At 45.5% G+C, this 115,343-nt stretch carries 86 protein-coding genes, 2 tRNA genes, 2 pseudogenes and 1 other annotated feature (2 of these 91 running past the window's edge); of the genes and pseudogenes, 18 read left to right on the plus strand and 72 right to left on the minus strand.

Going from position 1 to position 115,343, the window contains the following annotated elements; genetic code table 11:
• From clpX to NSQ91_RS25845, 4 genes are all read right to left on the minus strand, one after another.
• Positions 1–20, minus strand: the start of a protein-coding gene (gene clpX / locus NSQ91_RS25830; RefSeq protein ID WP_036685052.1) for an ATP-dependent protease ATP-binding subunit ClpX. The gene continues 1,237 nt to the left of window position 1, outside the view; 20 of the gene's 1,257 nt are visible here — the first part of the coding sequence; the start codon lies at positions 18–20; the stop codon falls past the left edge of the window.
• A 12-nt stretch (positions 21–32) separates the two neighbouring features.
• Entirely contained in the window at positions 33–623 is a 591-nt protein-coding gene (clpP, locus tag NSQ91_RS25835; RefSeq protein WP_076129430.1) for an ATP-dependent Clp endopeptidase proteolytic subunit ClpP, read from the minus strand.
• A 386-nt stretch (positions 624–1,009) separates the two neighbouring features.
• Positions 1,010–2,344 (minus strand): trigger factor, encoded by a 1,335-nt coding sequence (gene tig / locus NSQ91_RS25840; protein ID WP_036685045.1) that lies wholly within the window; start codon positions 2,342–2,344, stop codon positions 1,010–1,012.
• A 98-nt stretch (positions 2,345–2,442) separates the two neighbouring features.
• The gene (locus NSQ91_RS25845; RefSeq protein ID WP_036685042.1) at positions 2,443–3,288 is read right to left on the minus strand and encodes a hypothetical protein; all 846 of its coding nucleotides are present in this window, start codon (positions 3,286–3,288) and stop codon (positions 2,443–2,445) included.
• Positions 3,289–3,567: 279 nt separating this feature from the next.
• Here NSQ91_RS25845 and NSQ91_RS25850 point away from each other — a divergent pair.
• Positions 3,568–3,641 (plus strand) — tRNA-Arg (locus tag NSQ91_RS25850).
• Positions 3,642–4,650: 1,009 nt separating this feature from the next.
• Here NSQ91_RS25850 and pstA read toward each other — a convergent pair.
• From pstA to NSQ91_RS25870, 4 genes are all read right to left on the minus strand, one after another.
• A complete protein-coding gene (gene pstA, locus NSQ91_RS25855) occupies positions 4,651–5,532 on the minus strand; it encodes a phosphate ABC transporter permease PstA (protein ID WP_076305563.1) in 882 nt (293 codons plus the stop codon).
• Positions 5,529–6,476: a phosphate ABC transporter permease subunit PstC gene (pstC, locus tag NSQ91_RS25860; RefSeq protein ID WP_036685038.1), complete on the minus strand. Its 948-nt coding sequence runs from the start codon at positions 6,474–6,476 to the stop codon at positions 5,529–5,531. Before pstC ends, pstA begins: the two co-directional genes overlap by 4 nt.
• A gap of 82 nt (positions 6,477–6,558) precedes the next feature.
• Positions 6,559–7,419 (minus strand): phosphate ABC transporter substrate-binding protein, encoded by an 861-nt coding sequence (locus tag NSQ91_RS25865; RefSeq protein ID WP_038573065.1) that lies wholly within the window; start codon positions 7,417–7,419, stop codon positions 6,559–6,561.
• Between the two features lie 54 nt (positions 7,420–7,473).
• Positions 7,474–8,910 carry a stalk domain-containing protein gene (locus NSQ91_RS25870; protein ID WP_076129434.1) on the minus strand — a complete coding sequence of 479 codons (1,437 nt, stop codon included), beginning with the start codon at positions 8,908–8,910 and terminating at the stop codon, positions 7,474–7,476.
• 341 nt (positions 8,911–9,251) lie between these two features.
• Between NSQ91_RS25870 and NSQ91_RS25875 the strand changes: the two genes are divergently transcribed.
• Positions 9,252–9,476 carry a hypothetical protein gene (locus NSQ91_RS25875; protein WP_076305562.1) on the plus strand — a complete coding sequence of 75 codons (225 nt, stop codon included), beginning with the start codon at positions 9,252–9,254 and terminating at the stop codon, positions 9,474–9,476.
• 78 nt (positions 9,477–9,554) lie between these two features.
• Positions 9,555–9,941, plus strand: coding sequence for a hypothetical protein (locus NSQ91_RS25880; RefSeq protein WP_340920456.1), 387 nt, complete (start codon positions 9,555–9,557; stop codon positions 9,939–9,941).
• Positions 9,942–10,257: 316 nt separating this feature from the next.
• Here the strand turns inward: NSQ91_RS25880 and NSQ91_RS25885 are convergent, their stop codons facing one another.
• Genes NSQ91_RS25885 through NSQ91_RS25895 form a run of 3 tightly spaced genes read right to left on the minus strand, consistent with a single transcriptional unit; the run spans position 10,258 to position 11,449 of the window.
• Positions 10,258–10,638: an IS3 family transposase gene (locus NSQ91_RS25885; RefSeq protein WP_340920459.1), complete on the minus strand. Its 381-nt coding sequence runs from the start codon at positions 10,636–10,638 to the stop codon at positions 10,258–10,260.
• Positions 10,623–11,078 (minus strand): IS3 family transposase, encoded by a 456-nt coding sequence (locus NSQ91_RS25890; RefSeq protein WP_340920462.1) that lies wholly within the window; start codon positions 11,076–11,078, stop codon positions 10,623–10,625. The genes NSQ91_RS25885 and NSQ91_RS25890 overlap by 16 nt, the downstream gene beginning before the upstream one ends.
• A 53-nt stretch (positions 11,079–11,131) precedes the next feature.
• Positions 11,132–11,449, minus strand: coding sequence for a transposase (locus NSQ91_RS25895; protein WP_076305695.1), 318 nt, complete (start codon positions 11,447–11,449; stop codon positions 11,132–11,134).
• A 431-nt stretch (positions 11,450–11,880) separates the two neighbouring features.
• Here NSQ91_RS25895 and NSQ91_RS25900 point away from each other — a divergent pair, with 431 nt between their 5' ends.
• The 4 genes from NSQ91_RS25900 to NSQ91_RS25915 all read left to right on the plus strand — a co-directional run bounded on the left by NSQ91_RS25900 (position 11,881) and on the right by NSQ91_RS25915 (position 17,831).
• Positions 11,881–12,612: an ABC transporter ATP-binding protein gene (locus NSQ91_RS25900; protein ID WP_076279987.1), complete on the plus strand. Its 732-nt coding sequence runs from the start codon at positions 11,881–11,883 to the stop codon at positions 12,610–12,612.
• The gene (locus NSQ91_RS25905) at positions 12,609–13,658 is read left to right on the plus strand and encodes an ABC transporter permease (protein ID WP_076305693.1); all 1,050 of its coding nucleotides are present in this window, start codon (positions 12,609–12,611) and stop codon (positions 13,656–13,658) included. Before NSQ91_RS25900 ends, NSQ91_RS25905 begins: the two co-directional genes overlap by 4 nt.
• 57 nt (positions 13,659–13,715) lie before the next feature.
• Positions 13,716–14,405, plus strand: coding sequence for a TetR/AcrR family transcriptional regulator (locus NSQ91_RS25910; protein WP_076279985.1), 690 nt, complete (start codon positions 13,716–13,718; stop codon positions 14,403–14,405).
• An 81-nt stretch (positions 14,406–14,486) separates the two neighbouring features.
• Positions 14,487–17,831: a DEAD/DEAH box helicase gene (locus NSQ91_RS25915; RefSeq protein WP_076305692.1), complete on the plus strand. Its 3,345-nt coding sequence runs from the start codon at positions 14,487–14,489 to the stop codon at positions 17,829–17,831.
• Positions 17,832–17,904: 73 nt separating this feature from the next.
• Here the strand turns inward: NSQ91_RS25915 and NSQ91_RS32115 are convergent.
• From NSQ91_RS32115 to NSQ91_RS25930, 3 genes and pseudogenes are all read right to left on the minus strand, one after another.
• Positions 17,905–19,504, minus strand: a pseudogene (locus NSQ91_RS32115) (exosporium glycoprotein BclB-related protein).
• A gap of 562 nt (positions 19,505–20,066) precedes the next feature.
• Positions 20,067–22,541, minus strand: a complete 2,475-nt coding sequence (locus NSQ91_RS25925) for a collagen-like protein (RefSeq protein WP_340920471.1) — start codon at positions 22,539–22,541, stop codon at positions 20,067–20,069.
• A gap of 45 nt (positions 22,542–22,586) precedes the next feature.
• Positions 22,587–22,946, minus strand: coding sequence for a hypothetical protein (locus NSQ91_RS25930; protein ID WP_076305676.1), 360 nt, complete (start codon positions 22,944–22,946; stop codon positions 22,587–22,589).
• Positions 22,947–23,195: 249 nt separating this feature from the next.
• Positions 23,196–23,414 (plus strand) — a binding site (T-box leader).
• A gap of 40 nt (positions 23,415–23,454) precedes the next feature.
• Here NSQ91_RS25930 and NSQ91_RS25935 point away from each other — a divergent pair.
• Positions 23,455–25,320 (plus strand): arginine--tRNA ligase, encoded by a 1,866-nt coding sequence (locus NSQ91_RS25935; RefSeq protein ID WP_076305677.1) that lies wholly within the window; start codon positions 23,455–23,457, stop codon positions 25,318–25,320.
• Positions 25,321–25,381: 61 nt separating this feature from the next.
• Here NSQ91_RS25935 and NSQ91_RS25940 read toward each other — a convergent pair whose 3' ends face one another.
• From NSQ91_RS25940 to NSQ91_RS25970, 7 genes are all read right to left on the minus strand, one after another.
• Positions 25,382–28,726 (minus strand): GH36-type glycosyl hydrolase domain-containing protein, encoded by a 3,345-nt coding sequence (locus tag NSQ91_RS25940; RefSeq protein WP_076129210.1) that lies wholly within the window; start codon positions 28,724–28,726, stop codon positions 25,382–25,384.
• A gap of 46 nt (positions 28,727–28,772) precedes the next feature.
• Positions 28,773–30,941: a beta-glucosidase BglX gene (bglX, locus tag NSQ91_RS25945; protein WP_076129209.1), complete on the minus strand. Its 2,169-nt coding sequence runs from the start codon at positions 30,939–30,941 to the stop codon at positions 28,773–28,775.
• 109 nt (positions 30,942–31,050) lie between these two features.
• Entirely contained in the window at positions 31,051–32,655 is a 1,605-nt protein-coding gene (locus NSQ91_RS25950) for an extracellular solute-binding protein (protein WP_076129208.1), read from the minus strand.
• A 57-nt stretch (positions 32,656–32,712) separates the two neighbouring features.
• On the minus strand, positions 32,713–33,612 hold the full coding sequence (locus NSQ91_RS25955) for a carbohydrate ABC transporter permease (protein ID WP_036686985.1): 900 nt from the start codon (positions 33,610–33,612) through the stop codon (positions 32,713–32,715).
• 17 nt (positions 33,613–33,629) lie between these two features.
• Positions 33,630–34,553, minus strand: coding sequence for an ABC transporter permease (locus tag NSQ91_RS25960; protein WP_036687012.1), 924 nt, complete (start codon positions 34,551–34,553; stop codon positions 33,630–33,632).
• Between the two features lie 62 nt (positions 34,554–34,615).
• The gene (locus NSQ91_RS25965; RefSeq protein WP_076281898.1) at positions 34,616–35,365 is read right to left on the minus strand and encodes an alpha/beta hydrolase; all 750 of its coding nucleotides are present in this window, start codon (positions 35,363–35,365) and stop codon (positions 34,616–34,618) included.
• A gap of 24 nt (positions 35,366–35,389) precedes the next feature.
• The gene (locus NSQ91_RS25970) at positions 35,390–36,403 is read right to left on the minus strand and encodes a LacI family DNA-binding transcriptional regulator (protein ID WP_076142395.1); all 1,014 of its coding nucleotides are present in this window, start codon (positions 36,401–36,403) and stop codon (positions 35,390–35,392) included.
• A 444-nt stretch (positions 36,404–36,847) separates the two neighbouring features.
• Here NSQ91_RS25970 and NSQ91_RS25975 point away from each other — a divergent pair, with 444 nt between their 5' ends.
• Positions 36,848–37,756 carry a serine hydrolase domain-containing protein gene (locus NSQ91_RS25975; protein WP_076305678.1) on the plus strand — a complete coding sequence of 303 codons (909 nt, stop codon included), beginning with the start codon at positions 36,848–36,850 and terminating at the stop codon, positions 37,754–37,756.
• Positions 37,757–39,425: 1,669 nt separating this feature from the next.
• Here the strand turns inward: NSQ91_RS25975 and NSQ91_RS25980 are convergent.
• Positions 39,426–39,499 (minus strand) — tRNA-Arg (locus NSQ91_RS25980).
• Positions 39,500–39,708: 209 nt separating this feature from the next.
• The gene (locus tag NSQ91_RS25985; protein ID WP_076305144.1) at positions 39,709–40,065 is read right to left on the minus strand and encodes a hypothetical protein; all 357 of its coding nucleotides are present in this window, start codon (positions 40,063–40,065) and stop codon (positions 39,709–39,711) included.
• A 144-nt stretch (positions 40,066–40,209) separates the two neighbouring features.
• Between NSQ91_RS25985 and asnB the strand changes: the two genes are divergently transcribed.
• Positions 40,210–42,054 carry an asparagine synthase (glutamine-hydrolyzing) gene (asnB, locus tag NSQ91_RS25990; protein WP_076305145.1) on the plus strand — a complete coding sequence of 615 codons (1,845 nt, stop codon included), beginning with the start codon at positions 40,210–40,212 and terminating at the stop codon, positions 42,052–42,054.
• A gap of 113 nt (positions 42,055–42,167) precedes the next feature.
• On the opposite strand, the gene NSQ91_RS25995 is transcribed toward asnB, so the two are convergent.
• The 4 genes from NSQ91_RS25995 to NSQ91_RS26010 all read right to left on the minus strand — a co-directional run bounded on the left by NSQ91_RS25995 (position 42,168) and on the right by NSQ91_RS26010 (position 45,087).
• A complete protein-coding gene (locus NSQ91_RS25995; RefSeq protein WP_076146344.1) occupies positions 42,168–43,004 on the minus strand; it encodes an aldo/keto reductase in 837 nt (278 codons plus the stop codon).
• A gap of 155 nt (positions 43,005–43,159) precedes the next feature.
• The gene (locus NSQ91_RS26000; RefSeq protein ID WP_036686965.1) at positions 43,160–43,615 is read right to left on the minus strand and encodes a cupin domain-containing protein; all 456 of its coding nucleotides are present in this window, start codon (positions 43,613–43,615) and stop codon (positions 43,160–43,162) included.
• 102 nt (positions 43,616–43,717) lie between these two features.
• Positions 43,718–44,653: an SPFH domain-containing protein gene (locus tag NSQ91_RS26005; RefSeq protein WP_076129203.1), complete on the minus strand. Its 936-nt coding sequence runs from the start codon at positions 44,651–44,653 to the stop codon at positions 43,718–43,720.
• Positions 44,653–45,087, minus strand: a complete 435-nt coding sequence (locus NSQ91_RS26010; RefSeq protein ID WP_076129202.1) for an NfeD family protein — start codon at positions 45,085–45,087, stop codon at positions 44,653–44,655. The genes NSQ91_RS26005 and NSQ91_RS26010 overlap by 1 nt, the downstream gene beginning before the upstream one ends.
• A gap of 602 nt (positions 45,088–45,689) precedes the next feature.
• Between NSQ91_RS26010 and NSQ91_RS26015 the strand changes: the two genes are divergently transcribed.
• Positions 45,690–47,663, plus strand: coding sequence for a glycosyl hydrolase family 18 protein (locus tag NSQ91_RS26015; RefSeq protein ID WP_076305146.1), 1,974 nt, complete (start codon positions 45,690–45,692; stop codon positions 47,661–47,663).
• Positions 47,664–47,723: 60 nt separating this feature from the next.
• A complete protein-coding gene (locus NSQ91_RS26020; RefSeq protein ID WP_076305147.1) occupies positions 47,724–50,138 on the plus strand; it encodes a glycosyl hydrolase family 18 protein in 2,415 nt (804 codons plus the stop codon).
• Positions 50,139–50,531: 393 nt separating this feature from the next.
• On the opposite strand, the gene NSQ91_RS26025 is transcribed toward NSQ91_RS26020, so the two are convergent.
• From NSQ91_RS26025 to NSQ91_RS26035, 3 genes are all read right to left on the minus strand, one after another.
• Positions 50,532–51,188 (minus strand): XTP/dITP diphosphatase, encoded by a 657-nt coding sequence (locus NSQ91_RS26025; protein ID WP_076220464.1) that lies wholly within the window; start codon positions 51,186–51,188, stop codon positions 50,532–50,534.
• Position 51,189: 1 nt separating this feature from the next.
• Entirely contained in the window at positions 51,190–51,948 is a 759-nt protein-coding gene (rph, locus tag NSQ91_RS26030) for a ribonuclease PH (RefSeq protein ID WP_036686952.1), read from the minus strand.
• Between the two features lie 163 nt (positions 51,949–52,111).
• The gene (locus NSQ91_RS26035) at positions 52,112–53,245 is read right to left on the minus strand and encodes a GerMN domain-containing protein (RefSeq protein ID WP_175623590.1); all 1,134 of its coding nucleotides are present in this window, start codon (positions 53,243–53,245) and stop codon (positions 52,112–52,114) included.
• Between the two features lie 269 nt (positions 53,246–53,514).
• Between NSQ91_RS26035 and NSQ91_RS26040 the strand changes: the two genes are divergently transcribed.
• The gene (locus NSQ91_RS26040; RefSeq protein ID WP_076129198.1) at positions 53,515–54,123 is read left to right on the plus strand and encodes a phosphatidylglycerophosphatase A family protein; all 609 of its coding nucleotides are present in this window, start codon (positions 53,515–53,517) and stop codon (positions 54,121–54,123) included.
• 1,320 nt (positions 54,124–55,443) lie between these two features.
• Here the strand turns inward: NSQ91_RS26040 and NSQ91_RS26045 are convergent.
• The 5 genes from NSQ91_RS26045 to NSQ91_RS26065 all read right to left on the minus strand — a co-directional run bounded on the left by NSQ91_RS26045 (position 55,444) and on the right by NSQ91_RS26065 (position 62,619).
• Positions 55,444–56,454, minus strand: a complete 1,011-nt coding sequence (locus tag NSQ91_RS26045; protein ID WP_076305166.1) for an MBL fold metallo-hydrolase — start codon at positions 56,452–56,454, stop codon at positions 55,444–55,446.
• Positions 56,455–56,492: 38 nt separating this feature from the next.
• Positions 56,493–57,227 (minus strand): class I SAM-dependent methyltransferase, encoded by a 735-nt coding sequence (locus NSQ91_RS26050; RefSeq protein ID WP_076279956.1) that lies wholly within the window; start codon positions 57,225–57,227, stop codon positions 56,493–56,495.
• Positions 57,228–57,379: 152 nt separating this feature from the next.
• Positions 57,380–59,071 (minus strand): glycoside hydrolase family 13 protein, encoded by a 1,692-nt coding sequence (locus tag NSQ91_RS26055; RefSeq protein WP_076305148.1) that lies wholly within the window; start codon positions 59,069–59,071, stop codon positions 57,380–57,382.
• A gap of 71 nt (positions 59,072–59,142) precedes the next feature.
• Positions 59,143–60,798 carry a response regulator gene (locus NSQ91_RS26060; protein ID WP_076129195.1) on the minus strand — a complete coding sequence of 552 codons (1,656 nt, stop codon included), beginning with the start codon at positions 60,796–60,798 and terminating at the stop codon, positions 59,143–59,145.
• Positions 60,799–62,619, minus strand: coding sequence for a sensor histidine kinase (locus NSQ91_RS26065; RefSeq protein WP_076186346.1), 1,821 nt, complete (start codon positions 62,617–62,619; stop codon positions 60,799–60,801).
• Positions 62,620–62,857: 238 nt separating this feature from the next.
• Here NSQ91_RS26065 and NSQ91_RS26070 point away from each other — a divergent pair, with 238 nt between their 5' ends.
• From NSQ91_RS26070 to NSQ91_RS26080, 3 genes are all read left to right on the plus strand, one after another.
• A complete protein-coding gene (locus NSQ91_RS26070) occupies positions 62,858–64,234 on the plus strand; it encodes an ABC transporter substrate-binding protein (RefSeq protein ID WP_076129193.1) in 1,377 nt (458 codons plus the stop codon).
• Positions 64,235–64,441: 207 nt separating this feature from the next.
• Positions 64,442–65,326 (plus strand): carbohydrate ABC transporter permease, encoded by an 885-nt coding sequence (locus NSQ91_RS26075; protein WP_036679565.1) that lies wholly within the window; start codon positions 64,442–64,444, stop codon positions 65,324–65,326.
• 27 nt (positions 65,327–65,353) lie between these two features.
• On the plus strand, positions 65,354–66,244 hold the full coding sequence (locus NSQ91_RS26080; RefSeq protein ID WP_036679567.1) for a carbohydrate ABC transporter permease: 891 nt from the start codon (positions 65,354–65,356) through the stop codon (positions 66,242–66,244).
• A gap of 92 nt (positions 66,245–66,336) precedes the next feature.
• Here the strand turns inward: NSQ91_RS26080 and NSQ91_RS26085 are convergent, their stop codons facing one another.
• The 10 genes from NSQ91_RS26085 to nifB all read right to left on the minus strand — a co-directional run bounded on the left by NSQ91_RS26085 (position 66,337) and on the right by nifB (position 77,354).
• Positions 66,337–67,467 (minus strand): homocitrate synthase/isopropylmalate synthase family protein, encoded by a 1,131-nt coding sequence (locus tag NSQ91_RS26085; protein WP_076305149.1) that lies wholly within the window; start codon positions 67,465–67,467, stop codon positions 66,337–66,339.
• The gene (locus NSQ91_RS26090) at positions 67,464–68,216 is read right to left on the minus strand and encodes a HesA/MoeB/ThiF family protein (protein ID WP_076305150.1); all 753 of its coding nucleotides are present in this window, start codon (positions 68,214–68,216) and stop codon (positions 67,464–67,466) included. The genes NSQ91_RS26085 and NSQ91_RS26090 overlap by 4 nt, the downstream gene beginning before the upstream one ends.
• Before the next feature lie 38 nt (positions 68,217–68,254).
• Positions 68,255–68,821 (minus strand): DUF269 domain-containing protein, encoded by a 567-nt coding sequence (locus NSQ91_RS26095; RefSeq protein WP_076129190.1) that lies wholly within the window; start codon positions 68,819–68,821, stop codon positions 68,255–68,257.
• Positions 68,805–69,209, minus strand: a complete 405-nt coding sequence (locus NSQ91_RS26100; RefSeq protein ID WP_076186358.1) for a NifB/NifX family molybdenum-iron cluster-binding protein — start codon at positions 69,207–69,209, stop codon at positions 68,805–68,807. Before NSQ91_RS26100 ends, NSQ91_RS26095 begins: the two co-directional genes overlap by 17 nt.
• The gene (gene nifN / locus NSQ91_RS26105; RefSeq protein ID WP_076305151.1) at positions 69,175–70,512 is read right to left on the minus strand and encodes a nitrogenase iron-molybdenum cofactor biosynthesis protein NifN; all 1,338 of its coding nucleotides are present in this window, start codon (positions 70,510–70,512) and stop codon (positions 69,175–69,177) included. Before nifN ends, NSQ91_RS26100 begins: the two co-directional genes overlap by 35 nt.
• Positions 70,502–71,866, minus strand: coding sequence for a nitrogenase iron-molybdenum cofactor biosynthesis protein NifE (gene nifE / locus NSQ91_RS26110; RefSeq protein WP_076305152.1), 1,365 nt, complete (start codon positions 71,864–71,866; stop codon positions 70,502–70,504). The genes nifN and nifE overlap by 11 nt, the downstream gene beginning before the upstream one ends.
• Before the next feature lie 161 nt (positions 71,867–72,027).
• The gene (gene nifK / locus NSQ91_RS26115) at positions 72,028–73,569 is read right to left on the minus strand and encodes a nitrogenase molybdenum-iron protein subunit beta (RefSeq protein WP_076281907.1); all 1,542 of its coding nucleotides are present in this window, start codon (positions 73,567–73,569) and stop codon (positions 72,028–72,030) included.
• The gene (nifD, locus tag NSQ91_RS26120) at positions 73,566–75,029 is read right to left on the minus strand and encodes a nitrogenase molybdenum-iron protein alpha chain (RefSeq protein ID WP_076305153.1); all 1,464 of its coding nucleotides are present in this window, start codon (positions 75,027–75,029) and stop codon (positions 73,566–73,568) included. Before nifD ends, nifK begins: the two co-directional genes overlap by 4 nt.
• Positions 75,030–75,104: 75 nt before the next feature.
• Complete coding sequence (gene nifH, locus NSQ91_RS26125; protein WP_235219430.1) at positions 75,105–75,974, minus strand: nitrogenase iron protein; 870 nt, start codon at positions 75,972–75,974, stop codon at positions 75,105–75,107.
• Between the two features lie 3 nt (positions 75,975–75,977).
• On the minus strand, positions 75,978–77,354 hold the full coding sequence (gene nifB / locus NSQ91_RS26130; RefSeq protein WP_076305154.1) for a nitrogenase cofactor biosynthesis protein NifB: 1,377 nt from the start codon (positions 77,352–77,354) through the stop codon (positions 75,978–75,980).
• Between the two features lie 662 nt (positions 77,355–78,016).
• Between nifB and NSQ91_RS26135 the strand changes: the two genes are divergently transcribed.
• Positions 78,017–78,844, plus strand: coding sequence for a TerC family protein (locus NSQ91_RS26135; protein WP_036679597.1), 828 nt, complete (start codon positions 78,017–78,019; stop codon positions 78,842–78,844).
• Between the two features lie 78 nt (positions 78,845–78,922).
• Here the strand turns inward: NSQ91_RS26135 and NSQ91_RS26140 are convergent, their stop codons facing one another.
• The 6 genes from NSQ91_RS26140 to NSQ91_RS26165 all read right to left on the minus strand — a co-directional run bounded on the left by NSQ91_RS26140 (position 78,923) and on the right by NSQ91_RS26165 (position 89,282).
• Entirely contained in the window at positions 78,923–80,584 is a 1,662-nt protein-coding gene (locus tag NSQ91_RS26140) for a response regulator transcription factor (RefSeq protein WP_076281909.1), read from the minus strand.
• Positions 80,562–82,325 carry a sensor histidine kinase gene (locus tag NSQ91_RS26145; RefSeq protein ID WP_076194607.1) on the minus strand — a complete coding sequence of 588 codons (1,764 nt, stop codon included), beginning with the start codon at positions 82,323–82,325 and terminating at the stop codon, positions 80,562–80,564. The genes NSQ91_RS26140 and NSQ91_RS26145 overlap by 23 nt, the downstream gene beginning before the upstream one ends.
• Positions 82,326–82,408: 83 nt before the next feature.
• Entirely contained in the window at positions 82,409–83,296 is an 888-nt protein-coding gene (locus tag NSQ91_RS26150; protein WP_038573097.1) for a carbohydrate ABC transporter permease, read from the minus strand.
• Between the two features lie 19 nt (positions 83,297–83,315).
• Entirely contained in the window at positions 83,316–84,221 is a 906-nt protein-coding gene (locus NSQ91_RS26155) for an ABC transporter permease (protein ID WP_036679607.1), read from the minus strand.
• Between the two features lie 183 nt (positions 84,222–84,404).
• Positions 84,405–86,069 carry an extracellular solute-binding protein gene (locus NSQ91_RS26160; RefSeq protein ID WP_340920507.1) on the minus strand — a complete coding sequence of 555 codons (1,665 nt, stop codon included), beginning with the start codon at positions 86,067–86,069 and terminating at the stop codon, positions 84,405–84,407.
• Positions 86,070–86,909: 840 nt separating this feature from the next.
• Positions 86,910–89,282, minus strand: coding sequence for a YcdB/YcdC domain-containing protein (locus NSQ91_RS26165; protein WP_340920510.1), 2,373 nt, complete (start codon positions 89,280–89,282; stop codon positions 86,910–86,912).
• Between the two features lie 113 nt (positions 89,283–89,395).
• Between NSQ91_RS26165 and NSQ91_RS26170 the strand changes: the two genes are divergently transcribed.
• Positions 89,396–90,391, plus strand: a complete 996-nt coding sequence (locus tag NSQ91_RS26170) for a serine hydrolase domain-containing protein (RefSeq protein ID WP_340920514.1) — start codon at positions 89,396–89,398, stop codon at positions 90,389–90,391.
• A gap of 148 nt (positions 90,392–90,539) precedes the next feature.
• Here NSQ91_RS26170 and NSQ91_RS26175 read toward each other — a convergent pair.
• The 21 genes and pseudogenes from NSQ91_RS26175 to NSQ91_RS26275 form a co-directional block, all read right to left on the minus strand.
• Positions 90,540–90,836 (minus strand): annotated as a pseudogene (locus tag NSQ91_RS26175) (HAD-IIB family hydrolase); the annotation flags it as partial.
• 197 nt (positions 90,837–91,033) lie between these two features.
• Positions 91,034–92,122: a low temperature requirement protein A gene (locus NSQ91_RS26180; RefSeq protein WP_340921558.1), complete on the minus strand. Its 1,089-nt coding sequence runs from the start codon at positions 92,120–92,122 to the stop codon at positions 91,034–91,036.
• Positions 92,123–92,321: 199 nt separating this feature from the next.
• Positions 92,322–93,314, minus strand: a complete 993-nt coding sequence (locus NSQ91_RS26185) for a carbohydrate ABC transporter permease (RefSeq protein ID WP_340920517.1) — start codon at positions 93,312–93,314, stop codon at positions 92,322–92,324.
• 3 nt (positions 93,315–93,317) lie between these two features.
• Positions 93,318–94,193: a carbohydrate ABC transporter permease gene (locus NSQ91_RS26190; RefSeq protein ID WP_081382489.1), complete on the minus strand. Its 876-nt coding sequence runs from the start codon at positions 94,191–94,193 to the stop codon at positions 93,318–93,320.
• Between the two features lie 4 nt (positions 94,194–94,197).
• A complete protein-coding gene (locus tag NSQ91_RS26195) occupies positions 94,198–96,570 on the minus strand; it encodes a DUF5696 domain-containing protein (RefSeq protein ID WP_340920520.1) in 2,373 nt (790 codons plus the stop codon).
• 18 nt (positions 96,571–96,588) lie between these two features.
• Positions 96,589–97,203, minus strand: coding sequence for a YIP1 family protein (locus NSQ91_RS26200; RefSeq protein WP_076303280.1), 615 nt, complete (start codon positions 97,201–97,203; stop codon positions 96,589–96,591).
• Complete coding sequence (locus NSQ91_RS26205; protein ID WP_339244739.1) at positions 97,200–98,693, minus strand: hypothetical protein; 1,494 nt, start codon at positions 98,691–98,693, stop codon at positions 97,200–97,202. The genes NSQ91_RS26200 and NSQ91_RS26205 overlap by 4 nt, the downstream gene beginning before the upstream one ends.
• Positions 98,694–98,701: 8 nt before the next feature.
• Positions 98,702–99,562: a carbohydrate ABC transporter permease gene (locus NSQ91_RS26210; protein ID WP_340920524.1), complete on the minus strand. Its 861-nt coding sequence runs from the start codon at positions 99,560–99,562 to the stop codon at positions 98,702–98,704.
• A 1-nt stretch (position 99,563) separates the two neighbouring features.
• Positions 99,564–100,529, minus strand: coding sequence for a carbohydrate ABC transporter permease (locus NSQ91_RS26215; protein ID WP_076129175.1), 966 nt, complete (start codon positions 100,527–100,529; stop codon positions 99,564–99,566).
• Positions 100,526–103,456, minus strand: a complete 2,931-nt coding sequence (locus tag NSQ91_RS26220; RefSeq protein WP_340920528.1) for an extracellular solute-binding protein — start codon at positions 103,454–103,456, stop codon at positions 100,526–100,528. The genes NSQ91_RS26215 and NSQ91_RS26220 overlap by 4 nt, the downstream gene beginning before the upstream one ends.
• A 167-nt stretch (positions 103,457–103,623) precedes the next feature.
• Positions 103,624–105,060 carry an ABC transporter substrate-binding protein gene (locus NSQ91_RS26225; RefSeq protein ID WP_076129173.1) on the minus strand — a complete coding sequence of 479 codons (1,437 nt, stop codon included), beginning with the start codon at positions 105,058–105,060 and terminating at the stop codon, positions 103,624–103,626.
• Between the two features lie 75 nt (positions 105,061–105,135).
• Positions 105,136–107,709: an alpha-L-arabinofuranosidase C-terminal domain-containing protein gene (locus tag NSQ91_RS26230; RefSeq protein ID WP_340920531.1), complete on the minus strand. Its 2,574-nt coding sequence runs from the start codon at positions 107,707–107,709 to the stop codon at positions 105,136–105,138.
• Positions 107,710–108,179: 470 nt separating this feature from the next.
• On the minus strand, positions 108,180–108,932 hold the full coding sequence (locus NSQ91_RS26235; protein WP_076186390.1) for an ABC transporter permease: 753 nt from the start codon (positions 108,930–108,932) through the stop codon (positions 108,180–108,182).
• A complete protein-coding gene (locus NSQ91_RS26240; protein WP_076129171.1) occupies positions 108,926–109,702 on the minus strand; it encodes an ABC transporter ATP-binding protein in 777 nt (258 codons plus the stop codon). The genes NSQ91_RS26235 and NSQ91_RS26240 overlap by 7 nt, the downstream gene beginning before the upstream one ends.
• A complete protein-coding gene (locus tag NSQ91_RS26245; protein WP_312149209.1) occupies positions 109,683–110,675 on the minus strand; it encodes an ABC transporter substrate-binding protein in 993 nt (330 codons plus the stop codon). The genes NSQ91_RS26240 and NSQ91_RS26245 overlap by 20 nt, the downstream gene beginning before the upstream one ends.
• A 236-nt stretch (positions 110,676–110,911) precedes the next feature.
• Positions 110,912–111,385, minus strand: coding sequence for a YhcH/YjgK/YiaL family protein (locus NSQ91_RS26250; protein WP_076186392.1), 474 nt, complete (start codon positions 111,383–111,385; stop codon positions 110,912–110,914).
• A gap of 30 nt (positions 111,386–111,415) precedes the next feature.
• Positions 111,416–112,270: a MurR/RpiR family transcriptional regulator gene (locus NSQ91_RS26255; RefSeq protein ID WP_051491079.1), complete on the minus strand. Its 855-nt coding sequence runs from the start codon at positions 112,268–112,270 to the stop codon at positions 111,416–111,418.
• A 23-nt stretch (positions 112,271–112,293) separates the two neighbouring features.
• The gene (locus NSQ91_RS26260; RefSeq protein WP_076308817.1) at positions 112,294–113,172 is read right to left on the minus strand and encodes an ROK family protein; all 879 of its coding nucleotides are present in this window, start codon (positions 113,170–113,172) and stop codon (positions 112,294–112,296) included.
• 23 nt (positions 113,173–113,195) lie between these two features.
• On the minus strand, positions 113,196–113,885 hold the full coding sequence (locus NSQ91_RS26265; protein WP_036679646.1) for an N-acetylmannosamine-6-phosphate 2-epimerase: 690 nt from the start codon (positions 113,883–113,885) through the stop codon (positions 113,196–113,198).
• 24 nt (positions 113,886–113,909) lie between these two features.
• Positions 113,910–114,752, minus strand: a complete 843-nt coding sequence (locus tag NSQ91_RS26270) for a carbohydrate ABC transporter permease (protein ID WP_081382492.1) — start codon at positions 114,750–114,752, stop codon at positions 113,910–113,912.
• A gap of 13 nt (positions 114,753–114,765) precedes the next feature.
• A protein-coding gene (locus NSQ91_RS26275) for a carbohydrate ABC transporter permease (protein WP_076129168.1) crosses the window boundary here: on the minus strand, positions 114,766–115,343 show its 3' portion. It continues 298 nt past the right edge of the window; the window shows 578 of its 876 coding nt (coding positions 299–876); the start codon falls outside the window, past its right edge — the gene reads right to left on this strand; its stop codon occupies positions 114,766–114,768.

Raw genomic sequence — 115,343 nt, forward strand, 5'->3', positions numbered from 1 at the left:
TCATCATTAAATTTAAACATCTAACCACCCCTTTAAGATTTCATCGGTGAAGAAAGAACCTGGTCAATAAGCCCATATTCCTTGGCTTCTTCCGCGCTCATGAAGTTATCGCGGTCTGTGTCCCGTTCGATTTTTTCAAGGGGCTGACCTGTGCGATCTACATAAATTTGATTCAGCTTCTGTCTCGTCTTGAGGATCCAGTCAGTGTGAATCCAAATATCAGACGCTTGACCTTGAACACCGCCGAGCGGTTGATGAATCATAACTTCGCTGTTGGTCAGCGCATATCTTTTGCCCGGCGCCCCAGCTGTTAGAAGGAGCGATCCCATGCTTGCTGCCATCCCTACACAAATGGTTGAAACATCCGGTTTGATATATTGCATCGTATCGTATATACCCATGCCGGCTGTTACTGAACCACCGGGTGAGTTGAGGTACAAGTGAATGTCCTTCTCGGGATCATCTGCTGCCAAAAACAGCAATTGAGCAATAACCAGATTGGCGACATCATCGTCAATCGCACTGCTTAAGAAAATGATGCGATCCTTGAGCAATCTGGAATAGATATCGTACGAACGTTCTCCACGACTTGTTGATTCCACAACCATTGGTACCAGACTCATGCCACCAACCTCTTTTCTCTGTACAGATTAGTCTTATCGTTTCAGAAATATTTTAACACGTTCACGGCGCGATGTCATTTTTTCACTACAGTGGACAGTCCGCTGCTTGTGAATTGTGACGTTACCGCCCCTATTACCTTATTGCCATACGTTCATACGGATACCTATGTAGTCACATATATTTGCGGCCGAGGATAAAAATAAGGCACGTAACGAAACTTACGTGCCTTATCATATCTGTATGGAGGCCGTGTAACTTGGCCGTTCTAGGTAGTGTCAAGCTAAAACGCCTTCGGCGTCCTTTTAAGGACGGTAAGCGTTTATGCGAGAATTATAAGAATAAAGTATAAAGTGAAACTTATACCTTCTTATAATTTTAAAATATCCTACTCAGCTTTAGTGTCTTCAGCAGCTGGTGCTTCTTCTACTGCTTCAACTTCTACACTATTGCTAACAAGGAAATCAATGGTTTTACGCAACGAAAGCTCTTCGCTCAAGCTGCCCAGTGAACCGTTAGCTGCCAAGATGCTGCGGATTTCTTCTGGAGTACGTTTGTAAGCTTCAGCCATAGTAGCCAACTCTTCGTTAACTTCTTCTTCGGAAACTTCAATGTTCTCTTGTTTTGCGATAACTTCCAATACCAGGTTGTTGCGAACGCGTTTTTCAGCATCGCCTTTCATTTGGTTCTGCAAGTCTTCACGAGTTTGGCCGGAGAAGCTAAGGAACATATCCATGTTCATACCTTGTTGACGAAGACGAGTGTCGAAGTCACGAACCATGTTCTCAACTTCACTGTTGATCATAGCTTCAGGGATTTCAACTTCAGCGTTAGCTGCTGCTTTATCAACAACTGCATTCTCACGAAGGCCTTTCAGTTCTTCCTCTTTACGGGATTCGAGCTGAGCTTTCAGATCTGCTTTGTACTCATCCAAAGTTTCGAATTCACTTACATCTTTAGCGAATTCATCATCCAATGCAGGAAGTTGTTTGCGTTTGATTTCGTGCAGCTTCACTTTGAATACTGCTTTTTTACCCGCAAGGTTCTCTGCATGGTATTCATCAGGGAAAGTAACTTCAACATCTTTGAAATCTCCAGTAGCCATTCCTACCACTTGCTCTTCGAATCCTGGAATGAAGGAGTTGCTGCCAAGCTCAAGAGAGTGACGTTCAGCTTTTCCGCCTTCAAACGGTACATCATCAACATATCCGTCAAAATCGATTACAGCGATGTCGCCGTTAGCTGCTGCTTCTTCTTCAACTACTACAAGCTCAGCATGACGTTCTTGCAGACGAGCAAGTTCAGCACTCAACTCTTCTTCAGTCACTTCAGCTTTTTGTACTGGAACTTCCAGACCTTTGTAATCGCCGAGCTTCACTTCAGGTTTAACCGTGATCTTCGCTTTGAAGATAAAGGATTGGCCTTTAGCAAATTGCTCAATATCAACTTCAGGACGGTCTACAGGGAAGATGTCAGTTTGTTCAACTGCTTCACCGTAAGCTTCAGGAAGAAGAATGTCGATTGCATCTTGGTACAAGCTTTCTACACCAAAACGGGATTCAAAGATCGGCCGAGGTACTTTACCTTTACGGAAGCCTGGTACGTTAGCTTTTTTAACGACTTTGTTAAAAGCTTTATCAAGTGCTGCTGTTACGCGTTCTGCGTCTACTTCTACTTCAAGAACTCCAAGGTTCTTCTCTATTTTTTCCCATGTTGCTTTCATATTATACTTTTCCCTCCAAAATATAGGTTCACAAGTTTACTTCAAATAATGATACAATCCACGCACAGAATAACCATTATATTATATACAACATTACTTTATTTATCAAGTAGAGAAGTCTTTACAAAACCCTTGAGAGCACGATAAGCTCCCTCAAATTGAAAGCGCATGCCGTCTGTGATGCCATACATTCCACGTGTCTCTTCCTCTTGTCGGGAGCCGTTTAAACTCTCAGAAACAAATTGGTGCAACGCTCCTGCCCAAATATCCAGCAAAACGTCTTCGCCTTCCAGCAATTTCCGATATTCATCCGACCCATAAATCGACATGATGAACTGGCCCCAGAGCTCTTGTGCAAAATAATACAGCGTAGGCTCATGCACCTCAGCCTGCCCGGCTACCCGCTCCAGCACATGACTCACCTGCGGAGGAAAATCCTCCGTCTGCAGTGGCACGCTCTCGATCTCTACAAGTACCTTTTCATGGCCGCGAATCAGCTTCACTGTTCCCTGCATCCCACGCCGCTTAAGCGTCTGCAAGGTCCGAAATTGCAGCAGTGGATGAACATTATCCCCCTGTAGCCAAGTGGTCAGCTCCTCGTCAACGCCGCCACCTTCCAGATAGGATAGCTGCTCTAGTGCAAGTATTGTCGCCTCAGACAGAGGCTCGTTCATCACCCGCTGCAGCAGCTTTTTGGGATACCCCGTATCCTCGTTCATTTTAGATTTGGCCAAAAAGCGGGCCATATCCTCTTCCCTTAAATCTTCGTCTTCGGGGTGAACAGCTCCCTCCGCATCTCCATTCTGGGACGCGTAAGGAAATGCCGTTTCGAGCCATTCCAGCAGGGACCGCCATTCCTCGTAATTTCGCTCTTCCTGTCCTTGACACTGCAGCAAAAAACGAAGCAGCTCCATCGCTTCCCCGTAGCGTTCACTTTCCAGCATCACCGTCAGCTGGATTTGATAATAGTCCAGTGTCTTGGGGAACAGGACGATATTCTCTTTGGTGGCGGGGGAATCCGAATGTTTAATGAGGGCACCTCCTTATGTCTACTTATGTGAATGGAATCCTAACCATTATAAAAGTTATTAATACCTTAAGCTTCTTCCGAAACTTAATAATTGTAGATTATAGCATACCCCGTACTCTTTTTAAAAAACAGCTTGAAAAAAAACACCCCATATGATATGATAATTCCTGCTTGCTTTTCTGCCAGCAACCATGTCCCGGTAGCTCAGCTGGATAGAGCATGCGCCTTCTAAGCGCACGGTCGGGGGTTCGAATCCCTTCCGGGACGTCATATAGAAACAGCCTTCCTTCGGGAAGGCTGTTTCTGTGTTCAGGGGAGGGGTTGGGCGGAGCTCAGGGAGTCACTGGGACGAATAGACGACTGAATGACTGAGCTTAAAGATTCGCGGCTCTGGATTAGTTGAGTCTCAGGGGTTCATGGAGTTCGGATTCGAAGCTCAGAGCCTGATGAAAACTTAGCCTCGTCGGAGCTCAGGATCCGATAGAGCTTAGCATTCGAAACTTATAATTCAGTGAAAACCCATGCCTCGTCGGGCTATGAGTCGATGGAGCTTAAGATTTGATGCTCGCTCGGACTTGGTCACACTTAGAACTCATTGGGGCTCAGGGTTATGTGAAGCTTAGCAATCGTTGATCAGTTTTTATGAGTCAGTTCCACATCATCCCCCGCCGCATTAGAACATTACGGCTAATTTTCCGGAGAAACGCCGCTACATGCTATCTAATTGCATTTTCTGCAACTAAAAGTACCCTTTTACCTCCAAAACTCGCTTTAATTGCATTTCATACACTTATATTCTCAGATTTACGCCTAGAATGGCCTTTTCACCATTTTTAACTGCACAAAGTGCAATTAAACCCAAACAAACCTATCCCCATCAAAAATAAGTGCATAAAGTGCAATTAAAAACCGCTCTTATCACCATTACTCACTACTCACTACTCACTACTCACCACTCACCACTCACCACTCACCACTCACCACTCATTACTCACCACTCACCACTCATTACTCACCACTCACCACTCACCACTCACCACTCACTACTCATCGACTATTACTCTTCACATTCCCATTTCTGATTTTTAAATATGGGAGTTTTTTCAGTTTTCTATAAGCTAAGCGTGGCCAATCCAATTACTCAAAAGACACGCGCATTAGCAATTTTATCGATGGATGGAGCACCTTGTTTATTTAATCGGGAATAAAAAAACTGTTCACGGTGATTTCTCGCCGAGAGACAGTTTTTTATGCATGTCTTCCTATATTAGCGGAATCAGCGCCCTTTGCGGCGATTTCCGAGCCAGAGCGGAAATCGGAAAGCAAAGTTAATAAACAGAACTACAAATACGAGTACGGCTGCTGATTTGTCAGCGATTTGCCGTGCATCTTCTACAATTGCTTCAGATTGTACATACCATAGATGCACTGCCAGGGTTTCTCCCGGCGAGAACAGATTAAAGTCCCACATTTCGCCCGAGGTACTGAGGCCAGCGGTAAGGATAATAACCGCAGACTCCCCGAAGGCGCGCCCAGCAACGAGACAAATCCCAGTAACAATGGCTGACATTGCAACGGGTAGAACTACTGTGCGGATCACATGGAATTTAGTCATGCCCAGTGCATATCCAGCTTCACGCATCTCCCCAGGAACAGCACGAATCGCTTCCTCCGTCACACGTGCAAGCATAGGCAGATTCAAAAGCGCCAAGCTTACCCCACCGCCAAGAATCGTCAGGCCGATCCCAAAATATTCAGCAAATATCGCAAGTCCAAGCATACCAAATACAATTGAAGGAACCGAAGAGAGAGCTTCTACACATATACGCAGGCCGCCTGTAAAAGCATTATCCGGAGCATACTCCGCCATATAAATCCCCGCACCTAAACCGATAGGGACGGAAATAAGCAGCGAGATGAACAAAATATAAAAAGAGTTGAAAAGTACAGGACCGATCCCGCCACCTACGTCAATCTCTTCAGGCTGTTTAATCAGGAAGTCAGGCCGCAGCGCTGGCAGACCTTTACTAAGAATCGTGAAGAGCAGCCAGAAGATTAGCAGCATGACTAAAGCCCCAAGCGTATAAAACCCAATAGTCGCGAGCTTATTGCGTCTCTGAGCACGCGCTGTATGCTTTGTACTTGCGAATCCGTTCACGCTGCATCCCTCCTTTTTCTACCCAGCACGCGGATGATCAGAATCAGTACAAATGAAATCACCAGCAGAAGAAAGGCCATCATATGTAGGGCATAATTCCAGGTTGACTCAAACTCTACATTCGAGATTTGCATAACGATGTTACTAGTCAAGACCGAGGCAGGTGTAAATAAGGTTTTTGCCAACTGTGGTGTGTTTCCGATAACCATAACTACAGCCATTGTCTCCCCCACAGCACGAGTCATCCCGAGAATGACCGCGGAGATAATTCCTCTGCTAGCCGCAGGCAAAACAACACGCATAATAACTTGCAGACGGGTAGATCCAAGAGCGTACGCAGCATCCCGATATTTGCGTGGAACAGCGACAATTGCATCATCACTGATTCGGCAAATTGTTGGCAGGACCATTAATGCGAGCACGAGGGCCGCAGCCAGTAATCCATCGCCCAAGCTCTCCCCACTAACTCTACGAAGAAATGGAAGTAATACCGTTAAGCCTAAATAACCATATACTATAGAAGGAATACCAACGAGCAAATCGAGCACCGGGCGAATGAAGGTCTTCATCCACTTCGGAGCAATCTCCGCACAGAGCACGGCCATACCCACAGAAATAGGTACTGCGATCAGCAGGGTCAAAGCCGTCAGTGAAAGTGTATTTACAATGAAGGCAGCAGCCCCAAAGGAGTCCTCTTCAGGCGTCCAGTTAAAAGAAAAGAAAAAGTCCGCAGGCGAGAGATGACCAAACAGAAGCAGCGCCGTTTTGCCGATAAATAGAATTACAAGTCCAAGCACGAAGCAAAGTGCAAGAATGCTGAATAAGAAATAAAAGCGGAATAATCGGTTGCTAAACATATGTCTACTGTGACGTTTGGAGTTGGCGCTAACTTCTGTAACGCCCTCCTTAACCTTAGTTGCCAGGTTGTGGACTGGTGCCCCCATACTTTCCCTCCTGTAAGCGGCCAACCCCGTATCAAAATCGGGGCTGGCCGCTGTTACCGTTCAATATGATCTTCAGATGTTATTAACCCTTCATTGCTGCGATCGGAATGAATTTTAGCTTTTTCAGAGAACCTTGTTGGAACTTTTTGCTTTGTACGTATTCGATAAATTCTTTAGTTGCGCCAGTAGGTTGACCTTTAGTCATGTAGTAACCATAAGCCCAAATCTTATAAGAACCGTTAATTACGTTGTCTGTAGTAGCTGCGATACCGTTGTGTTTCACTGCTTTTACGTCGCCACTTACATAAACAAGGTCGATATAACCGATGGAGTTAGGAGTAGTTCCTACTGCTGTTTTCATGTCGCCGGATGAACCTGTTTCTTTGTAGTTCTTAGCTTTTTTAACGATATCTCCGCCATCCAAGGCTTTAGCTTGATAGTTAACGCGGGTACCAGAACCGAAAGAGCGAGTGATGACAACGATATCTGCATCTGCGCCGCCTACTTCTTTCCAGTTGGTGATTTTGCCAGCGAAAATGCCTTTAAGTTGTTCTGTTGTGAGGTTATCTACACCCACATTTTTGTTTACAATCGTTGCAAAAGGAATAACAGCTACTTTGTTCGCTACCTGTCCGTCAAAAGCTTTGAAGCCTGGTACGTCGATGCTAGCATCCCAGTCGCAAGCGCCGATATCAGCGATGCCTTTTTTCACAGCTTGTGGTCCAGTTACAGAACCTTTACCAGATGCTGCGATTTTTACTTTAGGGTGCAGCTTTTGGAATTCTTTTGCCGCTTGCAAGGTCAATGGAAGAAGTGCGGTTGAACCGTTAACGGTGATTTTGCCACTAAGTGAATCTGCTGCTGCTGCAATCCCTGCAAAAGATGCGGTTACCGCGATTACGGCTGTTAAAGCCGTTACTGTTAATTTCTTGAAGATTTTCATTGTACTATTTTCTCCTCTCGGCTCTAGGCCGTTAAAATATGTTTGGGATAATCATTATTTAGTCAGTTGCAGCCCTTTACCGCCTTGGATAACCCATACGCTGTCGCCGCTCACAATCGCAAGCTTGCTTCCATCTTTAGATACAGATACTTCAGATACATCTTCAGTCGTACGGAACAGTTCGGTCTTTGCACCACTACCATCGATAGAATAGATCACTGTGCTTCCGTCTGCCGTAGTACCTGCCACTACCAAACCATTGCTAACGCCAGTGGACCAATTCACTTCGATATCAAGTGCAATATTAGTGCTGGTTGCGTCCGCTTTTACAAGCTTCAGGGTATTCTTCGCATTGCCGTCTGCATCTGCGCTCAGGTATGCCACATTTCCATCAGCCAAAATCTCTGGGTAAAGCTTGTTATCCGCTGTGGTTGTTAATGCAGCTGGTTTAGCATCTTTTGTAGCCAGATCAAGCTTGTAAAGCTGCTCTCCTGCCGAGCTAAAGTCTACCGTAAGAGAATCTTCTGTGCTGTCTGCATCATTTTTAGCAACACCCGTCAAATTAACGATATAAACGGCGCTTTTTTCGTCAGCAGAAATGCGCAGTTCAGATTTATTCTCAACCTTGTCAGCCAAAACGGATTTAACATCACCAGTCTCTACTGAGATTTTAGCGATTTTTTCTTGCTTGTCTCCTTGGATGAAATAAATGCTTTTCCCATCTTTGGACCAAACCAGATCTGTCTTCACGCTATTGTCGGTGCCTAGTGTTTTAACAGCTCCGCTAGACAAGTTAATCAGATTCAGCAAACCTTTCTCATCATTAAAAGCTCCCCACTGTTGATCCGGCGATACTGCAAAGTCCACCGCACTGTCATTTGACGAAAACACTTCATAGTTACCTGGTTCTGTACTGAATTTGATAAGCTGAGTAGTTTCTGCATCACTTTTGTTCGCAATCAGGTTACCAGCTGCCGTCCAGTGCAAAGTATCAAACAATCCTTCCGGACGTGCAAAGCTCAAAATCGTGCTAGCATCAGCGTCCAGCTCTCCACCTAATGCAATAACTAACTTAGTCAGCTCTACATAGGTTTTACCGTTATAAAACACTGGAGCCACTGTGAACGATTCGGAATTACCATCTACTTGATAGCTCTTTGAGCCTGTTTTGAGTTGCACATTATGTAGTCCTTTGCTGTCGTTAAGTTCAAACCCGCTTGTTCCCAGTACTACCTTAGCCCCAATTTCACCAGCTACCTGAGTCAGCGAGTAAAGCTTGTAACCACTGCTGTTAATGGTGTTAAACACAATCGGCGTTCCGTTTACATTCCAAGTAGTTGTACCTTCTTTAACTGCTGTAACAGCAGCGACTTGATTGGTAGCTACAGATTTTACATTACTGCCGGTGCTAGCTGCAGATACACTTCCAACGCCTACTGTTGCAAGAAGTGCTGAAGCCAACGTTGCGCTAATCCATTTACTGTTTTTCAATTAGATTCACCCTTTTCGTATAGGTAACTGCTAATGTCATTTTCGTCTACAATTGTCAATTCTGTTGCAGAGGAATGTAATGGAAATATTAACTAGTATTCTTTTTTTAAAAAAATCAGGTATATTAGATCATTTAACAATTTTCTTGATCTAAACCAAATGAACTAAACAGCAAAAACAGCCTCTTTTCGTAAAAAGGTGCTTGGTGTGGCTACCTTATTTAGTTGGAGAATTGTTTGGAATTTGGTGTGACGAGGGACTAATTTGAGATTGCAGGCGGGTGGAGGAAGCTTGTTGCCGAGGTGGGCGGGTGGAGTATATTGCAGAGGCCGCTTGGGTGTGTGGGGAAGCATGTCGCTAAGGTCGCTGGGCACTTGGAGTATATTACGGAGGCCGCTGGGCACTTGGAGTATATTGCGGAGGTCGCTTGGGCGGGTGGGGAGCGTATTACGGAGATCGCTTGGCGGGTGGGGGAAGCTTCTTACTGGCGAGAGTCTGCTATCAATTATGTGGCTGCTGCTTACGATTTAAAAACTAACTGGTCTGTTGAGGTGCGTTCTGCGTAAGGGTCATCGTAGGAGATTCGGCTGATTGTACGGGATTTATACCGTTCTTTTACTGACTTTAGTAGGATTGGGCTCATTGTGCGGGATTTATACCGTTCTTTTACTGACTTCAGTCGGATTGAGCTCTTTGTGAGGGATTTATACCGTTCTTTTGCTAACTTTAGCGGGATTGGGCTCATTGTGCGGGATTTATACCGTTCTTTAGCTGACTTCAGCAAGAATGAGCTCATTGTGCGGGATTTATACCGTTCTTTTGCTAACTTTAGCGGGATTGGGTACATTGTACGGGATTTTTACCGTTCTTTAGCTGACTTCAGCAAGAATGAGCTCACTGTACGGGATTTATACCGTTCTTTAGCTGACTTCAGCAAGAATGAGCTCATTGTGCGGGATTTATACCGTTCTTTTACTGACTTCAGCAAGAATGAGCTCACTGTACGGGATTTATACCGTTCTTTTGCTTGATTTATCTAAATCATGCCTATTTAGTGGCATTTATGCCCTTCTTTTGTCTGGTTTAGGTAAGTCCGTGCTATTTTGAGGCATTTATGCCTCTCTTTTAGCTGATTTAAGTGGATCGACGCCATTTAAGGGCATTTATGCCTTTCTATTACCTAGTTTAGGCGGACTGGCGCTATTTAGTGGCACTTTTGGACCTCTCTTTTAGCTGATTTAAGTGGATCGACGCCATTTAAGGGCATTTATGCCTTTCTATTACCTAGTTTAGGCGGACTGGCGCTATTTAGTGGCACTTTTGGACCTCTGTCAAGAAAGTGGACAGTCACGCAACAGACATTCTAGTCAATTGCTCAGCAAAACGAACTGGAGAAAGATACCCCAGCGCGCCATGCATTCGCTTGCGGTTATAGTAAAACTCAATATATTGAAAAAGTGTCTGGTAGGCTTGCTCCTTAGTTTTGAATCGCGGATTACAATAAATGAGCTCCTTTTTCAAAATGCTGTGCCACGACTCGATACAGGCGTTATCATAACAGTTACCTCTGCGGCTCATGCTGGACTCCATGCCATACGCTTTCAACTGCTTCGTGTATTCATGAGAAGTATATTGAGAACCTCTATCGGAGTGATGTAATAGACCCTTTTCCGGTTGTTTAGCTTCGTAAGCATCTTGTAAAGCGCCCGAAATCAAGCTAGTTTCCATATGGTTCTCCAAGCGCCACCCCACGATTTCGCGCGTGCAAAGGTCCACACACTTGCCAGGTACAAGCGCCCTCCCCGGCAAGGAATGTACGTAATGTCGGTAACCCATACTGAATTGGGTTTGAGTATTTTAAATTGCTGGTTCAGCGTATTCGGGGCAATCGGATGGTCATGATTGGAGTCGGTGGTCTGTACGCGATACGTTTTGGAGACAATGGAGCGAAGCTTCATATGTCGCATGTACACACTCACCGTGCGTTCGGTAACGGTATAACCTTCTTGATGTAACAGGCGGGTGATCTTCGGACTCCCATACCGCTTTTGATGGTCTGCAAAATGATACTGAATTCGCTTCATTATCGCAGCCTTACGAAGCATATGCGTACTGGTTTTTTCTGTCCGCCACTTGTAGTACCCGCTCCGTGACACATGTAGGGTCATGCACATCTTCTCCAAGAGAAACTCGGAGCGATGTTTTTCAATAAACTGGAATCTCAGTTCCTTGGTTTGCTGAAGATGTGCACTGCTTTTTTTACGATCGCTAATTCCTCTTCCACATCGGCAATCTTGTTATCTTTTTCTTGAAGTTGCCGACGCATCTCCTTCAACTGTGCCTCGAGTTCCCGTACTCGATCCACGCTAGCTGCCGGTTCATTCTTTAGTTCTCGATACTGGCTCATCCATTGATGCAGGGTACTTTTTGGGATGTTGAGCTCTTCCGCCAAGTCGCCCACTGTCTTTGTTTGCTCTTGAATGAACTGCACTGTCTGTTTTTTAAATTCTTCGTTATACCGTTGTCGATGTTCTCCCATGTGAACACACCTCCGTGGACTCATTATCGCCAGTCTGTTAACTACTGTCCACTTTTTATTCTAGCTTCATTTTGCCTTTTATTCAGATCATCTCTATATACATAGTAAAAGGACATGTTGAATTAACAAACGTCAATCGGGATTAAGCTAATACTGTGGGATACCTTTGTATAAAATATATGGTTTACAATTCCTAACTTTTGATGCACAGTAATGAGTGAGTACTCACTCATTATATAATTAGAGTGTTTAACGCAATGCAGTTCATCACCATCACCATCACCATCACCATCACCATCACCATCACCATCACCATCACCATCACCATCACCATCACCTTCTACACCATCTACACCTTCTACACCTTCTACACCAGCAACATCTTCAACTTAAGTAAGTATCCCAGAACATTCAGAATCGAGGAGATAAACATGGGTTCAGAGATTCCAGTTATTTCAGTGAGCCATGTCGGGAAAGCGTTTGGAGAGAAACAGGTGCTCGAGGATATTTCGCTTCAAGTGGAACGTGCGGAAACCTTTGGCATACTAGGACCATCGGGCTCAGGAAAAACAACATTAGTGAAGCTGCTTACAGGTATCGATGAGGTAACCTCCGGCGAGGTGAAAATACTTGGCGTGACGATGCCGAAGCTGACTATGCTGCAACAGATTGGGTATATGGCCCAGTCTGATGCCTTGTACACGGAGCTTAGCGCGAAGGAGAATCTGGAGTTTTTTGCAGCGCTATATGGACTAAAGGGGGAGCAACGCTCCAAACGTATCACAGCCGTAATGGAGATCGTTAATTTACAAGATCATTTGCGAAAAAGAGTAGACCAATACTCCGGCGGGATGAAACGCCGCTTATCATTGGCGATCGCGCTGCTGCATGAACCGCCGTTGCTTATTCTTGATGAACCTACAGTTGGCATAGACCCGGTGCTGCGGCTATCCATCTGGAAGGAACTAAAAGCGCTGAACCAGAAAGGCACCACCATTGTGCTGACCACGCATGTCATGGATGAAGCTGAAAAATGTGACCGGCTCGGAATGATCCGTGATGGCAAGCTGCTTGCTGCCGACACGCCTGCCGGACTGCTGCAAGCCACCGGTTCAGCTTCTATTGAAGAAGCCTTTTTATATTATGGAGGTGTGCGTTCATGAGAATCCGAGCGATCACCTTAAGGATTTTGCGACAATTCATTCATGATAAAAGAACAATGGCATTAATGTTCATTGCACCACTCCTCGTTCTAAGCTTAATGAGCTTGGTCTTCAACGGTGACGCCTATGAACCCAAAATCGGTGTGTCCGGTGTACCTCTAAATATGTCAGCTGCGTTAAAAGAACAAAATGCCATCATCAAAGAATATGCCAGCGCAGAGCTGGGAAAAGGCGCTTTAGTAGAAGGAAAAATTGACGCTTTGATCACTTTGAACGGAACCGCCGGAGATTCGCAAGTAACGCCTCAAGTGCTGTTAGAAGGTAGCAACCCTACAGCCAATAAGGCAGTAATCATGACGCTGCAACAAATCTCCCAAAAACTTCTTCCAAGTACAAAGGAACAATTACAGCCGCAGATCAGCTATCTTTACGGTTCTGAGAATATGAAGACGATCGACCGTTTCGGTCCCATTATGATTGGCGTATTTGTTTTCTTTTTCGTATTCTTGATTGCAGGTGTATCCTTCTTAAGGGAACGAACCACAGGCACGCTTGAACGCCTACTTTCGACTCCATTAAAAAGATGGGAGATTGTGCTCGGGTATGTATGTGGTTTCGGCATATTTACCGTTTTTCAGGCGCTATTGATCTCATGGTATTCCATACAGATTCTTGGCATTATGATGACAGGCAGCTTTGGTTACGTATTGCTGATCACATTACTCCTATCGATGACAGCGCTGACGTTGGGCACACTGCTGTCGGCTTTTGCAGCCAATGAGTTGCAGATGATTCAGTTCATTCCACTCATTATAGTGCCACAAATCTTCCTCAGTGGATTCTTCCCGCTCGATACCCTCCCACTGTGGCTCCAGCGCGTTGGCCTCGCTACACCGATCTATTACGGATCAGAAGCTCTGATGAACATTATGGTCCGTGGCAAAGGATGGAGCGCAATTGCAATGGATGTCTATGTACTTATAGGATTTTCGCTGCTATTTATGCTGCTGAATGTATTGGCACTGCGCAAGCATCGCAAAATGTAACTTCACAAAAGCTATTATCATTGAAACAAAATGAATCAAGCATGGAGGGTTATTGTAATGAAAGAGGAAGTTTCTACGGAACAAAATATAGAAGAGCAGTGGATAGAAGAGCTGCTGACCCTTGGCAAAGACGAGAAACTGACACCGAAGCAGATTTCTATTCTACAAGCGGCGATTGAGGTGTTTTCCGAAAAAGGATACTCTGCGACATCCACGAGTGAAATTTCTCAGAAGGCGGGCGTGGCTGAGGGAACGATTTTTCGCTATTACAAGACTAAAAATGATCTGCTGCTTGCCATAGTAGGTCCTACCATGAGTCGCATGCTTGCGCCTTTTGTGCTGCGGAATTTCAACGGCGTGCTTGATATGCCCTACGACAGCTTCGAGGAGTTCCTGCGGGCATTTATGATCAATCGGCTGGATTTCGCCCGCAAGAATTTTAAAATTCTTAAGATTCTTATTCAGGAGATTCCTTTTCAGCCAACAGTTAGAGCGCAGTTTGTAGAGAATATTCTTAGCAAAATACTGGAGCGCGTGATTGATATTGTTGAACATTTTAAGGAAAAGGGTGAAATCATCGAGGTGCCTACACCCACACTTATACGCTTCACACTCTCGTCTGTCGTAGGTTATTTGATGAATCGCTTGCTGCTGCAGCCAGATAAGGACTGGAACGACGAGGAAGAAATCAACCTGACGATCGCTTTTATCATGCATGGAATAAGTAAAGCAACACCCCCTATTTGATGCGCACGCCCGTTCTGTTATCATAAGTACTATATTAAATTCGGACTTTTCAAGATCAAGTTATGAGGAAGGAATTATGTTATGGGCTTTAGTGTATCAGAACGGGTAATCAAACTGCTGTGCGGCAAGTCTATTTTTGAAAAAGGATTAGCTTATTACCAAACTGAAAGTGTCGATATAATTGAAGTTGAAGAATACAATGACTCCATTCCAGATTTGCCCCGCTCTCGATATGAAGCCATTGTTCAGGGGGCGATCGACTATGAAGTTATGGTGGTCATTGATATTGATGGGGATGTCCAGGCAGAGTGTAATTGTCCAGCCTACTCCAATGGGGGGCCATTCTGTAAACATATCGCGGCTGTAATGATCAACGTTGACGCCCTTAAAACTGGCCGAGATCGTTCAGAGCTTACCGATACTTCGCACCTGTCTTCTATAGAAGATACTGAGATTCTAACCCCACGTATTTTTACAGATACTGCGCAAGACAACGGGGGAAAGTCCAGAGATCAACAGCTCGTGAGCAGCCTACTGGGGATGTTCGGCAACCATATACCGCGTCCTAGCGGTACGGGGGCTTTTGTAGATAACAGACTTCCTCTAAATATAGAGTTTACATGCAAGCCGTTCACTTATAGTTACAGCCACACCATGCTGGGTATAGAAATGAAAGTCGGTCCAAAACGTCTATATATTGTTCAGAAAATAAGGGGATTTCTAGAAAGCGTACACCACGGAGACTCCTTTGAGTTCTCGAAACATTTTATCTATGATCCTGCCATTTACAGCTTTCGGAAGGAAGACAATGTTGTTCTACAGAAGCTGATTGATATTGTATTAAATGAAAAAATGTACCGCGATAACGTAACTCCTTACTCACCTTATGGGGGAAGTATTGGGGGAGATCGTTTGCTGGCCGTCCCTCCTTTTTTATGGGAGTCGCTTCAACCTGCGCTTTCAGAGGTCTCGTCGGTATTTTTGCAACAAGAAGAGGTGCTGTACGAAGGCATCCTTGTGTCTAATGAGGCGCCTCCACTCAGCTTTGAATTTGAACAGGCAGAAGAGGATGGATATCATCTGGATATTCAAGGACTTGAGCAGATTTCGGTCTTAGAAGATTACGGGATAGTACTGTCGGAAGGTAAGTTGCTGAAGCTATCCCCTCAAGAATGCATACGCCTTGCTGAAATGAAAAAAATGCTGGATTCCTCCCGCCGAAATGGTATCGATATTGCCCCCGAGCAAATGGAGTCTTTTATGGATAAGGTTATTCCTGGTCTGAAAAAGCTGGGCAACGTCCATATCGCCGACTCCATTGCGGATCGGATTGTTCAGCATAGGCTTATCGCGAGACTTTATCTGGATCGTGTGAGAGATCGGCTGCTCGCCGGACTAGAGTTCCAATATGGTGACATTGTGATCAATCCCTTAGATGAAAAAGCCCATGTTCGCGGGACGAATTTGATTCTTTTGCGAGACGGGGAGGGAGAAGCCCGCATTCTGGAGCTGATGGAGCACGAATCCTTCGCTAAAACTGAAGGCGGATATATTATGACAGACGAAGAGGGCGAATATGATTTTTTGTACCATACCATTCCGCTGCTGGAACCGCTGCTTTCGGTCTATGCGACCTCCGCAGTCAAAGCAAGACTGTTCACGAGCACTACACCCCCAAAGGTGAGCATTAGTTGGAATGAAAAGACGGACTGGCTTGATTTTAAATTCGATATGGGCGGGATTCCAGAAGCTGAGATTGTTATGGTTCTGAAATCCCTGCAGGAAAAACGCAGATACTACCGCTTGCCTGATGGGGCCCTGCTACCACTGGAGAGCGAGGAGCTTCAAGAAATCATTACCTTTATGAATGATATAGGCATCCGGGAAGGTGAGATCAAAGGGGTGGAATTTTCTCTGCCCGTTGTTCGCGGGTTACATTTGACCTCCACGGATGCTAAGAGTGACTCCATTAAGCTGGGCAGATCCTTTAAAAGGTTACTTGCGAACATGCGGAATCCTGAGAATCTTGATTTTCCTATACCTGACAGTCTGGTTCCTGTGCTAAGGGATTATCAACAATATGGGTTTCAGTGGCTGAAGACGTTGGCCCATTACCGTTTTGGTGGTATTTTGGCGGATGATATGGGGTTAGGCAAAACGCTGCAAAGTATCGCTTTTCTCCTGTCAGAACTTCCAGAGATCCGTCAGAATGGACTGCCTGCCCTAATTGTCGCTCCTGCGTCTCTCACTTATAACTGGCTTAATGAGCTTAAAAAATTCACACCAGAGATCAAAGCTGTCATTGCAGACGGTAGTCTAATTGAGCGCGGGCGGATTTTAAAAAATACAGCAAAAGCTGATGTAATCATCACTTCTTATCCGTTGCTTCGCAGAGATGTTCAGCTGTATGCTAAAAAGTCTTTTCATACCCTGATTCTCGATGAAGCACAAACTATAAAAAACCATACTACACAGACAGCCCAAGCTGTAATGGCGCTTCAAGCCCGGCACCGTTTTGCACTTACGGGTACTCCCGTGGAGAATGCGTTGGAAGATTTATGGTCCATTTTCGGCACCGTGTTCCCTGGGTTGTTTCCAGGCAAAAAAGCTTTTCATGATTTACCAAGAGAAACGGTTGCGAAGCGGGCGCGTCCCTTTTTGCTGCGGCGCTTAAAGAGTGATGTGTTAAAGGAACTTCCGGACAAAATCGAATCCGTACAAGCATGTGAACTGCTGCCGGAGCAAAAAAAGTTATATGTAGCTTATCTCGCCCGTTTGAAAAAAGAGGCGCTTAAGCATTTGACCCAAGATAGCTTCGGCAATAATAATCGGATCAAAGTTCTGGCGGGACTAACTCGTCTGCGCCAGTTGTGTTGCCACCCTGCTCTTTTTGTCGATGGATATGAAGGAAGCTCTGCTAAATTCGAGCAGCTGCTCGAAATTATAGAAGAATGTCGTAGTTCGGGTAAACGTATGTTAGTATTCTCACAATTCACAGAGATGCTCGGCCTGATTGGGCGTGAACTTGGATATCAGGGCATTCCATACTTTTATTTAGATGGTCAAACGCCTGTTTCTCAACGAGTAGATTTATGTAATAAATTTAATGAAGGAGAGCGTGATATTTTCTTAATCTCCTTAAAGGCCGGCGGGACCGGGCTCAACTTAACTGGGGCAGACACTGTAATCCTTTACGATCTTTGGTGGAACCCTGCCGTCGAGCAGCAAGCTGCGGATCGGGCTCACCGTATCGGGCAGAAAAATGTAGTGCAAGTAATTCGTCTCGTCACCCAAGGCACCGTAGAGGACAAGATGTATGAGCTGCAGCAGAAGAAAAAGAACTTGATCGATGAGGTCATCCAGCCAGGTCAAGAAAGCTTGTCTACCCTCACAGAGCAAGACATCCGGGAGATTCTAATGATCTAAATAACAACGTTGGAGAAAAAATCAGGATATCCTGCAGCCCATAGGGCTATCGGGATATCCCTTTTTCTTCAGATTATGCGATTGTAACTCCTGCACTAGCATAGCCAGCAACAGTTGTTGCAACGTCAATGCCAGCCGTGACCGTCGAAGTGAAGACCAACAACAAGCGTTCTCCCACAGTTACAGGGATGCTCAAACCTGTGGTATTACCACTGCTAATAGTTCCAAGAGCAACTAATCCTGTAAGCGGAGGACTTAACGTAACTAAAGCCCCAGGTACTGCTGTGAAGGTATTGTTAGGTGTAGTAGATCTGTATAATTGAGCCGTGATTGTTACCGTAGTCCCCACTAAACTAACGGAAGCTGTCGCACTGAAATAGGCTGCCATAGACGTAATCGTTCCAGTTCTAGGAACCGAGAACGCAAAGTTCAGCAAGGTTCCAGCCGCTCCGGTGAGATCTATAGTACCGCCTGTAATACTGATATTGGTTGCACTGCTACCAAAACCAACTGCACTTGAAGTATTCAAAAGCCCCCCTAATACAGTGGTCATTGCTACTGGAAGACCAGAAGAATATGGAATAATTGCACCTGAACCAGTAGCACCTGTTGCTCCAGTTACACCAGCACCTGTTGCTCCCGTTGCTCCAGTACTTCCTGTCGCTCCAGTTACACCAGCAGTTCCTGTCGCTCCAGTTACACCAGCGCTACCCGTCGCTCCCGTTGCTCCAGCACTTCCTGTCGCTCCAGTTACTCCAGCAGTTCCTGTTGCTCCCGTTGCTCCAGCAGTTCCTGTTGCTCCAGTTGCTCCAGCACTTCCTGTCGCTCCCGTTACGCCAGCACCTGTTGCTCCCGTTGCTCCAGCAGTTCCTGTTGCTCCGGTTACGCCAGCACCTTGTTGCTCCCGTTGCTCCAGCACTTCCTGTCGCTCCCGTTGCTCCAGCAGTTCCTGTCGCTCCCGTTGCTCCAGCAGTTCCTGTCGCTCCCGTTGCTCCAGCAGTTCCTGTCGCTCCAGTTACACCAGCACTACCTGTCGCTCCCGTTGCTCCAGCACTTCCTGTCGCTCCCGTTACGCCAGCAGTTCCTGTCGCTCCCGTTGCTCCAGCACTTCCTGTTGCTCCGGTTACGCCAGCACCTGTCGCTCCCGTTGCTCCAGTGCTTCCTGTTGCTCCCGTTGCCCCTGCACTTCCTGTCGCTCCCGTGGCTCCAGCACCTGTGGCTCCCGTTGCTCCAGTACTTCCTGTCGCTCCCGTTGCTCCGACGCTTCCTGTCGCTCCAGTAGCTCCAGCACCTGTGGCTCCGGTTTCGCCAGTACTTCCTGTCGCCCCCGTTGCCCCTGCACTTCCTGTCGCTCCCGTGGCTCCAGCACCTGTGGCTCCGGTTACGCCAGCACCTGTCGCTCCCGTTGCACCAACGCTTCCTGTAGCTCCAGTAGCACCTGTAATTCCTATATTTTCTCCATATAATTCAGAGTAGACAAGGCGATGAGCAGTCACTAATTGACCTGTGCTACTCTTCCCCCAAACTGAAATTTGAATGGGATCATCAATCGTAATAGGTGTTGTGAATAGAAATTCAAATGAATCAAAGTTTGCATAATAATCCCTATTAACCACTTGATTAGGAGCTAAATTAACCTGTTCACTTACATATAAAGTTCTTGTCCCATTCATATAATAGCCTTCGACTTGAACCGTTGACGGAGTATCATCACTCTGATTGACAATTTTAAGAGTAACAAGCTGAGTAGGTCTTACACCGCCTACCAGATTATTTTCTATAGGACCAGTAGATAGTTGACTCAATTTTCAACACCTCATTTTTTATGAATTTTAAAATACGCTTATTATTTGAATTGCGAAAATCAAATCAACCGAACAAGATTCTCCTCAATAGCTTTGTAAAAAACGTGGTTTTATCTATAATCATTCCTCCTACCTACTCTAAGTTGATAATCTATGAGCCTAGAAAATTAGTTCCTATTTTTTGGCTCTTTATAGTATTATTCTTATTTTGAATTAAGGTGTGGACATCCATTTAAAAACTACTATTACACATATTTGATTTATTAAAATAAGCTAAAAATCTGTAATGGTTTAATAGAATAAGAATCTAATAAGCAACGTTCCAGTCGACTTATAACATATGCCAACAAAACAGAGGGTAACCCGAGAGCCACACTAACGGCTACCGAATTACCCCTGTTATAAACACTGAACTTGAAGATAAATAAGCTTAAGTTAATTCATGAACAGACCAGACGATACCTGCTGAGTTCGCTCCACCCAAATTCAAAGGAACCGTCAAACCATTTGCCACATAGAACAAGCCAATCACATCACCTGCGGTTAATGCAAATTCTCCAGCTAGCGTCACAGTACCACTTCCCAAAATTGCTCTCAAATCTAATATAAGCGCTACATTCACATCAAGTACTGGGAACAACCCACTTACCAGATTTGTTGCAGTAGGAGAAGTTCTCTGAACTACGAAAGCCGGATTAACTCCAGCACCAAGACTGATAGAAAGTGAGGCAGTTGTGGAATAATTGATAGTCGCTTCAATCGAATATCTACCAGTTGTCGGAATGGTATAATTTCCACCAACTTCGTCGAAAGACGGGCTATCATAAAAAGGTGTTGTCACAGTCCAGCCAGTTAATTGTGTAGATGTGGAAATTGCCAATGAGGGTTTGAAAGCAGAAAACCCTTCTTGTTGAATATTCGGACCTGTTGCTCCAGTTACTCCGGTAGCTCCGGTAGCTCCGGTTACACCAGCTATTCCAGTCGCTCCTGTTACTCCAGCTACTCCTGTTGCTCCCGTTGCTCCCGTTGCTCCAGTCGCTCCAGCTTCACCCGTTGCTCCGGTTGCCCCAGCTCCTCCTGTTGCTCCAGTTGCTCCGATTACTCCTGTTTCACCCGTTGCTCCTGTTGCTCCTGTTGCTCCTGCTACTCCAGTCGCTCCGGTCACTCCTGTTTCACCCGTTGCTCCGTCTACTCCCGTTGCTCCCGTAGCACCAGTCGCACCAGTCTCTCCTGCTCCAGTTGCTCCAGTCGCTCCAGCTTCACCCGTTGCTCCGGTTGCTCCAGCTTCACCCGTTGCTCCGGTTGCTCCAGCTACTCCCGTTGCTCCGGTTGCTCCAGCTACTCCCGTTGCTCCGGTTGCTCCGGTTGCTCCTGCTACTCCTGTCGCTCCGGTTGCTCCGGTCGCTCCAGTTGCTCCAGTTGCTCCATCCGCTCCGGTTGCACCAGTCGCCCCAGTTACTCCGTCTGCTCCGGTTGCACCAGTCGCACCAGTCACTCCATCGGCTCCTGTCGCTCCTGTGGCACCAGTCACTCCATCGGCTCCTGTCGCACCAGTCACTCCATCTGCTCCTGTTGCACCAGTCTCTCCTGCTCCGGTCGCTCCTGTGGCACCCGTTGCTCCATCGGCCCCCGTTGCTCCAGTCGCCCCAGTCACTCCATCTGCTCCTGTTGCCCCAGTCTCTCCTGCTCCGGTCGCTCCTGTGGCACCCGTTGCTCCATCGGCCCCCGTTGCTCCAGTCGCCCCAGTTACTCCGTCTGCTCCCGTTGCTCCTGTTGCACCTGTAGCTCCATCTGCTCCTGTTGCCCCAGTCTCTCCTGCTCCAGTCGCTCCCGTTGCTCCGTCTGCTCCCGTTGCTCCTGTTGCACCTGTAGCTCCATCTGCTCCTGTTGCCCCAGTCTCTCCTGCTCCAGTCGCTCCCGTTGCTCCATCCGCTCCAGTTGCACCAGTCGCGCCAGTCGCGCCAGTCGCGCCAGTTGCTCCATCGGCTCCTGTAGCTCCAGTCTCTCCTGCTCCGGTCGCTCCTGTTGCACCCGTTGCTCCGTCAGCTCCCGTTGCACCAGTCGCACCATCTGCCCCTGTTGCCCCTGTCTCTCCTGCTCCAGTCGCTCCCGTTGCTCCGTCTGCTCCCGTTGCACCAGTCGCACCAGTTACTCCATCTGCTCCTGTTGCCCCAGTCTCTCCTGCTCCGGTCGCTCCTGTTGCACCCGTTGCTCCGTCTGCTCCCGTTGCACCAGTCGCACCATCTGCCCCTGTTGTACCTGTCGCCCCAGTCTCTCCTGCTCCGGTCGCCCCGGTTGCTCCGTCTGCTCCCGTTGCACCCGTTGCACCTGTAGCTCCATCTGCTCCTGTTGCCCCAGTCTCTCCTGCTCCAGTCGCTCCCGTTGCTCCGTCTGCTCCCGTTGCACCAGTCGCACCAGTCACTCCATCTGCACCTGTCGCCCCAGTCTCTCCTGCTCCGGTAGCACCCGTTGCTCCGTCTGCTCCCGTTGCTCCTGTTGCTCCATCCGCTCCCGTTGCACCAGTCGCACCGGTCGCACCAGTTATCCCTTGCGTTACACCAAGCAATTCTGCATGTACAAGTCGATGGGCAGTCACAATCTGGCCAACGCTATTTTTTCCCCATACTGAGATTTGAATCGGATCATCTACCAGACTTGTAGTTGTAAAAATAAATTCAAACGCATCAAAATCGCCATAATAATCACGTGTTATAACTTCATTAGGTGCTACATTTATCAGCTCGCTGACATATAAAGTTCTTGTCCCATCCATATAGTATCCTTGAACAAGAGCCATTGATGAATCAATGTCACTTCGGTTATCAATTTTGACAGTAACATGCTGAGTAGGTCTTACACCCCCTACCATACTATTGTCTATCGGTCCGGTAGATAAATAACTCAATTTCTCATCACTCCTTTAACGTTAACTGTGTCACAAAAATAATTATTAAATTAATACTGCCTGCTTCTCCCACGCAACTATGCGATGAGGATCTACCAATGCCCCCGAGTTCTGTTTTCCCCAGACTGAAATCCCAACCTCTGCTTCAACTGCTTCTAATGTTGTAAACACAAATTCAAATGCGTCCAAGTCGGCAAAATAGTTCTTAGTTAAAACTTGATTAGGTGCTAGATTTACTGTTTCATTCACATACATCGTTCTTGATCCGTTAAGAAGGAAACCTTGAATAACTAGATTATAAGGATTAAGAGAATCCCGATTAACTACTTTTACGGTTACCAGTTGCGACGGTCTGACCCCTAGGATCGGGCTGTTATCTATAGGTCCAGTAGAAAAAATAGCCATGTTTTATTCACTCCTCCCTTCCACTACAATTTGAAAGATTAGTGGCTCCGTATAGTAATATTCCTTGGCTTGAGTTAGCGTGTGGACTGTTGTGCAAAGGAACAGCTAGTCCTATAACAAGACAGCCTTCTTTTTTCAAATTTATAATCTACTAAACTGATAATCTAACAACAAAGAGCAACCAAGATTGTTAAGAAGCTAACCACTATTGCTTTTTATGAAATATTAGGTATACTGGTAAAAATTAATTAAGCATCGATGAGCGGGAGAGTAGTTAACGAGATCTAGTCCTCAGCGAGCCGGGAGAGTGTAAGCCGGTACAGATCCCTTTAATGAAGCGCACCCGTGAGATGGACTTCTGAACCTTAGTAGGAAGTCCCGGCTGAAGGCCGTTATCCCGTAAGGTGGCTGAACAACTTGTTCAGCAACGAGAGTGGTACCGCGAGCGCTAAAGCCCTCGTCTCTTTTGAGACGAGGGCTTTTTTGTATTTTCAAAGGAGGGTATACCATGTTAAATCAAATCATCAAAGACGGAATCGAGCACAGTGTACAACGTGTATTCAATACCTTAGGAGCTGACTATCCAGAGGACATTGCCATTCTGATCGAACAGCCAGCAAATCTAGAACATGGTGATTATTCATGCAATATCGCTATGCAGCTAGCCAAAACTTTACGAAAATCCCCAATGGTCATAGCAGAATTAGTGAAAGCAGAACTTCAATTCCAAGGGCGCTTCGCCGGTCTTTTACAAAAAGTTGAAGTCGCTGCTCCCGGATTTATCAATTTGTATATGAATTGGCAAAGCTGGGCTGAACATTCCTTTGAACTGCCTGCCAGCACTGGCGAAAAAGTCATCATCGAGCACACTTCTATCAACCCCAACAAAGCCGCTCACGTAGGTCATCTAAGAAACGCCTGTATCGGCGATACTCTAGTCAGAATTATGAAAAGAACTGGGTATAACGTAGAGGTTCATAACTACATTGATGATCTCGGCAATCAGCTGGCGGATACAGTTGTTGGATTATTAAATATACCTTTAGAAGGGAAACACCAACGTTTCGGTGATTTTTGCTGGGATCTTTATGCCAAAGTGAACAAAGAATATGCGCTGAACCCAGAGATGACACACAAGCGCACAGATATACTGCACTCCCTTGAACTAGGAGGCGGTAACGAAGCCTGGCTGGGCAACCTTGTAGCTGAACGCATCGTTAGAGAGCATGTAGAGGAAATGAAACATTTTGGGATTTATTATGATTTGCTGGTATGGGAGAGCAGTATTTTAAAAGAGGGATTTTGGGCAGCCGCAGCTGAGCTACTGAAGCAGACAGCCGTTTTTGTACAAGAGACTGAAGGTAAACTCGCAGGCTGCTGGGTGCTGAAGCAAGGAACAGAGGCTAACATTGGAGCGGATTCAGAGGAGCATCAGCTCGATAAGGTGCTGGTGCGTTCGAATGGGATTTTAACGTATACAGCCAAAGATATTGCCTATCATCTCTGGAAATTTGGTCTTTTGACCAAAGATTTCTCCTATAGCGAATTCTCGTCCGGTTTATGGACAACTGGATTAACTGGAACCCAAGAATCTTATGGGCAGGCGGACAGAGTCATCAATGTGATCGATTACAGACAGGAATATCCACAACAGATGGTTAAGCAAGCCTTAGGGGCACTAGGTTATAACGAGCAAGCAGACAAACTCCATCATGTGAGCTATGGTGTTGTATCTCTTAGTCCCGCTTCGGCGGCCGAGCTGGGTATAGATATTTCAGAAGGCAAATCTTCTTATGCTATGTCCGGACGTCAGGGAATCGGGATTAAGGTAAGCGATTTGGTGGAGCTTATGGAACAGAACATTGAGCACTCACGTTCCGATAAAGACGGCCTCTCCAGCCGATTGATTGCCACTGCTGCGATTCGCTACTATCTGCTACGGTTTAATTTAGGAACGGAAATCGTGTTTGATTTCAAACAGGCTACCGAAATATCCGGCAATACCGGAGTTTATCTGATGTATACTTTTGCGCGTGCGACAAGCGTTTTGAGTAAAGCTACGATCCCAATCCTTACAGCTGCCGCACAGCTTCAGTTCCCTTCCGAATTGGAAAAAGCAGAGCTTGCGCTGCTAAGACAGCTAAGCCTCTGGCCCGAGATATTACATTCAGCAAGTATAGAGTTAACGCCAAATACGCTCTGCACTTACGCACATACCTTAGCTACACTGTTCAACAACTTCTATTCTGCATGTCCGATTCTAAAAGGCGATCCAGCTACGATCGAATTCCGCCTCTGGCTTACTTCAAGATTCAAGGACATCTTGGGAGATGTGCTCGAAGTGCTTGGGTTACCGACACCGAACCGAATGTAGAAGATACAAAAAAAGGGCAATTTCCGCGCTTAACGCGGAGATTGCCCTTCTATATATAATGTTACTTATAAATCTCTATCACATTTCCAGCTTCCGTGCTGAGACGATCAAAGTCCGCACGTTTGATGCGAACACCACCACTACGATAGCGGTTAGGTGTACCTTCTGTTTGCACTTCCGTACCGTTGATAGTAATTTGACTAATCTCACGACCTGTAAGGTGATAGATAAAGTCTACCTTAGTGCCTGCATATTCAAAACTAAAGTGCATTCCATCCAGCGATTCCGGCAGAATAGGGTCAACAATTAAGTCTCCACCTTCCGTACGGATCCCCAGTGCATTCGAGATTAACTGGTTCATATAGATCCCAGGACCGCTGGAATAGATTCTCCAGCCACCTTTAACAGCTACGTCACCATTGCGCAGTTTATCGAAATTCTCCTGTGCCTCATAACGGGTGTTAAATTTACCATCCGAGCTACTGAAATAGGAGTTAGCTTGACGTAGTTCAGCGTTTGGCACCACATCGCGGATTCCGATCGGATTAATCGCTGCCAGACCCTTCCAGACCTGATCGGTTTTACCGAGCTTAGCCATAGCCTCTACATAACGGATATGTGCATGCACATACTGAAGTCCAATTTCCCGGCCAAAGTTAGCCGCTTGCTCCGCACGTTTGAAATGAGTGCTGACCCCGCCAACATATTGAGCTGGACGATTCATCAGACGCACACCGTCAGGGCAGAATAGTTTATCCTGAATGACATCATAGTGTGCTTCGGCCTGTTCCGGAGTAAGCAGCTCACTGATCATACTGCGCGTCATAGGCAGCAGACGGTACTGAATACCTGTTTCTGTGTCACTTGGGTGCACCATAAGTTTAATTTGCTCAGGGTCTTCCATATACAGGAAGCCAGGAATCACTTCGGATTGAAGCATATGAGTATGGAAATCCTTACGGATTCCTTCCACCATCGCCTTCAGTTCCTCTGCCTCAGCTTGATCAACTGAACGAAGCACCTCTGAGAACTGATTAAGTGTCTGATAGGTAAGCGCCACTGTCCAGCTGCTGACCATATACTGCTTCAGCTGTGGATTTGCAGGCTGGAGCGTATCATCCCAGTCTCCATCACCGTAAGAAGACAGATGTGTGTCATGCAGGAAATGATCCTTAATATAAGCAATTTCCTTCCGTGCGTGATCCAGCAACGTCGCCTTTTCTTCTGTAAAGTCAAAGCTGTGCTTACGGGTATACGGTAATGTTGCTCCCAAGATGCTGTAATCCTGAGTTACTGCCAAGTAGTCTCCAAGCACCTTAAGCGGCCATACAATAATATCTCCATGACTTTCTTCTTGTTGTATCTTCGTGTATTTATCAAACATGAACCACTGTGGCCAGTTGCCATCATCTTCATATTGATGACTATACAGCGTCAGCAAAATTTCCCGAACCTGTTCGTATTTTTGCGTAGCCATGAAATATTCCACAGGTCCCTGACATACATCCCGGGTTCCCCAAGCAGCGCCACCATATTGCTCTAAACCATGTGGAACCGAATAGTGAACCAGCATGTTATGTGTGTACCACCAAGTCAGAGCGTTAACCTTAAACAGTTCACCTTCTGTTCCGTCCCCAAGCGTCAGGCGGAAGCCATTCATCACACCAGCATAAAACGCGCGATAAGCAGAAATCTCTTCCTCAGCTGAACGATTTCTTGGAGCAAGTGACTTACCATCCAGAAGGCCTTGAATATTCAAGGTCCATTCACTGCTGGCAGACAGCTCCAGAACTGCTAACGGCGCTTCAGTTGGTTGAACCGGAGAGACAAGTCTACCTTCATCCTGCAGAGTTAACTCCGCACCCTGTACCTGTAATTTATACTGTAAGTCAGGATATTCACCAGCACTTAGTGCGCTTCTGTCAGCCGAGAAGATTACTGCTCCACTTTCTTGCTTAGATTGATATGGAAGCTCGTATTCATTAACGTTCATGGTGATTTGATTAGTGACTAAATAACGATAAGCTCGTCCGCTTTCCGAACGCACATTCAGGAATATCTCCGGCGAATCTTCGGTGGTGTAGTTCGTAATAATGAAGCATTCACCATCTGTTCTGTAATACCAACGAGCATAGTTGAAACCAACCTCAAATAGAGAAGGCATGGTCAGCAAACGATATTCACCGTTCCACTCTACATAAATGCGTTGTCCTGAAGCTTTTGGAATGTTAAGCGCATTTCTTGGATTGGACATTAGCTTGTTGAAATTGGTATTTCCAATTACCACTTGGGAGTTAAAGATCCCGTACATATAAGAAGTTGTTGTGATGACCTTATCATTAAGTCGAGCGTTATCCCCACTCATCAGGATATGGCCGTGTGGCCGTTCTACGCGCATTTCTTTTTCTTTTAATACTACGTGCTCATAATTCTCCGTGAAAAAGGAAAGTAGTGTGTCTCCTTCTCTCTCCTCCTGATAACGAACCGGAAACAAGACCCCGATCTCTTTCTCTGTCAGCGAATCTGCAGCCAGCGGTGCTCCCAGCTCCTCCGAGAAGAAAGAACGTTCAAGTGCTGCTTCAGCTTCTAAAGGTAAATCTTTAACAGCATCCCAAGCCGCAGCAATATCATTAGCAAATTCTAGCGCAGTGATCGCTTCTGGATGATCTTGCTTAAACAATCCGTAGAACACAAACCGTGTTTCCCCGCTCAGCTTCACCCGTTCCGATTGCAGCGCAGTATATGCGAATTCATATTGATAGATCTCATTACTTAATTGCTCACGACCCAAGCTCTCTGGTTGGTTGGTTTCTTTATAGGACAGTCCAAAGAATTGAAAACCGTCTGTTGAGAAGCTTGTTGCCTTGGTAAGTGAACCCTGTTGCAGATATGGGAATTTCCCGCCCTGCGGCTGATTCTGTCTAGAGCAAACAACGTACCCGTTGGATTGATCCTCAAATACCGCATGATCGATATACTGTGACAGGTAAGCTTCATTACTGCGGACAGCGGCGATATCAGCAATCCCTACATCCTGTCCGTACACGAGATCTACCTCTGCATTTTGTCCAGTAAGCTTCACATCCCAGAACCAAGCTCCTCCTGCAGTAGGGGTGAAAATAACTTGATATTCAATATTTTCCGCAGTACCTTCCCAAACCAAACGGTTTCCAGCCTTACGTACAGTGCTTGAAGAATGAATGCCCAGCAAAGGAATGGCTTGAATGTTTCCATCATTGTGCACTCGCAAATATAGATTGGATAATGAACCATCCACAATGCTTGGCAGCAATTGATTGATCATTGTCCGTTCATAGAGGACTTGGAACAAGTCCCCGCTGTTTGTAAAAGTGAAGGATAGATCCCCGGCGTTTAAACGGATGTTAGTATTCAAATTAGTAGTCATATTATACACTTCCTCCATTACGGCGTTACTGCCGTATATATTCTACTTATGCTAATGTTAAGCAAAAATCCCGTTCTTTAACCTCATTGCTGTTCGAACCGACGAATAATTTAAATCGTCCCGGATCGCTGCTAAAGCTTAGATCGCTATGATAGTAACGAAGCTGCTGTTCGGTAAGTGTAAAGGTCACTTCACGACTTTCCCCTGGTGAGAGGTTGATTTTGGCAAAATCCTTCAGTTCCTTCATTGGTCTGACGACCTCTCCGGAAATGTCTCGGATATACAGCTGCACTACCTCTTCCCCATCTACTTCTCCAGTATTGGTCACCGTAACTTTTATTTCAATAGGCTGATTTTCAGTCATAATTTCACCGGACAGAATTGGTTCACTATAGCTAAATGACGTATAGCTCAGTCCAAAACCAAATGGCAAAAGCGGCTCATTAGGAATATCCAGGTATTGCGAGACATAACGTTTGTCGGCACCCGGAGCATGAAGTGGGCGTCCAGTGTTGAAATGATTGTAATAGACTGGAATCTGCCCAACGGATACCGGGAAAGACATCGTTAATCTTCCTGAAGGATTCTCATCTCCATAAAGTAGACTGGCAATTGCCGCTCCGCCTTCACTGCCCGGGAACCAAGCTTCCAGAATAGCATCTGCATGCTCGTACACACCGGCCAAGTCTAGTGGACGTCCATTAAACAACACCACCACGATAGGCTTATTCAGCTGTTTCAGACGTTGTAAAAGCTCAAGCTGCGCTTCCGGCAAACGGATATCTGAACGGCTGCCCGCTTCTCCACTCATCTCTGAATGTTCACCAAGCGCCAGTACAATCACATCAGCTTGCTTAGCAGCCGCTTCCGCCTCCAGCCACTGTTCCTCTGTAAAGCTATCGACTCCAGAACCTTCTGCAACAGTAATCTTACCCGCACCTGCGCGAGCTTGAAGTGCTGGTGCAAGACGGCTTGCCTCTTCCGTTGAACCCAGCCACGACCACGGTCCAAGAATATCTCCGCTAGTAGCAAACGGTCCAATTAGCGCAATCCGTTGCTCTGCAGCAAGCGGCAGAACCTGATCATTCTTGAGCAGTACGCAGGATTTAGCCGCCAACTCACGCGCCGCATTTCGATGATCTTCACAGAAGATTACCTCACGCTCTTTCTCGACGTCAGCTCCGCGGAACGGATGCTCGAACAAGCCCAATCTTTGCTTCAATTTCAAAATACGAAGCACAGCTTCATCAATAATCTTCTCATCTACTTGTCCATCTGCAACAAGCGCCGGAAGCTGATGAACGTAACAAGCCGTCATCATCTCGATGTCTACACCAGCTTTGATGGCTTTAAGTGCTGCCTCAGCCTCATCCTCGGCGACACCATGTGGGATCAGTTCCTTCACTGCACCCCAATCCGAAATCAATACGCCATCAAATCCCCATTCTTCGCGAAGCAGCTGGCGAAGCAGCTTGACGTTGCCGCTTATCGGAATCCCATCAATCGTATTAAATGAAGTCATGACCATCTCTGCACCTTCATCCAGTGCTGCACGATAGGCCGGCAGATAATATTCACGCAGCTGCCGCTCCGATAAATCCACCGTATTATAATCGCGACCGCCTTCGGATAGACCATAGGCAGCAAAGTGCTTAATACAAGCCGCCAGACGATCCACATCACCAGTCAAGTCACTTCCTTGAAATCCGCGCACAAACGCACGGGCAAACCTACCATTCAAATATGGATCTTCTCCTGTAGATTCCATTACTCTTCCCCAACGTGGGTCCCGTACAAGATCCGCCATTGGCGCATAAGTAACGTGCACACCGGAGACCGCCGCTTCTTTAGCCGCAATCTCGGCGCTCAGCTCTGCGCGATCCATATCCCAAGAGCAGCCAATTGCCAGCGGGACCGGAAAAATCGTCTTGAAGCCATGCACAATATCCGCCATCATCAGCAAGGGAATGCCCAATCTATTTTTGCGTAAATGGGCTTCCTGAACCGCGATGACTTGCGCTGCACCTGATAGACCAAGTACAGAGCCGCTGCTCTCGATCATGTGGTCCGTAATTCCCATGGATGCCATAGGGCCAGTGATTTGTCCTCCATCCTCTGCCCCTTCATAGAAATTAGCGGCTAGCTGCTGCAATTGTGCAATCTTTTCTTCAAGCGTCATCTGGTTCAACAAGGTAGTCAGTTGCTGCTCATTCATTTCAAATCCTCCATTGTTCAATTCTGCCGATGCCTATGAATGGAAAAACCCGTGTGCAAGAATTGCACGCGGGTCCTGTAGGTTCATTCCTACATGCATAGGGCGAAAGCTATTTTTTTAGATTGTTTAGTTCATCTAGAACCGGCTGAACGAGGGATTGTTTGCTCTTAACCCATTCTTTCCAGTTCGCCTCTAGATCGCCTGGTTTCAAAATCAGGTTAGTGTATTCTGTAGCATAGTCAAAGGAAGCCTGATTTTTAGCCTTGGAATCATACAACTGGTAGTCCCAGTCATATTCTGCCGTTGCTTTGTCTTTTAACGCAAGCTCAGCTTTTTCCTTGAACAGTTCTACAGAACGATCGCGATATTCTTTTTTGATCGCAGGGTTCACGACACTAAAGTCATCCGCCAAGACATACAGTCCTTCAAAACGGTTCGGATATTTCTTATCCAATGTTGTTCCTTCAGGGAGTAGGCTGATTAATTCGCCATTTTCGCCTTTTTTCCAGTCTGTTCCTTCAAAGCCCAAGTTAACAGTCAATTGACCTTCTTTACTTGTTGTATATTCCATGAAGTCCATAATCCGTTCAAATTTCTCTTTGCTAATATCTGGCGAGAAGATTACAGCAGACCAGAAGTTAACTTGATCGAGGTTACGATATTTACCGTCATCGCCAAGTACAATAGCTGTGTGTACTAGGTCATCACTATTTACACCTAGGTTATCTTTCATTTTAACGTCCATGTCTTTTCTGTAAGAAGCCAAACCACCTAGACTCGTAATACCGGAAACACCGTTAACTGTGAACTTTTGGCCAGATTCACCATTTTTCCAAGTATAAAACTCAGGGTGCAGTAATCCTTCTTTATAAGTAGTTTGAAGTTCTTTCAGTGCCGCTAACGTTTCATCGTTGGCTGGACCCCATTGGTATTTGCCATCTGCATCTTTATAGAATGCTGACTCTACTCTGGAATGCACGCTATTAGCCATTACAATATTAGTCAAAGCATCGTTGATGTCATAAGAAATAGGAATGAGTTTATCTCCTACCTTGCCAGGGTCTTTCTCTTTAAGCAATCTAGCAAATTCCATCAGTTCTGTAGTAGTGTAAGCATCCTTCAATTCAAAACCAACGGCTTTAGCCCAGTCAGAACGCAGAGCAATTACTCCGATTTGGTTAATGAGCGGATCTGCCGGCTTGTTCTCAAAGTATACCGGTCTTGGCAGAACATAAGTGCCACCTACCGCTTTCTCCAATTCATCGCCAAGTCCTGTCAGCTTATAAGCGGCTGCCACATTCGGCCAGCGTTCTTTCCAGTCATCTGGCAGCTTGTACAGCAGCCCTTGATCAATGTAATTAAGCGCATCACCGTGAACATAGTTCCAGCTTGCTACGTCAGGAAGATCACCAGAGTTAATCCATAGGCGAAGCTTCTCAGCCCATGAATCCCATTCAATATAGTTGTAATCCCATTTAATATTGAACTTATCCGTAAAATATTTATGATACACGTTATCAAAATCAGATTCTGTTGTCTTAATGGTACTGGCTAACGAAATCTTCAACTCATCTTTATATCCATCTGTTGGATTGCCTGAATTTCCGCTATTAGCATTGTTGTCTGAGCTTGAGCATGCTGCCAACATGATTGGAGTAAGACATAAAACACCGGCAAGGATTGACTTTACAGATTTTCTTTTTAAAATATTCATTTTGTCCTCCTTAAATTGTGTGACTGACCCTCTTTTATATGGATAAATCATAAACCACTAGGTCTTGATAGCCCCTGTAAGTACCCCTTTGGCAAAGTGCTTTTGGAGCATTGGGAAGAAACACATAATAGGAACCATGGTAACGAATACTGCCGCCATTTTCATACCCATGGAGAATGATTGCTTACCCACTGCGTCAACACTTGTGGCATTCGATGCATTCACTTGGGCTTCCATAATGATAGATCGCAACACGTTCTGCAGTGGCATCTGATCCGCTTTCCGCAGGAAGATCATGGCGTCATACCATCCATTCCAGAAGGCTACTCCGTAGAACAATGTGATGGTAGCTACGATTGGAGCAGATAATGGCAGGACTACAGAGAATAGGATTCTCCATTCCCCAGCACCATCAAGTCGCGCAGATTCCATCAGGGACTCAGGCAGACTGCTAAAATAGTTCGACATCAGAATCAGGTTAAACGCACTGAAGCTTCCAGCCAGAATAACTGACCAAAGGTTGCCTGTCAGATGCAGATCCTTCATCACAAGGTACAAAGGTACAATCCCGCCATTAAAAATCATTGTGAACAGGACAAGCATAAAAATCAGCTTTTTGCCCGGGAATTTATTGCGGCTAAGGCCGTAAGCCATACTTGTCGTCAAGAACAAGCTAAGCGGGAGTCCTAAGATTAAGATCTTAAAGGTATTCCAATACCCTGTCCCGATCCGCCCATCAGCAAAGAGTGCCCGATAGGATTCCAGTGTTGGGTTCTTCGGAAATAACATCATAGGGTTATCAGCGTATTCTTTTTGCGTAGAAAAAGAAATCATAATGACATTCCAGAATGGAATAAGAATGGCCAAAGCGCCTACACTCAGAATTACGAAAATCACATAATCCATAGCGGTCATTTTTTTATGGTCTTGCATAATGGTCAGCTTTTTTTTACTCATACATTTGCACTCCTTTCTTACCGGAATAAACCGTCTCCGCCCATAAGTTTGGCAGCTCTGTCTGCCAGAATCAGCAGAATCATATTAACAAGTGAACGGAACAAACTGACTGCAGTGGAGAATGAAAAGTCTGTTGAAGACTGGAACGTGATTCGGTAGATATACACATCTAGTACTTCCGAGACGTTTTTCGTTGCAGCGTTGCTCAAGTTAAAGATTTGGTCAAATCCAGATGACATCAGGCCACCGACGGAAAGGATAAACATAATCGTAATCGTCGGAAGAATGTTAGGCAGAGTAATGCGGAACATTTGCTGCAAGCGTGTAGCACCATCAATCTGTGCGGATTCATATTGGTCTGTATCAATACCAGAGATAGCGGCCATAAAGATAATGGCTCCCCAACCTGCTGATTTCCAGATATCCGTAAGATACAACATCGGAACGAACATTTTTTCAGAACCCAGGAAGTTAATGCCTGTCCCGCCAAACATTTGAATGAGGCTGTTGACCAGACCATCATAGGAAAGCACATTGATAACAACCCCGGATACTACGATCCATGACAGGAAGTTCGGAAATGTGAACACCGTCTGTAAAGCTTTTTTGTAACGATTCATGCGCAGTTCATTCAGCAGCAATGCCAATATGATTGGAAAAGGGAACTGAATAATCAGCTTACCGATGTTAATGGTTAACGTTCTCCATACGGCGTCAATAAAAGCCGGGTCACGGAACACATAGGTGAAATTCTCGAATCCGCTCCATGGGCTGCCCCAAATTCCTAAATTCGCTTTAAAATCTTTAAAAGCCAGAGATAGACCACCCATCGGCAGATAAGCGAATAGGAAAAGCCACACTAGTCCAGGAAGCACCAGAGTATAGACCATTCTGTTCTTCCAGACTTCTCTTAGGAACAGTTGGAATCTGCTGTCGTTCATTTTTTTAGCCGGTATTGCAACTTCGGATTTCAATTTGCATCTCCTCACTCTGCTTATGTCTTTTAGTTGTACAAGAAATCAAAGGTTGTCTTCAGATGTTCCTCCCAGAATCGCCATTCATGAGTTCCAGGGGTCTCAACATACTGAAATTCATAAGGGGTCGTCTCCAGGTAAGCTGCGAATTCCCGATTCATCTCCACAAACGGATCTTCCGAACCACAGCAAGTCAGAATCGAAGGCAGATTACGTTTATCGTCGACCAATTTAGCGGCTAAAGCGTACAGATCCTGATCCGGCTTAATTTGTAAGCGTTTTCCAAAAGTACCCGCCATCTCCCTCGCCATGTCCTTGGACATTTGCGGATCGTTTAATCGTTTCTGGAGATCGGTAACTCCTGATAACGAAACCACTTTGCTGTAACGCTCGGGATAGGTAAGTGCACATTTCAGAGCGCCATACCCGCCCATCGATAAACCAGCGATATACGTCTTCTGCGGATTATCATCCAACCTCATCATTCGGCCACAAAGCTCGGGAAGCTCATGGGTCACATAGTGGAAGTAATCCAGTCCGTACTCCATGTCTGTATAATAGCTCCTGTTTACTTGGGGCATTATGACTGTACAACCATATTGACTTGCATACTGCTCAATAGTAGTCATCCTGTGCCATGTACTGGCGTTATCACCAGCACCATGCAGCAGGTAGAGCGTTCCTCCAGACATGTTGCCTGAATCGACGGGGGAGATAATACTGATGGTCGTTGTCATTCTCAAGGTAGGAGAGCCTGTCTCAACTGTTAATAATGCCATGAGTTATCTCCTTTTCGTTCTTATTCATTTGTTTATTTTCTTGCAAGATCCCCGCTTAACCAGTACAGATTCGAATACCATATGTTTGTTTTGCGAATCACCTGTGATCAGGTCAAACAAAATTTCAACACTGGCCTTCGCCATATCCACTCCGGGTTGGCTGATCGTATCCAGAGATGGATGATAATATTCTGCCATTTCAATCCCGTCGAATCCGATAATCGAAACATCATTTGGAATTGATAAGCCCAAGGACAATAACGCCTTAGCCGCCCCAATGGCAATCGTATCTGATGCAGCAAAAACAGCAGTGATATCTTTTTTCTTATTGAGCAGACGTTTGGTAGCTGTAAAGCCTGAGCTTGGACTATATTCACAGTCCTCTACCATTGAAGGGTCGTACTCAATTCCATGCTCCTCAAGCGCCTTGATATAACCCATAAGCCGCCGGTTACCTGTTGTATTTTGCACCAGAGGAAATCTGGCCAAAAAACAGATATTGCGATGTCCTAATGAGATTAAATAGCTGACAGCCTTATAAGATTCCTGAAGATCATCAATGATCACGCTTGAAAAAACAGCAGGATCGACTTCTTTTGTAGTCGTGATGGTAGTCAGAACAAATGGAATTTTTAATTGTTTGAATTTATCTTCGGAATGATCATACGTTCCGCCCATAAAAATTACGCCATATAGATTTTTTTCTTTTACAAGCTGTAGAGCGATATCGATCTCGTCTACTCCATCTTCTACATGCTGGATCATTAGCGGACATCCCCGTAGGTTCACCTGACGTTCAACTTCTTTGATCATGTCGGCAAAAAACGGGTTTGAGATCCCTTTTACCATTAGCGCTATGGTATTGGATCGCGTTTTTTTCAAGTTGCTCGCATTACCGTTTGGAATATAGTTATGTTCTCTAACAACCGCCATCACTTTAGCTCTAGTTGTATCGCTTACAACACCGCTATTATTGATTACTCTGGAGACTGTGGCGATACCCACGCCTGATAGCCTTGCAATATCTTTGATATTCATATTTACCTTGCTCCACTCCTATGATGAGTCCCCCCTTCACCCGATGAAAATCAGGTTGTGGAAACGCATGAAATGATGGGAAACGTTTCCCACGACATCATTTTGAGTCCTTAGCGCGTTTTTTTCGCTTACTTCGTCCATTATGAACAGGTAATTTTTATAAGTCAACTAAAAAGGCAAAAAAAATTGTGATTCATCACTTTTTATTTGGTTAAAATTACAACAAGTCTATAGTTATTCAATCTACAAATTAGAAATAATTGGTATTTATATATCAAACAATAGTTTTCCTTGTTTTATTGACTTTAAAATAAGAATGGAATACCATCAATTTAGCGATTTTTATCGCAATAACAGAAAACGTTTCCACTCATTTTTCTAGTTTTTCTTTTTGTCACTTCGCTATCCTAGCTAGGAATATCAAGAGAAAGAAGGACTCTTTTTATGTTGAACATGGCTCCATTCGCAGCTAAGGCTCGTGAACGAAACCTGAATATTTTCAATGTTCGTGTGCTTCAAAACGGAAACCTTGTGGGAAAACTGGATCTCACGGAGGATATTCGGCGCTTGCAGCATTCCGTCAGCAAGTCTTTTACTTGTATGGCAGTAGGTTTTGCCATTGATGAAGGGAAGCTGACACTGGAAACAACGCTTAAAGATGTTTTTCCGGAGTATGCCTCTCCTCTTAAACCAACACCTCCATCCATGCAGCCCGGGGATATAACTTTGTTCGATTTGCTGCGAATGAGTACAGGGCACGACTCCCCTCCATTTTGGGCTGAAGAGAGATTAGCCTTGAAGGATAAAAATTGGGTGCAGCATTATTTGGCTCTGACTTTAGACAGAGCTCCCGGAGAGAAATTTACATACAGCAGCGGAGATACCATTATGATCTCTGCAATGGTGCAAGCCCGCGTCGGGCAAACCGTAAAGGATTATCTGGTACCTCGTTTGTTTGCACCTCTGGGCATAAACAATGTCGATTGGGAAACAACACCTCAAGGGGTAACCCTTGGCTGTGCCGGACTTCAGATTAACACGGAAGAGTTAAGCCGGTTTGGACAGCTGCTTTTACAGCAAGGAAAGTGGCAGGGCCAGCAACTAATTCCCGCAGCATGGATCGATTTTGTTACACAAAAACAGATCGATAATGATGGAAACGGCGACTGGGGAGAAGGATACGGCTGTCAATTCTGGCTCTGCTCCCACGACGCTTACCGTGCCGATGGCGCTCATGGACAATTCTGTCTTGTGGTGCCGGACGCTCAAGCAGTCATTGCAATTAACAGCATGGAAGATAACATGCAGGGAATCCTGGATACCGTCTGGGAGGAAATCTGGCCGCTTCTTTAGGAGCGGTCTTTTTTATGACTTGAGGTTAGCGTGCGCATAATGGGTAATTTACATTCTTCGGCGATTAGTACTTAACACCGCCAAGTAACCAGCGCTGTCTCAGGCTGAGGAGGCTTGCGGACTCAGGTGACGTTATTTACTCTTTTATCGCCTTTTGAGCAACGTTTCGGACTCCAGCGCAGCTATTCCTGAGAAAGTGGCTCATTTGGGGCACGTTTTGGCACCAATAGCGACGATGGAGTCCGATGACATCGCAAATGTGGCACTTTTCAGCATTTAAGGTCCTCTGGGTCCGATAGCTGCTGCGTATGTACAAAATAAGTAACTCATCACACCAAGTAACCAGCACTTTCTGAGACTGAGGAGGCTTGCGGACTCAGATGACGTTATTTACTCTTTTATCGCCTTTTGAGCAACGTTTTGGACTCCAGCGCAGCTATTCCTGAGAAAGTGGCTCATTTGGGGCACGTTTGGCACCAATAGCGACGATGGAGTCCGATGACATCGCAAATTTGGCACTTTTCAGCATTTAAGGTCATCTGGGTCCGATAGTTACTGCGTATGTACAAAATAAGTAACTCATCACACCAAGTAACCAGCATTTCCTGAGACTGAGGAAGCTCGCGGACTCAGGTGACGTTATTTACTCTTTTATCGCCTTACGAGCAACGTTTCGGACTCCAGCGCAGCTATTGCTGAGAAAGTGGCTCTTTTGGGGCACGTTTGGCATCAATAGTGACGATGGAGTCCGATAACATCGCAAATTCCGCACTTTTCAGCATTTAAGGTCATCTGGGTCCGATAGCTGCTGCGTATATTCAAAATAAGTAACTCATCACACCAAGTAATCATTACTTTCTGAGACTGAGGAAGCTTGCGGACTCAGATGACGTTATTTACTCATTTGGGGCACGTTTGGCACCAATAGCGACGATGGAGTCCGATGACATCGCAAATCCCGCACTTTTCAGCATTTAAGGTCCTCTGTGTCCGATAGCTGCTGCGTATGTACAAAATAAGTAACTCATCACACCAAGTAACCAGCACTTTCTGAGACTGAGGAGGTACGCGGACTCAGATGACGTTATTTACTCTTTTATCGCCTTTTGAGCAACGTTTCGGACTCCAGCGCAGCTATTCTTGAGAAAGTAGCTCATTTGGGGCACGTTTGGCATCAATAGTGACGATGGAGTCCGATAACATCGAAAATCCGCACTTTTCAGCATTTAAGGTCCTCTGGGTCCGATAGCTGCTGCGTATGTACAAAATAAGTAACTCATCACACCAAGTAACCAGCACTTTCTGAGACTGAGGAGGCTTGCGGACTCAGATGACGTTATTTACTCTTTTATCGCCTTTTGAGCAACGTTTCGGACTACAGTGCAGCTATTGCTGAGAAAGTAGCTCTTTTGGGGCACGTTTGGCATCAATAGCGACGATGGAGACCGATGACATCGCAAATTCCGCATTTCTCGGCATTTAAGGTCATCTGGGTCCGATAGTTGCTGCGTATGTACAAATGCGGGCTAGATGCTGGAAGTTTAATGTTCAACGGTGAATCGAATTTCGACGTTTAGATCAAGAAGGAAGACAAAGCACCCCGTGTGTGACCCCGAACTAAAACTCGCGCACGCAAAAACAGCCTTCCCGAAGGAAGGCTGTTAATTGACGTCCCGGAAGGGATTCGAACCCCTGACCGTGCGCTTAGAAGGCGCATGCTCTATCCAGCTGAGCTACCGGGACATATAAGAAATAAATACTATGTATTGACGCAACGATATTTATTATACCTTATTCAGCGGATTTTTCAAGTCAAAACAACTTAGAAAAATAATAAAAGTGTTTCCGGTGCAGCTTTTTCACACATCAGCGTAACCACAGGAAATGAAAAAAACGGCATTTCTGCCGTCTTTTTCAGCCATTCCAGTGTGCGTTTTACAAACCTTCGATATTTACTCCAGCTTTCGAAAACGCTTCTCCAGCTGCTTTTTTAAATCCCCAAAAGTGAGTACTTCTCGTTGAAACTTGGAATGCTCATCTTCTGGCGACATGAAGTTACTGCCTGTAAATGCACTCGAGGTCACATCTTGAAAAGCGTCATGCATATTGTTATCAAACCAATCGGTGGAGGTATCAGCATCATTAGTCAGAATACGGACAATCTCATATCCTTCTTCACGCCGATCCTCAACGATATACACCAAAAGCGCAGGATCACTAACAGCACCCGGCAAAACACCCACTTCTGCACAAGGCGCACCATCGTACTCCATCATTCTGCGAATTTTGGCGTCTTTAATATAATACACCTGTCATCCTTCCCTCCTGGCAAATTCCCCTCTCCCCTAGTGTTCGGATAAGGACATACATTTTATGCCTTCCTTCGGCATATATCTGTATTACTTGGCAAAAAAGTAAGGACAACAATCGCACAAAAGAGAGGATGAACCATCATGTGCGGAATAACCGGATTTATCCAGTGGCGCGGAGATCTCACTCAGCACTCGCAGCTGCTGGTCAAAATGACTGAAACTTTAGCAAACCGCGGCCCCGATGCAGCCGGAACCTGGATCTCAGGCCCCTGTGCTTTCGGTCACCGCAGACTTAGCGTTATCGATCCGGAGAACGGTGCCCAGCCCATGATCACCCGCCATGAGGAACAGGTATACGCGATTGTTTACAACGGCGAATTATATAACGCCCTCGAACTCAAACAGGAACTTAAGCAGCGAGGGCATCAATTCCGCACCCAGTGCGATACAGAAGTGCTGCTGCATTCCTATATCGAATGGGGGCCGGATTGCGCAGAGAAGCTCAATGGAATCTTTGCTTTTGCAGTATGGGACGGTCTGCGGGACCAAGTCTTTTTTGCACGTGACCGTTTAGGTGTGAAACCCCTGTTCTACAGCAAGGTTGATGATGTCCTGGTTTTTGGCTCAGAGCCTAAAGCGTTACTACAGCATCCCAAGGTACAACCAATCGTCGGTCCTGAAGGTCTCGCAGAAATCTTCATCATCGGTCCAGCGCGTACACCGGGTCATGGTGTTTATAAGGATATGCAAGAGCTTCGTCCAGGTCATGCTATGATCTATAGCCGTGAAGGTCTGCGCAGTTATACCTATTGGAAGCTGGAGAGCGCAAAGCATACTGACAATGAAGCAGAGACAGCCGCTAAGGTGCGTGAACTGCTCCAAGATACACTCGAACGCCAACTGGTCTCAGACGTCCCTGTTTGCTCTCTTTTGTCGGGAGGGCTGGATTCCAGTGCGCTGACGGCACTTGCAGTGGATTACTACAACCGGAATGGTCAGGGACAAGTGGATACTTATTCCGTAGACTATGTAGATAACGACAAACATTTCAAAAGTCATACTTTCCAGCCGGGAGCAGATGGGCCCTGGATTAAACGAATGGTCGATGAATTGAATACAAATCACCACTACATCTCGTTCGATACTCCGGAGCTTGTAGAAGCGCTGGATAATGCTTTGTACACTAGGGATTTACCAGGGATGACCGATGTGGACTCTTCGTTGTACTTATTTTGCCGGGAGATTAAAAAGAACGCGACAGTAGCTATTTCCGGTGAAGCGGCGGATGAGATTTTTGGCGGATACCCTTGGTTCCACCGTGAGGAAATGCTCTCCTCAGGCACTTTTCCTTGGTCAGTTGCGCCGAAAATGCGTGCAAGTCTACTTTCCCCAGAAATTAACGAGTGGATTCGTCCACTGGAATATTTGGGTGACAGATATAGCGATGCGGTGGCTGAAGTTCCAAAGTTGGATGGAGAAACAGGAAAACAAGCACAAATGCGCGTAATGTCCTATCTGAATATCACCCGCTTCATGCCTACTCTGCTAGACCGTAAAGACCGAATGAGCATGGGCGCAGGGCTAGAGGTACGTGTTCCATATTGTGATCACCGACTCGTTCAATATGTATTTAATATTCCGTGGGAAATCAAGAATCTGGGGGGCCGTGAAAAAGGGATTTTACGTAAATCTCTTGAAGGCATTCTTCCAGACGATGTGCTCTACCGCAAAAAAAGCCCTTACCCCAAAACTCATAATCCTGCCTATTTAAATGCGGTACGAACTCAGGTATTAAACATTCTGGATGACTCCACTTCCCCCCTACTTCCGCTAATTGATGCTGCCAAAATCCGTGAGATCGCCGCTTCCCCGGAATCCTCAACCAATCTGCCTTGGTTCGGCCAGCTCATGTCCGGTCCTCAGCTGTTTGCTTACCTCGCCCAAGTGGATCTCTGGCTGCGTAAATATAACGTCTCCATCCAATAAGCACGTAGAGAACTGAGGTAACCGACAAGCCAAACAGCAAGTCCCCGTATCCGGTGGCTTGCTGTTTGGCTTGTATTTGCAATGATTACTCTACGATCTTATCTGAACGATCTTTAAAAGTTAAAGTTGTCCGGGTCCGGGCCAAATCGATGGTCTTTGTTCAAGCCCTCGATAGCTTTGACATCCTCGTCACTAAGCGTAAAGTCAAAGAATCCGGCATTCTCCTTGATTCGATCCGCATGTACGGATTTAGGTATCGTAATGACACCTTGCTGCAAATCCCAGCGAAGTACAATTTGAGCAGGGGTCTTGCCATACTTCTCAGCCAACTCGTTTAAGAGTGGTAGATCAAGATTCCCCTGCATTAATGGACTCCATGCTTCAAGCTGAATACCCTGTTCATTGGCATATTTCAGCAGCTCGCGCTGAGTCAACAGCGGATGGAATTCCACCTGATTCACCACAGGCACCACTCCGGTATCCTCGATGATATCTTTCAGATGATGAACCTGAAAATTGCTCACGCCGATAGATTTGATGAGGCCTTCTTTTTGCAGATGAATTAAGGCCTTCCATGTCTCACGATATTTTCCTGCCACCGGCCAGTGTATGAGATACAGATCTAGATAGTCCAGACCTAGCTTGCGCCGGCTATCCTCGAACGCTTTTAGCGTAGACTCATAACCTTGATCAGGATTTCGTACTTTAGTCGTAATAAACAACTCATCCCGGGCCACTCCACAATCACGAATAGCTTGTCCTACCCCTTCTTCGTTATTGTATCCGGCTGCCGTATCAATACTGCGATATCCTAATTCCACTGCGGTTTTGACCGCATGAATAACCTCTTCGCCATCTTTAGTCTTATACACGCCAAGACCCAGCCACGGCATGGTCACCCCGTCATTTAAAGTAGGACCACCCGAGAACGGTGCATTTAATTCACTCATCGCTTAACCCTCCAAGCTTATTGTTATTTCGTTAAACATACTTAACCTATTTACCCACTTAAGAAGCAAACGCTACCATAAAAAGTATAGCAGATGGCTTCATCATTCCCCAAATCCTTATAAAAAAACGGAGGCGTAAGCGCCCCCGCTCTTCTTTATTTCTCAATTAGTTTGAAATCATCAAAATGGAATTCAGGAGAAACAATACAGGATACCAGCGTCGGCTCTTTGCCTAACGAGCGCGCGGCCTGCCATACTCCCGCTGGAACAACCACTTGTGGCTGCTGGCCTGCAGCAATATCGAGACCCAGAATAACTTCCTGCACATCCTCAGGCTTATCTCCATTACCTCCGAGACTTAGCACGATTGGACTACCGGAATGCCACAACCAAACTTCATCGGACAATACAGTATGCCAATCAGATTGTTCGCCTTCGTGAAGTAAAAAATAAATTGAAGATGCCGAATGACGTGATCCAGAATAGCTATCGCCTAACACTTCCTGCGAAATTTCAAATTCCGAATTCCAAAGTCTTTTGTACCAACCACCCTCAACGTGAGGCTGTAATCCAAGCAGTTCAACTAGCGGTGAAATTTCTTTTTGCGTCACAGTAGCTTCTCTCCTTCAAAGTTAGCATGAACAACAATAGCTTCATATGCATAAGGTTGTTTTTGCTTTTTACTTTAACGGAATAAGCTCGAATTGTAAAATCTATTTACTGTCCTTGCTCGCTTTGAAGACTTCCGCAATCGCTCCAAGACTTCCCAGTGTTTCAACAGCGCTAGTTGGCAAGAACACTTTATTAGCAGGACCTTTGGCAATCTCAGCCAGAGCCTCGAAGGAACGATAAGCCAGAACGTGCTCATCCAGACCTGCCGAACGAATCAGCTCAATGCGTGATTTTTCTGCTTCTGCCACGGCTTGAATCGCTTTAGCCTCACCGTGTGCTTCCAGCTCTTGCGCCTGGCGAGAACCCTCTGCTTGCCGGATACGCGCTTCTTTATCGCCTTCTGCTTTTAGAATCTTACTTTGTTTATCCCCTTCAGCGCGTAGGATCATATCCTGCTTGGCAGCTTCCGCCTCCAAAACAATGGCACGTTTGCTCCGCTCTGCTTTCATCTGCTTATCCATCGCTTCCTGAATATCCAATGGTGGTTTGATATCGATAACTTCCACACGCTCGATCCGTACGCCCCACTTCTCAGTAGCTTCATCGAGAGCAAGACGGATATCCGTCGAAATCTTTTCCCGTCCAGACAAGGTCTCATCCAATTCCAGCTTACCGATGATTTGCCGCATTGTTGCCGTCGAAATGTTTCTTACCCCATACACATAATCAGAAATACCATAAGTAGCTTCCTCTGGTCCAACCACCTGGTAGAAAATAATCGTATCAATCTGCACCTGCACGTTATCCTTTGTAATTACCGTTTGTGGAGGTACATTCGCTTGTTGAATCCGTAAATCATGGTACGTGCGCACCTGATCAATTACAGGAATCAGAATGTTCAACCCCGGTGTCAGCAGACGATTAAATTTACCGAGCCTTTCCACTACGCCTACCCGTTGCTGTGGTACGATTTTGACTGTTAATGCCACAAAAACTACGACCACTACAATAATAATTGCGATAATTGCCCATTGCATTAGTTCATTTCCCCCCATCGTTCTACTTCGATAATCGTCGTGCCTCTTTTCACTACTCTTACAACCTCATCCTTGCCCAGATTCTGATCAGAGCTCGCGCTCCACGTATCTCCGCCTACCTTCACTTGCCCGTAACGTCCCTGCTCTATCGGCTCAACAACTACTCCTTGCCTACCGATGATTTCTGTACCTGTATCCTTGAACCCACGTGAATGGCGAAATCTAGAAACCAGTGGTTTCGAGAATATAGTTAGACCAAGTGCGACCAGTGATCCAAGGACCACCTGAAACAAAATGGCTTCGGGAACAATCAGCGACACCAAACCTGCGGCCAAAGCACCAATACTAAGCCACAATAAATAAAAAGTAAGCGTCATCATCTCAACAACAAACAGGACACCGGCTGCGATCAGCCAAAACACCCACACAACCATCGGTGAGCCCACCACCTTCCGTATGATACTACTATAACGAAAAGAAACATCGATGCGTTGCATAGTTCCATAAATAAATATTTCAGGCATGTATATGATTTATATTCATTACATCGGTGGTTATGTGTTTCTTCATGAGTTTCTTGATAAAAGGCGAGTATACAAATCCAAAAGGGTTCACTTTTTGAAGAGTCACTATAAATTAGAAAATTCTCCCCCTATATCACCTGATTTTATCCCTAGCGCAATTGCAAGCTATGCTTGAGAATAAGAGTTACCATCACCCATTTATATCTAATTCATCCTAATTATCCAACTTCCAAACAACCTCCTCTATTCATTCAAACCATACACAGCATGTTACATCTTTTAAAATCCAAGAAACAGCAGCACACAAAAAGCATAAAAGAAAGCGCTTACCGATCGGGTAAGGCTTGATTTGGACCGCTGCTTTTTTGCTGCTGAATCTACGAATTGAACTTCAATAGAATGATAGGGACGCCAAGGGTGATGGTGCACTACAACCGACGGGAGGTGAAGGTCAGGACATCTTGCCGAAAAGAATTTCGAACTACACTTTGAATCTAGGAGGTAGAAATTCAATGATCTTCACGAAAAAAGCTTCACGCAAAACCTTTGCAATTGCGATGATCGCCGCGCTTGTTCTGACACTCTTTTCCACCCTGGGCGGCAGTCCCAAAACAGCCAACGCCGCACAGGATTACAAACTGGTTGGTTATTACGCTTCATGGGCCGCTTACGGGCGTGCTTACAATGTAACTGATATCGATCCTACCAAAATGAATGTCATTAACTACGCTTTTGCGGATATTTGTTGGAATGGCATCCATGGCAATCCCGACCCCACTGGACCTAATCCGGTGACCTGGTCTTGCCAGAATGAGCAAGGCCAAGCCATCAGCGTTCCGAACGGTACGATTGTTCTTGGTGACCCGTGGATTGACACTGGAAAAAGCTTCGGGGATGACAAATGGGATGATCCCATCAAAGGTAACCTGAAGCAGCTATGGAAGCTGAAGGAAAAGAACCCGAACCTGAAGACCCTAATCTCCGTTGGGGGCTGGACCTGGTCGAACCGTTTCTCGGATGTAGCTGCGACAGCTGCGACCCGTGAGGTTTTTGCCAATTCCGCGGTTGATTTTATTCGAAAATACAAGATGGACGGCGTGGATCTCGACTGGGAATATCCAGTAAGTGGTGGACTCGCAGGCAATAGCTACCGTCCTGAAGATAAAGAAAACTATGTACTGCTGCTGCAAAAAGTTCGCGAAAAGCTGAATACAGCCGGCGCGGCGGATGGAAAAACCTATCTGCTGACCATTGCTTCCGGGGCAGGCCCAACGTATATCAACAATAATAATCTGGCTGGCATTGCTTCCGTTGTCGACTGGATCAATATTATGACCTATGACTTTAATGGGAGCTGGAACACCACCACCGGACATAATGCTCCGTTGTACTATGATCCCGCAGCTTCCGCTTCGGGCTTAACCGAACCGCAAAATTTTAACATTGATAAAGCGGTAACCTCCTATCTTGCGAATGGTGTACCTGCGAACAAGCTTGTACTTGGCATGGCTTTTTACGGTCGTGGTTGGGGCGGAGCTCCTGCTTCAGGAAACGGCCAATATCAGGTGTCCGCTGGCATCTCACCAACGGGTACATGGGAAAAAGGCAGCTATGATTTCTATGATCTCGAAGCCAATTATATCAACAAAAACGGTTATATCCGCTATTGGAATGATACATCCAAAGTGCCTTATCTCTATAATCCAACAAATCAAACCTTTATCAGTTATGACGACGTAGAATCCTTTGGCCACAAGATCAGCTACCTGAAGTCCAAGGGTCTTGCAGGTGCTATGTTCTGGGAAACAAGTGGTGACCGGAACAAAACACTAACCAATAAACTAAACGCCGATCTTGGTGGCGGAGTGGTGCAGCCGACACCGACACCATCCACATCACCAACACCTACACCAACTGCAACCGCTACACCTACTGCAACTCCAACTGCAACTCCAACTGCAACACCAACCCCAACGCCAACTGCAACCGTGACGCCAACCCCAACGCCTACACCGGGACAATGTTCGGCAGCGACCTGGGGTGCAACAACCGTATACACTGGCGGACAGCGTGTCTCCTACAATGGCTCAGTCTATGAAGCCAAGTGGTGGACGCAAGGGGATCGTCCTGATCTTAGCGGAACTGATGGGGTCTGGAAATTCATCAGCGTATGCGGAACAGCGACACCAACACCAACTGCAACTGTGGCCCCAACTTTAACACCTACGGTAGCACCAACGCCTACCGCAACCGTTGCACCTACGCCTACTTTAGCGCCAACACCAACTGCAACCGTTGCACCTACACAAACTCCTTTACCTACCGCTACGCCTACTTCGGAAGGGTCTAGCTGGGGAACAGGCGTTGCGTACAAAACAGGTGATGTCGTCGCTTATAACGGAAAAACATATACCTGCTTGCAGCCCCACACTTCACTTCAGGGCTGGGAGCCAGCCACCACACCTGCGCTATGGAAGCTCAATTAAAGACTTGCAGGAAGCATCGTTCCTGAAATAACATTATCCCCCTTTGGAGGTATATTAAATATGATTGCAAAAGCACGTGCTAAGCGCAAAATATCCATAAGTTACCTTGCTGCGCTAATGAGCCTAATCGTTCTGGTTCCACTTTACACCGGGACAGGTGCATCCTTACCAGTGGCCCATGCCGCGGAAACAACACCTTCCGCTCCCGCTCCAGCAGCTGATCACCCTCGTAAAATCGTTGCTTACTTCCCAGAGTGGGGCGATCAGGAGAACAAAGGATTTTACACCGTAGACAAGATTCCGTGGGATAAAATTACCCATATTAACTACGCCTTCGCCAAGGTAAATCCTCAAACGAACAAGATTGATCTCATGGACCGTACAGCTGCAATCGAAAAAGACTATCCCGGTCAGCTGACCACCCTGCCTTTTAAGGGGCATTTTAACCAACTGGTTAAGTACAAACAGCTCTATCCTGATGTCCGCACCCTGATTTCTGTTGGCGGCTGGTCGGGTTCCGGAGGGTTCTTCAACATGGCGAATTCAGAAGCCGGGCGAGAAGCTTTTGCCAATAGTGTTGTGGATTTTCTGCGTACCTATCAGTTCAACGGAGTAGACATCGATTGGGAGTACCCTTCTGGCACTGGGCAGTCCGGTAATCCTAACGATTTTGCCGTGGCAGAACCGCTGCGTACCGTAAATTACAACAACTATGTTCTTCTTATGAAAAAACTTCGCGAAAAGCTCGATCTGGCAGGTTCACAAGACAATCAGAAATATGACCTGACCATTGCGGCCACCGCCTCTTCCTGGATTCTTGGGGGCATGAAGCTTGGGGAAGCCAATCAGTATTTAGACTGGGCGAACCTTATGACCTATGATTTCCATGGGGCTTGGAATGGATATGTAGGGCCGCATTCTGCACTGTACCCGGATTCCCGCGATACTGAAACTGCTGCGCTGGGCACTCCGGTTCTAAATACCGACTGGGCGGTCCGATACTATCTTGGAACGCTTCCTCCGGAAAAAATCGTGATTGGAGTTCCTTATTATTCACGAGGCTGGAAAAATGTGAATGGAGGCATCAACAATACCGGCCTTTACGGCACAGCTCCGACAACCGGTGGGGGAGCAGATGGCCAATACGGGATCTGGAATGATCCCGCACCAGAGCAGCCTGCTGGTGCAAATCCGATCTGGCATGTGCTAAATTTGCTCAAAGATCCAGCGAATAAGCGCTACTTCGATCCTGTTACCAAAACACCGTACTTGTTCAACGCAGACAAGAAGGTTTTTCTGACGTATGAAGATAAGGAATCTCTTGGCTACAAGCTGGATTACATCAAGCAAAAAGGCTTGGGAGGTATGATGTTCTGGGAACTAACGGGCGATTACTCTGAGCAGAGCGATGGCACTTATACGTATGGCAATTCTCTGACCGATTTTGCCTATGATCAGCTGAAAACAGCCTCGCCGCCGGGCGGAGCTCCTAAGCCGCAGTTGCCTGAACCTAAAAACTTCAACCTCAGCTTCAGCGGCGCCTATGATCATCCGAACTATACCTATTCATTAAAAATAATGAATAATACCGGTACCGATATTCCCGGTGGCTGGAAGCTGGAGTTCGACCTGCCAACAACTACAACCCTAACCTCGGCATGGGGAGCCGGTAGCGTTGAGCAAATCTCCACGGCCTGGGATTTCAACCGCTACCGTATTACAGGTACAGCTACTCAAATTATTGCGAATGGAGCTTTACTTGAAATTCCGGGTATGATGAAGCTGAATTTTTCAGGCGGTCCACAGCGAATCACCCTGAACGGAAACTCGTCCCAACAGGAATACGATAAACTGTACGGAGGCATTACACCTACGCCAACACCAACACCGTCTGCATCACCGACAGCAACACCTACTCCGACGACTACACCAACAGCAACACCAACGGCAACACCTACAACAACACCGACTCCGACGGCAACCGTGACGCCAACGCCAACTGTAGCGCCAACACCTACTCCTACGCCGGGACAATGTTCGGCAGCGACCTGGAATGCGGCAACCGCATATACTGGCGGACAACGCGTTTCCTACAACGGCTCACTCTATGAAGCCAAGTGGTGGACACAAGGCGATCGTCCCGATCTTAGCGGACCGGACGGTGTCTGGAAATACATCAGCGTGTGTGGAACAGCAACGTCTACACCAACGGCAACTGTAGCTCCAACAGTAACACCGACGGTGGCACCGACGCCTACTGCAACCGTTACTCCAGCGCCTACGGTGGCACCGACGCAAACTCCATTACCGACTGCTACTCCTACTTCGGGAGGGTCTAGCTGGGTAACAGGAGTTGCTTATAAAGTAGGTGATGTCGTCGCCTACAGTGGAAAAACGTATTCCTGCTTGCAGCCTCACACTTCACTTCAGGGGTGGGAGCCAGCTTCCACACCTGCTCTTTGGAAGCTGATATAATCCGGTACTCTCCTTGATTCCAACAAGGAGAACATCCCATTATTAGTGCAGAGGCATTTTCATCCTTTGGGGCTTACGTTACGGACCCAGTTGACGTTATTTACAAATTTCAAGCCTTTGGAGCTGTGTATCGGACTCCAGTGCTGCTATTCCCTATAAAATGCTTCTTTCGGGGTGTTTTTCGTGCCCATAGCGACTTTGGGGTCCGTTCGAATCTCAAATATCGGATAAAGCTGCGTTTAAGGTCAGCTGTGTCCGGGTAGCCGCTTCATACGGGTGAATGTGCTAGAATCGAACGAAGTTTGATGCTTTGTTTAAGGGGAAGGAATAAAAAACGGGGGTGCCCAGCAGCCATTTCGCGGCTTTTGGACACCCCCACTTTTATATAAAAATCTATTCCTGCGATAGGCCGCCTTCGGCTGCCAGTTTTTTCTCCAGCTTTGCCGTCAGCAGTCGCAGTGCAGTTCCTCGATGGCTAATCTGCTGCTTCTCTTCCAGCGTAAGCTCGGCCATAGTTTTTTCATGTTCCGACAGATAAAATAGCGGGTCGTAACCGAAACCGCCAGCACCTGATGGTTCTGAAGTAATCCACCCTTCGACCGCACCTTCTGCGGTTAGCTCCTGCTTGGAAACTGGATCGTACAGCGATAAAGTACAGACGAACCTAGCCGTGCTCAGCAAAGGCTGATCTGTGTCTTCCCCCTGTTTCAATCTCTCTAGCTCGCTTAGCAGCTTTAGGTTATTTTCCCCATCCGTAGCGTCTTCACCGGCAAAACGTGCTGAGTACACACCCGGTCTGCCATCCAAAGCATCTACACAAAGACCCGAATCATCAGCGAGTACCGGAATTCCAAGTGCATCACCTACGGCTTTGGATTTTTTAAACGCATTCTCTGCAAAAGTAGCCCCGTCTTCCACCACATCGGGCAGATGCGGATAGTCATACATACTCTTAACTGTCAGGCCCAGCGGGGCAAAAGCGTGCTCGAATTCGCGCACCTTCCCCTTATTCTTCGTTGCGACAATGAGAATATTGCCCTTGGAATTCATGTTACACCTCTTGGCCCGGCTGGCCGGAAGGGATTTTCAGAGCAATCGCTCCGAGCGCTTCTTTTTGCGCCGCAATCAGTTCATAAATTCCCTTCTCACCTAGACCTAATAATAGGTCCAGCTCTTGACGCGAGAATGGTCTTTCTTCGCCAGTCCCTTGTACCTCAACAAAAGCACCGCCGCCGGTCATGACTACATTCATATCCACTTTGGCTTTAGAATCCTCTTCATAATTCAGATCGAGCAATGTTTTATCTCCTACAACACCTACACTAATTGCTCCCAAAAAGTCTGTTATAGGAAAAACAGCCAGCTTGTGCTGTAGTGCAATTTTATTAATAGCAAATGCCATGGCAACAAAAGCGCCTGTTATCGAAGCCGTCCGAGTTCCCCCATCCGCCTGAATCACATCACAATCCAGCGTAATACTGCGTTCACCTAACGCTTGTAAATTCACCACGGAGCGAAGCGCACGGCCGATCAGCCGCTGGATCTCCATTGTACGTCCGGTAAGTTTACCGCGTGCAGCTTCACGTTGATTACGGGACTGGGTGGCCCGAGGAAGCATCGAATATTCGGCAGTTACCCAGCCTTTTCCTTGTCCTTTAAGAAACGGAGGCACTTTTTCCTCTACAGTAGCCGTACAAATAACTTTGGTGTCTCCCATCTCAATGATCACGGAGCCCTCAGCATATTTATTCGTTTGGGTCGTTATTGTCAGCGGCCGTAATTGGTCGTCAGTTCGCCCGTTTGATCTCATCTTTTCTGCCTCCTACATCGTATAGCTAATAGTTTAGTGTGAGTCCCGTTTCCCTGTTGTTCATTGCGGCAGTTCACCGTTCGGGACGTTACGTCTTTTTGAGCAACTTTTATTCTACCAAAGAGGAGGCACAAAAGCATCTTTTAAACCTTAGAAGGTCATTCTATAACGGGAGCTCGTTCAAAAATTCAGGTGCAGAAACAGGTTTGCTATAATCCACATTGTCAGTGTCAGTAATCGATTGTTTGCCGTTCAAACGAATTTGAACCAGAGCATCTTCCGTATTTTGCGCAACAGTCAGAACAACCGATTCCAGCAATTCGGCAGGAACTTCCTTCCCATCTGCGAACATATCGTCAGTCAAGGATACAGTAACAACACCGTTTTGTCCGGCTTCAACCGAATCAAGTGATGTGCCCTGTGTCATAACCATTTCCAGACCGTCTCCGGATTCAGGTCCCGCAATCAGTTCATTGATAGCAGCAGTCAGCTGCTCTTGCCCTGCGGGTACAAAGCGCGTAACCGGAACATAATATTGGATACCGTCAGGAGATGTTGTGGAAAAATAAACAGTAACCGCACTAGAGTTCATCAAAGATGGACCTTGTTTTGGCAGGTTAATGCCCATTGTGCGGGACAGCGGGCGATCCAGCGGAGTGCCTTGAAGCGGCATTTCCGTAAGCTTTTTACCATCTACCCAGAACTGCACACCTTTAATGTCATCTTGACCGGTAAGTGTCCAAGTGATCGCTTCAAGGATTTTGCGTTCATCCGCAGCATCATAGTTGTTAAATTCCGAATTGAACTCAACAACTGCCAAATTCGACTTGTCTACCGTAATGCTTTGCACCTCAGTTCCAGCTGGTAGAATGCCTTGGAAGCCTTCTGGCAATGAGGACGCATATTCTCCCTTATTCACTAATGCCATTAAAGAGTTCTTGAGCGTGCTGGAATCTTTGCTTTTTGGCAGATTTAGCGACACTGGAGCGAGTAAGCCATTTCCATCTTCCAAATATACGGTCGTCCGGTCACCGGAAGCCGTTGCTTTATCCGTTGCTTTAGCGGCTTTGGTGCTGTCCTTCACAACTGCTTGTGCATCATCCTGAGCCACTGGACCAAATACACCTGAATCCAAAGTGTTATTTCCCTCTGTCTGTAACATCTGCGCTTCAACCTCAGGTGGCGGAGCATCTATCGATGCTGATTCCGAACCGAACAAGCCGCAACCGGACAGTGCCAGTGGAACTGCGAGTAGGCAGACTGCGGAAATCCCGCGGATTTGTTGCATTGTTTTCATCATTTATTACCCCTTTCAAGGTTAGATAGCATTTGTACTGCTATGTATACGAGACCTTTGTCCAAAAAATAACAACTGCTTATCCTAAATTGTTGGAAAAGCCTGTGCGCTTTATTTTCAGGTTAGGTTGGATCTAGATTTTAATTCACATAGACTCCGTTTTCTGGACAAATACTTTTTCTAAACGTACAATCTGAGATAACACCAGCGCTTAACATCATGCTAACGAACGTTGTAATGCAAAGACTTAACTTACGAGGTGACTAATCATGGCTGATGAACCAATCGCAAAAATACCTTACAGTCTGAACAGCAAGGCAGTCGCAGATGCGACCAAAATGTGGTTGAATAAGCGTGGAGTGAACCTGCAGGAAATCGCAGAGCTCGTTATGTTTCTGCAAAAAAAATATTATCCAAACTTAACGATGGAAGAATGTGTCCATAACGTTGAGATGGTACTCAGCAAACGAGAAGTGCAAAATGCGGTACTTACGGGCATTCAATTGGACATGCTCGCGGAGGAGGGGAAGTTGTTTCCGCCGCTTCAGGATATGATCGAAAATGATGAGGGATTATACGGAGTGGATGAGATTCTGGCTTTCTCTATCGTAAATGTATATGGCAGCATTGGCTTCACCAACTATGGTTATGTGGACAAGCTTAAGCCAGGCGTTCTTGAACGGTTGAACGACAAAAACACCGGGCAGATCCACACCTTCCTCGACGATATCGTCGGCGCGGTAGCCGCTGCAGCTAGTAGCCGAATCGCACACCGTAAGCAAGCGGAGCGTGAGATAGACCTCGAACTTCCGCATTCGCCTGAGGATCGCGAAGAAGCTGCAAGGAAACTTGCAGAACATGAAAAACAACCGGAGTAACCGGTGTTTTGGGTACACTCTGAGAATTAATAAGCGATTGTTTCGTAACCCTTGCGGGTTATGAGACAATCGCTTTTTTTAAGGTTGGGTTGGGACAGTTTTAGGGAAAAACTCCCTAAAAAATACCGAAAATCGTTCAAAACCTAAGTTATTAGGGAATTCTTCCCTAATAACTCTACGAAAACCTTAATTTATAGCTACATTCGTAGATTATTAGGGAGAAATTCCCCAATTAGTCAATACCAACACTTAGCTACTCGGCAAGATGTGTTTCTACCCACGAATAGCGGCATCTGAGTCCGAATAACCTGTGTAACGCATGAGTAAAGTAATCAAATCTGAATCCAAATGCTCAGCGTAACGCATGAGTAAAGTAATCAAATGGTAGTTGGTAATGCGTTCGGACTCAGGTGACACTATACTCACATATCCCCATTGATTTGGACACTTTCGGACTCCAGAGTCGCTATTCACTCAAAAATGACCAATAACTACCCATTACTCTAGCAATAACGCCTCTCCGGTCCGATACTCACCTCAAAAGTCCCAAAACCCACGAATAGCGGCGTCTGAGTCCGAATAACCTGTGTAACGCATGAGTAAAGTAATCAAATCTGAGTCCGAATGATCAGCATGACGCATGAGAAAAGTAATCAAATGTTAGTTGGGTAATGCGATCGGACTCAGGTGACACTATTTCCATAAAACACCCTTGATTTAGTGACTTTCGGACTCCAGAGTCACTATTCACTCAAAAATGACCAATAACAACCCATTACTCTAGCAATAACGCCTCTCCGGTCCGATACTCACCTCAAAAGTCCCAAAATCCACGAATAGCGGCATCTGAGTCCGAATGATCTGTGTGCATGAGTAAGTAATCAAATCTGAGCAAGAATGATCAGCGTGACGCATGAGTAAAGTAATCAAATGTTAGTCCGAATGATCTGTGTAACGCATCAGTAAGTAATCAAATCTGAGCCCGAATGATCAGCGTGACACATAATCAAAGTAATCAAATGTTAGTCCAAATGATCAGCGTGACGCATGAGTATGTAATCAAAGGTTTAGTTGGGTATTCGATCGGACTAAGGAGCTCAATATTCATATAAATAGCACCGAAATATACTCTCTACTTAGTCACTAAAACCAAAACCAAAAAAAGAGCAGTCCCAATAACACAAGACTGCTCTGTACCTCTACTCGATCATAACATTCATATCTCAATTCATTTCATCATTCATCATTCATCATTCATCATTCATCATTCATCATTCATTTCATCATTCATTTCATCACTCTTCGATCGTGATAGAAACTCTAACTAACATGGTCACCAGCACTTTCAGATGCTGCAAACAAGATAGCACCGTCCGCCTCTATCATCACTGCTCGCTCCCGGCGCATCAGCTCCGCCAGATGCGCCAGTGTCTCACTCATCGCAAAGCGCATCTGGTGAACGGTGGTTACCCGGCTGCGAAACAGAATTTCGCAGACGGCGAAGCCGCTCAGCGGACCGTTTGCGAGCAAGGCTGCCGCGGCATCCAGCCGCTCCTCATGATGAGCGAGCAGGCTGCTGACCCGGTGCGCGAAGCCCGTGAACGGTTCCCGATGACCCGGGAACGCCATGCTGACCGGGTAGCTCCCCATCTCCCGCAGCCCCTGAAGAAACGTCTGCAGCGGCTGTGGATCGCTGCCTGGAAGCAGGCTGACATTGGGCGAAATCTGCGGCAGCACAGCATCGCCGCAGATCATTTGCCCGCTGCCCGCATGATAGAAACTCACATGTCCCGGTGCATGTCCGCCAGTTACAATCAATTGCCATTCACGGCCACCCATCCCGAAAGGCTGTACCTCATTCAGATAAGTTACAACCGGCTGTGGCTCTACTTGAGCGTCAAAGCTCTCCAAATGCGCTTTAATTCCACTCGACCATTCCTCCGACATTCCGTGTCTGATGAAATATAACGGCAAAACTTCATTGATATCCGTGTTACCGCCCCACATCAACATCGCTTCGGCATGAGCACGTTCAGTCATCCATACTTTACATCCGGTCTGCGACTGCAACCATCCCGCCAATCCATAATGATCGGGATGATGATGCGTTACGACGATATCCCGCACGTCCTTCCACGACAATCCCAGCTCCTGCAGGATCGCATGCCAGCATTTTTCTGTCTCCGGGCTACGCGGACCCGGATCGATAATAGTAATTCTGCCATCCTCATCAGGCAGAATATAGCTGTTCACTTGACGAAGCGGCGAGTCCATGGGCACCGAGACCTGAAGAATGTTCTTGTCCCATGAAGTGATATCCGCCTTAGACATGGTGCGATCACCGCCTTTGAATCTTTTTCCTGATACCATTACGATCGAATTCCACTAAAAATCATCCGCGTGGAGCTTTCTGCATTATAAACCTCATCTTCATAGCTGCCATGCACAGCTTCGAGCTGTAAACCCGCTTCCTCGATCATTCCGCTGAATTTCTCCAATGAATACAGCTTCACACGTTCATGATATTGACGAGATGTAGAATCATTTTTAGAGGTTAAAATGATGTCCTTCTTCACATACCCATCCTCGATCCGCCGCGACTCATCAATCAGATTCTTTCCATCCTCGCGGGTAGAATGCGGCACCAGATGACGAATCACATACGCAGGGTTCAGATAATCAATAACAAACTTGCCACCCGGCTTCAACATCCGATAGATTTCACGCAAAACCTTTACCTGCTCCTCATCCTCTTCAAAATAACCAAAGGAAGTGAACAGATTAACCACAGCATCGAAACCTCCTATTAACGGTAGGTCCCGCATGTCAGAACGCAGCCAAGTTACCTGCTCCGCTCCTTTTTGAGATCTTGCCTCACGCAGCAATACCTCTGATAAATCTACTCCAGTTACCTCGTACCCTGCTTCCGCAAGCGCCAGTGAATGACGTCCCATCCCACAACATAAATCCAGCACTTTGGAGCCTGGCGGTAGTCCCAGCCACGAGATCATTCGTTCAACTTCTTTACGAGCTCCACCAAAGTCTCGATGTTTGTATACGACCAGATAATCCTCTCCGAAGCTCTTTTCATACCATTCAGTCATGTTGTCTCTCCTCCCACAGGCGTCTTCCTGTAACTCCACTCTATGTATGTTAATGTATCGCCATTGTACAGTCTTTTACTCACAAACTCAAAGAAGAGTTGTCACAGTGGAGCGCTCAGCCCCTTCATGACAACTCATTCCTGTAGCTTCCCTTACACAAGCTGCTGCAAATATACTCGCGCTTCATAAGGACGAAGTTTAAGCGGTTGGATCTGCTCATCTTTTTCCACGGAATAATTAGAAATTAACAGCTCAATATTGTCTGGTTGGAACTCCGCTGGCCATTCGAATACAGGCTCTCCATCATAAAAATTCAGAATAACCAGCAGCCGCTGATCTTCTAATGTCCGAGTATACGCATATATCTCTGTATGCTCTGCGAGCAGCAGCTCGTAGGCTCCATAAACGATGACTTTGTGTTTTTTTCTCAGGGCGATCAGCTGTTTATAGTAGTTGTAGATGGAATCGGGATCTTTAATCGCATTGCCAGCGTTGATCTCCATATAGTTGGAATTTACTTCAATCCAAGGAGTCCCCGTCGTAAAACCACCTGCGTGACCATCGTCCCACTGCATCGGGGTGCGGGCATTATCCCGGCTTTTATGATGAATGGCAGACATAATCTGCTCTTCTGGAACGCCGTTTTTTCGCTTTTCTTCATAATAATTAAGCGTCTCTACATCCCGGTACTCATCAATGGATTCGAAACAGACATTCGTCATTCCAATTTCTTCGCCTTGATAAATATAAGGTGTGCCTTCCAGCATGTGAATGAAGGTCGCTAGCATTTTAGCCGAAGGAATCCGGTAAAAAAGGTCGTTCCCAAACCGGGACACTGCGCGCGGCTGGTCATGGTTGCAGAGATAATTCGCATTCCAGCCTTTGTCATGCAGAACCGTCTGCCAATTACTCATAATCTTTTTCAGCTCCAGTAAACTCCATGGGACGACATCCCATTTTCCACTACCTGCCGAAGCGGCATCCAGAAACATATGCTCAAATTGAAAAGTCATATTCAGCTCTCTACGCCCGTCCCCTACATAATCTAGCGCCTGCTCCGGTCCAAGTCCTGAGGTCTCTCCTACCGTCATAATATCGTAGAAATAAAGCACTTTATCATATAAATTCTGTAGCAGGGTATGCACATCTGCCAGATTGGAGAACATTCCATAAGCCCTTACGGTAGGTGTTCCACCTGGATTATCCGCATCCGGGTACCCTTTCGTCTTCACGATATGTGCAATGGCATCAAAGCGGAATCCGTCCACACCCTTCTTCAGCCACCATTCCACCATCTCATGCAGCTTATCAATGACCACCGGATTCTCCCAGTTCAGATCAGGCTGATATTTGGAATAGAGGTGAAGGTAATATTCATCGGTCCGTGGATCATGCTCCCACACCGAGCCACTGAAATAAGACTCCCAGTTATTCGGGGGACCTCCATTTTTTCCTTTTCGCCAAATATAGTAGTCCCGTTTCGGATTGTCCTTCGACGATCTGGATTCAACAAACCATGGGTGCTCATGTGACGTATGGTTCAGAACCAAATCCATCATCAGCTTCATCCCACGTGCGTGCATCTCCCTCAGCAAATGGTCAAAATCATCCATCGTGCCAAATTCCTTCATAATGTCACAGTAATCACTGATATCATAACCGTTATCATGGTTTGGTGATTTATAAATAGGGCAGACCCAAATCACGTCTACACCTAAATCCTGCAGATAATCCAGTCTGGATATGATTCCTTGCAAGTCTCCAATCCCATCTCCGTTACTATCCATGAAGCTAATCGGATAAATTTGGTACACGACACTCTCTTTCCACCATTTCGGGTTCATTTCTCGGTTACCTCCTATTTAGCTATATGTAGAGTTTAACCACACAAAGCCTAGTAGATAACAATTTACTCCTACTTCCCTAGTCCCTTTTGATATTGTGAGGGCGTAAGTCCGGTCCATTTCTTAAAAGTAGCACTGAAGTGGCGTTCTTCCCCATAGCCCACTAACTTTGCAACGGCGTACATTTTTAAGTTTTGGCGGAGCAGCTTTTTTGCCTCTTCTACCCGGTATTGATGCAAGTAATCGAGAAAATTCACACCCAGCTCCTGGCGGAACAGTGAACTTAAATAAGTATTAGATACATAAGCTTCCTTCGCAACATACTCCAGAGACAGATTGGTATTATATTTGTTACGGATGATCTCAAGCGCTGTAACTACTGTTCGATGCAGAGGGCGATGTTTAGAAAAAGCCTCCACCACATTCTGCATGATCTTATTCAGGATCGTAGATAATTCTTCCAGCGTCTCGATCTGTGGTGCCTGCTCCATCCAATTGACCAAATGCTGCTTCCATTCAAATCCAGCTACTTGTTTTTCCTGCGCAAGCCTCTTAAGGCGAACGACAAAAGCTGTTGCCCGAATATTCACCTCCTGCTTGAGGCATCCGGGGTTTCCGCGAAAACGTTCCAGCCATTGCTCCAGCAGATCGAGGGCAAGCTCATTACTTCCTGCACCGACTGCCACAAGCATCTCATCCTCCAGCACATTTAATTCAGGATCATCTAAAATCCCGATCTCCTGTGCGCCACCCCCAATAACTCCTGAACCTTCTGTAAAAAAATAAACGCCGCCTTTCCCGTTCAGAAAGCGGGATTCCATGGCCTGAAGCGCTTCTTTATAAGACAGATGAGCTTCCGAAATATCCGCACGACAGGAGCCTACAGCAATACTGATTGACAGCTTGAGGTATTTCTCCAGATTGCTTTGCAGCATCCCAATCTGCTCTTTTAAATAGATGGGGGTTCGGTAAGACTTGCGGGAATCCGTTCCAGCTAAACCACTGCCGATCCAGAGCAGGAGATTGCCATCATGGAAGGTCTCGATTTTTCCTTTATAGATAGGAGACAAGGTCTCACTAATAATATTTAGGGCCGCGTAACGTAAAAGTACAAAATCCTGTCCAGACCCACCGGCAGAGGGAGGATCAAAATCAAAGCTGACCAGCCCAATCTGCGGACCTTCGTGACTAATAGCCATAGCTAACTCACCGATCAGCTCCTGCCGCCGCTCCAGCGGAACCGGAGGATGATGAATCCATTGGGACAGCACTTGGCTTTTGACAAGCGGTGCATTTTTATGCCAGGAACGATCTCTTTTTAGCTGCTCATTCTCCTGACAACGCTGCCTTTCAATTAGCTCCTTAGCCTTGAGTACCGTCTTCAGAATTTCCTCCGGCCGGCACGGCTTCAGCACATAATCGACAACCCCCAGCGCAATCGCTTGTTTCGCATAAGAGAACTCATTATAGCCAGATAAAATAATCGAGCGAAAGTCGTAACCGCGACGCCGTCCAGCTTCGATTAGCTCCAGACCATTCATCTGCGGCATGCGGATATCCGTTAACAATAAATCCGGCTGTTCAGACTCCATCAGAGCCAGCGCTTCACTTCCGTTCCCCGCTTCGCCCATTACCTCAATCTGATGCGAATTCCAGTCAATCATATTGACGATACCCTCACGGATGGTGTCTTCGTCTTCAGCAATCAGCAGCTTCAGCTTCATCATTTAGGGACCCTCCACAGTGATATGAATGATAATACGTGTGCCTGCTCCTTCTACACTCTCTACTTGCAATGAGGCTCCGGCAAAAAACAAAGCTAAACGTTCCTGTACATTCGAGAGTGCAAACCCCGAACGTCCAGCATTCTCCTCTTCCTCCGAGATAGAGCTTCCTCTCGCTAAACGCTGATGTAGCTCCTGAAGTCTTTCCGGCGTGATTCCCACCCCGTTATCTTGAACTTCGAGCACAATAGTCCTATCTTTGCGGAAGGCGCGAATCGAGATTAGTCCGCTTCCAGCCAGTGGCTCGATCCCATGAATCACTGCATTTTCCGCCAGTGGCTGGAGCAGCAGCTTAGGAACTGTAAAATCCTTGATACTCTCATCCAAGGTAATTTCGAACTCAAAACGTTCTCTAAACCGATTTTTTTGCAGGAACAAATAATTCTTTACAAGCTCTACTTCCTGTTCCAATGTAAACGTATCCCGCCCATCATTTAAGCTCAGCCGGAATACTTGAGAAAGCGAATAGACCATATCCGCTATTTCTTTGTCGCCCTTCTTCTCAGCTTCCCAACAAATCGTATTCAGCGTGTTATATAAAAAGTGCGGCCTGATCTGTGCCTGAAGCGTTTTCAATTCTGCTTCCTGCTGCTTCAGTTTGGAGGCATATACATCATTGATGAGCGATTTGATCCGCTGAACCATTAGATTATAACCATGGCCCAAGAGACCAATCTCATCATTTCCTTCAAAAAATACGCGCTGCGTGAAATCCCCTGTCTGGAATCTGCGCATGGAGCGGGAAAGCTTTTTCAGCGGTTTCGTTATTGAGGCGGCGGCGAGCCAGGTAACCATTAAGCTAACTGCTAAGCACAGAAAAGCGATCGTCACCGTGACCTGTGAAATCTGCCCCAGCTCTTTGACAAGCTGCCGTTTGGAATGCACCACCACTACATACCAACCCGTCGTTTCTGACTGCAGATGCGAGACAATCCACTGTTTGTGATCCGCTGTAGACTCCAGTCTCTGCTCTAGGTTCAACTTAGGATCGCTGTCCGCAAAATACGGAAGATCAAGATCTCTTTTGCCGATCCAGCTCCGGTTAGAAGCCGTAATGATGAGCCCGTCTCGATCAACCACAAACATATCTACATCATCTTCAGAGTTGTCTAGATATTGGCTTCCAATCTTACCAGCATCGACCCCGATCACCGCTAGCCCTGCCGGTTTTAAAGTATATACATTCTTGATAATTCTGGAAAGTACAATCTTATGATAATGATCACCAACAAATATGCCATCCGTGGGTCTGGACAATCCAAAGGTTGGACTGCCTGCGGCTTCAACGGCTTCCTTGTAGTACGAGGTTTGGACAAAGTTAGAGAACTTCATGCCAGTCGTCAATCCGGCTTGGTTCGCAGCAAAAGGCTCCGCCCCGTTATTCTGGTCTTCCAAAGAGTATAGAATCAGGGATTGAATCGAATTGCCAGCGACCATCAGGTTGGTGACCGTTTTAAATACGGAATTACGTTCTTTTTGTGCTTCTGACGACACTAAGAGCCGCTGCACACTTTCATCCAGAAAGAGTGTATTGGAAAAAGAAATCATTCCCCTCACCATCTCATCAATCTGCTCTGCTGTTTTCCGGGTCAGGTGATCCTGTGACTGTTTCATTTTCTCCACCACCTGCTGCGAAGAGATCTGATAGGAGTTCCACCCCATAGCAAATATAGTCACGAGAAGCAGCGGCACAAACCATAATAACAGCTTAAACTGGAGCGGAAGATGGCGATAACGGCTTAATAAGCGGATGTTTCGATTCATGAGAACCACCTTCATGTATAATCAATAAATGTGTAAACCAAGTATAACTGAAATCATTAAACCCTGAACCAGCTTTTTACAATCACTGAAAAATGCCTACATAGTTCTTAAATATGGACCATGTTTCTATCGGTCATAAACTCTTAAGATGGGGATGCAAGAAGAAACGACATTGTCGTCCTCGTTTGATGACAGCCGTTCTCGTGGAAATATATCTCATAAAAAAGGTGGGTTTTTGATGAAAGGTAAAGGAATAAAGCTAGCACTTATGAGTCTAATGCTACCAGCTCTGCTGGCAGGCTGCGGTGGCGGAAATAATAATGCGAAAGCTACCAATGCACCTACAAATGACAAGGCCGAAGCCACTGCCGAAGCAACAGCTAGTGCAGGGGAAAACACACCCGCCGAAAAAATCACACTGAAGTTCTTCACCGCGCTCGCGGATCGGGCCAATGGTTCAGGTAAAGTAGAGCAAGACATTATCGATGCTTACATGAAAGAGAACCCTAACGTCAAGATTGAAGTGGAAGCGCTTCAAGATGAGCCTTACAAATCAAAAATCAAAGTGTATGCCTCCAGCAATCAGCTTCCCGATATCATTCAAGCCTGGGGTCAGCCCTCCTTCCTGAGTCCGCTGCTGGATAACGATCTGCTGCTTGAACTGAACAGTGCTGACTTCGAAGGTAATCAGTTTGTGTCCGGATCCATGGACGGCTTCAGTAAAGACGGTAAGCTTTACGGCTTGCCGCGTGGTGCCGACTACATGGTGATGTACTATAACAAAAAAATATTTGCTGACAACGGCATCGAGGTTCCAAAAACAACAGATGATTTGCTTGCCGCCGTCAAAACACTTCGTGCCAAGAAAATTAACCCGATCGCTATGAATGGTATGGACGCTTGGACACTGCCTATCTGGTATGAATTTGTAGCCCAACGTCAGACTGGCGATTTCAATACAATGGATGAAGCTGTTGCACGTAAAATATCCTTTACAGATCCTAGTCTGGTTGCAGCTGCAACTGAAATGCAGCAATTCGCCGATGCTAAAGGTTTTGCCGATGGCTGGCTGACTGCCGATTATGGTGCTGCACGCAACTTGTTCGGACAAGGGCAAGCTGCCATGTTCTTTATGGGCGCTTGGGAGTCGGGTCTGGCAACAGACGAGAACTTCTCTGAAGAATTCCGCAATAACGTAGGTGCTTTTGCTTTCCCAGCTTCAGCTAAAGGTAAAGCAACCGATGATGCCGCTTGGTATGGTGGTGGATATGCAGTCAGCAAAAATTCCAAACATGCTGAAGCCGCTGTTGATTTCTTGAAATATTTCTTCGCTCCAGAGCATTGGTCTAAAATGCTATGGCAAGCTGGCGCGGGTACACCTGCGCAGCAATTCGATCAATTCCTAACGGGTAACGAAACCCAGCTGCAAAAAGAATTGATTGAAGTGTTCAGCTCCATGACCTCTTCCAGCGGTACTCCACTGCAGGATGTGGGTGACGATGAGTTCAAGCAAAAGGTAATGGAGGCGCATCAAAGCCTGCTTTCTGATGCGATTACCCCTGAAGAATTCGCCAAAGCACTGGATGCTGCATCCGATAAATTCGCTGGTAAATAAACCAGAGAACTACAAAAAACATGAACCTTAGCGCTCCTGAAGTAACCTTATAGATGGCAGTGCGCAAACCCCGGCTTCCCCCAAAGGCCGGGGTTTTGTTTTCGAAAAAATGTATACACCGATCTGAAATTTACGGCATGTTCCGGTGCCTGGCTTCCCGTTACGATGGTAATAGATAGATTACTCTTTAAAAGGACGGAGATTTCCATGCACAGAGTGTTAAGCGACAAAAAAGCGATTTTCTTACTCATCGCACCTGGACTGTTCCTATTTGCTTTTATGATCTGCATCCCTATCTTCATGAGCGCTTATTACGGTTCTACGGATTGGGGCGGGATCGGCAAATACAATTTCATCGGCTTTGATAACTACCGCGAAATTCTATTTCATGACAAAGTGTTCTGGAGATCGCTGGTCAACGCCCTGCTCCTGACCGCCGCCACAGTATTTTTACAACATCCCTTTGCCATTCTCATGGGGATATTCCTAACCAACTCCGGCAAATACGAAAAAATATTCCGGACGATCTTTTTTATCCCCGCTGTAATTTCCGTCGTCGTTACAGCCAAGCTGTGGACCGGAATTTTCCATCCGAACTACGGACTGCTTAACAAGCTGCTAAGCGGAGTTGGATTGGACGCACTTACGCATGATTGGCTCGGTGATCCGAAGACAGCCATCTGGTGCATCATCATTGTTGTTATGTGGCAAGGCTTTGGGTATGCACTGCTGCTGTATTATTCAGGTCTGCAAGGCATTCCGGAAGATTTAAGCGAAGCCGCAAGAATCGATGGCGCCAACAACTTTACCCTCTACACGCGTATCATCATTCCGCTGCTTTCGCCGATGATGCGGGTTGCCATCATCATTGCCGTCACCACCTGTCTTAAGCAAATGGAAACCGTATTCTTAATGACCAACGGTGGCCCTGCAAATAGCACACAGTTCCTAGGGAACTATCTGTACAAAACCGCCTTCTCATCATCGCTATACGGCTATGGTAATGCCATTTCCATTCTGTTTATTGTGTTCTGCCTGATCCTAACCGTTATCCTCAACAAGATTTTAAAGAAAGATATCGGAGAATTTTAAAGAAACCCTGTAACCGGAGGAAATCCTATGAATAATTCCTTATCGCCTGCCGCTTCACCCCCTAAGCTAAACCTTCACAAACAAGAACGCAGAAAGCCTACAACGGGCAAAATCCTAATGATGGTGTTCCTATGTATCATCGCGTTGATTCAGTTATTTCCGCTTATTTGGTTGATCGATTATTCCCTGCTCAAGAGCGGTGAGTTCTTTGGAAGCTCATTTCTGAAATGGCCCTCTCCACCCCAGTGGGAGAACTATCGAAACGCTTTTACCTACGGGCGTGTGCCACGTTATTTCGCCAACAGTCTTATCATTACAGTGATAACTGTTATGCTCTCTGCGCTGGTGTCCCTGATGATGGGATATGCGTTTACCCGGATGAAATGGAAGCTAAGTGGCATTGTCCTCTCTCTAATCATGTTAGGCATGATCATCCCGATTCACGCTACATTGCTGCCAAACTTCATTCTGTTTAACAAGCTTGGGATGCTGAACAATATGTACACATTGATTTTGCCTTACTCAGCCATTGTCATCCCCATGAGTGTCCTGATTATGACCGGGTTCCTGGAGACCATCCCACGGGCCATTGAAGAGTCCGCCGTTATTGATGGCAGTGGCATTTACGGGTTAATCTTCCGTATCATCCTGCCCATCACCAAACCGGCGCTGGCAACCATCTGTGTGCTCAACTTCATCAGCACTTGGAATGAATTCATTATGGCGAATACCTTCCTCACCTCGGAAGATCTTAAGACGATTCCCTTCTCCATTATGAAATTCACTGGTGAGTATTCATCCAACTATGGTGCACAGTTCGCGGTTATGACGATCATCGCTATCCCCACCATCCTGATCTACCTGCTCTTCACAGAACAGATGACCAAGGGTATTACCGCTGGAGCGGTTAAGGGCTAACACAATAAACTTAATCCTAACAACATTAAAAGGCTGACAAGACAGGTTTCGTACCCGTCTTGTCAGCCTTTATTCATTCTTACTAATATCTCTTACGGTCGTTGCCAATCCTCCCTCAGCCATTCAACCAAGAGGAGCTCTGGCACATTCACTTTATTAACTTCGGCATAGTCTCTCACCCGTTCAAGCAAACGTCCCGCGGTTCCAGCACTAACCTCTAAACCATGTGCGTTCAGAACATGCATGATTCCACCACTTCCGGAATGTTTACCTAACACAATATGATGTGCTCTCCCCACCTCTGTGGGATCAAAGGTCTGGTAGGTGGCTGTTTCTTTCAACAAACCGTCAACATGTATCCCAGATTCATGTGTGAAGGCGAGTGATCCGACGATTGGTTTGGCATCGCCGACACTTCGGCCCGAGGCTGTGATCACCCTATCCGCCAGCCCTTTCAAACACTCCGGACGTACGCTGCTCTCTCCGCCATAAAGATAACGCCAAGCCATCACTACTTCTTCCATTGCTGCATTCCCGGTACGTTCACCAATCCCTGCTACCGTAGTGCTTGCCCAGACCGCACCCGCGGAAATACCGCTAAGTGTGTTTGCAGCCGCAAGACCAAAATCATTGTGGCAGTGTACCTCAAGCTCTACATCTGCAGGAACAGCACTAAGTAATGTGCTTACCCGCTCTGCCATTTGACCCGGATGATGAGCAGATACCGTATCTGCATAACGGAACCAACGAATGCCTTCTTTATATAATGTATTTACCAGTTCAACCAGGTACTCCATACTTGCCCTTGAAGAGTCCTCCATCCCCACCGACACAGTCATTCCTAGCCGTTGACCATATTCCGTCGCATGCAGTAATCTTGTCAGACCTTTGGCAGGTGTTAAACCTAGCTTACCTTGTAATTGAATTTCCGAGACAGGGATCGATACATGACTCCAGTTCACACCCGTCGCCCAAGCTTTGTCGATATCACTTTCCAAAGCCCGATTCCAAGTCATCATCTTCATAGGTAGACCTAAATCAGCGATAGCCGCAATATCTTCTTGCTCTTGCTTGCCCATGGCAGGAATTCCTACCTCTGCTTGCTCCACTCCGCATTCCGACAGCAACCTTGCGATTTCCAGCTTTTCTTCCCTCGTGAATGAAACTCCAGCCGCCTGTTCACCATCCCTAAGTGTCGTGTCACATAGCCTGAGACTTTTCACGGTTTATCTTCCTCTCCGCAGCAAGTGCAATTCGGATTACGGGTAATATGGACGCTGTAACAGGCGAAGTCGAGTGAATTGAAGCGATGCATTACGCCCGCATAAGTCGTCCCTACCCTTGTAACCCATTTTACGGCTTCCAACGCAGCCAGACAACCCGCAATTCCGGAGGTTGCTCCCAATACTGGAAAGCCAAACGGTTCCCATTCTGGATTCACATCCGGATAAAGACACTCTAAGCAAGGGGTTTCACCAGGTATAACCGTTGTTAGTGAAATCTCAAATCCATACATCGCCGCCTCTACCATTGGCGTGCCGGTTTCTACACATAGGCGGTTCAACGCATATCTTTCCGGAAAATCATACCGTGCATCAATCACTATATCGGCTTGTTCTACCCAAGGTTTTGCTATATTATATTCTATCTTCGAATTAAATCCTTCCATTTCAACATTTGGATTCAGACGTTTTAGCTGCTGAATGGCTGTGCTCATCCTTTCCATACCCAACTGATCACTGTCCATCAAAATCTGTCGATTTAAATCTGGAGGCACAATGTTTCCTTCATGCGCCAAGATCAGCTTGCCGATTCCGGCAGCAGCTAAATAAAGTGCGGCAGTGCCTCCAAGCCCTCCAATTCCAGCAATCATCACTGTAGCTTCTTTTAGCGCTTTCTGCCCGCCTTCTCCAAGCAGCTTCAATTGGCGAGCGTATCGTTCCAGTTCGGTGCCGCCTACAAGCTGCTCCATGTTGCTCCCTCCCTGTGGCTGAGCTGCATCATTGGAATCTAACCCTCCAGACCATCCGTTCCATAAAGAGCTGTCATTTCATTAAATTTATCCATAAAGGCTAACCCTTCTTCTACACAAGCAACGCCGTAGCGAATTACTTTCTCCTCAGAGGTAAAAGGAAACGGAAAACCTGCTCTCAAGCTTTTTAACACAAGAATAATCCGATCACTATATAAAAGAGCACGCCCAAATCCTTCCCCGTTTATTTCAGATGAACTCTGAACCAGAACCCCACTCTTCTCCTCGATCACGCCCGCCACCGCCTGAAACAAGAGAGGAACCTGCAAACGGACTTTTGGAGAAACCGCGCAGTTAAAATCAGATTTGTTCTTATCTTCAGCGGAAGCGAGAAACAATCGTTCGATCTTCTTCTGTGGTGAAAGAGAAGCCTGTCTTCCAAAAAAGTCTTCTGTATCAAGCAATTGACACAACCGCCGTATGAACATCTCTGCTATATCTTTATCCAGCTCTTTCTCCGTGGTTCGACTACGGTGTTTTAATGCTGATGCTTCCGGAGCAACCCGGCCCATTAATGCAGCACTCTCATTAGCTATGGGATCCATCTACACTCGCCCCTTCCGCTTCATTTTCAGCATGTAATACCTTGGCTAGCCACATTGGTGGTTTGCCCTGTAGCATTTCAACAATCCGCTTCACTTGCTCATCAATAGGACTGCCTGGTGGAACCTTTACCGGCATAATTTTACGACGTGTGACTCTTGCCGCTGCTGAGGCTCCAATCTGCATGATGAATATTAGCGTGCAATCCTCTACCACCTCCAGACGACTCTCTATTTTGCCTGCTTCATCCTGATTGAGAATCGTTGGCAGTTTACGAAGACCTATAAGCTCCCCGCCACTTTTGGTAACTTTATAAATTGCGAACATCGGACTCTGCCCAAAATGGGCATTCACTCTAATTCCATCCTCTGTAGCGAATGCTACTTTCACGATATTCCTCCTCCCTTCGCATTAACAGATTCGCCGCTTTATTCGTCCATTCCATCGCTCCCCGATACCCTACAGAAGTGGCCATATAAGCACCAAGCTCATTCCAAACGGGAAATCCAGCCGCCATAAATGCTGCATCTAACCGCGCCGCTCCATTTAACCCATGTGAGTTACCGATCCATAAATCTGCACCTTTACCCAAAAACTCAACATCATCCAGATCACCGACCCATACCTCTCGTTCCATCTCAACCACCAAAGGAGTTTCATAGGAAGTGACCAGGGCCTTTTGCTCCACCCCCAGCTCTTCGAGCCAAGAAGATACGGTGTACAAATGATCTGGCTCCAGCGCAACAAGTGCAGACATTCCCGCAAATTGAAAATGAGCATCCAGCATGCTATCCAATAAATTCTCTCGTTGCCAGCAATAACGAAGCTGTACCGGCTCCCCGCTAATTTGATGCAGAAATTGCAAAATATCATCCGTTGCTTTAAGCCCCATAGCACTCTCGAATACTTTGTAGGGAGTTCCCAGCGCATTATGCAGTCTTCTAGCTGGACGCTCCATACTTCCGCCGATGGCAAGGGTTAGACCCGAATGCAAGCTTTGCAGCATCGAATCTAGAGGCACCCCACCTCTTGTTAGCGGTGAAAATCCTGTCAGCAGATGCCCAGACAAAGAGGTCGATATATCAGGTACAGCGATTACCTCAAAACCGAAGGAGGATATCATTTCTTTCAGCTCCATCACATCACCCGGCGTCAGAAACGATCCCGGCAAGAGGGTAATCTGACGTGAATTCACACTCCTTGAACCCCGATGGCCTACCTGCTGAATCATCTCATCAAGCATCGCCTCCACGGTAGAACTGAACCCCGATTCCAATGAACCACGAAAGTCAGGTAAGGTGACGGAAAAAGCAAGCCCACCCCGCATGTTCCGCTCCCTTTTATAGGTCTTGAGCATGGATTGATAATCCACTCCAGCCACATCCGTCAGCTCAGTCCCAATAATGCCTATAATGTCTGGTCGGTGTTTACTGAGTATGGTATTTAGAGCTTCCTCTAAATTCCGATTCGCATCAAAGATTACATCCATCTCCTGCAAAGCAGAGGTCTGTACGGCTATAGGCTCGCGAAAATGCCGGGTAAGCAGCGCCTTCGGAAATGCGGAACAACCTTGCGCGCCATGCACAATAGGCAATGCCTTGTAGCAACCCTGAAATGCCAGTACGGAACCAAGGGATTGACCGATTTTGATTGGATTAACTGAAGTAGGTTTACTCCTTTTGTTAACGGTCATAGGAAGGTTCCTCCTTATCCCAGGGAGCGGCACTGGCAGCCAGCTTCCAGATTGGATTAGCAAGAGAATACGTCAGCTCCTTAGCCAGCCTTAGTAAACCTTCGTAACCAGCATAGGCCTTGTGTCTTTCTTGATTAATATCGATAAACGGAATTTGCTCTTTCATTGCCACATACATATTCCGTCCGCCAGCAATCATAATATCTGCCTTACGATCCCGGACGGTTTTGATAATTCGGCTTGCCCCGCCCTCCGGGATATATTCGGTGTCATCACCAACACGATCCGCTATACGCCGTATATCATCTTCCGTGCTTTTGTTCGTGCCTACACCTACCACCTGAACGCCTAACTCCTTCAGTGCGGAAATAATCGACCAGCTTTTTACTCCACCCGTATAGAGAACTGCTTTCTTTCCTTTAAGCAGCTTGCGGTAGGGCCGCAGCTCCTGAATCAGTCTGCTTTCCTCTAGTTCCGTCAACCGATCCACACGCCGCTCCATCTCACGGTCATTCAGCAAATAAGCCATTTGACGTAAGGAATAAGTTGTCTCCTTGGCCCCATAGAAGGAGCCTTCGAAATAAGGAATGTGGTATATTGCCTCCATTTCTTTTGCCAGACCTAACAATGCACGGCTGCACACAACCATATTCACTTTTGCATGATGTGCCCATGTAATTTCCTTATATCTTGCATCCCCTGTAATTCTGGACATTAGCGTAATTCCAACACTCTTCATTAATTTCTCGATATCCCACATTTCACCCGCGATATTGTACTCCCCAATCAAATTCACACCTAAAGGAATCTCAATCTCTGGTTCACCTGTGCCAATTACATATTGTAGCAGCGCTTCACCAGCCAGCCGATTTCCAAGATTCTTACTGCCTACGAATCCGGGGCTGTTCACGGGGATCACAGGAAGCCCCAATCTGCCTGCCGCTTCCTTGCATACCGCATCCAAATCCTCGCCAATCAATGCTGTCACACAGGTCGCATATACAAATATTGCCGGAGGCATAAAGCGCCCGGCAATATAGTCAATGCTATCTTTCAGTTTCTTTTCTCCGCCAAAAATAATATCGTTATCGTTGAGATCTGTAGTGAATCCGTATTGTGAAAGCGAAGGCCCGCTTGACAAAGCCCCTCTACTTTCCCAGCTATTCCCGGCACAAGCAGCCGGCCCATGGACAAGATGCGCAGCATCCATGATCGGCAGCAGCGTGATTTGGGCTCCGTCAAAGGAGCAGCCCCCAGCCGCTTCGCCCGGCTTGGGGCGTGGACATGGTTTCGATTTCGGAGTTAAGCTCCCGCAAGCTTGCGCGTCGGATACATCGTTTCTGATGGACTCCATCGTACCACCTCCCGTAACTGAATACTCCTTACGCTTAAAATGCTCAATTATTCAGTGTCACTACGATAAATATTGCACTTCCGGCCGCTCCCCAACGCTCGGCTCCGTATGAGGACGAGGGAATGAATCGGAAGTATACGATTCGGCTTAACGTTCTCCTACTAACGAACAAGATCGTGGTTGAAGCCAGATGAATCCTCATCCAACCCCTGCAGGATTGTATTTACTATAGTAGTTAACAAGTTCAAGGCACCTTGATAACCGATAATCGGATAACGATGCAGATGATGGCGGTCAAAGACAGGGAAGCCTACACGGATCAAAGGAACGTCGGCATCTTTGGCAGCAAATTTAAGATGAGAGCTTCCAATGGCAAGATCCACAGGATCATCAATCAGCAGAGAGCGCATATGCCACAAATCATTTCCGATATGAACCGTCGTTTCTGCCCCGTAGGGGCTGGCAGCAAGTAGAGCTTTCGCTTCTTCTTTAAATCCGTTTTCCCCATTGGAGCACACAATATGAATAGGCTCTATACCCACTTCCAGACAGAATTCAATCAGGCCGATCAGCAAATCCGGATCGCCAACTAAAGCCACTCGTTTGCCATGCAGATAAGGGTGGCTATCGAGCAAAGCATCCACTACCCGGCCACGTTCTTCCACAAGCTCAGGCGGAATGGGCAATCCCGTTAATTCACTGATAGACTCTATTAGCCGATCTGTGGCATGAATGCCCAGCGGAGTCGACATCGCAACGGTCTGTTGTTTCCATGTGCCGCTGATGTATTCCAATGTTTTTTTGACAGAATATTTCTGAAGTGAAAGAGTTCCCAACGCATTAGCTGCCTTCGGCACATCCGCCAGCTTCGTTCCCCCATAATAATAGGAATATTCTCCCGTAGCCGGGGAATCAAAATTTCCGCTGTGGTCACCAAGGAAGGTGTAGCCTGTATCAAACGCGGCAAGGATTTTTCGAATTTCCGCAAAATTCCCCGTATAAGGCTCAAACCCTAAAATGACATTCAGCTTCTCTCCAGTTCCCTCTCCACTGCCAGGGGTAGCTTCAATCCCAGAGCGGATGAACAAGGTACTGAGGATGGACTTTAACATGGAATCGTAACCTGTAATATGTGATCCGGAAAAGCTTGGCGTGTTGGCGTAGGGCACTGGAATTTCGTTCGAAATTGCATCCTTCTGGCGGGCATTGGATATAAAAGCCTGCAGATCATCCCCTATAACCTCAGCCATACATGTAGTGGATACAGCTATCATCTCTGGCTTATAGAGCGCCACACTATTTTCAAGACCATCAATAAGATTATTCATCCCTCCAAACACCGCACCATCTTCTGTCATAGAGGAAGAAACTGCGGGGGTCGGCTCCTTGAAATGACGGCTTAAATGACTACGAAAATACGCAGTGCAGCCTTGAGAGCCATGTATAAACGGCAGAGTTTTTTCGAATCCCAGCGCAGCCATCAAGGCTCCTAGGGGCTGGCATGCTTTATGAGGATTAACTACCAGTGAGGTGCGGGCAAAATTCTTATCCTTATATTCAGACGACTTCGAGTAGGCTAATGCTTCTGCTGTCTCTTGCTCACTGCAGGGTGCCTCGAATACTTTTTTCCCTTCACGTTGCTTCACATAGGGTTCAGTTTGAAATAATGTATTGTAATCTGGGATCTCCAGTTTGTCCTTCATACGCCCGCCTCCTTTTTAGGGAGTGATCCTGTTTTCCCTGAATTAATCAAGCTCCACACTGGGCTGTTAATGGTCATGTCCATGTCCTTAGCAAAAATCTTAAACCCATCATAGCCATGGTAAGGACCACTATAATCCCAAGAGTGCATTTGCCGGAAAGGAATACCCATCTTGTGATACACATATTTCTCCTTCACACCCGAGCCCATCAGATCAATATCAAGTCTTTGCGCAAGCTCTTCCAGCTCGTAAGCGGTTGGATCATCGTAGATAATAGTGCCTTCCGGAAGTTCAGGGAATGTCTTCTCGTAATCATCCTTGTGAGCGAACTCATAACCTGTGCCCACTACCTCCATCCCCAGATCCTCATAAGCCCCCAGTGTATGGCGGGCACGTAACCCGCCTACCAGCAGCATGACCTTTTTACCTTCCAGCCGGGGTTTAAATTTAGAGATTATCGCCTCCATTTGTGGCGTGTACTTAGCGATGACTTTCTCGCAGTTTTCCTGAATATATTCATCAAACCTTGCGGCGATGGCTCGAAGGCTTTCAGCGGTTTTGGTCGGCCCGAAAAAGTTGTATTCCAGCCAAGGAATCCCATATGCTTTCTCCATCGTCGTTACCATATAGTTCATGGAGCGATGACAGTGAATCAGATTGAGCTTCGCCTTATGCGCAATCGCCAATTCATTGATGGTTCCATCCCCAGACCACTGCGCAATAACACGCAGACCCATTTCCTCCAGTAAAATGCGTGAAGCCCAAGCGTCCCCACCGATGTTATAATCTCCGATAATATTAATATCGTAAGGACCACATTCCGCAAGCTCCTTCTTCCCCATCAGAAAATCACGGATCGCATCGTTAGCAATATGATGACCCAAGGATTGGCTAACCCCACGGAACCCTTCACAACGAACGGGAATGATCGGGATACCTAGCTCGATAGACATTTTTTTGGACACCGCTTCAATATCGTCTCCGATTAGCCCCACAGGACACTCTGATTGGATCGAAATTCCTTTAGCCAGTGGGAACATTTCTTTAATTTCACGGCAAATGACTTCAAGCTTCTTGTCACCGCCAAATACAATATCTGTCTCCTGAAAATCACTCGTCACCTGCATAGCCGTAAAATTATCAATGCCCAGTGTTCCGTTGGCATAATTCCGTCTTGTTCCCCAGCTATATTGCCCACAACCTACAGGACCATGGCTGATATGCACCATATCCTTGATCGGGCCCCAGACCACGCCCTTCGAACCGGCATAAGCACATCCTCTTTGGGTCATAACCCCCGGACGGGACTTCATATTCGATTTGATGGCGCATTTGCCACAGTTTATTAACTCTTCATTATTGATTCCAAAATGCTTCTGACGATCCTTCCGTGCCTTTTCCGGGTAAGCCTCAAGAATCTCTTCGAGCATCTTTTGGTTATCTTCGATATTAAGCCCCATTCTGAACCCTCCTCATCCCTTAGAGTGATCCGGTGAACAGCCGTCTCTCTACTCCTGTTCACCGGACGAACCTAATTATTGTCCAGATGCCTTCAGCTTTTTCAGCGCCGTCTCTTCATCCTCAATCACACCAAATTCCATGAGTAAATCCTCCAGCTCTTCCATAGAAATCGGGGTCGGGATTGTCATCATATTGTTATTCAGGATCTTTTCTGCCAAAATCTCATATTCTCTCGCTTGCTGATGATGAGGATTATATTGGGCTACGGTCATTCTTCGCAGCTCTGCATGCTGAACCACATTATTCCGCGGGACAAAATGGATCATTTGTGTATTCAAACGGCGTGCCAGCTCCATAATGAGCTCATCCTCACGGTCCGTATTACGACTGTTGCAGATCAGACCGCCCAATCTTACGCCACCGCTGTTGGCATACTTTAGAATTCCGCGCGCAATGTTATTGGCCGCATACATAGCCATCATTTCCCCGGAGCATACGATATAAATTTCCTGTGCTTTATTCTCACGGATCGGCATTGCAAATCCACCGCATACCACGTCACCAAGTACGTCATAGGATACAAAATCCAATCCTTCATAAGCCCCTTGCTGCTCCAAAAAATTAATAGCTGTAATAATCCCGCGGCCGGCACAACCCACACCCGGTTCAGGTCCACCACACTCCACATTAAGAATGTCGCCATATCCCAACTGAACTACATCCTCAAGCTCCAAATCCTCAACCGTTCCTCTTTCTGCTGCCAATTGGAGCACTGAATTCTGAGCTTTAGTGTTCAAAATCAGCCGTGTGGAGTCCGCTTTAGGATCACAGCCTACGATCATTGTTTTTTGACCAAATTTAGTGGCGAGCTGCGCCAAAGTGTTCTGCGAAGTTGTGGATTTACCGATACCGCCCTTACCGTAAAAAGCTATTTGTCTCATCATTCATCATCCCTTCGAAATCGATATATTTTCAAAATAAGAGCTGATCTTCACACTTTCGAGAATCGCATCCTGTATTTCACCTTTACGCACCAGAGGCAATACTCCGGCTTTATTTAAGCTGGCGCGAGGGACATCGCCAATACCAGAGCAGAGCAATATTTGACAGTCCTTTAATATAGAAATAATTTCTTGTAACGTGGCATTCTTATCCCCATTACAATCCGCTTTACCGTGGCAATAGGCCTGAATCTTTCTGATACCTAGCAGTTTCACGCTTATTCCATCCGTTTCATAAACCATGAACTCTGTCGCGTGGCCAAAATGTTGATTGACCTTATCCCCACCACGTGTAGCAACAGCGACTTTGGTGGTGTGCTGCCCTTGCTGGAAAGAGTTCTGCCTTAGCTCTTTGGCTTTGACACGCTGACGGATTTTGGCATCGAGTTCACGTTGAAAGAGCGCTCTAGCTTGCTCATTAATAACTGGATTTTCATCCATCTTTTCTAATATAAAATCCTGATTACGATCCTGACCTAGCAGCCCAATGGCATCAGCACGGCATTGTCGACAATGGCGCATGACCTTCATCCCTTCGCGCCCAAGCACTTCCTGCAGGTTGTGCAGTTCTTTAGGACGCGGCGCCTTGCGCCCATCCCGTTCATACTGACTTCCCGGTGCGATAATTAAAGGCGTCACATTATGCAGAGTTGCCCCGAGCGCTTTAACTGTTCGCGATACTTCAGGGAGATGATGATCATTGACCCCTGGAATCATAACGGAATTAACTTTAACAAGAACACCTTGCTGCGCCAGTAGCTCCAAACCTTGAAGCTGGCGGCTGATCAGCAGCTCCGCTGCTTCTTGTCCTTCGTACCGGATCCCTTCGTCAACAACCCATGGATAAATTTCACGGCCCACATTGGGATCAATGGCATTGATAGTGATCGTGACATGACGGATACCTAGCGCTAGTATGGCGTCTACATGCCTGTAAAGGGTCAATCCATTAGTACTCAGGCAAAGGGTAACATCAGGGACCTGCCGCTTGACTCGTTCGAACGTGTCAAAGGTTCGTTCTGGATTCGCCAGCGGATCACCCGGACCTGCAATCCCAACTACCGACAGTTGCATCAGCTGTGCGGCTACACCTTTCACTTTGCGTTCAGCTTGCTCTGGAGTTAGCACTTCACTAACTACACCAGGCCTGCTTTCATTCACACAATCGAATTTTCGGTTGCAGTAATTACATTGGATGTTACAGGCGGGAGCAACCGGGATGTGCATCCTAGCAAAAAAACGATGAGCTTCCTCACTGTAGCAGGGATGGCGGCTGAGCTCCTCCTCTGCTTCAATGGATAACCTCGATGACGCCTGCGGCATTTCCCCACCTCCTAAAAATTTTATGCAGCATGAACTACTAGTACTTCTTCGCAGTAAAACTCACTCTGATAGAACAACTGATGTGATTTTAGTTAACACATTTCTCGCTTGATTGCTTTGATTAGTTTCATCATATTTTCATCAACCTACATCGTCAATCGAGTTTTCCCTTTTTAAGTCCTGTTTTTCCTTATGTTTGCAGTTTCGTCATATTAAATGTTAGTTTATATAACCTATATCTATCATGTTTCCGTTTCCATTTTATTCAATCTCTGTTGATTCTCCGTCATCATGTCATGTTTCTGGCCATTTTAAGGATTCTTAAAAGATAGAATCCATTTATTTCTGCAACTTTTATTGACAATGACTTTCATCTCGTATATGATCTCTTTAGGCAAGAACACATTGAATAATCTTAAAAATTTAATATATCCCGTAAAGGGGAGTAGCTGTTAAATAAAGTCGTCAATACGAGAATATGAGGATATTCTCCGGCTTTATTGGCAATTCACATTGTTAGCGAGACCTTTACCAATCAGGTTAGACCTTTATTCCAAAGGCTAATCTGTTTGGTAAAGGTCTTTTTTATATAAATTTGGTTAAAATGGTAGGGTAGATATCTTTTGGTAGATATTTGCATTCAAAAAGGGAGGACAACAGTAATGGATTGGGGATTATTATTAGAGTACGGTTGGGTATTGCTTGTTCTGGTAGCACTAGAGGGACTACTCGCCGCAGATAACGCATTGGTATTGGCAATTATGGTTAAGCACCTTCCTGATGAGGAAAGAAAAAAAGCGCTGTTTTACGGATTAGCAGGAGCCTTCGTGTTCCGATTCGGTTCGCTATTTGTCATCTCCTATCTGGTCGATATCTGGCAAGTACAAGCCATCGGCGCGATTTATTTATTATTTATCGCGGGTAATCATATTTTCCGAAAACTGTTGTTTAAAAAGCCCGTCACAGATGAAGCTGCTGAAAGCGGCACTGACGGTGCGGTCAATAAAAAGAAATCCAGCTTTTGGTTTACTGTTCTGAAGGTAGAAGTTGCTGACATCGCCTTCGCGGTCGATTCCATCCTAGCCGCAGTTGCACTCGCGGTTGCTCTTCCTGCAAGTGGTCTTCCAAAAATCGGAGGCCTCGATGGTGGACAATTCCTCGTCATCTTTGCCGGTGGATTTATCGGTCTGGTCATTATGCGTTTCGCAGCTTCCTTCTTCGTTAAGCTGCTGCATTCCCGTCCAGGACTTGAAATTGCAGCCTTCTTTATCGTAGGTTGGGTGGGTGTTAAGCTGTCAGTCATTACATTGGCGCACCCTTCACTTGGTGTTCTGTCCGAAGATTTCGCTCATAGTACCTGGTGGAAAGCCACCTTCTACGTTGTGCTCGTACTCATCGCTGTAATCGGCTGGTTTATGAGTAGCCACAAGGTTGAAGAGAATGTTGGCGAGAATCCGGTTCGAGAAGTAGACAAACAACTCGGTAAGTAATCGTTAAAATACAGCCACAAACCATACCCCGAAAGATGCACCTTCTGAACAGGTGTCCGTCTTTCGGGGTATTGCTATTTATCCTCGTTTTTGCTCTCGATATTCCTGCGGCGTACAGCCAACGGTTTTTTTGAAGAATCGAAAAAAATAGTGCTGATCACTAAACCCGAGCTGGCCGGAGATCTCGTGCATTTTTAGAGCAGTTCCAAGCAGCAGCTCCTTACTCAGCTCCACTTTTTTCTCCAGAATATAATCAGAAATCCCCTTCCCTGTCGTTCTTTTATACCAGCGTGACAGATAGGACGGATTAAGTGAGACTTCCTGCGCAATCCGGGTTAAGGACAAATCATCAGCCAGATGGGATTTAATATATTGGTGGATCATGGACAGGATATTCGATTCATCATGTTTATAGGTAGCGCTTCTGTTCGAGATAATCCATTCAAAAAACGTGTGATAAAAAGAGATGACATCCGACCAGTGTGTATTGATATTAAAATATAACATGCGTGATAAATTCATACCGCTATGTGCTTTTTCCGTTAAACCTAACTCTTGTAAAGTCTGCAGCAGGGTGTTACTGATCCCAGACATTAATCTTAATCTCAAAAAAGGATCCTCCGGCCCACCTTCCCCCGAGAGCTCCACCCATTTGCGAAAAGATGTGCCCCAATCGAGATCACCTTCAAGCAGCCGTTGTTTTAAATAGTCGAGCAGTAGTTCCGCTGTTGCATTTCGATTATGCATAGAACCTGGACTTGGGCTCACTTCCTTGGTATTTATCCTCAGCAGCTTTTCCATCCCAAGTCCGGGGCTATCAAAAATAGCTAATCGTAAACGGTTCAAGGCATAGTTCAGCTCATGCCAATGCACTTCCTGATCACTGGCGATGATAGACACAGATAGTTGCAGACATTTGCCACAGGCTTGCTGAACGGATTCCATTGTTCCGTGGACGAAGCGGAGCGTTTTTAACCAGAGCTCTTCTTCCTTGATTGAGGATACACTTTCACTTTTAGGCTGAACAAAACAAGCTATCGTCCCCGGATCCAGATCCACAGCCTTAACTTCAACTTTGTCGCTGAGCAGCTCCTCCGCAATATTGGCTACCGCATAACGAATTAAACTCCGGTCTGAAGCCGTTTCATAATTTCGCCAAGCCTCCATCCGCAGAATAATAGGCAGGACGGATCCATCCGCTTTGAACGGGAGCTGAATGGCATCGAATTCAACCTGCAAGCTCTGCCGGTCTATCCGTTCGGTGCGTCTTAGAATATCGTGTAATAACTGCTGCTGTAACTGGGGCAGCGCGCGCGGGAGCTTGTCGCGAAGCCACTGGCTTTTATAGAAATAATCCTCTTCTGAAGATATTTTCTCCAAAGTCAGCTCCACAGCGGCACGAATTTTATCCATCCCCTCTGTCTTCAATAAATAGTCGACTACACAAGGATTTCGGATCGCCTGATGGGCAAAATCGAATTCATTATGTCCTGTCAGCAGAATTACTTTACAACGTGGCCAGCGGTCGACAATTTCCTGAATTAACGCCATCCCATCCATACCTGGCATACAGATGTCACTAAGCACAATATCTATTTTTACGGTATTAAGCCAGTCTATGGCATGATCCGCTGAATGAACCTTTATGATCTCCAAATCTTTAAAATCTGCCTTTACAAAAAATTCGTACAGCCCATCCAAAATATTAGGCTCATCATCAACTATCATCATTCGTTGCATCCTGCACGTCCCCTTTAAGCGGTAAATTGACTCTTACACAAAGTCCGCCCAAACTGCTTCTCTCTGCCTGCAAGCCATAAGGGGAACCAAATTTGATCCTCAATCTCTGATTTACATTTAATAAACCCGTGATCTCCCCCTGAATGGCATTCTGCTCGGAGAACTGGCGCTGCAAGAGATTTAACTTGTCCTCACTAAGTGAGTCACCGTTATCTTCTATTATAATAGTCAGCGTATGCTCAACTTTTTCATAACTCATTTTTAATAGGCCATTGCTGCTTTTTTGCTTAAGCCCATGCTCGAATACATTTTCAATTATGGGCTGCAGGAGAACCCGTGGGACTTTGATGTCCCGGCAATCCGCTGCAATCTCATCTACCTCAGCTCTAATTCTCGCGCCAAAACGAATCCGCTGTATAGCCAGATAAACCAAAGCATGCTCCTGCTCTTGCTGCAAAGTAACCTCCTGGGCGGAATCCCGGGTCATGTACCGAAAATATTGCCCTAAATAATCAGAGAACTCCTTGATCAGCTCTACATTTTCCACCTCAGCCATCTGTTTTATGCTAAATAGACTGTTATAGAGAAAATGAGGCGTGATCTGCGATTGTAAATGTTTAAGCTCCGCTTCCCCTGTCCGGATACGCTGCACGTAGTTCTCATCGATTAACGTATTCAGATGCTTAAGCATCTCATTGAAACGAGAATATAGATACCCAAACTCATCCCTGCGGGAGTGAGTAATAAAGATCCCCGTCTGCCCCTGCTCCGCTTTCTTAAACCCCCTGATAAGAATAGACATCGGGCGATGAATCATCCTGTATGTCCATAAAGAGAACAAGATAATGATCACTATCGAGACAACGAACAACAACCATAGCAACAATGAGTAGACATGAATCGGCTTCATGAGCACCGTATTGGGAATATTTGCGGTCAGCCTAAAGTTATTGCTGTGATCGTAGAGCGAATAGTAAAAAGAATTATCAAAACGATACCGCTGCACACTTACAGTCTCTTCACTATTTAGTGGTTTCTCTATGGGGAACAACCTGGGCTTCTGGTCAGAAGTTGATATCACATAATCGTTATTGCCGAAGGCTAACGTAATATCGCTCCCCCCTGATACCGCAAATTCTTTCAAACGCAACTCAAGCTCAGGTGAGGAAAGCTTCACTCCCAGCAAAAAATTAGGTGAAAGATTGCGATCCAGGTTATAAGGATTACTACGCAGTAAATATAAGTCGTCTTCGTATTTAGATAAAGCACCCTTCAGATTACCCATAGTGGCCAGCAGACTTTGCCATTCCTCGTTGGTGACATCCCTAACCCCCACCGCAGCGCTAACCCGCTTATTAATTTCCGGGACATAATACACAACATCACTAATATAAGGACTGGTTTCTTTGATTTGTTTTAGCTTGGTGTATATATTGTTCAGATTAGAATCCACTTCGTACCGGCTCATAATTGGAATACGGGTACTGAAGGTAGCCAGCGTTTCATCCTGAGAGTACTCCGTGACTAAGCCCGTTATCCGTTGCAGCTCAAATTCAAGATGGCTGTAGTAAAAATGAACCTTCGATTCGTTCGCCCTCTCCACTTCAGCTTGCATTTGGTTGGAGCTATAGTAGGTAATAGATATACTCAGCGCACAGAGTGGAAGCATGACCAATAGGAAAGCTCCGATCAGCTTGATCACAATGGAATCGGGGTTCCACCCGATGGAGAATGATTTCATTGGAATGTTCTCCCTCTTCTATCGAATAATAATAAAGAAGGAGCCATGTTCAGGCTCCTTCTTATTTTTAGGTCCAGTCCAGTTTAACCCTTTACACTACCCACGACTAGTCCATGCACAAAATATCTTTGCAGGAACGGATAAATCGCCAGGATCGGAATGATAGACAAGAAGATCTGGGAGGCTTGCGTTGTACGGTCTGAGATTTGGTTTAATAACGCAGCTTGTTCAAAAGTAATATTTTCGGTCTGGATCGATACCTGCTGAAGTATGGATTGTAAATAGGTGGCCAGCGGATAATGTTCCGGGCTTCTCATATAAATCATGCCATCGAACCATGCATTCCAGTGACCTACCAAAGCGAACAACGTAATGGTCGCAATACTTGGCATAGATACCGGCAGATACACACTCCACAACGTACGTAAGTGTCCTGCGCCATCCATCCATGCGGCTTCCTCCAATTCTTTTGGCAAACCTCTGAAGAAATTGAGCATGAGCAGAACATTAAAGATCGGCACCGCGCCCGGTATAACAAGCGACCAGATGCTATCCAGCAGCCCCATTTCTTTTACAATTAAATAGCCAGGAATCAGACCCCCGCTGAAGAGCATCGTGAACACAAAAATCCAGGCATACACGGTCCGTGAGCGGAAGGACTTTGCCTCTTTAGACAGCGGATAAGCTACTAGAATCGTAAACAACAAGTTAACGGATACCCCAAGCACTACCCGAAGCAGACTAGTTCCGAAGGAGTGAATGAACTGGTTGTTCTGAAGGATATATTTATAGGAAGAAAGAGTGAAATCCACAGGCCAGAAGGTTACGCTACCCGCGTTAACAGCTGCGCTGGAGCTAAAGGAGATCGCCAGAATGTTCACGATCGGAAAAAGACAAAGCACTGCGAGCAAAGTCAGAAATACATAATTGCAGCGGAGAAACCAACGATAAGCAGTTGAAGTATGGTGCATTTAGTCCACTCCTTTCTCTCTAAAAAATCCGATATTTAGCAAAACGATACGCCAGATAATAACCCAGCCCGATAAATACGAAGGAAACTACCGATTTTATCAATCCTAGTGCGGTCGATACAGAGTACTGAGCATCCTGTAGACCAATTCGGTAAATCATCGTGTCCAAAATATCGCCTGATTCATACACTAGCGGGTTGTAGAGGTTGAACACTTGGTCAAATCCCCCATTCAGGACGTTGCCAAGGCTGAGTGTAAGCATCAGGATCATAATCGGGCGAATGCCCGGAAGCGTAATATGCCAGGTCTGCTTCCATCTTCCGGCACCATCGATTACAGCAGCTTCATAAAGAGAGGAGTCAATGCTGGTTAAAGCCGCCAAATAAATAATCGTCCCGAATCCAAACTCCTTCCATTGATCTGTGATCACTAGTACGTATGGGAACCAGCTATTGTCCGCTAGAAATTGAATAGGCTGCATGCCTAGTGCTTTTAAAAGCATGTTGACAATCCCGCTGCTCGGAGACAGTACATCTACGATAATCCCGCCCAAGATAACCCATGAGAAAAAGTGCGGCATATAAATAATCGTCTGAATCGAACGTTTGAAGCCGTTTACACGAACCTCATTAAGCAATAGAGCCGCTATAACTGGCACGGTCAGGCCAGCAATAATTTTCATGACGGAGATAAATACAGTATTCCATACGACCTGACCAAAACCGGGAAGCTCAAACAAATAACGAAAGTTTTCGAGCCCTGTCCAGTTCATATTCTTAAACCCTGAGATCGGGGAAAAATTCTGGAAGGCAATTACAAGGCCAGCCATCGGAATATAACTAAAAATAATGATCACTATTAAGGCAGGTAAAATCATTAAATGGAGCGGAATATTACGTAGAAATTGCTTAGTATTAAAGTGCATATGCTTTCTCCTCCTTGTATCTCAATTATAGAGCAGCCCCAAATTGCCTTAATAGTGTAGCGTATTGACTTTAAGTATCTTTTGTTGACCTGGTTATCGAACCGAATAGCTGTTCAGCCAAAAAAAGAACTGCCCGTTTGTCATTATCATGACTAGGGGCAGTCCTCTTCTGCGTCGTTTTTACTAGTTTGCTTTTACGATATCATTTACTTCTTTCGTTATTTGATCTCCACCGAGCTTTTTCCAGTTGGCTACGAATTTGTCGAATTCATCGATAGGAAGACTTCCGTAAATGATTTTGACAAAGGTCTCTGCACGCAGTTTATCCAAGGTAGCCGCTTTGCTGTTCATCGTTTTAGTTGGGGCATAAATGAACTCATTCATCAACACCAAGTCATTGTCGCGGTAGTGTTTGATAACCGATTGTGAGCTAAGCGGCCCAAAGATCCGTTCCATATGCCATTTATCAAGATCTCCACCGCGGTAGCTTTGAATATCATCATAGAATAATTTAGCTTCAAGGCCCATGTTTGAGGTATCTCCCGATTCAAGGGCTTTTTCCACTTCATCCTGTGCCTTTACATTTTTGTTCGGTGGCAGGTTGGATACAACCGCATTTTGGAAGCCCAGACCTGTGTCCCCGTTCAAATATTTTGCCCGTTCCGTTTTAGCGGACTCCCCAAACATTTTCTCTGCTTGGAAGTTAAGCAGCTTGATCAATGCCTCCGGATGCTCGTAGCCCTTACGGACCGCGAATACGCCACCAATTGTAAGATGGTTTTGAGTTTTGGCAGGTTGGTCATCAATAGATTGTACCGGATAAGGCACCCAGTTAACATTTTGATCTTTTTTAATCATGTCCTTTACTTGGAAAGGGGCCCATTGCGGCAAAAATAACATACCGGACTTACCAGCATTTACATCCTCCATCGCTTTGGCAAAGTCTTTCACTCCAAACTCTGGATCAATGACTCCTTCTTTATACAATCTTTGCAGCTCCGCAAGTCCAGCCTTTACCTCCGGTTGAATCGTACCATTCACAACCTCGCCATCGGCGTTTTTGATCCAAGTTTCCAGGTAAGCATGGTACCCGAGTAGAAACGCATTGATTGGCAAGTCCTTGTTCAACGAAATGCCGTAAGTATCCTGTTTGCCATTTCCGTCTGGATCTTTAAATGTAAAGTCTTCTGCAATCTTAATAATATCCTGCATGGATGTTGGCTCTGCCAAATTCAGCTTGTCCATCCAGTCTTTTCGAATCCATATCATATCAGAGGAATCCAGCGAACCCGGGAAGCTTACCATCGCCATCAGTTTTCCATCTTTCGTAACCGGCTTAAGCCCTGCTCCGTCCTCTTCAGCGTAATATTCTTTGACAAGATCCGAAGCATATTTATCAAATACCCCGGTCAAATCCTCCAACATGCCAGCTTCATAAAGCTGCTCGAATTGCACCGTGGACACCTTTAACAAATCAGGTAAATCCCCGCTCGCCAAGGTAACATTCATTTTATCGTTATAGTTAGCATCAGCCACAATCCAGTCATAGGATACTTTAATCCCAAGCTCTTCCTCGTATCCTCTGGTCCAGATGTTATTGGAATGTGTATCGCCCTGCGCCAACGTCTCTTTGCCTGTTTCGTTCATCGTGGAGCGAAGTTTGATCGGCGGATCATATTTGGTTAAAGGGCCGCCTTCCATTTCCGTTTGCGCACTAGTGTTTCCCTCTGCGGAACTACTACTGTTTCCACTACTGTTTCCACTATTATTGCTGGAGCAACCACCGAAAACTAATGATAAAACAATGGCCGATGCCATTAAAGGCAAGCCTTTAATCTTTCTTTTCATCTATTGAACCTCCCTTATTTTCTATATCCTAATTGTAAGAAGAAAGCGTTAACACAGCGAGTGTGAACCGTTTACATTCGGTATCTTTTCTTTACCTATTCATGTTCGCCTAACAAAGCTCCGCTTTAGGGTCACTCTGATTATCATAATACTGTGAGTTTGTAAGTGTCTATGTATTGGTAATTAATTACACAAAAAAGAGGCTGATCCTTATGCTATCCCTTAAGAATCTTAGCCATCAAGATTACCTATATAGTGAGCCGGCGGTGCATAGTGTAGGAGGATTGGACTGAGGATTGCGCGGAGGAATGGACTGAGGATTGCGCGGAGGATTACGCGGAGGATTGTGCTGAGGATTACGCGGAGGATTACGCGGAGGATTGCGCTGAGGATTGCGCGGAGGATTACGCTAAGGATTACGCTGAGGATTGCGCTGAGGATAAATTAAGCGTTGAATTAAGCATTGAATTACGCGGCATTACGCGTTTAATTGTATTTAGTACACTTATAATGCATCAAATCACTCGGCCAAAGGATATAAGTGTATTCCGTACACTTATATTCTTGCTTTTCTCGCCAATAGGTGAATTCTCTAGTTTTTAGTTGCAGAGAATGCAATTAAAGATACACATTCACCTTTTGCATAAGAAATAGCTGTATAGAATGCAGTTATTTTGCGGATTCCAGCAAGAATCGGCGCACAAAAAATGCTGAGAGAATACTGGAAACTGCATCTGCCAGATAGAGATGCTTTAGTCAATCCGCCGCGCTGCAAACTAAAAAACCAGGCAGCGATTCTCCAATCGTCGGAGAATCGCTGCCTGGCTGTCTTATTAACACTTATTGACCTATGATCTGATCGGTCTTTCCTTGCAGCTCAACTAGCTTCATGATCACCGAAGCCGCCAGCGCTTTTGTTACATTCTGCTGCGGATTAAACTTGCCGTTGTCATCCTTTAAGAGTCCCAATTTCACAACAAGAGCCACGGCCCCCTTATTGTTTATAGCTGAGCTATCACTAAACTGACTTACAGTCACATCTTTATCAAGATAAGCTGTGAGTTTATTGTATTTCAAGAAATTAGCCAGATGAACAGCAAGCTGTTCCCGGGTTAACTTACTCTCTACTTGCAGGCTTTCATCCTTATTGATCCATTTACGATCTGCTGCAAAAATAACTGCATCATAATATGAATTCTCTGGCTTCACGCCTGCCACAGTTTTTCGTTCATTATTATTATAATAATTGGTGAAATTCGGACTAGAAGCTTTGGCAAGATAGGATAACCAATCACCGACAGTTATTTCTTGATCCGGGTTCACTTTGCCATCGGCATCCGGTGTAATCACATGGTGGTTTACCAATTCTGATAATTCCCGCTCTGCTGTATGACCTTTGATGTCCGTTGCAGATAGTTGAGCATCCTGCTGACCGAGATAATCAAACACCGCAACCCATTTTCCAGTAGCTGCATCCAAAACCTGATTTAATCCGTTAGATTCATCAAAGGTTGTATCATATACCAGCTTCACCTTCGGTGCGACATAGTTACTATAAGTATTGTATCCGCCAACCTGAGTATATTTCAGCTTAGTCTGATATTTAGGCTTATAACTTTCGAGCGCTTCTTTCTTGGAAATTGTTGCATCAGGCGATAATGTGATTCCATCGATACCGCTTATCCGATTCCCCATGTAAGAAGTCAGTCTGCCGTAAAGATCCAAACTTACCGTAATGGTGCTGTCACTCACAGGAATTCCTTGATGATATCTAATAAACTGGTATCCATATCCTGATCCGTCTGAAGTCAAACTCGAATTATCCCCGTATTCTACCAGCTTTAGCTTCTGGCTCGCCTGAGGATATAGACTATTAATTATACTAAGCGCTTTCACCTTCGCTTCAGCCTCACTAAGCTTCTTACCTCCAGCAGGTGCCGGCTCTTCCTTCTTCTTATCCTGAATAGCACCATAAGCTTGAACCTGGTACTGCAATACTTCACCGGTCTTTGCATCGATCTCGGCAGAGGATTGTTCTGGAAAGCCAGCACCAATGTAACGATCATTTCCATTACTGCCCCAGTATAGCTGCCAGATTTTCCGATCTGAATCCTGATAGTCATTTCTCAAGGTTTGCGAGATCAATTTACGATCTGCCGGGATATAAGCAACCTTCTCTACAAGCTGTGCTGCTTCTTTTGCAGAAAGCTCTGTACTAGAACTTCTTGCCTGAAAAACATCCTTGCTCTTCGCTACTTCTGAATACACGACTGAGGTGGATACGGATTCTTTTCCTTCATAATCTATCCGCTTACCCGTTAATGCATCGATAGGATATAGAGACTGATCTATTGGACGCCAGCCTAGGATCCAGTTGTTAGGTTTTCCGTTCTTATAAATAGGAATGTAAAATAGGCCCACATCAAACTGTTCCGCAAATTGCTTCTGTGCTTGCTCCAAGGTAATCTTGGGCTGTGCAGACGGGTACTCAAGCCCTTGAGAAGACTTAGAGAATTGCGTTACAGTTCCGTTACCATCCACAACTATGTTAATGCTGTCCGAACCAGAAGGAATACCATTTTTCAGAATACTGAAGTTATATCCATATTGAACAGGACCGAATAATGATTCCGAAAAATAACTATAACCAACATTCTCATTTAATTGCAGCTCACTGCTCTTAACCGATGAGGCTGCCTTAGCCACAAAAGTCTTAGCGATCTCCAATGCCTGAGTCTGCGATACTTTCGGTGGATAATAGGATTCGTTCTTCTCCTGGGAGAATGAGAGATAGGTGTTGATGATATCACCATTAATGGCGTCTACCTCACTGCTAAAACCATATCCTATATTCCCTTCTTGAACCTGCCACTGAATATGCCAGATCATTTGATTTGCTGGAGCTGGGTAGCTTTGGTTAGATCCCAGTTGAACATTGTTTACAGTTGCATCTTTTAGAGATGGGAATAGTTCTTTTAACTTTGCAATGGCTTGCTCCTGCGTGAATTTCACTTTTGCAGGATCAGCCTCAGATTTCGTAGTCGTAGCTGGAGCCGCTGATTGCGTACTAACCTGCGTTACGGAAGTGTTGCTGCTAACAGATATAGAATCGGCTGCGGCTAAGCCAGGGGGTAAGAGTAACGCGAGTGCAACGGAAGTGATTAATACCGTTTTAGCTGTTTGATGAACAAAAAGAGTACTATTGCTTTTCAAAAGAATTCATCCTCCTCTAACACGTGATTCATATTATTATACAGATATTTTCTTGTATTTTCCATAATTATTTAACGACAGGAAATTACGACATTTTTGTGATGTGAGCTATAATGGTAAACAGTTGCAGCTATAATTCATCTAGAAAGGGGGGCACCGACATTACTGACTGGAACCTTCAGCCGCTTATTGACGGTATTACTAACCTAGACATTCGCAGTTGTTTGATCATTCAACATGGAGAACCCATACTGGAGCATTACCGCGATCCACAAATCGCTGAAGAGCTTGGCAAAATCAACTCGTGCACCAAAAGCATACTCTCCGCCTTAGTTTGCATAGCCATAGATAAACAAATGATTCCACCTCCAGACACACCTATTTCTTTATTTTTTCCTTCATTAAAAGAAGATCGTGACCCACGTAAAAGAGAGATCACTATCGAACACTTATTAACGATGACCGGAGGCTTTAACTGGACAGAGTTTGGTGGGCAGAATTCTTTTCCGGCCATGACTAAAACCGCAGACTGGATAAAATTTGTGCTTGCACAGCCATTAGCTCATACACCAGGAACCGTGATGACTTATAACTCAGGCTCCTCTCAGCTCTTGTCCGCAATCCTGCGTGATTGTGCTGGACAGGCGGTTGCAGAATTTGCCGAAGACCAGCTGTTTCAACCACTTGGCATTCAAAGCTATCACTGGGAGAGCGATCCGCAAGGCATACATACCGGTGGGTTCGGACTTCATCTGAAGCCGGAGGATATGCTGAAATTCGGCTTACTTTATTTGCAAGAGGGACGCTGGAAGGATCAGCAAATCCTTTTTTCAGATACAATTCAGCAATCTACTCGCCCTTACGTTGAAGCCAATCATCCGCAAAAAGGATTCTACGGCTGGCATTGGTGGGTATCCCAATTCAATGCAGGTTCAGAGCAACAGCCGAACGAGATCCCTTATTATTTTGCACTCGGCTTTAAAGGGCAGCATATCATTGTAGTTCCTGCTTACGAGCTGGTTGCCGTTATCACCGCGGATAAGTACAAAAAAGGCTCTCCTGCAAATGTTTTCGGCCGATTTATTGTGCCAGCTCTTCTAGGGCAGTAAGAACCAGGAATCACATGCAGTTCTATGTGTGGATACCACACAATCCATAAAGCAGCCGCAGCCATAGACTGATAAAGTCTTGGGCTGTCGCTGTTAGTTTTGTACAAATGATCGCTATTAATTTTTCTTCAACTCGTTTGCTACAAGCTTAAATGACGCCAAATTTCTTTAATGCGTAGGCTATCCCGCCTTCACTTGCTTTTTTTGTAACAAAATCGGCTTTTTGTTTTAACTGTTCCGCACCGTTTCCCATCGCAATGCCCAATCCCACATACTCCAACATGTCGATATCATTCCCACCGTCACCAAACGCGATAGCCTCTGACTTGCAAATATTCAGATAATCCAGCACCTGTTTAATCGCCGTTGATTTAGAAACTTGTGTTTCTTCAAGCACATTCATAACGTATCCGTGAAAACGTTCGAACCATAATTCAGGAAATCTTGGGATGCTTCTATCAATTTCACTCACTAGAGTACCGTCCACATCAAAAAATACAATCTTATACATATTATGAAATAAGCCTCCCCGTTCGAACGTAACTAGATAGATTATATTTCATGGGATCTAAAACAAGAAGGAAGCCGATCACACGGATCAGCTTCCTTCTTGTTTTCTTATTCAGCTTCGGCACAACAAGCTTACGTCGTTAATTTTGCATATACCACAAAAAATAACATCATTTCACCAATGATCAGGTAATTAGGTATAAGGAACAACAAATCTACTACGAAAAAAACACCAAGTAAACCTAATAACAACGCCAAATGGAATATCCCTAACCGTTGCTGTATACGTCTATATTTATGGAAGACCAGTGAGGTAGAGCAGAAGTAGAGCAGGACCGATCCAAAAATAAAACACACCATAAATGTATAATTTAATTGATCTAAAAATAGCAGTTGGATCGAAGCTGCAATCATACTCAAGGATACATAAATAAATAAATGCCCGTAAATTATGGTTTGCCCGGCAGTCTCTATAGTCTTATCCACTTTCTTTTCAACATTATCAAAATATTGCCACCACATAGCTATAATTAATAGAAAAGTTAATAATGCAAATACAATAGATTGCCACGTCCAGTGACTAGACTGTAAAACCGCAAGGATACTGACCACTGATTCCCCAAGCAGAATAAGCGTAAACAACGAGAAGCGTTCCAATAAATGATGAGTATTGATCGGACTTTTCACCAAGTATTTCCGGCCTACTAATGGAAGCAGAATGTCTACAGTAATTCCCGCATACAAAACTACATAACGCATCCAAGAGTCAAAGAAAAGTGATAAAGAAGAGATCACTAATCCAATCCAAAATCTGCTTCCCAAATACCGGGCAGTGCCCTTTCTATCAGCCGCTTCATTCTTATTTATCGTAAGATATTGAATGGCTGTCATAGCTCTTAAACCAACATAACCTATTAAGAATGGCATATAATATTGATCAAAGTTAACCGATAGGCTCGCCGTCATTATTAATACAAAAAATAATTGTAGAATCAAGAATATCCGATGTGAAAAGATATCTTGCCCAAACCGATTCACAAAAAGCGATTGCCCTACCCAAGCCCACCAGATCGGAATAAATATTAAGATAAATTTGGATAAGTATTCAAGTGGAATTGTACCCGCCTCTACATGCAATAGGACATGGCTCGCTTTTGAAACTGCTGCTACAAAAAGCAGATCATAAAATAGCTCCAGCCAAGTAACTTTCTTCTCAGCAATGGATACTGTACTGTGCTCAAATCCCGATTTGCGTTTATTCATCGTCTGACTCCCTTGGTTTGGATGTGTATTTCTAATACAGTTTATCGAATACTTATCCATCTTAACCGAATTGATATACTAATTTGAAGACCCTTTACCTAAAAATAAAACCAGCAAGCCTCCACACAGAGAGCTTGCTGGTTTTTAGTAAATAAAGTTATTCCCCGGCAATACCGGAGCGTTCCACACTTTCTACAAAATGACGCTGTACGAACAAATACAGAATCAGAATTGGCAGAATGGTTAGAATACACGCCGCCATAACCTGATTCAGTCCAGTTGGGGCCATCCCAATAGAACCCGAAGTCATTTGCGACATCGTCTCCGCTGCCTGATTATTGGAACCATAAAACATCGCTAATCGCTGCGACAGATTATAGAAATCCGGTGTTGTTAAATACGTATTCGGTTCAAAGCTGTCATTCCAGTGCCATACCACAGAGAACAAGAATACGATCAGCATTGCCGGCTTGGCGATAGGAAACATGATTTTCCAGTACGTTCTGAATGCGCCTGCACCGTCGATACGTGCTGCTTCCTCCAACACTTTAGGCATTCCGCGATAGAACTGAATAAAGATCAGTACGAATAATGCCCCCTTCAACCCGTGCCCAAACATAGAAGGAACCACAAACGGCAAATGTGTATTAATCCACCCCAAGTCACTAAAGAACAAATACAGTGGCACAACAATCGTCTGCGGTGGAACTAGAAAAGTAAACAGCAGCAGAACGAAACATACTGCGTAGCCTGGAAAACGGTATCTGGCAAAACCATAACCGATTAAGGAACAGCTTAAGATTTGCAGAACCGCACTCCCGAAGGAAATAATCGCACTATTTGCGAACCCGGCCCAGAATTTAAGCGAATCCCATGCCAGAAAATAGTTGCCAAAACTTATCTTTTTCGGAAGCCATTGCACTGTGGCATCAGCTACGTCTGTTACTTGCATCATGGATTTGGATACCATGTATAACAAGGGATATAGGAATACGAACGTTAAGCTGAGAATAACCAAGTAATAAAAAGCGATATTCAGCACCTGAAGCGAACGTTTCACGACCCTGTCCAGCTTGCCGCTTGCTTTTAGACGAGTTGTCAGATGTTCCATGATCGTTGTCCGAACCTGCTTTACGGATTCCTTCAACATCTTCTACTTCCTCCCTTCGGTGGCACCGAGCGACTTGCTGAATAACAGGAAGACCAAACCCAGAACCAAGAAAATAAACACAAAATAAATCCAACCCATCGCTGAGCCATATCCAAAATCATTATTCTTAAAGACGACATTCAAAATATGACTCATGATTTGATTATCTGCCTTCGTGAATGAGCTGACGATACTAAACAACGTGTTTACAAGCATCATCGGCATAATCATCGGGAAGGTGATTTTCCAAAAGCTCTCCCACGCGGTTGCTCCATCACATTTGGCCGCTTCATACAGTGAAACAGAAATCGTCTGTAACCCCGCTAGAAAAATCAGAATTTGCACGCCAGAATCCCACATCACCAGCGTTAAAGATTCTGCATATTTCAGCAATGACTTCAAAATGTCTCCGGGGATAAAGTTATGGAGCTTATCATATAAATCCTGATTATAAAAAATTGGTAAATTTGCGGCACCCTGATCCATCAATTTGCCCAGAATCGCCCCTGAAGCAATGATGACCGGCAAAAAGAACACGCCACGAAAAAAGGTTTTTCCTACGAGTCCGCGATTTAGCAGAATCGCACAAAAGAGCGAAAAGATAAGAATTAACGGAACCTGAGTCACCGTCGACACCATCGTCGATTTCAGCAGAGGCAAGAAATTAACATCTGTAGTAAAAGCAGCGCGATAATGCTCCATCCCAACAAAAGTGGCCAGTAAACCGCCTTTGCTCACTTGGAGATCCTGAAAGGAATAATACAAGGAACGGCCCAGCGGAACAGCCATAAACACCAGAAATCCGACCAGCCACAGGCCGATGAAGGAATATCCTTCAACGAAATAACGCGCTCGCATCGATAGCTTTGATTTTTTCACTTCATCATCCTCCTGTTACCGCATAGCTGAATGCCTCGACGGTCTGACCAGACACGTCAACGGACTGCTCATTATAGTTGACTATAATGCTCACACCGTTTGCATAAGTCGTCCGAAAGACCTTACTTTGCAGCTGCTCATGATTCGTCATTTGCTGGTTGCTAATGCTGTCATAGACCTCTTTCAATGTGAGATAATTCTGCACAGAAGGTGCCAGCCAGTTCTCAAGACTAGAGCTGAACAGCCGGTCTGCCATGGTTCTCTGAAGATCGCTAGTCGGAGCATAGGTTAATTCATAACTTGGAAGGGCTCCATATTCCAGCGCCCGTAAGGTTTGGTTACGGGAATCATCGTACAGATTAACCGGGCTTGCTGTATAAGGCACTAAGCCGTGTAACACTAGTTGATAAAAAGGAATCGCCCGATCTGTATAGAAAAATTGACTGGAGTCGAGCGGCACCTGATCAATCCGGTTCACATGTCCTAATGTATAGGCAAAACCATAATCTACTGCCGTGTTAAGCTCACCCTTACGGAAGTTATCCAATGCATTAACATAAGTATCTTCTGTAAGCTGGCGGTCCGTATTGGATTTATTATCCTCATCGGAGTATAGCAAGCTTCCAAAGTGTTCAAACTGCACACCCTTCACACCCAGATCCTGAAACTTGCTTAACTCAGCATTACTGCGTTTTGCGATAACACTAGGTTTCATTAAATAAAAATAGTCATCCGTATTCCACCGGGTAGAGAGATAATAGACGTACTGCTTCAAGACTTCACGATTAATACCGCGCACAGCATCTCTGCTTGCCTTCACGCCGTTGCTATCTTGGTAAGGTTTCACGTAGTTAGCTTTCAAATAAAGATTTACGCCCTTGCCTGCGGCATATTCCTGAAGCTCTTTTAGTCCCTTATTGCCTCCCAGCTTCTTCTCAACAGGGAATTGTTCTGGCTGGTTTCCGTATAAACCATTTTTGGACCATCCCTCGATCGTAATCTCTAGCTGAGTAACACCCTCTGCCTGATATTGATCAATCATGTCCTTGATTTGTTTAAACGTAGCTGCTTCTATAAAAGTTGAACCGATGACTTCATCACGTGAAATCCCACCGAGCACTTGAAGATACAATGGCGTGTTCTCAAGAACTACTTCCTTGACCTTTTTCTCTTCCATTAAGTAATTACGGTATTCCTTCGCCATCCCAACGTAGTTGGCTTCCTCGCCTTGGAGCAGAACATAACGTACGCTACGATCGGTTTTGATCATCTCACCCTGATAATAAGGAATTTGGCCGGAATTGCCGACAAAAATAACATCATCCTTGCGCAGGGTAAATTCACTTGATGCTCTATAAAGCGAAATAGCGCGAATGCCTGATGGAACACCGTTGATTTTAGCGTCGGTATCTCCCTTAGTAACAATTGCTAAATATCCTGTGTCTCCCTGATAGATCCCAAACACTGGCAAGGCGATAGCTTTTTTAAGAGGTGCCGCCTTTTGCCAAGAGTTATCCGTAATTTCATGATTTTGTTTCACAAAGGTTTCGTCCCCGCCGTAAATGTATTCATAATAACCTTTCAAATAAGCGGGATGATCTTTCCGAAACTCCAGCAATGCCCCTGAACCATCTGGAAGCATCATTGCCCCCTCTGCATCTTCTCTAGCCGCATGAAAAAATGGCAGCACCTCCAGACTCGTGAATTTCGCATTCCCCTCTTCCTTCAAATACTCCTGTGGAATGGAAGCCTCAAATCCATTAGCAGTCAGTCTGTACTCCAGAGCAAAAGAAAGCTTCAGGCTAATAAAAGCAAACTCCGCGCGGACGACATCTTGCTCAATCGTTACGGTAACCGTGGAGTCTTCATCTTTAAGTGGGTAGACCTGTGTAATGTCAGCCCCCTGTGTGTATCTGGCATAAATTGGCGCGGTCGTATATTTCTTAATATTTGGCATGGCTGTTCGCTCCAGCTGTGGAGATCCAAGCCACTCCTTGTTTGTGATTTTGTCTGTGATGCGAAGATTTCCCGATTTCTCATCTACATATAAAATATAGCGTTCGTTCTCCAATGCTTTTGTTCCAGGCGTGACCGGCTGTAGCTCAACCTTCTGTACAGGTGCTGCTACAGCGGCTGGAGCCTGCTCTTCTACGGGAGCCGTGGTCTCCTTTTCTTGCACAGAAGTGGCCTGCCCTTCAGCTGGTTCAGTCACCACCGATGTTTGCTCTTGCCCAACCTCTTTGCTTTCTTCAGCCTGAACAGACTGCGCAGCGGTGGACGGATCGGCGGAACTGTGTAGGGGTTGAACATTTATCACTGCGAACAGCATCATCACAACAATACAGAGAATGCCCCGCACTTTAACTTTTTTTCTCATCGTGTTACCTTTCCCTCCTTACGCGCGCAATCTCAACTCTTTGAGCAGATCGACAATAAATGAAACAAATTGATTGGAAATACCAAACAGCAAAATGCCTACAAACCAGATAATGGCGATCCCTATTACACTGATTATGGTGATAAAAATAACCTTTCGAATCTCAAAATCATGCAGGATCTTCACCTTCATTAAAATCAACCAAGCCACCCAAAGAATCACAAACTTGTGCAGCAGATTGAAGGTTGAAGCCTCATCCAGCGAAAGGATCAACGTTAGCAGTGTGACTGGGATGATAAAGAGCATGTATGGAACAAGCGCAAAGGCACTGCCCACAAAAATCTCTTTAAATTTCCCCTCACCATCCATAATCGTACTGACACCCCAGTTCGAGATACACCAGGTCAACCAAGGAACGATAAGCCAAATAAACTCATGAAACATAGAGATTTCATGCGGCTCTCTAGTTTGAAAAGCATACCCTGTAATCAGAATCGAGATCATTCGTGCCACAAAGGTCAGTAGAACGATGGCAATCCCCTGTATCCAGCGGATACGCTGCTTACCCTGAATATCGTTATAGAACTGATAAGGATGAACTACAACCTGATGAATCATTCGCAAAGTGTTCATCCAATCTCCCCCTTTGCCGGGTCCAATACTGCCTTGTTTCCTCTATACAGCCAGGCATGGAATCTCCGGTATAATCTCGGCGCACTCCAGAACAGTACTAAGAACAGTCCAATTCCGCCCGCGAAGAAATAAGTAAAGTGCTCCCGGATATACAATTTACGATATTCGCGGAAAGCGGATGAATAGTCAGCTTTGGAATTTGAAAGCTTGAAATAGCTCATAGATTCCTTATATTGCTCTGCTTTATAAAGCGCTTTGCCGATAGCCTGATAAGCCATATCATAATTGGCGTTTAATCGCAGCACCTCTTGCCATAAGGATTGCGCTTCGTCATAGCTGCCATCTACATATAGCAAAGATGCCTGATGAACCAAATCCGCAAACGGCGTGGTCCGGAAGCGATCGATTCTGCCCCGTCCTTTATCCACTACATAGATGAGACCATCAGCGGTTTGATCTACGGCGGAAGGAGTCACGAAGAGTCCATTCTGATCCCCGATCCCGCCGAAGCTGAATAACAAATTCCCCAGCTTGTCATATTGAAAGACTTTACTGGACTGCAAATCCAGCGCGGTTATAAACCCGTTCTTATCAATACTGATTCCCATAAAGGAAGCCATACTGAATGGACCCTCGGAGTAATAATCGCCGTACCAGCGTTTACCAATGTTCAGCGTATCTACGCCTACCGGAGATAACCGTTTGATCTGGTTATACTCTTCGCCCAGGGTTGTGCTGTAGATAAATCCTTCTTCATCCAGATCCACGTTGGAGAACTCAGAAGGTTTAACCGTCGCCAGCTGGTTCTGCTGCTCTTTGGTGGCCACCAGCTTAATTAAGAGTCGTGTCCAGGAGAAGCCTACATGGTTCGCTCCATAGAACCCCTTGAACTTACCGCCCGAGTCAATTTGCAGCAACCCCTGCGTGTTACCATCGCTCACCACATACATATAATCACGCTTATCTACAACTAATTTAGAAGGAGAATAAGAGAAATTAGCACCCAGTAATGGGCTATCCGGTTTTAGAAACTCTTTTACGAACTTTCCATTTTTATCAAAAATAGCAATACGCGCGTTTTTTGTATCTGCTACATATACCGTTCCATCCTCTTTCACGAATACACCCTTCGGCTCCTGCAGCTTGCCGCTGCCTTCCGTATCGCCGATCAGATTTAGCAGACGACCGTCCTTATCCATATGAACAATACGGCTATTGCCCGTGTCTACTACGTAGAGTGAATCGTCATCACTAATAAAGAGAGATTCCGGATTTTTGAAGGACCCCGTATCTGTTCCTGTTGGATCGATAGAAGAATCGTAGAGATAACCATTAATCGAGCGGACCTCATTGCCGGACTGATTCCACGTATACCCCTCATACGGGGCTTCGCCAGCTAGTGCCTGCCCTGGAAGCAGCAGCACTGGCAGTGTCAGCGTCACCAGTAGCCCTGTTAGCAGCATTTTTTTCATATTGCGTCCTATCATCATTACTCCCCCTATTCCTTCAGCCCCGAATGGGCCATTGTCTGAAGCACCATCCGCTGCGTTAATATAAAGACAAGAATAGTCGGGAGAATCATCAAGAAGCTTGCTGCTGCCAAAGTACCTACCCTAGCAACGACTCCGGCTCCACCACTGATGGTTTGGATGGCAAGCGGCAATGTCTTCATTTCCTGAACAGTCGTATACACCATTGAAGGATACGGATCATTCCAAGCAGAAATAAAGCTAAATAAAGCAAAAGTCGAAATCGCCGGCTTAAGCATTGGCATCACAATCACCCAGAATACCTTCCATTCTGAAGCCCCGTCTATGCGGGCCGCCTCTAATAAAGCATCTGGAAGCTGCCGCAGGAACTGGGTCATAAGAAACATTCCCATCGGTGCAGCCAGATAAGGTAAGATCATTGCAAAATACGAATTCATTAATCCGCTGCGGCTAATCAGCAGATATTGCGGAATTTGCAATACTAAAGGTGAGAACATCAGCGCCGCCACAATCATACTAAAGATAGCGCTTTTAAATGGCATATTGTGCTTGGCAAGCGGATAAGCCGCCATTGCTGAAATTAAGACACCCCCGACCACAATCCCCGATGTAACGACCACGCTATTGAAAATAAACCGTGAGAACGGCACCGCCGAAGTTCCGGTAATTAACAGCAAATCACGAAAGTTCACCAACGTCGGATTCACTACGAAAAACCGCGGTGGGAACAGGAATAGTTCGCTTGTTGGTTTTAAAGCAGTCACTGCCATATAGACAAGTGGCAGCAGCATAATTAGGCCAAACACCGTTAAGAACAGATATAAAAAGATGCCGCCATAGTCAATACGCCGTAAATTTATTTTGTGCATCCTAATCCCTCCCCAGCACTTTGAAGATGAGACGGTTGAGCCCAAGCATCAAAGCGAACAGTAATACAGCAATCGCTGACGCATATCCCATCTCAAAGCGGATAAATGCGTAGTCGAACAGATGCGCCATAATCGTATGGCCTGCATAAAGGGGACTCGGAAATCCAACAAGCCGCATACTGACGTCAAAAACGGTAAGCGAACCGACCACCTGCATCACCGCACCGAATAATAGCTGCGGTTTGACGCATGGAATCGTAATGTACCAAAGCTCCTGCCAGCGGTACTTGACCCCATCAATTGAGCCAGCTTCATATAAATCTGTCGGTACATTTTGAAGTCCGGCCAGAAAAGCAAGGAAACCTACCCCCATACTCATCCATAAGGAAACTATGATGATCACCGGTACGATCGAATCTACATTTTGTAGAAATAAATAAGGTTCATTGATAATCCCCAGCTGAATGAGCCAGTGATTGAGCAACCCCTTGCGGTCGCCGGCGAACAAATACAACCAAACCACGGACATTGCTACTGCACTTGTAATCGATGGCACATAGTAGCATAGGGTATAGAAAAAGCGGAACTTCTGCGGAATCTGGCTAATCAGCCAGGCCAGCAAGAAGGCCATAATATAACCTATCGGACCTGTAATAATGGCAAATTTCAGCGTAATCCCAACAGCTTTAAGAAAGATATCATCGTCTACAAACAACAGCTTATAGTTAGAGAAGCCAATGAATCTCGGTGTCTCAATAATGTTGTAATAGCTGAAGCTTAGAACGACGGACATGATAATAGGAACAATAGTAAAAACGGTGAACAGAATCAGGAAAGGGGCCAAGAAATAATAGGAAACTTTATTTTTCTTGATATCCAACCAAAGCTGAGCCCATTTCCCGGGAGTTTTCGTCGGCTGCATCTGTACGGCTTCGTTCTGTGCCGGTGTGATTATTTCACTACTCATTTCTGACCTCCTTCCTCTTTAGCGCTTGAAGTCTGGGAAGTTTCAATTCCGAACTCTTCGCGTTTCTTACTAAGCTCTTTATTGATTTCACGCACACCTTGCTCCATCGCCTCCCGCGGGAATTTACCGTTGAGCACAATTTCATTCCAGATGTTGGCGATATGCCGGGTCGTGTAATATCCTCCAAGCACCACTTCGCGCTCTTTAAACCACTCCCACTGTTCCATAATGGCGTCGATATCATCTTGCTGCCACGGCAGACGTTTGAGCGCTTCAACATTGGCTGTATTCCAACGAGCTTCAACACCCAGCAAAGACTCAAGCTCTGAGCCGAAGTTCTCCTGTGCATCCGCACTGGTCCACCATTTCAGGAACTCCCAAGACTCTTCTTTCATATCCGTATCCTTAAAAATAATTCCTGTCTGTGCAAGCCCGCCTGTAGAACGGTTAATCTGTCCATCGGCTTGTTCAATACCCGGCATTGGTTTCATGCCCCACCAGCCTGTCAACTCAGGTGCGGCAGTAGATAACAGAATGTATGTGGAATAATCAGCAACGCCGATTGGCATCTCTCCAGAACGGAAACGGTTATAGAAATCCGCTTGTTTCTGCAGCTTGTAGTTCGTAAAGAGTCCCGTCCACATTTTCATAGCTGTCAGTGCTTCTGGTGAATCCAGATCAGACAACATCCCATTATTCTTATAGAAATCTCCACCATACTGGAATAAGAACGGCGCAAACTCATTAATGGCTAGACTCGGATTGTTCGGGGCATGTGGATAATAGAAGTCCATCCCGTTTTGTTGCAGCACAGGAATCAGTTCCATAACCTCTTGCCACGTATTCGGAATATCCTTCTCGCTAATGCCCAGCTGTGCCATAATATCTTTCCGGTAAAAGAGCATCGTGAAGTTCTGATTCTCCGGCAATGCGAAGTCTCCGTTATCATACTTATAAGGAATCAGTGCGCCCGCTCTGAAACGTTCAGCAACCTCTTGATAATCCGAGAATTCATTCAGATTCACGAGTGAATTCCGCACCGCGAAGTCAATCGGCACTTCACCCTCAACCCCCAGTGCCACATCGGGAGCAAGTCCGGCAGTATTGGCTAATAACAGAATCTGCTTCTGATCCGCTGCAAGCGTAGGAGTAATATTGACGTTCACCTTGATGCCCGTGTTTGGTGTAAAGTCCTCATCCACCATTTGCTTAATGATCTCCGCCCAATCACGTCCACGAGAGATCCAGACATCCAGCACCTTTTCATTTTTGTACGTATTTCCTATGCCGCTGTAATCCTTTGTAAAAGAACTAAAGAAGTCATACGTCATCGTCCCTACACGGGTATACCAAGGAGCCGCGTCTTTAGGCCATGGCTGATCTTCCGACTTCACTTCAATATAGTCCATTACAATACTCTGCTTCATTAATCCGTTGACCCATAAGCCAAGCGATGACTGCAGATCCGTAAATTGCTGAAGACGACCTGGAATACTTGAGGTATCCTTCGCCATTTCCAGGAACCGATCACGTGCTTCATAAAGCGTACTCAGCTCAGAGCTTCCATCAGCAACGCCAAAAGCATACATATCCTGCACGGCATCATCCAACGTCCGCGCCATCAAATGTAAACGTGGCACAAGATTAGGAATGTTCTGCTCCAGCTGCCAATCCCCGTTTGGATCAGGGTTCGTTCCCGTTACCTGCGTGATTTCACGTCCCAAAAGAGACATTTTATGTGTAGTGTTCAGCACAGCTTCAATCATTCCGCCTACACCCGATACTTGAACTTCCATCCGCAACGTATGCTTGCCTTGTTCGAGATAAAAGAAGTATTCTCCGTCCTCATTTCCCAGCTTGTTTACTTGCCATTCCGCTTTGTAAGGGAATTTCAAGGCATTCAGCTCTTGGAACGGTACCTCGCCATCAATCATAATCCGGCGTTCCACCGGTATCCCGTTTAGGAACCACTGGCCGTAACGAATTGCGATATTGTAGAGCCCTGACTCAGGAATCTCGAAATCCCATTCCGCCCATTGTCCACCCGTACGCCACCCGACACCCCCAAAACTATTAAGCACAATAGCATCTTTGTTAAAAGGTTCGGTGAGTGGCTCCCGGTCCTCGATCCGCTTCAGCGTTGGATCTGAACGAAGGGAGGATTCTTCTGCCTGAATTTTGATCACTTGATTCTGAACAGGCTTGTAACCCTTATTCTCATACTCCTGCTTCACTTCCGCATAAGTCGGGAGCGGTTCTGGAGAAAATATTCTCAGTTCACTAAGTGCGGCCGGCTCCCGGATGGCTTCCAGCTTCACCGTATGCTCCCCTTTGGTCAGATAAAAGCGAAAGGGATCCGCAGTTCTGGCCTCGGCATCTCGAAACTCCCGATATTGCCAGCCTGTTACCTCTTCCCGCTTGGGATTAAATTCATTCCCTTGATTGTCCAGCCATGGCTCTGCACTTTCCTTCCACATCCGCTGGAATTCCATTTTTTTTACTTGAGAGAATAAATACTCCCCATCAATCTTTACGCTTCGAATGATCGAGGATCGTTTACCAGGAAGGGCATAATACTCCATCCCCATCTGATACAACCCATCTGCCGGAACCGTAAATGTATATTCCACCCAGCTATCCTCTGCTTTAAGCGCTAGTACCTTGCCGGGTTTTCCACCAAGATCCGTCATTACCTCTGTACCTTCAGCACTAATGGCCGTATAATCCGCCGAAGGAATAGCAAGCGTAAAATCCGATGAGTCCTTTGCTCCATCCTGCTGTTTTTCCTCGTAATAGCTTAAGTAAGAGGCTTCGAGTTTTGAATTCACACTATCGCTTTCTAAAATAGAGCTTTCATCAACATCCGCATAAACGGGGACGCCCTCCATCGCTGAATTATCAAACCCTCGTGATTGATTCCACCACATTAGGGAGACTCCTAAAAGTACCAGTAACAACAAACTAATCTTATATTTTCGCAGTATGCGTAACACGCATCGGTCTCCTCCCATCTTTACGGGCCTCTCGGACTTAAGTGAATACAAGCAGGGCAGCTCTGGCAATTGCAGGCTGCCCCTCCTGTTATTAGATTTCCTTACGGCTGCATTCCCATTGCCTTTTTAAAGGCAGCAATTTCTTTGGAAGCTTGCTTCAAGACATCATCACCAATTTTTTGAATAGCCGTCTTGGAATCTGTGTTCTTAGCCAGTGCATCACCGATCGCCGCTATAAAGATTTCCCAGCCCTTGTTATCTACTGGTGTAAGGTGTTTGACTGGAATATCGTTGCTTAATTGCTCATATAGTTTAAATTCCTCTTGCCCACCCAGATATTCATTTTTAGTGTTTGCGTACCAATCAAGACTGGAAATATCCTTGTAACCCGGCTGAATGGAATGTTTTGTCCAAATTTTCCAAGCATTTTCACTTCTCATACTCCACTGAATGTAAGCCCATGCCGCTTCTTTATTTTTGCTTTGCGAAGGAATAACAAAGCTTGAGCCGCCCATTCCCACGTTAATTCCTATTGGCAAACGGGTTACCTTCCATTTTCCGGCAAGCTCAGGGAATGTTTCCTGAAGTCCGCGCGCTCCAAATGAACCCGATACGACACCAACTAAATCACCTTTCAGAACTAGCTGTTTACCTTCGTCTGAGCCATAACCGATATGAGGTGCCCAGCCCAGCTGTTGTCCACGTTTTGTAATATCAAGAACTTTCACCATTTTGTCCGTATTACGTGTCCAGTTCATATCCTTATCAAAGTAGCCGACTTCATCTCCTGCCCATACGATCGGGCCATCGCTCCACTCCATGAAATATTTACCGTTAGCTTTCAAAATTTGAGCCAGGTTCAAGAGATTCTCTTCATCTTGCATGTATTCACCAAGCTCAGCAGGATCACTTGGCAATCCAAGCTCTTCAAAAATGTCTGCACGGTAGTAATAAACCCCCGGTGTCATATCCCAAGGCATACCAAGCAGCTGTGAGCTGTCTGGTGTCATCCAACGTTCCCAGTTATATGGAGCAACCAGATCTTTATATTTTCCAGCGTTATAAGGCTCTTCCAAAAGATTCTCCAGCACATTGCCCGCCATATAACGGTTCAACTGGTACATTTCTACTTCAGCTACATCCGGCGCTCCACTACCTGCGGCGATTGTCGTTTGCAGCTTGTCATGCAGGTCGCCAAAGGGCATAACTACCGTCTTCAGCTTGATTCCAGGATATTCAGCCATAAATGCAGCGCCGACTTCCTCGAACACTTTTTCATTAAAGGCCCAAACGGTAACCTCACCTTGAATATCTTTGCTTGGCAGGTCGTTGGCAGGATCTGCTGCTTCCGTGCCCTCAGTAGCTGTTGCATTGGTTGGCTCACTAGCATTATTAGTTTTTTCAGTGTTCGTTTTACCGTTGTTAGCTGCATTTTGATTCGTCGTTGAGCTTCCAGCGCTGCTACAGGCTGACAGAATAAGCACAAAAACCATTACCATACATACGACTAAACTGCTCGTTTTTCTTTGCGAAATCATAACCTAACCTCCCTCTTAAATTGAACAAATAAATGCTTGTTTATAGTGAAGGAGTGAACCTCCCTCCGTGACCGGCTATTTCCCCCCTTCCTTTAGTCTTAACACGGTCACGGAATATTTCGGGAATTCAAACTCCAGACTACCTTTGTCTACACTTACCTTTTGAGTTACAGGTGCCACCTTGTCAGGTTCAGCGAAGCTATTCTCAGCATTTAAATCGTCCGACTGAAGTACGGTAGCTGTTCCTTCCAGACTTGATGTGGCAAGTCCGGCAAAAGAAACATCCGTGCGCTGAGCAGTGTCACCCGCATTAACGACTTTAACGATCAGCTCACCTGTGGCAAGATCACGGCTCGCAGTTTGGAACAGCGGCCCTGCTGGACTTTCATCGTTCACCTCTTGTATAAGCTCATCGTCGAGATAGAGCCGGATATTAGCACCTGATAATTCAATGCGAATATCGTACAATTTCCCAGTCTCAATCCTTACAGGAACCGTTCTTCCGATGACTGCTCTTGTTCCACCTACTGATTTTTCAATCGCGCTCTGCGTATTTCCCCAGCCGCCAAGATTCCACCAATAGAAGTTACCTTCATCTTTAGAGCCGAACATAATGAGCATGCCTTCTGCTCCGCCAGTCTTTTTCGCCTTAAGAGAAAGTGTATAATCACTCCATGAAGTCTCACCGGCAACTGCACGAATATCAATATCATTAGAAGTCTGCTTAAAAGTACCCTTGGATTGTTCCCAGTCCCCATTGTTTAGAGTCCAGGCTCCGGAATCCTTCTTGAAATGATCTTCAAAAAGAACGTCATCACCTTTCGCTACTCGTACATCGCTGTACTCTACCTGGGTGGCCCAAGTCCCCAAACCAATTCCACCTTGAATGGATTGCTTACCGGAGGTTTCTTCTTGACCTAGAGCCACAAGTGAGGTTGGAAGAACTACATCCCCCTTATTGCTTCCGAACATCTGCTGCACATGATAAGAAGGTGTTCCGTAGCTAGTCGATGAATCAAACACAATAGCGTCCGGGTTCCAAGTACGATCCTTCGTATTCACAAACAACGGGGCATAAGAGGACATTTTTACGATATCAGAATTCCGTTCCATGCCCATCATAAAAGCGGCCTCGCCGATTGCAGCGTTCAGATTGCCTTCTCCGGCACCCTTGGTTACCGCATACTCACCAACATAAATCTCAGGACCACTCCGGTCATAAGTATCGTATCTGTTCGAGTTGCTGAGGAACCATTCAGTGGTTTCATAGTAATGCTCATCAACCATCTCGATAGGCTCACCTTCAACTGCCGCATTGGCAATGAGATGAATCTCTGGATACTTCTCTTTAATTGCTTTATAAAACAAGCCATAACGCTTAATATATTCACTCATCTGGAAATTGTTTTCGTTACCAATCTCTACATATTTCATATTAAAAGGCTCCGGATGACCATTAGCGGCTCTTTGTGCCCCCCATTTGCTAGTAACCGGTCCGTTTGCATATTCAATGGCGTCCAGCGCATCTTGTATCCATGGCTGAATTTCACTGACTGGAACGGTATTCTGCTTGGCTATAGGATCTCCGTTATGTGAAATCCCGATATAAGCTACATATAATGGTTCCGCTTTCAGATCTTCGGCCCATTGCAGATATTCGTGGAAGCCCAGCCCATCTGAGGAGCGGTAATCCCAATATCCCTTATGACCGGGACGCGTTTCAATCGGACCAATGGTGTTCTTCCATTGATAAGCATCAGTTGGCGTTTTCCCTTCCACAAAACATCCCCCCGGAAAACGAACGAATGCGGGTTTCATCGCAGCTACCTTTTCAGCCAAATCGATGCGAAGCCCATTCTCCCTGTTGTTCCAAGTCTCAGGAAACAAAGACACCATATCGAGATAAACAGTCCCTACATTGGCAGCAGAGATTACAATTCGTGCGTTTGCTACAGTACCTGTAGAAGTCAGTGTGTATGTATATGGATGCCATCCTTCTTTTAACTTATCAACGGTCTGTTCTGCATATAGCTCATTGCCATCTGGGCTCTCTAACGTTATACGCAGTGGCATATTGTCCCCTGGCTCTGGCCGCGCATAGAAAGACAACTTGTAACTGGCCTCCTTCGTCAAAGCAATCCCCCAGTAACCATTATTCACAGCAGATACCGAACCACCCTCGGCAGCTGATGATACTGTTAAAGCCATTGCCTGGGTCTGAGCATCGTTCAAAAGCTTAGTGCTGGTCAGAGCAAGCTTCCCTTTACTCCCTCCTTTTTCATCCATCCACCAATTGAACAGTGTGACCGAACTATCCTCAAAGGAACGATTGGAAATCAGCTCTGCATATAGCCCTCCATCTCCCGCATGATTAATCTCTTCGAAAAAGGCTCCGTACAACATCGGGCTGATCTTAGCTCCCGGATTCGCCGTATCCACAGTCAACGTATATGCGGTTCCACTACTTGTGTTAGCTGCTGTCGCCGTTGGAAGAGTTTCCTTTCCCGCTTCACCCGTTGCTTCTTTGGCAGACTCCTGAGACAGTGTTGCTGGGTTTTCGCCCTTAGAAGCCCAATAATACGTCAGCCCGCCAATCACAATCACGAAAATCAGCACCGTAAGCCATAGCTTCCGTCCATATTTATTCAAAGATAATTCCCTCCAACTTTTTATTAGCGTTTTCATTTTTATGAAGTGAACAGATCCTTCCATTCGTAATAACTTAAAATCATTTCACAAAACCTAAATGAATCCGTTTCCATTGATAAAATACCATACTAAAATCGGGTTGTAAATAAATTAAACTAAACCTTTTTATACTTTTATGAATATAATTTCCAATAGTTTTGCAAGAAATTAAGAGATTTATTAGTTTTTTTAAAACAAATTCCCTCTTTTCATCTCACCATCTTTATATTTTTCTAAAATAAACGGGGGTTTACAGCCCTAAGTAAGTTTAATTTTCATTTTTTTCTTCATTTATTTTACTGTTTTATTTTTCCATTCAAATAATAATGAAACTAAAATTAATTGTGTTGCCCCCAAAAAATCATATAAAAAAAGCTCCCCCTTGCCCAAACTCAGGCAAAGGAAAGCTATCGTTTAATTTCCAACTAAATTTAGTTCCGCCACTTCATAAACTTGTAATCAAGAAAATCAACAAGCAAGAAGAGAATAAAACCGACCAAGCTGAACAACATAATTCCCGCATACATCTCCGGATAATCTAATCTTAACCACGCATCCATGATGAAAAAGCCCATACCGTGCTCTGTTCCATAGATCTCCGTAAAAAACAGTACAGATATCGCCGTTCCAAGCGAAATACGAATCGTACTCAGAATTACTGACAATGCCCCCGGCAGTGTCACATGCCAGAACTTCTTCACAGCGCTGGCACCTATACTAGTTAAGACATCATAGGTATTGTCCGGAATAGCCTTAACCCCATCCCTTACCGAAATGATGATCTGAAACAATAGAATCAGCATGATCATTAGGATTTTGGACGTCTCCCCAAGCCCGAAGAACAGCATCACTACTGGAAGCAGGGCAATTTTGGGAACAGGATAGGTCAAGTAAACCACAGGGTCCAGCAGTTTGTTCCAGGTCAACGAACGTCCCATTAGAAGACCTACAAGCAGTCCAATAATTAACGCCAGTACCACACCTGCAAAAATTCTGAACAAGCTATACCCTACATTTATAGCAATATCCTGCGCTCCTAACTGAAACATCGCCTTATATACAGCAAAGGGACTTGGCAAAATCGAATGGTTCATAAGTAAAAATGCGATATACCAGACTACATTCATACAGACAAATACAAATAGCAGCCTTACTAGATGATGAAGTCGACGTTTGTTTACCATATCTCCTGCATTACCTTTCTAATCCGCTTAGTCTGCTCAAAGAAATCCACACTGTCCCGCTTATCCTCATGCTTCATATGAAACACCAAATGATTATCAATAATTTCAGGTGTAGTTTCTTTGTTGGACGGCATGACGATAATCTTTTGCCCCAGCAGAATCGCTTCTTCCACATCATGAGTGACAAATAATGTAGTCGTCGGGTTAGCCATCCAGTTCTCTAAAAAGAGGACCTGCAGCGTTTCCCTTGTTATCGCATCGAGTGCAGAGAATGGCTCGTCCAGCAACAGAATAGTAGGCAAAATGGCAAAAGCTCTGGCAATCGCTACTCTTTGCTGCTGGCCTCCACTGAGGGATAAGGGATAACGTTCTGCTAAATCAGAGATCCCCATCGACGAAAGCCACTGCTTAATCTGCGTCTCCCGTTCTTGCTTGGATGAACTTGCCGTATGCGTAATCTTCATCGCTATCTGAATATTATCATGTACAGTCTTCCAAGGAAGAAGCCCGTAGTTCTGCGGCACCAGCCCGATTAACGTTTCTTTCTCATGTACAGATTTCTCATTAAAAAGAATTTGTCCCTGATAGCTAGGCAGCAAGCCCGCAATCGCCCGTAATAAAGTAGATTTCCCGCTGCCGGAGGGTCCGATAATGGTGTAGATCCCATGTTCCGGCAAAGATAAATCCACCTGACCTAAGGCTAATTGTCCGCTCTTATATTCTACTTTCAGATCCTTTATGGCGAGTCCTTTATTTCTTGAATTGGACATCAGAAATCACATCTTCAGCCGAGATATTTTTGCTGAGCAAACCTTTTTCCCGTGCCCAAGCAAATGCAGCCTCTACTTCCTTCACATCCACTTGATAAGCTGGTACATAATCCGGTACCTTGATCTCATCTTTTAATGTTTCTGGATATCCTACTTCTTTGATTACAAGATCGATATATTCAGATTGCTCATGGGATTTCATATAAGCTACTGCTTCATCATATGCAGCATACATACTGCGGATAGCTTCTGCTTTGGCATCAATTGCAGTTTGCGGGAAAGCTAATACGAACGGATTTACTCCCGCAGTTAGCGTTGAGCTCAGTACACGCAGGCCTGAGGTTTTGCCCATCGTTACAAAAGGTTCTGGCAAAATTGCCGCATCCGCCTTATTATTCTTAAGCAATTCTAAACGGGTCGGAATCTGTGGAACCTCTGTCACTGTAATATCAGCTTCGGTCAGACCTGCTTGTTTCAGCATCATTGCCACTGTATATTGTGTGGAGGTATTTTTGGACAAAATCACGGTTTCCCCCTTCAAATCCTTCACATCCTGGATCGATTCATTTCCAGTCAGCAAATCAAATTCCCCAAAAGTTGTACTGGTGATCTTCACATCCAGTCCAGCCTCATTGTAAATGGAGATCGCAACCAGGTCAGCACTTAGACCATCCAGCTTGCCTGCTTGAAAAGCTACATCCCGATCTTTGGCGCTTTTAAACGTCTGGATGTCCAGATCCACACCGTGGTTTTTATCGAAACCTTGTTCATGTGCGATGATAAAAGGAATAGCATCAATCGAGGGTAATAAACCGAGCGACAAGGAGGTAACTTCTTTTGCAGCCTCTGGAGCAGCTCCCTCTGACGATTCTGTATTTGTATTATTTTTCGAACCACAACCGACTGCAAGTGCAGCGATGACAACAACCATCATAGATAACAACAACATTCTCTTTAGACCTTTATTCTTCATTTAACTCTCCTGCCTCCATTATTCTTTCTATAGTGTAATTCTCTGTAATATTCTTTGCTCACTCATAAATGTGCATGCAAAAAAATCCTTAAGCTCTACAAAAAAAGCTTTAGGCATGTTAAGTTTACCACCAATCTTTATATTTTGTATATTTATAAATTTAGATATAAGTAAATAGAAGCGACGCAAAAAAAGCTGACAGCGGAATGGTTCCGCTACCAGCCTCAATCTCTATGTTATGGAGTTAGTAGATTTGTATGGATTTTAATGACAGCTTTTTTAATCTGCTGCCCCGGTTGACCCATACCCGGTCTGTGAACATCATGAGGGAAAAAGACCGCGAACATTCCAGGCTTCAAAGATAACAATATTTCATCTGCTGATGGAGGATAAAGCGCATATTCTCCTTCGGCATCGTAAGGCTTAATGGGCTCGATCCCTTCTTGCAGGGGTGCCCAGCCAATCGTTTCTTCACCTTCGATCAGATAATGCACATCAATATAAGTCTCATGCTTCTCTGCGACTTGTTCCTCCAGCGATTTTGCCTCCAGAGCCATAATCGAAGCATACATCTCGTTCCCGCGGATTTCGATTCGCCCAAGATCAGGATCATGTTGTAAGATTACTTTCAATTCCTCAATAGCCTCAACAATGACAGGATTCTCATACTTGATATGCTCTTCCCAAGATGACAAAGAACCTAAGATCATAACTTCCCATTCCCCTCACATCTTAATGTGCTAAACCAGTTTCTCACTGACTGCTGAAGCTGTAGTTTCTTTATTGATTATGGATTGCTCACTAGTCTTCTTGAAATATTCTACATATAAAATATCAAGCAGATAGAGCTGCGATATCTTTGCAGATAATGAACCCCCTTGCAGCGGTCCTTCATTAGCACCACATAGCAGGGTCAGATCGGAGTACGAGGTTAACGGTGACTTTTCAAACCTGGTAATGGATATTACTTTGGCTCCTCGTTCCTTTGCTTTTCTCGCAACCTCAATGCTATCCTTGGTCGAGCCGGAATAAGAAATCACAACAGCGACATCCCGGTTAGACATCAACGCTGCCGACATCATCTGCAGATGTGAATCCATTAAACATTCCGTTTTGTTCGTAATGCGCATAAATTTAATCTTGGCTTCCATAGCTGTGACTAGAGAAGAGCCCACACCGAAAAACAATACACGTTCTGCATTAATCAAATACTCAATGGCCTCACTGATCTTCTGTATATCAATTAAATTATAGGTCTCGTTGAGTGCACTTACATTCGTGGTCAGCACTTTAGAAGCAACAGCTTCAATCGTATCATCCATCAGAATTTGATCGGTAAGCTGCGGGATCTCATTCTCCACAGTGATGCTATGTGCCAATGCGATCTTGAACTCTTGATACCCTTTATAACTTAAAGATTTGCAAAATCGAAATATACTTGATTCCCCAACATCACATGCATCTGCAAGATCAGTAATCGACATGTAGACTACACTTCTCGTATTCTCCAGTACGTAGTCCGCTACCTTCTTCTCCGTATTCGTCAAATTATTGTATTTAGAATGAATTGAAGAAAAAATACTGATTGTCCGCAAAAAAGCCCCTCCTTTTCAATAAATTAATGTACGAATAAGGAGGAAGCTCCCAGCAGACCTGCCTTATTCCCTAATGAGGCTTTAACAATTCTCACTCCCGCAAAGCTTTCCATAATCAAAGACTTCGTGCGTTCTTCTACCCTTCGAACCAAATCTTCTTGTTCCATTACACCGCCACCAATAATAATCGCGGATGGATTGAAGATATGTGTGATAGAGGCTAAACCCACAGCCACTTCAGTAATCCATAGATCTAAAATACGTTCAAGCTGCTCATTTCCGCTCTGTATTTTATCAAATAAAGCTTTTCCGTCCGTGCATTCGGGATCTGCCAGCTGAGCCATCTTCACTAAAGCTGTAGTTGAAGCGTATTTCTCATAATACGGCAGTCCTTCTACTCCGGATGGGGCCGACAATGGGTGAGTAAAGATATGGCCAAATTCAGCCGCTACCCCATTAGCTCCTTTATAGATTTGGCGATTAATGACGATCGCACCGCCAATGCCTGTGCCAAAGGTTAGACATAAGAAATTGTTAAAGCTCTGAGCAGCTCCATAATAAGCTTCGCCTAATGCTGCTGAATTCACATCGTTCTCTACCATAACAGGTTTATGAAAATGATGGGTGACAATATCCTTAATTTTCATTCCAGTATATCTAGGTATATTTTCGTTAGCATAGACAATAAATCCTTCTTCTGCATTAACTTGGCCCGCGGTGCTTATGGCAATGGCATCAAAATGATCGTATTCTGCAATCTTTTCCAGCATTCTCGAGATTACATGGGGTCCCCCCAAGTAGCTTTCTGTTGCATACTCCTTGAAGTCATGTACATTCCCCTGTTTATCGCATATACACATCTTGGTATTGGTACCGCCAATATCTACGGCTACAATTCTCATTCCCATCTACCCTCTCTGGCGTTCTACTGAATAGCGTTCACAAACCGCTTCGTAATCTCCATCGGTCTCGTGATCGCAGAGCCAACCACTGCTGAATACACACCTAAATCAAACATGGTCTTTAATTCTTCAGGAGTGGAAACCCCACCTTCAGCTATAACGGGAACAGAGAAGTTGTTGACGATTTGCTGAACCAATTCAAAATCTGGCAAGTTGCGGCCTTTAGTGGCCTCGGTATAACCGCTCAAGGTAGTTCCTATCAGATCAAATCCCAGCTCAACAGCCTTCGCAGCTTCCGCAAATGTAGAACAATCCGCCATAAACAGTTGATCTTTATAGGTCTCTTTTAAAAGTGGAAAAAGTTCAGAAATAGTAGATCCGTCCGGGCGAATACGGTCTGTAGCATCCATAGCAATAATATCTACCCCTTCGCGGTACAGCTCATCGACTTCCTTTTGAGTGGGTGTAATAAAGACTTCAGAGCCTTCATACACCTTTTTGATTATCCCAATGATCGGCAGATTCACTTGCTTTTTGATTTCTTGAATATCCGCTACGCTGTTTGCCCGAATTCCAGAAGCCCCGCCTAAGTAAGCAGCATAAGCCATTCTCCCCATAATAAACGGGCTATGCAGCGGTTCTTCTGGTAAGGCTTGACTGGAGACGACTAGTTTATGTTTTATTTTTTTAAGTACATTATTTTCAGTATTCATCAGTAACCCACTCCACATTTTTATTTATTCTTTAACTGCTCCTGCCGTAATCCCATTGGTGAAGAACCGTTGGAATAACATGAACACTAGCAACATCGGAATTGCAGCGATGGTAGCTCCGGCCATTTTATAAGCGAAATTAGGATTCAAATCCTGCATTAAGGTCGCAGTACCAACCATTAATGTTTTCATTTTGTTCTCTTGGCCTATAACCAGCTGCCACAAATAATCATTCCAGACTTGCACGAAATTCAGAATAAATAAGGCTCCAATACCAGGTTTGACAATAGGCAACATGATGCGCGTGAAGATTCTCCATTCATTTGCACCATCTATTCTCCCGGCTTCTCTTAAGGCATTAGGGGTTAAATCGAAGAATCCCTTTAATAGGAACACTCCAAATGCACCCGCCACGTTCGGCCAAATCATACCGTTATAACTATTTACCATTCCAAATTGTTGGGTGATCCGGAATAAGGGCACAATCATAATTTCTTTAGGAATCATCAAACTAGATATAAAGATAATGAAGATTATATTTTTACCTTTAAAATTAATCTTTGAGAACGCATAGGCGGCCATAGAGCCTACAACGATAACCAAAATAGTAGAAATACCTGATACATAAATACTATTAAACGTCCATCTTAAAGCCGGCTGGTTCTGAAATACATCCACATAGTTGGAGAATGTAATCGATTTGGGCCACCAGTCTGGAGGCATCTTCACAACATCCGAGCTGTTCTTGAGTGAACTTGTGAATAACCAATATAGTGGAAAAAGATTAAGGAGTGCGAAGAGGATAATGATCACATTCGATATCACATCAAACTTCTCTCTCTTTTTCTTGTTTTTAATCTTCGACATGTTGTATTCCCCCTCACTTCACCTTAATCATGCTTCGTAGCTGTGGCACAGACAGTATCAATGTAATCACGAACATGATAACCCCTACCGCAGAAGCTACACCGAGTTGGTTATATTTAAAGGCATTATTATAAAGGTAGTACATCAGCGTTACGGAGGAATTGTTCGGTCCGCCACCGGTCAATAACTGAATAACTACAAAGATTTTTAATACGGCAATAATATTGATAATCGTAATATAAGTTGTTGTAGGTCCTACCGAAGGAATCAGGATCTTTGTAATCACTTGCCATCTGCTAGCACCATCGATTTCTGCTGCTTCAAAAAGCTCTTTCGAGACACCAATCATCGCAGCTATATACAGAATAATTGCCTGGCCCACGTTAGTTGCGAAGGTTACAAATATCACGACTGGCAGAACCGTCTTTGGATTTCCCAGCAGATTAATCGTCCCTAGTCCCATGTCTTTATATAGATAAGAGATAAGTCCGTTAGCCGGATTCAGCAAAAAGCTCCAGACCATACTCATAACCACCATGGACACCATTACCGGGATATAATAACTTCCTCTAATAAAGGAAACGTACTTAG

It is taken from the genome of Paenibacillus sp. FSL R7-0048, from assembly GCF_038004505.1.
In the GTDB taxonomy this organism is placed as follows: Bacteria; Bacillota; Bacilli; order Paenibacillales; family Paenibacillaceae; genus Paenibacillus_AQ; species Paenibacillus_AQ odorifer.

Excerpts from the sequence above, each read along its gene's own strand:
- NSQ91_RS25885 (WP_340920459.1), bottom strand. The coding sequence starts at position 10,638 with ATGGAAACTAGCTTGATTTCGGGCGCTTTACAAGATGCTTACGAAGCT.
- NSQ91_RS26195 (WP_340920520.1), bottom strand. The coding sequence starts at position 96,570 with ATGAGAAAAAAAGTTAAAGTGCGGGGCATTCTCTGTATTGTTGTGATG.
- rph (WP_036686952.1), bottom strand. The coding sequence starts at position 51,948 with ATGAGATCAAACGGGCGAACTGACGACCAATTACGGCCGCTGACAATA.
- NSQ91_RS26025 (WP_076220464.1), bottom strand. The coding sequence starts at position 51,188 with ATGAATTCCAAGGGCAATATTCTCATTGTCGCAACGAAGAATAAGGGG.
- NSQ91_RS25955 (WP_036686985.1), bottom strand. The coding sequence starts at position 33,612 with ATGAGTAAAAAAAAGCTGACCATTATGCAAGACCATAAAAAAATGACC.
- NSQ91_RS25865 (WP_038573065.1), bottom strand. The coding sequence starts at position 7,419 with ATGAAAATCTTCAAGAAATTAACAGTAACGGCTTTAACAGCCGTAATC.
- NSQ91_RS26090 (WP_076305150.1), bottom strand. The coding sequence starts at position 68,216 with ATGGAGCAGCTTGTAGGCGGCACCGAACTGGAACGATACGCTCGCCAA.
- NSQ91_RS26240 (WP_076129171.1), bottom strand. The coding sequence starts at position 109,702 with ATGTCCAATTCAAGAAATAAAGGACTCGCCATAAAGGATCTGAAAGTA.
- pstC (WP_036685038.1), bottom strand. The coding sequence starts at position 6,476 with ATGGGGGCACCAGTCCACAACCTGGCAACTAAGGTTAAGGAGGGCGTT.
- NSQ91_RS26160 (WP_340920507.1), bottom strand. The coding sequence starts at position 86,069 with ATGAAAAGAAAGATTAAAGGCTTGCCTTTAATGGCATCGGCCATTGTT.
- NSQ91_RS26140 (WP_076281909.1), bottom strand. The coding sequence starts at position 80,584 with ATGCAACGAATGATGATAGTTGATGATGAGCCTAATATTTTGGATGGG.
- bglX (WP_076129209.1), bottom strand. The coding sequence starts at position 30,941 with ATGAATGAGCAGCAACTGACTACCTTGTTGAACCAGATGACGCTTGAA.
- NSQ91_RS25950 (WP_076129208.1), bottom strand. The coding sequence starts at position 32,655 with ATGAATATTTTAAAAAGAAAATCTGTAAAGTCAATCCTTGCCGGTGTT.
- NSQ91_RS26145 (WP_076194607.1), bottom strand. The coding sequence starts at position 82,325 with ATGAAATCATTCTCCATCGGGTGGAACCCCGATTCCATTGTGATCAAG.
- NSQ91_RS26185 (WP_340920517.1), bottom strand. The coding sequence starts at position 93,314 with ATGTTGAAGGAATCCGTAAAGCAGGTTCGGACAACGATCATGGAACAT.
- NSQ91_RS25890 (WP_340920462.1), bottom strand. The coding sequence starts at position 11,078 with ATGACCCTACATGTGTCACGGAGCGGGTACTACAAGTGGCGGACAGAA.
- tig (WP_036685045.1), bottom strand. The coding sequence starts at position 2,344 with ATGAAAGCAACATGGGAAAAAATAGAGAAGAACCTTGGAGTTCTTGAA.
- NSQ91_RS26170 (WP_340920514.1), top strand. The coding sequence starts at position 89,396 with ATGGTAAACAGTTGCAGCTATAATTCATCTAGAAAGGGGGGCACCGAC.
- NSQ91_RS26270 (WP_081382492.1), bottom strand. The coding sequence starts at position 114,752 with ATGTCGAAGATTAAAAACAAGAAAAAGAGAGAGAAGTTTGATGTGATA.
- NSQ91_RS26045 (WP_076305166.1), bottom strand. The coding sequence starts at position 56,454 with ATGTCTAAGGCGGATATCACTTCATGGGACAAGAACATTCTTCAGGTC.
- NSQ91_RS25900 (WP_076279987.1), top strand. The coding sequence starts at position 11,881 with ATGGGTTCAGAGATTCCAGTTATTTCAGTGAGCCATGTCGGGAAAGCG.
- NSQ91_RS26075 (WP_036679565.1), top strand. The coding sequence starts at position 64,442 with ATGCACAGAGTGTTAAGCGACAAAAAAGCGATTTTCTTACTCATCGCA.
- NSQ91_RS26155 (WP_036679607.1), bottom strand. The coding sequence starts at position 84,221 with ATGCACTTTAATACTAAGCAATTTCTACGTAATATTCCGCTCCATTTA.
- nifK (WP_076281907.1), bottom strand. The coding sequence starts at position 73,569 with ATGAAGGACAAACTGGAGATCCCAGATTACAATACATTATTTCAAACT.
- NSQ91_RS26200 (WP_076303280.1), bottom strand. The coding sequence starts at position 97,203 with ATGAACACTTTGCGAATGATTCATCAGGTTGTAGTTCATCCTTATCAG.
- nifB (WP_076305154.1), bottom strand. The coding sequence starts at position 77,354 with ATGCCGCAGGCGTCATCGAGGTTATCCATTGAAGCAGAGGAGGAGCTC.
- NSQ91_RS26005 (WP_076129203.1), bottom strand. The coding sequence starts at position 44,653 with ATGCAATGGGCAATTATCGCAATTATTATTGTAGTGGTCGTAGTTTTT.
- NSQ91_RS26220 (WP_340920528.1), bottom strand. The coding sequence starts at position 103,456 with ATGTGGTGGAATCAATCACGAGGGTTTGATAATTCAGCGATGGAGGGC.
- NSQ91_RS26020 (WP_076305147.1), top strand. The coding sequence starts at position 47,724 with ATGATTGCAAAAGCACGTGCTAAGCGCAAAATATCCATAAGTTACCTT.
- NSQ91_RS26010 (WP_076129202.1), bottom strand. The coding sequence starts at position 45,087 with ATGGTTGTGTGGGTGTTTTGGCTGATCGCAGCCGGTGTCCTGTTTGTT.
- NSQ91_RS26245 (WP_312149209.1), bottom strand. The coding sequence starts at position 110,675 with ATGAAGAATAAAGGTCTAAAGAGAATGTTGTTGTTATCTATGATGGTT.
- NSQ91_RS25930 (WP_076305676.1), bottom strand. The coding sequence starts at position 22,946 with ATGGCTATTTTTTCTACTGGACCTATAGATAACAGCCCGATCCTAGGG.
- NSQ91_RS25975 (WP_076305678.1), top strand. The coding sequence starts at position 36,848 with ATGTTGAACATGGCTCCATTCGCAGCTAAGGCTCGTGAACGAAACCTG.
- NSQ91_RS26235 (WP_076186390.1), bottom strand. The coding sequence starts at position 108,932 with ATGGTAAACAAACGTCGACTTCATCATCTAGTAAGGCTGCTATTTGTA.
- NSQ91_RS25845 (WP_036685042.1), bottom strand. The coding sequence starts at position 3,288 with ATGCTGGAAAGTGAACGCTACGGGGAAGCGATGGAGCTGCTTCGTTTT.
- NSQ91_RS26050 (WP_076279956.1), bottom strand. The coding sequence starts at position 57,227 with ATGACTGAATGGTATGAAAAGAGCTTCGGAGAGGATTATCTGGTCGTA.
- clpP (WP_076129430.1), bottom strand. The coding sequence starts at position 623 with ATGAGTCTGGTACCAATGGTTGTGGAATCAACAAGTCGTGGAGAACGT.
- NSQ91_RS25915 (WP_076305692.1), top strand. The coding sequence starts at position 14,487 with ATGGGCTTTAGTGTATCAGAACGGGTAATCAAACTGCTGTGCGGCAAG.
- NSQ91_RS26095 (WP_076129190.1), bottom strand. The coding sequence starts at position 68,821 with ATGGATCCCATAGCTAATGAGAGTGCTGCATTAATGGGCCGGGTTGCT.
- NSQ91_RS26070 (WP_076129193.1), top strand. The coding sequence starts at position 62,858 with ATGAAAGGTAAAGGAATAAAGCTAGCACTTATGAGTCTAATGCTACCA.
- NSQ91_RS26260 (WP_076308817.1), bottom strand. The coding sequence starts at position 113,172 with ATGAGAATTGTAGCCGTAGATATTGGCGGTACCAATACCAAGATGTGT.
- NSQ91_RS26055 (WP_076305148.1), bottom strand. The coding sequence starts at position 59,071 with ATGAACCCGAAATGGTGGAAAGAGAGTGTCGTGTACCAAATTTATCCG.
- NSQ91_RS26015 (WP_076305146.1), top strand. The coding sequence starts at position 45,690 with ATGATCTTCACGAAAAAAGCTTCACGCAAAACCTTTGCAATTGCGATG.
- NSQ91_RS26250 (WP_076186392.1), bottom strand. The coding sequence starts at position 111,385 with ATGATCTTAGGTTCTTTGTCATCTTGGGAAGAGCATATCAAGTATGAG.
- nifE (WP_076305152.1), bottom strand. The coding sequence starts at position 71,866 with ATGGAGTCCATCAGAAACGATGTATCCGACGCGCAAGCTTGCGGGAGC.
- NSQ91_RS26135 (WP_036679597.1), top strand. The coding sequence starts at position 78,017 with ATGGATTGGGGATTATTATTAGAGTACGGTTGGGTATTGCTTGTTCTG.
- NSQ91_RS26065 (WP_076186346.1), bottom strand. The coding sequence starts at position 62,619 with ATGAATCGAAACATCCGCTTATTAAGCCGTTATCGCCATCTTCCGCTC.
- NSQ91_RS26060 (WP_076129195.1), bottom strand. The coding sequence starts at position 60,798 with ATGATGAAGCTGAAGCTGCTGATTGCTGAAGACGAAGACACCATCCGT.
- NSQ91_RS26210 (WP_340920524.1), bottom strand. The coding sequence starts at position 99,562 with ATGCACAAAATAAATTTACGGCGTATTGACTATGGCGGCATCTTTTTA.
- NSQ91_RS25895 (WP_076305695.1), bottom strand. The coding sequence starts at position 11,449 with ATGGGAGAACATCGACAACGGTATAACGAAGAATTTAAAAAACAGACA.
- asnB (WP_076305145.1), top strand. The coding sequence starts at position 40,210 with ATGTGCGGAATAACCGGATTTATCCAGTGGCGCGGAGATCTCACTCAG.
- NSQ91_RS25960 (WP_036687012.1), bottom strand. The coding sequence starts at position 34,553 with ATGAACGACAGCAGATTCCAACTGTTCCTAAGAGAAGTCTGGAAGAAC.
- NSQ91_RS26080 (WP_036679567.1), top strand. The coding sequence starts at position 65,354 with ATGAATAATTCCTTATCGCCTGCCGCTTCACCCCCTAAGCTAAACCTT.
- nifD (WP_076305153.1), bottom strand. The coding sequence starts at position 75,029 with ATGGGGCTTAATATCGAAGATAACCAAAAGATGCTCGAAGAGATTCTT.
- NSQ91_RS25935 (WP_076305677.1), top strand. The coding sequence starts at position 23,455 with ATGTTAAATCAAATCATCAAAGACGGAATCGAGCACAGTGTACAACGT.
- NSQ91_RS25970 (WP_076142395.1), bottom strand. The coding sequence starts at position 36,403 with ATGAATATCAAAGATATTGCAAGGCTATCAGGCGTGGGTATCGCCACA.
- nifH (WP_235219430.1), bottom strand. The coding sequence starts at position 75,974 with ATGATGAGACAAATAGCTTTTTACGGTAAGGGCGGTATCGGTAAATCC.
- NSQ91_RS26040 (WP_076129198.1), top strand. The coding sequence starts at position 53,515 with ATGGCTGATGAACCAATCGCAAAAATACCTTACAGTCTGAACAGCAAG.
- nifN (WP_076305151.1), bottom strand. The coding sequence starts at position 70,512 with ATGACCGTTAACAAAAGGAGTAAACCTACTTCAGTTAATCCAATCAAA.
- NSQ91_RS26265 (WP_036679646.1), bottom strand. The coding sequence starts at position 113,885 with ATGAATACTGAAAATAATGTACTTAAAAAAATAAAACATAAACTAGTC.
- NSQ91_RS26150 (WP_038573097.1), bottom strand. The coding sequence starts at position 83,296 with ATGCACCATACTTCAACTGCTTATCGTTGGTTTCTCCGCTGCAATTAT.
- NSQ91_RS25910 (WP_076279985.1), top strand. The coding sequence starts at position 13,716 with ATGAAAGAGGAAGTTTCTACGGAACAAAATATAGAAGAGCAGTGGATA.
- NSQ91_RS25905 (WP_076305693.1), top strand. The coding sequence starts at position 12,609 with ATGAGAATCCGAGCGATCACCTTAAGGATTTTGCGACAATTCATTCAT.
- NSQ91_RS26215 (WP_076129175.1), bottom strand. The coding sequence starts at position 100,529 with ATGAGTAGTGAAATAATCACACCGGCACAGAACGAAGCCGTACAGATG.
- NSQ91_RS25995 (WP_076146344.1), bottom strand. The coding sequence starts at position 43,004 with ATGAGTGAATTAAATGCACCGTTCTCGGGTGGTCCTACTTTAAATGAC.
- NSQ91_RS26205 (WP_339244739.1), bottom strand. The coding sequence starts at position 98,693 with ATGATGATAGGACGCAATATGAAAAAAATGCTGCTAACAGGGCTACTG.
- NSQ91_RS25940 (WP_076129210.1), bottom strand. The coding sequence starts at position 28,726 with ATGACTACTAATTTGAATACTAACATCCGTTTAAACGCCGGGGATCTA.
- NSQ91_RS26035 (WP_175623590.1), bottom strand. The coding sequence starts at position 53,245 with ATGAAAACAATGCAACAAATCCGCGGGATTTCCGCAGTCTGCCTACTC.
- NSQ91_RS26225 (WP_076129173.1), bottom strand. The coding sequence starts at position 105,060 with ATGATTTCGCAAAGAAAAACGAGCAGTTTAGTCGTATGTATGGTAATG.
- NSQ91_RS25965 (WP_076281898.1), bottom strand. The coding sequence starts at position 35,365 with ATGGCATTATTAACAGTTGAGACAGGCTCTCCTACCTTGAGAATGACA.